General features: G+C 62.4%; 98 protein-coding genes, 11 tRNA genes and 1 riboswitch (2 of these 110 running past the window's edge). Of the genes, 52 read left to right on the forward strand and 57 right to left on the reverse strand.

Going from position 1 to position 113,975, the window contains the following annotated elements; translation table 11 throughout:
- The 3 genes from uraH to thiD all read left to right on the forward strand — a co-directional run.
- Positions 1-234, forward strand: partial view of a hydroxyisourate hydrolase gene (gene uraH / locus L1P05_RS05160; protein WP_015683286.1) — the 3' portion only. 174 nt of this gene lie to the left of the window's left edge; the window shows 234 of its 408 coding nt (coding positions 175-408); its start codon lies beyond the left edge, outside the window; the stop codon is at positions 232-234.
- Positions 235-332: 98 nt separating this feature from the next.
- Positions 333-429, forward strand: a riboswitch (TPP riboswitch).
- A 34-nt stretch (positions 430-463) separates the two neighbouring features.
- Positions 464-1,267 (forward strand): hydroxyethylthiazole kinase, encoded by an 804-nt coding sequence (gene thiM, locus L1P05_RS05165; protein WP_012847922.1) that lies wholly within the window; start codon positions 464-466, stop codon positions 1,265-1,267.
- Complete coding sequence (gene thiD / locus L1P05_RS05170; protein WP_012847923.1) at positions 1,264-2,079, forward strand: bifunctional hydroxymethylpyrimidine kinase/phosphomethylpyrimidine kinase; 816 nt, start codon at positions 1,264-1,266, stop codon at positions 2,077-2,079. The genes thiM and thiD overlap by 4 nt, the downstream gene beginning before the upstream one ends.
- A 10-nt stretch (positions 2,080-2,089) precedes the next feature.
- Here the strand turns inward: thiD and L1P05_RS05175 are convergent, their stop codons facing one another.
- A complete protein-coding gene (locus L1P05_RS05175) occupies positions 2,090-2,959 on the reverse strand; it encodes a hypothetical protein (protein ID WP_012847924.1) in 870 nt (289 codons plus the stop codon).
- A 214-nt stretch (positions 2,960-3,173) separates the two neighbouring features.
- Between L1P05_RS05175 and L1P05_RS05180 the strand changes: the two genes are divergently transcribed.
- From L1P05_RS05180 to L1P05_RS05190, 3 genes are all read left to right on the forward strand, one after another.
- Positions 3,174-3,629 (forward strand): inhibitor of vertebrate lysozyme family protein, encoded by a 456-nt coding sequence (locus L1P05_RS05180; protein ID WP_012847925.1) that lies wholly within the window; start codon positions 3,174-3,176, stop codon positions 3,627-3,629.
- Between the two features lie 124 nt (positions 3,630-3,753).
- On the forward strand, positions 3,754-4,392 hold the full coding sequence (locus tag L1P05_RS05185) for a DsbA family protein (protein WP_012847926.1): 639 nt from the start codon (positions 3,754-3,756) through the stop codon (positions 4,390-4,392).
- A gap of 919 nt (positions 4,393-5,311) precedes the next feature.
- Positions 5,312-6,256: a LysR substrate-binding domain-containing protein gene (locus L1P05_RS05190; RefSeq protein WP_012847928.1), complete on the forward strand. Its 945-nt coding sequence runs from the start codon at positions 5,312-5,314 to the stop codon at positions 6,254-6,256.
- Between the two features lie 472 nt (positions 6,257-6,728).
- Here L1P05_RS05190 and trhP read toward each other — a convergent pair whose 3' ends face one another.
- The 7 genes from trhP to L1P05_RS05225 form a co-directional block, all read right to left on the reverse strand.
- Complete coding sequence (trhP, locus tag L1P05_RS05195) at positions 6,729-8,096, reverse strand: prephenate-dependent tRNA uridine(34) hydroxylase TrhP (protein ID WP_012847929.1); 1,368 nt, start codon at positions 8,094-8,096, stop codon at positions 6,729-6,731.
- Between the two features lie 228 nt (positions 8,097-8,324).
- Positions 8,325-8,666, reverse strand: coding sequence for a YegP family protein (locus L1P05_RS05200; protein ID WP_012847930.1), 342 nt, complete (start codon positions 8,664-8,666; stop codon positions 8,325-8,327).
- 157 nt (positions 8,667-8,823) lie between these two features.
- Complete coding sequence (gene baeR / locus L1P05_RS05205) at positions 8,824-9,528, reverse strand: envelope stress response regulator BaeR (protein WP_172454868.1); 705 nt, start codon at positions 9,526-9,528, stop codon at positions 8,824-8,826.
- 133 nt (positions 9,529-9,661) lie between these two features.
- On the reverse strand, positions 9,662-11,035 hold the full coding sequence (gene baeS / locus L1P05_RS05210) for an envelope stress sensor histidine kinase BaeS (protein WP_012847932.1): 1,374 nt from the start codon (positions 11,033-11,035) through the stop codon (positions 9,662-9,664).
- 16 nt (positions 11,036-11,051) lie between these two features.
- Positions 11,052-14,132, reverse strand: a complete 3,081-nt coding sequence (gene mdtC, locus L1P05_RS05215) for a multidrug efflux RND transporter permease subunit MdtC (RefSeq protein ID WP_012847933.1) — start codon at positions 14,130-14,132, stop codon at positions 11,052-11,054.
- The gene (locus tag L1P05_RS05220; protein ID WP_012847934.1) at positions 14,129-17,257 is read right to left on the reverse strand and encodes an MdtB/MuxB family multidrug efflux RND transporter permease subunit; all 3,129 of its coding nucleotides are present in this window, start codon (positions 17,255-17,257) and stop codon (positions 14,129-14,131) included. The genes mdtC and L1P05_RS05220 overlap by 4 nt, the downstream gene beginning before the upstream one ends.
- On the reverse strand, positions 17,254-18,480 hold the full coding sequence (locus L1P05_RS05225; protein ID WP_041692497.1) for an MdtA/MuxA family multidrug efflux RND transporter periplasmic adaptor subunit: 1,227 nt from the start codon (positions 18,478-18,480) through the stop codon (positions 17,254-17,256). Before L1P05_RS05225 ends, L1P05_RS05220 begins: the two co-directional genes overlap by 4 nt.
- Positions 18,481-18,782: 302 nt before the next feature.
- Here L1P05_RS05225 and ppnP point away from each other — a divergent pair, with 302 nt between their 5' ends.
- Positions 18,783-19,070: a pyrimidine/purine nucleoside phosphorylase gene (gene ppnP, locus L1P05_RS05230; RefSeq protein WP_012847936.1), complete on the forward strand. Its 288-nt coding sequence runs from the start codon at positions 18,783-18,785 to the stop codon at positions 19,068-19,070.
- Positions 19,071-19,140: 70 nt separating this feature from the next.
- Here ppnP and L1P05_RS05235 read toward each other — a convergent pair whose 3' ends face one another.
- Both L1P05_RS05235 and rdgC read right to left on the reverse strand, forming a co-directional pair.
- Positions 19,141-19,572 carry an NUDIX hydrolase gene (locus L1P05_RS05235; RefSeq protein WP_225857602.1) on the reverse strand — a complete coding sequence of 144 codons (432 nt, stop codon included), beginning with the start codon at positions 19,570-19,572 and terminating at the stop codon, positions 19,141-19,143.
- Positions 19,573-19,588: 16 nt separating this feature from the next.
- Entirely contained in the window at positions 19,589-20,500 is a 912-nt protein-coding gene (rdgC, locus tag L1P05_RS05240; RefSeq protein WP_012847938.1) for a recombination-associated protein RdgC, read from the reverse strand.
- A gap of 121 nt (positions 20,501-20,621) precedes the next feature.
- Between rdgC and mak the strand changes: the two genes are divergently transcribed.
- From mak to L1P05_RS05255, 3 genes are all read left to right on the forward strand, one after another.
- A complete protein-coding gene (gene mak, locus L1P05_RS05245; protein WP_012847939.1) occupies positions 20,622-21,527 on the forward strand; it encodes a fructokinase in 906 nt (301 codons plus the stop codon).
- A 73-nt stretch (positions 21,528-21,600) separates the two neighbouring features.
- Positions 21,601-22,068, forward strand: a complete 468-nt coding sequence (locus L1P05_RS05250) for a GyrI-like domain-containing protein (protein WP_012847940.1) — start codon at positions 21,601-21,603, stop codon at positions 22,066-22,068.
- Positions 22,069-22,177: 109 nt separating this feature from the next.
- The gene (locus L1P05_RS05255; protein WP_012847941.1) at positions 22,178-22,525 is read left to right on the forward strand and encodes a DUF1294 domain-containing protein; all 348 of its coding nucleotides are present in this window, start codon (positions 22,178-22,180) and stop codon (positions 22,523-22,525) included.
- Between the two features lie 24 nt (positions 22,526-22,549).
- Here L1P05_RS05255 and L1P05_RS05260 read toward each other — a convergent pair whose 3' ends face one another.
- Positions 22,550-26,251, reverse strand: coding sequence for an AAA family ATPase (locus L1P05_RS05260; protein WP_012847942.1), 3,702 nt, complete (start codon positions 26,249-26,251; stop codon positions 22,550-22,552).
- The gene (sbcD, locus tag L1P05_RS05265; protein ID WP_012847943.1) at positions 26,248-27,480 is read right to left on the reverse strand and encodes an exonuclease subunit SbcD; all 1,233 of its coding nucleotides are present in this window, start codon (positions 27,478-27,480) and stop codon (positions 26,248-26,250) included. Before sbcD ends, L1P05_RS05260 begins: the two co-directional genes overlap by 4 nt.
- 192 nt (positions 27,481-27,672) lie before the next feature.
- On the opposite strand from sbcD, the gene phoB reads away from it, so the two are divergent.
- Positions 27,673-28,362: a phosphate regulon transcriptional regulator PhoB gene (gene phoB, locus L1P05_RS05270; protein ID WP_012847944.1), complete on the forward strand. Its 690-nt coding sequence runs from the start codon at positions 27,673-27,675 to the stop codon at positions 28,360-28,362.
- Between the two features lie 20 nt (positions 28,363-28,382).
- On the forward strand, positions 28,383-29,684 hold the full coding sequence (gene phoR, locus L1P05_RS05275; RefSeq protein ID WP_012847945.1) for a phosphate regulon sensor histidine kinase PhoR: 1,302 nt from the start codon (positions 28,383-28,385) through the stop codon (positions 29,682-29,684).
- A gap of 32 nt (positions 29,685-29,716) precedes the next feature.
- Here phoR and ppx read toward each other — a convergent pair whose 3' ends face one another.
- The 5 genes from ppx to purM all read right to left on the reverse strand — a co-directional run bounded on the left by ppx (position 29,717) and on the right by purM (position 35,853).
- On the reverse strand, positions 29,717-31,246 hold the full coding sequence (gene ppx, locus L1P05_RS05280) for an exopolyphosphatase (RefSeq protein ID WP_012847946.1): 1,530 nt from the start codon (positions 31,244-31,246) through the stop codon (positions 29,717-29,719).
- 12 nt (positions 31,247-31,258) lie between these two features.
- Positions 31,259-33,364, reverse strand: a complete 2,106-nt coding sequence (gene ppk1, locus L1P05_RS05285; protein ID WP_012847947.1) for a polyphosphate kinase 1 — start codon at positions 33,362-33,364, stop codon at positions 31,259-31,261.
- Between the two features lie 134 nt (positions 33,365-33,498).
- Complete coding sequence (gene speG, locus L1P05_RS05290; protein WP_012847948.1) at positions 33,499-34,041, reverse strand: spermidine N1-acetyltransferase; 543 nt, start codon at positions 34,039-34,041, stop codon at positions 33,499-33,501.
- Between the two features lie 118 nt (positions 34,042-34,159).
- Positions 34,160-34,798 (reverse strand): phosphoribosylglycinamide formyltransferase, encoded by a 639-nt coding sequence (gene purN / locus L1P05_RS05295; protein ID WP_012847949.1) that lies wholly within the window; start codon positions 34,796-34,798, stop codon positions 34,160-34,162.
- Positions 34,799-34,809: 11 nt separating this feature from the next.
- Positions 34,810-35,853 carry a phosphoribosylformylglycinamidine cyclo-ligase gene (purM, locus tag L1P05_RS05300; protein ID WP_012847950.1) on the reverse strand — a complete coding sequence of 348 codons (1,044 nt, stop codon included), beginning with the start codon at positions 35,851-35,853 and terminating at the stop codon, positions 34,810-34,812.
- A 269-nt stretch (positions 35,854-36,122) separates the two neighbouring features.
- On the opposite strand from purM, the gene upp reads away from it, so the two are divergent.
- The 4 genes from upp to hda all read left to right on the forward strand — a co-directional run bounded on the left by upp (position 36,123) and on the right by hda (position 39,691).
- Complete coding sequence (gene upp / locus L1P05_RS05305) at positions 36,123-36,749, forward strand: uracil phosphoribosyltransferase (protein WP_012847951.1); 627 nt, start codon at positions 36,123-36,125, stop codon at positions 36,747-36,749.
- A 104-nt stretch (positions 36,750-36,853) separates the two neighbouring features.
- Positions 36,854-38,131, forward strand: coding sequence for a uracil permease (gene uraA / locus L1P05_RS05310; protein ID WP_012847952.1), 1,278 nt, complete (start codon positions 36,854-36,856; stop codon positions 38,129-38,131).
- 271 nt (positions 38,132-38,402) lie between these two features.
- Positions 38,403-38,834, forward strand: coding sequence for a DoxX family protein (locus L1P05_RS05315; protein WP_012847953.1), 432 nt, complete (start codon positions 38,403-38,405; stop codon positions 38,832-38,834).
- Positions 38,835-38,974: 140 nt separating this feature from the next.
- Positions 38,975-39,691 (forward strand): DnaA inactivator Hda, encoded by a 717-nt coding sequence (gene hda, locus L1P05_RS05320; protein ID WP_012847954.1) that lies wholly within the window; start codon positions 38,975-38,977, stop codon positions 39,689-39,691.
- A 51-nt stretch (positions 39,692-39,742) separates the two neighbouring features.
- Here the strand turns inward: hda and arsC are convergent, their stop codons facing one another.
- Positions 39,743-40,096 carry an arsenate reductase (glutaredoxin) gene (gene arsC / locus L1P05_RS05325; protein WP_012847955.1) on the reverse strand — a complete coding sequence of 118 codons (354 nt, stop codon included), beginning with the start codon at positions 40,094-40,096 and terminating at the stop codon, positions 39,743-39,745.
- Between the two features lie 57 nt (positions 40,097-40,153).
- Positions 40,154-41,635: a beta-barrel assembly-enhancing protease gene (bepA, locus tag L1P05_RS05330; RefSeq protein WP_012847956.1), complete on the reverse strand. Its 1,482-nt coding sequence runs from the start codon at positions 41,633-41,635 to the stop codon at positions 40,154-40,156.
- A gap of 245 nt (positions 41,636-41,880) precedes the next feature.
- Here bepA and L1P05_RS05335 point away from each other — a divergent pair, with 245 nt between their 5' ends.
- Complete coding sequence (locus L1P05_RS05335) at positions 41,881-42,960, forward strand: AI-2E family transporter (protein WP_012847957.1); 1,080 nt, start codon at positions 41,881-41,883, stop codon at positions 42,958-42,960.
- Positions 42,961-43,003: 43 nt separating this feature from the next.
- Here L1P05_RS05335 and bcp read toward each other — a convergent pair whose 3' ends face one another.
- The gene (bcp, locus tag L1P05_RS05340) at positions 43,004-43,474 is read right to left on the reverse strand and encodes a thioredoxin-dependent thiol peroxidase (protein ID WP_015461166.1); all 471 of its coding nucleotides are present in this window, start codon (positions 43,472-43,474) and stop codon (positions 43,004-43,006) included.
- A 17-nt stretch (positions 43,475-43,491) separates the two neighbouring features.
- A complete protein-coding gene (locus L1P05_RS05345; RefSeq protein ID WP_012847959.1) occupies positions 43,492-44,049 on the reverse strand; it encodes a glycine cleavage system transcriptional repressor in 558 nt (185 codons plus the stop codon).
- 146 nt (positions 44,050-44,195) lie between these two features.
- On the opposite strand from L1P05_RS05345, the gene dapA reads away from it, so the two are divergent.
- The 3 genes from dapA to purC all read left to right on the forward strand — a co-directional run bounded on the left by dapA (position 44,196) and on the right by purC (position 47,001).
- Complete coding sequence (gene dapA, locus L1P05_RS05350; RefSeq protein ID WP_012847960.1) at positions 44,196-45,077, forward strand: 4-hydroxy-tetrahydrodipicolinate synthase; 882 nt, start codon at positions 44,196-44,198, stop codon at positions 45,075-45,077.
- 16 nt (positions 45,078-45,093) lie between these two features.
- Positions 45,094-46,134, forward strand: a complete 1,041-nt coding sequence (gene bamC, locus L1P05_RS05355) for an outer membrane protein assembly factor BamC (protein ID WP_012847961.1) — start codon at positions 45,094-45,096, stop codon at positions 46,132-46,134.
- Between the two features lie 153 nt (positions 46,135-46,287).
- Positions 46,288-47,001 carry a phosphoribosylaminoimidazolesuccinocarboxamide synthase gene (gene purC, locus L1P05_RS05360; RefSeq protein ID WP_012847962.1) on the forward strand — a complete coding sequence of 238 codons (714 nt, stop codon included), beginning with the start codon at positions 46,288-46,290 and terminating at the stop codon, positions 46,999-47,001.
- 51 nt (positions 47,002-47,052) lie between these two features.
- Here purC and L1P05_RS05365 read toward each other — a convergent pair whose 3' ends face one another.
- From L1P05_RS05365 to L1P05_RS05375, 3 genes are read right to left on the reverse strand one after another with little or no spacing between them, the layout of a single operon-like run.
- The gene (locus tag L1P05_RS05365; protein ID WP_012847963.1) at positions 47,053-47,736 is read right to left on the reverse strand and encodes a cyclase family protein; all 684 of its coding nucleotides are present in this window, start codon (positions 47,734-47,736) and stop codon (positions 47,053-47,055) included.
- A 25-nt stretch (positions 47,737-47,761) separates the two neighbouring features.
- Entirely contained in the window at positions 47,762-48,493 is a 732-nt protein-coding gene (locus L1P05_RS05370) for an MIP/aquaporin family protein (RefSeq protein WP_012847964.1), read from the reverse strand.
- Complete coding sequence (locus L1P05_RS05375) at positions 48,480-49,544, reverse strand: alpha/beta fold hydrolase (protein WP_012847965.1); 1,065 nt, start codon at positions 49,542-49,544, stop codon at positions 48,480-48,482. Before L1P05_RS05375 ends, L1P05_RS05370 begins: the two co-directional genes overlap by 14 nt.
- 253 nt (positions 49,545-49,797) lie before the next feature.
- On the opposite strand from L1P05_RS05375, the gene L1P05_RS05380 reads away from it, so the two are divergent.
- Positions 49,798-51,762 (forward strand): tRNA(Met) cytidine acetyltransferase TmcA, encoded by a 1,965-nt coding sequence (locus L1P05_RS05380; RefSeq protein WP_012847966.1) that lies wholly within the window; start codon positions 49,798-49,800, stop codon positions 51,760-51,762.
- 111 nt (positions 51,763-51,873) lie between these two features.
- A complete protein-coding gene (ypfH, locus tag L1P05_RS05385) occupies positions 51,874-52,560 on the forward strand; it encodes an esterase (RefSeq protein WP_012847967.1) in 687 nt (228 codons plus the stop codon).
- 13 nt (positions 52,561-52,573) lie between these two features.
- Here ypfH and L1P05_RS05390 read toward each other — a convergent pair whose 3' ends face one another.
- The 5 genes from L1P05_RS05390 to acrD form a co-directional block, all read right to left on the reverse strand.
- The gene (locus L1P05_RS05390) at positions 52,574-52,789 is read right to left on the reverse strand and encodes a YpfN family protein (protein WP_012847968.1); all 216 of its coding nucleotides are present in this window, start codon (positions 52,787-52,789) and stop codon (positions 52,574-52,576) included.
- Entirely contained in the window at positions 52,786-53,463 is a 678-nt protein-coding gene (locus tag L1P05_RS05395) for a M15 family metallopeptidase (protein WP_012847969.1), read from the reverse strand. The genes L1P05_RS05390 and L1P05_RS05395 overlap by 4 nt, the downstream gene beginning before the upstream one ends.
- Positions 53,460-54,593 (reverse strand): succinyl-diaminopimelate desuccinylase, encoded by a 1,134-nt coding sequence (gene dapE / locus L1P05_RS05400; protein ID WP_012847970.1) that lies wholly within the window; start codon positions 54,591-54,593, stop codon positions 53,460-53,462. The genes L1P05_RS05395 and dapE overlap by 4 nt, the downstream gene beginning before the upstream one ends.
- Positions 54,590-54,970 (reverse strand): ArsC family reductase, encoded by a 381-nt coding sequence (locus L1P05_RS05405; protein ID WP_012847971.1) that lies wholly within the window; start codon positions 54,968-54,970, stop codon positions 54,590-54,592. The genes dapE and L1P05_RS05405 overlap by 4 nt, the downstream gene beginning before the upstream one ends.
- A gap of 1,355 nt (positions 54,971-56,325) precedes the next feature.
- The gene (acrD, locus tag L1P05_RS05410) at positions 56,326-59,442 is read right to left on the reverse strand and encodes a multidrug efflux RND transporter permease AcrD (protein ID WP_012847973.1); all 3,117 of its coding nucleotides are present in this window, start codon (positions 59,440-59,442) and stop codon (positions 56,326-56,328) included.
- A 339-nt stretch (positions 59,443-59,781) separates the two neighbouring features.
- Between acrD and L1P05_RS05415 the strand changes: the two genes are divergently transcribed.
- Positions 59,782-60,090 (forward strand): winged helix-turn-helix domain-containing protein, encoded by a 309-nt coding sequence (locus L1P05_RS05415; protein ID WP_012847974.1) that lies wholly within the window; start codon positions 59,782-59,784, stop codon positions 60,088-60,090.
- A gap of 84 nt (positions 60,091-60,174) precedes the next feature.
- Here the strand turns inward: L1P05_RS05415 and narP are convergent, their stop codons facing one another.
- Both narP and narQ read right to left on the reverse strand, forming a co-directional pair.
- Positions 60,175-60,822 (reverse strand): nitrate/nitrite response regulator protein NarP, encoded by a 648-nt coding sequence (narP, locus tag L1P05_RS05420; protein WP_012847975.1) that lies wholly within the window; start codon positions 60,820-60,822, stop codon positions 60,175-60,177.
- Between the two features lie 55 nt (positions 60,823-60,877).
- Positions 60,878-62,578 carry a nitrate/nitrite two-component system sensor histidine kinase NarQ gene (gene narQ / locus L1P05_RS05425; protein ID WP_012847976.1) on the reverse strand — a complete coding sequence of 567 codons (1,701 nt, stop codon included), beginning with the start codon at positions 62,576-62,578 and terminating at the stop codon, positions 60,878-60,880.
- 327 nt (positions 62,579-62,905) lie between these two features.
- On the opposite strand from narQ, the gene napF reads away from it, so the two are divergent.
- From napF to L1P05_RS05475, 10 genes are all read left to right on the forward strand, one after another.
- Complete coding sequence (gene napF, locus L1P05_RS05430) at positions 62,906-63,415, forward strand: ferredoxin-type protein NapF (protein WP_015461177.1); 510 nt, start codon at positions 62,906-62,908, stop codon at positions 63,413-63,415.
- On the forward strand, positions 63,415-63,681 hold the full coding sequence (napD, locus tag L1P05_RS05435; RefSeq protein ID WP_012847979.1) for a chaperone NapD: 267 nt from the start codon (positions 63,415-63,417) through the stop codon (positions 63,679-63,681). The genes napF and napD overlap by 1 nt, the downstream gene beginning before the upstream one ends.
- The gene (gene napA / locus L1P05_RS05440) at positions 63,678-66,167 is read left to right on the forward strand and encodes a nitrate reductase catalytic subunit NapA (protein WP_012847980.1); all 2,490 of its coding nucleotides are present in this window, start codon (positions 63,678-63,680) and stop codon (positions 66,165-66,167) included. Before napD ends, napA begins: the two co-directional genes overlap by 4 nt.
- Before the next feature lie 11 nt (positions 66,168-66,178).
- On the forward strand, positions 66,179-66,931 hold the full coding sequence (napG, locus tag L1P05_RS05445) for a ferredoxin-type protein NapG (RefSeq protein WP_041692498.1): 753 nt from the start codon (positions 66,179-66,181) through the stop codon (positions 66,929-66,931).
- Positions 66,931-67,797: a quinol dehydrogenase ferredoxin subunit NapH gene (gene napH, locus L1P05_RS05450; protein ID WP_015461181.1), complete on the forward strand. Its 867-nt coding sequence runs from the start codon at positions 66,931-66,933 to the stop codon at positions 67,795-67,797. The genes napG and napH overlap by 1 nt, the downstream gene beginning before the upstream one ends.
- Positions 67,794-68,246 carry a nitrate reductase cytochrome c-type subunit gene (napB, locus tag L1P05_RS05455; RefSeq protein ID WP_012847983.1) on the forward strand — a complete coding sequence of 151 codons (453 nt, stop codon included), beginning with the start codon at positions 67,794-67,796 and terminating at the stop codon, positions 68,244-68,246. Before napH ends, napB begins: the two co-directional genes overlap by 4 nt.
- 12 nt (positions 68,247-68,258) lie before the next feature.
- Positions 68,259-68,876, forward strand: coding sequence for a cytochrome c-type protein NapC (gene napC / locus L1P05_RS05460; protein ID WP_172454867.1), 618 nt, complete (start codon positions 68,259-68,261; stop codon positions 68,874-68,876).
- A 118-nt stretch (positions 68,877-68,994) separates the two neighbouring features.
- On the forward strand, positions 68,995-69,585 hold the full coding sequence (gene nudK / locus L1P05_RS05465) for a GDP-mannose pyrophosphatase NudK (RefSeq protein ID WP_012847985.1): 591 nt from the start codon (positions 68,995-68,997) through the stop codon (positions 69,583-69,585).
- A 187-nt stretch (positions 69,586-69,772) separates the two neighbouring features.
- Positions 69,773-72,052 (forward strand): NADP-dependent oxaloacetate-decarboxylating malate dehydrogenase, encoded by a 2,280-nt coding sequence (gene maeB, locus L1P05_RS05470; protein WP_012847986.1) that lies wholly within the window; start codon positions 69,773-69,775, stop codon positions 72,050-72,052.
- Between the two features lie 119 nt (positions 72,053-72,171).
- Positions 72,172-72,975: a ChaN family lipoprotein gene (locus L1P05_RS05475; protein ID WP_012847987.1), complete on the forward strand. Its 804-nt coding sequence runs from the start codon at positions 72,172-72,174 to the stop codon at positions 72,973-72,975.
- Here the strand turns inward: L1P05_RS05475 and L1P05_RS05480 are convergent.
- The 3 genes from L1P05_RS05480 to amiA form a co-directional block, all read right to left on the reverse strand.
- The gene (locus L1P05_RS05480) at positions 72,961-73,413 is read right to left on the reverse strand and encodes a YaiI/YqxD family protein (RefSeq protein WP_012847988.1); all 453 of its coding nucleotides are present in this window, start codon (positions 73,411-73,413) and stop codon (positions 72,961-72,963) included. The genes L1P05_RS05475 and L1P05_RS05480 overlap by 15 nt on opposite strands.
- Positions 73,410-74,327 (reverse strand): oxygen-dependent coproporphyrinogen oxidase, encoded by a 918-nt coding sequence (hemF, locus tag L1P05_RS05485; RefSeq protein WP_034168004.1) that lies wholly within the window; start codon positions 74,325-74,327, stop codon positions 73,410-73,412. The genes L1P05_RS05480 and hemF overlap by 4 nt, the downstream gene beginning before the upstream one ends.
- 88 nt (positions 74,328-74,415) lie before the next feature.
- A complete protein-coding gene (amiA, locus tag L1P05_RS05490) occupies positions 74,416-75,288 on the reverse strand; it encodes an N-acetylmuramoyl-L-alanine amidase AmiA (protein WP_012847990.1) in 873 nt (290 codons plus the stop codon).
- Between the two features lie 337 nt (positions 75,289-75,625).
- On the opposite strand from amiA, the gene L1P05_RS05495 reads away from it, so the two are divergent.
- From L1P05_RS05495 to L1P05_RS05505, 3 genes are all read left to right on the forward strand, one after another.
- Positions 75,626-76,051 (forward strand): GNAT family acetyltransferase, encoded by a 426-nt coding sequence (locus L1P05_RS05495; RefSeq protein WP_012847991.1) that lies wholly within the window; start codon positions 75,626-75,628, stop codon positions 76,049-76,051.
- A 192-nt stretch (positions 76,052-76,243) separates the two neighbouring features.
- A complete protein-coding gene (locus L1P05_RS05500; RefSeq protein WP_012847992.1) occupies positions 76,244-76,825 on the forward strand; it encodes an RpoE-regulated lipoprotein in 582 nt (193 codons plus the stop codon).
- A gap of 146 nt (positions 76,826-76,971) precedes the next feature.
- Entirely contained in the window at positions 76,972-77,871 is a 900-nt protein-coding gene (locus L1P05_RS05505; RefSeq protein ID WP_012847993.1) for a Dyp-type peroxidase, read from the forward strand.
- A 111-nt stretch (positions 77,872-77,982) separates the two neighbouring features.
- On the opposite strand, the gene crr is transcribed toward L1P05_RS05505, so the two are convergent.
- From crr to cysZ, 5 genes are all read right to left on the reverse strand, one after another.
- Positions 77,983-78,492, reverse strand: a complete 510-nt coding sequence (gene crr / locus L1P05_RS05510; RefSeq protein WP_012847994.1) for a PTS glucose transporter subunit IIA — start codon at positions 78,490-78,492, stop codon at positions 77,983-77,985.
- A 48-nt stretch (positions 78,493-78,540) separates the two neighbouring features.
- Positions 78,541-80,268, reverse strand: a complete 1,728-nt coding sequence (gene ptsI, locus L1P05_RS05515) for a phosphoenolpyruvate-protein phosphotransferase PtsI (RefSeq protein ID WP_012847995.1) — start codon at positions 80,266-80,268, stop codon at positions 78,541-78,543.
- Between the two features lie 53 nt (positions 80,269-80,321).
- On the reverse strand, positions 80,322-80,579 hold the full coding sequence (gene ptsH / locus L1P05_RS05520; RefSeq protein WP_005283926.1) for a phosphocarrier protein Hpr: 258 nt from the start codon (positions 80,577-80,579) through the stop codon (positions 80,322-80,324).
- A 383-nt stretch (positions 80,580-80,962) separates the two neighbouring features.
- Entirely contained in the window at positions 80,963-81,922 is a 960-nt protein-coding gene (gene cysK, locus L1P05_RS05525; protein WP_012847997.1) for a cysteine synthase A, read from the reverse strand.
- A gap of 151 nt (positions 81,923-82,073) precedes the next feature.
- Positions 82,074-82,853 carry a sulfate transporter CysZ gene (gene cysZ, locus L1P05_RS05530; RefSeq protein ID WP_012847998.1) on the reverse strand — a complete coding sequence of 260 codons (780 nt, stop codon included), beginning with the start codon at positions 82,851-82,853 and terminating at the stop codon, positions 82,074-82,076.
- A gap of 273 nt (positions 82,854-83,126) precedes the next feature.
- On the opposite strand from cysZ, the gene zipA reads away from it, so the two are divergent.
- The 3 genes from zipA (at position 83,127) to L1P05_RS05545 (ending at position 86,868) form a co-directional block, all read left to right on the forward strand.
- On the forward strand, positions 83,127-84,053 hold the full coding sequence (gene zipA / locus L1P05_RS05535) for a cell division protein ZipA (RefSeq protein ID WP_034168001.1): 927 nt from the start codon (positions 83,127-83,129) through the stop codon (positions 84,051-84,053).
- Between the two features lie 68 nt (positions 84,054-84,121).
- A complete protein-coding gene (gene ligA / locus L1P05_RS05540; RefSeq protein WP_012848000.1) occupies positions 84,122-86,149 on the forward strand; it encodes an NAD-dependent DNA ligase LigA in 2,028 nt (675 codons plus the stop codon).
- A gap of 131 nt (positions 86,150-86,280) precedes the next feature.
- A complete protein-coding gene (locus L1P05_RS05545; RefSeq protein ID WP_236888277.1) occupies positions 86,281-86,868 on the forward strand; it encodes a 3-phytase in 588 nt (195 codons plus the stop codon).
- Between the two features lie 175 nt (positions 86,869-87,043).
- On the opposite strand, the gene L1P05_RS05550 is transcribed toward L1P05_RS05545, so the two are convergent.
- The 7 genes from L1P05_RS05550 to L1P05_RS05580 all read right to left on the reverse strand — a co-directional run bounded on the left by L1P05_RS05550 (position 87,044) and on the right by L1P05_RS05580 (position 87,857).
- Positions 87,044-87,119 (reverse strand) — tRNA-Val (locus L1P05_RS05550).
- 141 nt (positions 87,120-87,260) lie between these two features.
- Positions 87,261-87,336, reverse strand: a tRNA-Lys gene (locus tag L1P05_RS05555).
- Between the two features lie 3 nt (positions 87,337-87,339).
- A tRNA-Val gene (locus tag L1P05_RS05560) sits at positions 87,340-87,415 on the reverse strand.
- A 34-nt stretch (positions 87,416-87,449) separates the two neighbouring features.
- A tRNA-Val gene (locus tag L1P05_RS05565) sits at positions 87,450-87,525 on the reverse strand.
- A 35-nt stretch (positions 87,526-87,560) separates the two neighbouring features.
- A tRNA-Val gene (locus tag L1P05_RS05570) sits at positions 87,561-87,636 on the reverse strand.
- A gap of 30 nt (positions 87,637-87,666) precedes the next feature.
- A tRNA-Val gene (locus tag L1P05_RS05575) sits at positions 87,667-87,742 on the reverse strand.
- A gap of 39 nt (positions 87,743-87,781) precedes the next feature.
- A tRNA-Val gene (locus L1P05_RS05580) sits at positions 87,782-87,857 on the reverse strand.
- Positions 87,858-88,192: 335 nt separating this feature from the next.
- On the opposite strand from L1P05_RS05580, the gene gltX reads away from it, so the two are divergent.
- Complete coding sequence (gene gltX, locus L1P05_RS05585) at positions 88,193-89,608, forward strand: glutamate--tRNA ligase (RefSeq protein WP_012848002.1); 1,416 nt, start codon at positions 88,193-88,195, stop codon at positions 89,606-89,608.
- Positions 89,609-89,678: 70 nt separating this feature from the next.
- Here gltX and L1P05_RS05590 read toward each other — a convergent pair whose 3' ends face one another.
- Entirely contained in the window at positions 89,679-90,023 is a 345-nt protein-coding gene (locus L1P05_RS05590) for a DNA-binding protein (RefSeq protein ID WP_012848003.1), read from the reverse strand.
- Between the two features lie 248 nt (positions 90,024-90,271).
- On the opposite strand from L1P05_RS05590, the gene L1P05_RS05595 reads away from it, so the two are divergent.
- The 4 genes from L1P05_RS05595 (at position 90,272) to L1P05_RS05610 (ending at position 90,723) form a co-directional block, all read left to right on the forward strand.
- Positions 90,272-90,347 (forward strand) — tRNA-Ala (locus tag L1P05_RS05595).
- A 56-nt stretch (positions 90,348-90,403) separates the two neighbouring features.
- A tRNA-Ala gene (locus tag L1P05_RS05600) sits at positions 90,404-90,479 on the forward strand.
- 46 nt (positions 90,480-90,525) lie between these two features.
- Positions 90,526-90,601, forward strand: a tRNA-Ala gene (locus tag L1P05_RS05605).
- Between the two features lie 46 nt (positions 90,602-90,647).
- Positions 90,648-90,723 (forward strand) — tRNA-Ala (locus L1P05_RS05610).
- 298 nt (positions 90,724-91,021) lie between these two features.
- On the opposite strand, the gene L1P05_RS05615 is transcribed toward L1P05_RS05610, so the two are convergent.
- Positions 91,022-92,206 (reverse strand): NupC/NupG family nucleoside CNT transporter, encoded by a 1,185-nt coding sequence (locus tag L1P05_RS05615; RefSeq protein WP_012848004.1) that lies wholly within the window; start codon positions 92,204-92,206, stop codon positions 91,022-91,024.
- 392 nt (positions 92,207-92,598) lie between these two features.
- On the opposite strand from L1P05_RS05615, the gene L1P05_RS05620 reads away from it, so the two are divergent.
- Complete coding sequence (locus L1P05_RS05620; protein WP_015461196.1) at positions 92,599-93,837, forward strand: Nramp family divalent metal transporter; 1,239 nt, start codon at positions 92,599-92,601, stop codon at positions 93,835-93,837.
- Here the strand turns inward: L1P05_RS05620 and L1P05_RS05625 are convergent.
- The gene (locus L1P05_RS05625; RefSeq protein ID WP_015683290.1) at positions 93,834-94,154 is read right to left on the reverse strand and encodes a hypothetical protein; all 321 of its coding nucleotides are present in this window, start codon (positions 94,152-94,154) and stop codon (positions 93,834-93,836) included. The genes L1P05_RS05620 and L1P05_RS05625 overlap by 4 nt on opposite strands.
- A 374-nt stretch (positions 94,155-94,528) precedes the next feature.
- On the opposite strand from L1P05_RS05625, the gene glk reads away from it, so the two are divergent.
- Positions 94,529-95,494 (forward strand): glucokinase, encoded by a 966-nt coding sequence (glk, locus tag L1P05_RS05630; RefSeq protein WP_012848007.1) that lies wholly within the window; start codon positions 94,529-94,531, stop codon positions 95,492-95,494.
- Positions 95,495-95,562: 68 nt separating this feature from the next.
- On the opposite strand, the gene L1P05_RS05635 is transcribed toward glk, so the two are convergent.
- On the reverse strand, positions 95,563-95,931 hold the full coding sequence (locus tag L1P05_RS05635; RefSeq protein ID WP_012848008.1) for a MysB family protein: 369 nt from the start codon (positions 95,929-95,931) through the stop codon (positions 95,563-95,565).
- Positions 95,932-96,227: 296 nt separating this feature from the next.
- Here L1P05_RS05635 and L1P05_RS05640 point away from each other — a divergent pair, with 296 nt between their 5' ends.
- The 3 genes from L1P05_RS05640 (at position 96,228) to mdoH (ending at position 101,145) form a co-directional block, all read left to right on the forward strand.
- On the forward strand, positions 96,228-96,569 hold the full coding sequence (locus tag L1P05_RS05640; RefSeq protein WP_012848009.1) for a DsrE family protein: 342 nt from the start codon (positions 96,228-96,230) through the stop codon (positions 96,567-96,569).
- Positions 96,570-97,094: 525 nt separating this feature from the next.
- A complete protein-coding gene (locus L1P05_RS05645) occupies positions 97,095-98,591 on the forward strand; it encodes a glucan biosynthesis protein G (protein ID WP_012848011.1) in 1,497 nt (498 codons plus the stop codon).
- Positions 98,584-101,145 carry a glucans biosynthesis glucosyltransferase MdoH gene (gene mdoH, locus L1P05_RS05650; RefSeq protein ID WP_012848012.1) on the forward strand — a complete coding sequence of 854 codons (2,562 nt, stop codon included), beginning with the start codon at positions 98,584-98,586 and terminating at the stop codon, positions 101,143-101,145. Before L1P05_RS05645 ends, mdoH begins: the two co-directional genes overlap by 8 nt.
- Before the next feature lie 544 nt (positions 101,146-101,689).
- Here mdoH and L1P05_RS05655 read toward each other — a convergent pair.
- The 4 genes from L1P05_RS05655 to moeA form a co-directional block, all read right to left on the reverse strand.
- The gene (locus L1P05_RS05655; RefSeq protein ID WP_012848013.1) at positions 101,690-102,385 is read right to left on the reverse strand and encodes an aspartate/glutamate racemase family protein; all 696 of its coding nucleotides are present in this window, start codon (positions 102,383-102,385) and stop codon (positions 101,690-101,692) included.
- Between the two features lie 252 nt (positions 102,386-102,637).
- Positions 102,638-103,114 (reverse strand): hypothetical protein, encoded by a 477-nt coding sequence (locus L1P05_RS05660; RefSeq protein WP_012848014.1) that lies wholly within the window; start codon positions 103,112-103,114, stop codon positions 102,638-102,640.
- Positions 103,115-103,515: 401 nt separating this feature from the next.
- Positions 103,516-104,295, reverse strand: a complete 780-nt coding sequence (moeB, locus tag L1P05_RS05665) for a molybdopterin-synthase adenylyltransferase MoeB (protein ID WP_012848015.1) — start codon at positions 104,293-104,295, stop codon at positions 103,516-103,518.
- A gap of 1 nt (position 104,296) precedes the next feature.
- Positions 104,297-105,535: a molybdopterin molybdotransferase MoeA gene (gene moeA / locus L1P05_RS05670; RefSeq protein ID WP_012848016.1), complete on the reverse strand. Its 1,239-nt coding sequence runs from the start codon at positions 105,533-105,535 to the stop codon at positions 104,297-104,299.
- A 462-nt stretch (positions 105,536-105,997) separates the two neighbouring features.
- Here moeA and folE point away from each other — a divergent pair, with 462 nt between their 5' ends.
- From folE to L1P05_RS05685, 3 genes are all read left to right on the forward strand, one after another.
- Positions 105,998-106,660, forward strand: coding sequence for a GTP cyclohydrolase I FolE (gene folE / locus L1P05_RS05675; protein ID WP_012848018.1), 663 nt, complete (start codon positions 105,998-106,000; stop codon positions 106,658-106,660).
- 73 nt (positions 106,661-106,733) lie between these two features.
- Positions 106,734-107,906: a DUF418 domain-containing protein YeiB gene (yeiB, locus tag L1P05_RS05680; protein WP_012848019.1), complete on the forward strand. Its 1,173-nt coding sequence runs from the start codon at positions 106,734-106,736 to the stop codon at positions 107,904-107,906.
- A gap of 628 nt (positions 107,907-108,534) precedes the next feature.
- On the forward strand, positions 108,535-110,724 hold the full coding sequence (locus L1P05_RS05685; RefSeq protein WP_034168552.1) for an EAL domain-containing protein: 2,190 nt from the start codon (positions 108,535-108,537) through the stop codon (positions 110,722-110,724).
- A gap of 19 nt (positions 110,725-110,743) precedes the next feature.
- Here L1P05_RS05685 and sanA read toward each other — a convergent pair whose 3' ends face one another.
- From sanA to cdd, 3 genes are all read right to left on the reverse strand, one after another.
- On the reverse strand, positions 110,744-111,478 hold the full coding sequence (sanA, locus tag L1P05_RS05690) for an outer membrane permeability protein SanA (RefSeq protein WP_012848023.1): 735 nt from the start codon (positions 111,476-111,478) through the stop codon (positions 110,744-110,746).
- Positions 111,479-111,654: 176 nt separating this feature from the next.
- Positions 111,655-113,352 (reverse strand): NAD-dependent malic enzyme, encoded by a 1,698-nt coding sequence (locus L1P05_RS05695; protein WP_012848024.1) that lies wholly within the window; start codon positions 113,350-113,352, stop codon positions 111,655-111,657.
- 200 nt (positions 113,353-113,552) lie between these two features.
- Positions 113,553-113,975, reverse strand: the end of a protein-coding gene (gene cdd, locus L1P05_RS05700; RefSeq protein WP_012848025.1) for a cytidine deaminase. 465 nt of this gene lie beyond the right edge of the window; the window shows 423 of its 888 coding nt (coding positions 466-888); the start codon falls outside the window, past its right edge — the gene reads right to left on this strand; the stop codon is at positions 113,553-113,555.

Genomic DNA, 113,975 nt, shown 5'->3' on the forward strand with positions numbered 1-113,975 from the left:
CACGCCGCGACGGATAACGACGGCCGCGTCCGCTCGCTGTACCCGGCGGCCGCCGATATGGACCCCGGCGTCTATCGGGTGACCTTTAAAACGGGCGCCTATTTTCATGGTCAGGGGCAGGAGACCTTTTTCCCGGAGGTGCCGGTCTTATTCCAGGTAACGCAGCAGAATGAAAAGCTGCATGTGCCGCTGCTGCTAAGCCAGTATGGCTACGCTACGTACCGCGGCAGCTAACGTCGCCCGCGCGGTGTGCCGCCGCGCATTTACAATCGCCGGCGTGAGTATTATCCTGCCGCTGGATTAACCGTGTGTTAATGACAGTATTTTGATGAACAACTGACTCGGGGTGCCCTTCTACGTGAAGGCTGAGAAATACCCGTATTACCTGATCTGGATAATGCCAGCGTAGGGAAGTCACGGTGTCTGACCGCGCCGCCTTCTTCACGCCGGTGGGAGAGACGCCATGTTGACACAACCCGCCCCCCTGCCTGATGCGCTGTGCGCTCAGGCGCTGATGACCTTACGCCAGCGCGCGCCGCTGGTTCACTGCCTGACCAATGAAGTGGTGCAAAGTCTAACGGCCAACGTGCTGCTGGCGCTGGGCGCAGCCCCGGCGATGGTGGTGCAGGCCGAGGAGGCCCGCCAGTTTGCGGCGCTGGCCGACGCGCTGCTGATCAATATCGGTACGCTGTATGACGCGCGCGCCGACAGTATGCTGGCGGCGATTGAGGCGGCCAACCTAGCAGGAACCCCCTGGGTTCTGGATCCGGTGGCCGTCGGTGCGCTGCGCTACCGCAGTGATTTCGCCCATCGTCTGCTGCACCTGCGCCCGGCGGTGATTCGCGGCAACGCCTCTGAGATCCTGGCGCTGGCCGGCGCCCCCTCGCGCGGACGCGGCGTCGACAGTCAGGATGATGCGCTGGCGGCGCTGCCGGCGGCAGCGGCGCTGGCGCGCGATAGCGGCGCGGTGGTGGCGATCACCGGCGCCAGCGATTACGTGACCGATGGAGATAACAGCTACCGGATCGACGGCGGTGATCCGCTGATGACCCGGGTCGTCGGTACCGGCTGCGCGCTGTCGGCGGTGGCGGCGGCCTTCAGCGTATTGGACGATCGTCTGACGGCGGTAGCCAGCGCCTGTCGGGTGATGGCGCTGGCGGGTCAGCGGGCGGCGGCGCAGGCCAGCGGTCCCGGCAGCTTCACGCCCCATTTCCTGGATGCCCTGTATGGCCTTCAGCCCGCCGTCATCGCGGGGGAGGGGGCATGAGTATGCGCGCAGAACGGATTAATGCCCTGACCATCGCCGGTACCGATCCCAGCGGCGGTGCCGGGATCCAGGCCGATCTCAAAGCCTTTTCCGCGCTGGGCGCCTATGGCACCAGCGTCATCACCGCGCTGGTGGCCCAGAATACCCGCGGCGTACAGTCGGTTTACCCTATCGACACCGGGTTTGTTCGGGCGCAGCTGGACTCCGTGCTGAGCGATGTGCGTATCGACAGCGCGAAAATTGGCATGCTGGCCAGCGCCGATATCGTCGCCTGCGTCGCTCAGACGCTGACGCGCTACCCGCTGCCGTACGTCGTTCTGGATACGGTTATGGTGGCCAAAAGCGGCGATGCGCTGCTGGCGCCGCAGGCCGTCAGCGCGATTCGCGAGCAGCTGCTGCCGCAGGTCTCGCTGATCACCCCCAATCTGCCGGAGGCCGCCGCGCTGCTGGGGTGTTCGATGGCGGAAGATGAGACGGCGATGGTTGCCCAGGGTGAAGCGCTGCTGGCGCTGGGGTGTCAGGCGGTATTGATGAAGGGGGGACACCTGCGGGGCGGGGAGAGCCCCGACTGGCTGCTGACCCGCGACGGCGCCGCCGAGCGCTTTAGCGCGGTGCGCGTGGCGACGCGCCATACTCACGGGACGGGCTGCACCCTGTCCGCGGCGCTGGCGGCGCTGCGCCCGCGCCATGAGGACTGGCGCGCTACCGTTGCCGCCGCGAAGGCGTATCTGCAGGGGGCGCTGATGGCCGCGGACTCCCTGCAGGTGGGACAGGGCATTGGCCCGGTGCACCACTTTTACCGCTGGTGGTAAGAGGCTGGAGTTAGGCGGCGGCGTGCTGCGTCGCTAGCGCATTCAGCGCGGCGAGCCGCTGCAGGTGCTCGGCGTCGAAGCGGTTGAGGGTGAAAAACGGCATTTCAGCGTCCGGGCGCAGCGCCAGGGCCAGCGTCGGTTTATCCGCCTCGCCGGCCAGCCAGCCGATCAGATAGCTGGCCTGACGCTGCGGGCTTTTCCAGCTCAGCAGCAGCGAGGGCCACGGGTTGGATTCGCTGGCGGCCCGAGTGGCGATGAACAGGCCATCGTACCAGCGCCCGGCGTAGTCACCGTCGTGCTCCAAGGTCTGCGGATCGCGCTGTAGCCACTGGTGCAGGCGGCTGACCGCGTCGCAGCTCAGGCTGTTCTCCAGCGCCTGCCACTGCGGATAGCCATGGCTATGCTGCCAGCAGGCGATACCCAGATAGTCATTGATCTCCGCCCACCAGCCCGTCATCTGCTCACGCAGCGTGGTATCGCGTACGGCGCGGTAGGGAACCAGTCGCCGATCGCCGGCGGCCAGATCCTGTAGGGCGACCAGCGGCAGGGTTTTCGGTTTACTGCGTAGGGTGGCCCACAGCAGCAGCTTGGGAATGCGCGGCGTAATGGTCTGCACGCTGAAACGATACGCGTCGCCGACGGAGAGGACTACGCCGCTGGAGGTGCCGCGTTTGTCCTGATAGTTACGGATGATAACCAGCGGATTGAACGCCATCCATCCGGTCAGGTAGCTCTCCTGCGGGCGATCGGCGTGGCCAAAGGCGTCGACCCGCTGGCGGATGGCCGAGCAGTCCAGCGCATCAAGCGCGCCGGCGGTGGCGGCATCGTAGCGCTCGCGCGCGAGGGCGGGCAGCGGGGGAAGGGTAATCATATCGCTCATAGTGGTGGTATCCAGAAAAACGTGGGCGGGCCAAGCTTACCCTAAAGCCCGGCGGCGAGACCGACGCCAAGGCACTTTTCTGCTATAGATCAACTTTTTCCGATTGAGGATAACTGATAAAAATAGTAAATATTTTATTTATGAGCCCGCAGTGGCGTAAATAAATGACGGCGCCGTTCCGCATCGGCGTCGCGACCTCAATGAAGGAGTTACCATGAAAACGATCGTCGGGGCGCTGGCCGCCCTTCTGTTGGCCTACGGCGCACCGGGCATGGCCGACGAGACTATTCCGCCCTCGTTATCCGAGCTGATGGCTCAGCCGTCATATCAGCAGAGCTGGAAACAGGCGCTGCAGGGAGAGAAGGATCTGCCGTCGTGGGTGCGCAGCGGACAGGGTACCTCTGCGCCGCCGCAGACGCTGACCTGGCAGGGCAAGGCGTATCAGGTCGGCATGGTCTGCCAGCCGCACAACTGCGGCAACCGGCAGCTGTTTATCGCCTTCAGCGCCGATCGACGTCAGGCGTGGGCGCTGCGCGTAACGCTGCCGGACAGCGATGCGGCGATGCTGCAGCCTGCCAAGTATGCTCGCTTTCAGTGGCTGGGCAATCCGGACGCCTCCCTGAAAGCGCTGCTGATGCAGCAGGTAACGTCGCAGCCGGATTGGAAATAGCGCGCGTCACGCGTACGCTGCCGCTGTATCAGCGTGTAATCCGGTGTAATTAATCGTAAATCCGTACGGCGTTCACCGTGCGGAATGCTACTCTGCGCACAAGTTGACTTGATACGGTAAAGTGATGATGAAAACGAGACTCTTCCAGGCCGCCGCTGGCCTGCTGGTACTGTGCTCCGTTGCCGCTCAGGCCGCTGGGTATCAGGAAGGAAAACAGTATACCGACATGCCGAAAGCCGTCCCCGGCGCGCCTGCGGTCGTCGAATTTTTCTCTTTCTATTGCCCGCCCTGTAACCAATTTGCCAACGTTTACCGCATCGGTGAGGCGGTAAATGGGGTCCTGCCGCTGGGGGAGAAGGTGGTGAAATACCACGTGAGCTTCCTGGGGCCGCAGGGACCGGCGCTGACGGAGGCGTGGTCTGTCGCGCAGGCCCTCGGCGTGTCGGATAAAGTGGAAAAGCCGCTGTTTGATGCGGTGCAGGTGAAGCGCAGCATTAACTCTCCGGCGGATATCCGCCAGGTATTTATCGACTCCGGCGTTGCGGCGGCAGAGTATGATGCGGCGCTGAACAGTTTTGTCGTGAAATCGCTGACCGCGCGGCAGGAGAATGCGGTGCAGGCCTTCGGCGTGCGCGGCACCCCGTCGTTCTATGTCGCAGGTAAGTACCAGATTAAAAATGATGGAATGCAGGCGACCAGTATCGATGGCTATCGCAGTGAATATGCGGACGTGGTGAAGTTCCTGCTGGCTCAGGGTAAATAACGCGCCCCTCTGCCGATAAACGCCTGGGCTAGCGCCCGGGCGTTTTTTTTGGCACTTGCAACGCCCGTGCGCCAATGGCGCTGGGACCACGGAGCGGAGAGGCGCGACAGGTCGATGCCCGGTCGCATAGCCTTCGCCTTCAGCGTCCCTCTCGTAAGCCGCATTGGCGGTGATCTGCGCGCCGCCGCGTCACTGGCGACAGGGGATGGCGGCATTGCGCCGGTGGTTAGGGAGCGCCTCAGGATCAACCGCGGCGGCGCTAATCGGGCTATATTCATTTGCGGATGCCATGATCATGGCGGCTTATTTCGCCCCGCGTCGAGCTGATATTACGCTCACTGGATGGGATGATTCGGATATGCCTTTTCTATCGCGGGCAAAGAGAGCGTGCCGCGGTAACGGATTAATGGTATGCCGCCGCGTTATTTTTATCAAAATAGCCGATCTTCACGTAGACGCTGCTGCTCTGTATTTTTACCATGCTGCCTATTATTATTAGGATATATCCGTATAGACAACGCAATAATTCTGTTAGTCGACGTGTGCGGAGATCAATATACTCACTGCGTATCTCTGTCCGGGCGCACTGATGCCGAGAGGATTATTTCTCTCGGTCATTATCAACCGCCGGCGCGCGGGCGTTATCTTACGTATTGATCACGCGCTGCGCTGATGTCCGTACGCGCTATTGCGCATCGCATGGGGAGGCTCAATCCATGCGCTATAGTATGCAATTATTAAATAAATAATTGGTGACACATATTTAATATATATGCTTGTCGGTGCTATTTTATCGGAACAGTACGATTTATCTCACTGTTATGGCTGAACCTATTGAGTTATTAGTGTGAATGTATAAGCTGTCCTGAAATGGTCAATATGAAGAATGCCATTTAAAACATAAGGATAGTGTATTTGTATGGAGCGTTCTAATCACAGTAATTTATTGCATTTAAAGGGATTCGATCTCAATCTGCTGACCGTATTTGAGATGGTGTTTTTACACAATAGCGTTAGCCGTGCGGCGGCGGCGATGGGCACCACGCCCTCGGCGGTGAGTCAGTCGCTGCAAAAGCTGCGTCAACACTTTGACGATCCGCTATTTATCCGCGCAGGCAAGGGAATTTCGCCAACGGCGCTGGGGGTCTGCTTGCATGATCAGATCGCTCAGGGGCTGTCGCTGATTGAAAATACCCTCAACGCGACGCTCTCCGCCAAGCAGCGCCGTAAGTTTGTCGTTTTCGCCCCCTGCTGCGTGGCGCTGCAGGTGCTGCCCGCCGCCGTCAGCGCCCTTGAGCGTCTCGGCGCCGGGTATGAGCTGCTGCACTACAGTGGGTATGCGGATTATCATCCGCATACCATTGCAGAGCAGCTGCTGAATTTTCGTAAGGCCGACGTGGTGTTCAGCACGACGCCGGTGACGGCGCATGCGGTGCACTGCCTGCCGTTTGCGAACGAACCGCTGGCGCTCGTATGCCGCGATGGGCATCCGCGCCTCGGGGAGGCGTGCAGCGAGGTGCAGCTGAGCGGAGAACGGTTTGTGATCCTGCAGCGTGCTCATAGCGACGGGGATCGCTTTGCATTTCTGCACGGCGGTCGGGTGGTGCTGCGTTCGGACTCCTTTATCTCGATTCTGGGGGCGGTCAGCCACAGCGATCTGCTGACGGTTTTGCCGCGGGAGGTCGCGCTGCGCTACGGCTCCGCCTTTAATCTGCGGGTGGTGGAGACGGCCTTTGCGATCCCGCCGATCCCCCTCTATCTCACCTATAACAAGCGTTCCCTGCGCAACCCCGAGTTCCGTAATCTGCTTGACGTGCTGACGGACACCGCCTCCCTGAGGAGCATGGTGCCGCTGACGGCGTGAACCGATATGATCGCCTATCGCTGCGCCGCTTCGCGCCGCGATGAGGTGCCTGCTCCGCCGGCTTATTTTTAGCTGAACGGATTCAGTTATTCCTGATTATTTCTATGCTGCGGGATAAATAAGTAATTAGTAACGATTGTCTTTTGAGTTTGATAGATGTGAAATATCGATGAATATATTTCGTTACGGTATGACGATAATAGTGAGCTCGGCGTATCGGCGATTCATGCTAATATTTTTGTTTAAAATCATCTAGTTATAATTTCATTGTTAGGGTGGGATTATTCTTTGCAAAAAAGAAAACCAGCCCAAGGGAGATTGGGCCGGCAAGGAGGTGGTTCCTAGTATTGCTATTTCGTTATTGCTTTTTGTGTGGCAATAATAACCATGACGACGTCACTTTAGTGTGATCGTCATCGGGTATTATCAAAAAAATAAAAAAAGCCGGAATTAATCCGGCTGGGGCAGAACATTATTGAGCGTGAGGATTGCGGGTGCTGACGCCCGCGCCCTGTAGGTTACGCATGAGCAGGGCATAGGCCAGATCGATCTCCGCCGGTAGCGGAATATAGACCGTATGTCCGTTGCCCGGCGCGACGTCGGTCGGCTGGCCCTGCTTGTCGCGCAGATCGTCCAGGGTGAACTGAATATTGCCCTGCGGCGTCATCAGCTCCAGGCTATCGCCGCGGGAAAATTTGTTTTTCACCAGCACTTCAGCATAGCCATCGCGGCGCTCGCCGCTGAGCTCGCCGACGAACTGCTGGCGATCGGAGACGGAGTAGCCGTAGTCATAGTTCTGCTGATCTTCGTGGACGTGGCGACGCAGGAAACCTTCGGTATAGCCGCGGTGCGCCAGTGACTCCAGGGTGGTCAGCAGGCTGGGATCGAAAGGCTTGCCGGCTACCGCGTCATCAATCGCTTTGCGGTACACCTGCGCCGTGCGGGCGCAGTAGTAAAACGACTTGGTGCGCCCCTCAATTTTCAGCGAGTGCACTCCCAGCTCCGTCAGACGCCCCACGTGCTGGATGGCGCGCAGATCCTTTGAATTCATAATGTAGGTGCCGTGCTCGTCTTCGAAGGCGCTCATATACTCGCCCGGGCGCATGCTCTCTTCCAGCATGAAGACCCGGTCGGTCGGCGCGCCGATGCCCAGGGTGGGGTCGACCTGCTGCACCGGGATTGGCTGGTGCTGATGCACAATATTGCCGACCTCGTCCTCTTTGCCTTCCTGCACCTTGTATTCCCAGCGGCAGGCGTTGGTACAGGTTCCCTGGTTGGGATCGCGCTTATTGATATAGCCTGACAGCAGGCAGCGCCCGGAATAGGCCATGCACAGCGCGCCGTGGACAAACACCTCCAGCTCCATCTGCGGCACCTGTGCGCGGATTTCGGCAATCTCCTCCAGCGACAGCTCTCGCGACAGGATCACGCGAGTCAGCCCCATCTGCTGCCAGAATTTTACCGTTGCCCAGTTGACCGCGTTAGCCTGTACCGACAGATGAATCGCCATCGACGGAAAGGCTTCACGCACCATCGAGATCAGGCCAGGATCGGACATGATCAGGGCGTCCGGCCCCATATCGATGACCGGCTTGAGATCGCGCAGAAAGGTTTTCAGCTTCGCGTTGTGCGGCGCAATATTGACCACCACGTAGAACTTCTTGCCCAGCGCATGGGCTTCCTGAATACCCAGCGCCAGGTTTTCATGGTTGAACTCGTTGTTGCGCACGCGCAGGCTATAGCGCGGCTGGCCAGCGTAAACCGCGTCGGCGCCATAGGCAAAGGCGTAACGCATGTTTTTCAGCGAACCGGCCGGGGACAGTAATTCCGGAGTAAACATAGATGACTCTCTCGTTCTGATCACAGGTCAGGCTGCAGCGTAGGGCGCGCCTCATCGTCATCCGTGCGCGCTGACGCCACGCGCGGAGAGGGAGCGGCCCTAGGGGCTTGCAGTAAAGGCGGGCATTATAGAGAGTTGGCGCGGGCAGTACAATCAAGGCCCCGCGGTGCCCGGAGCCTTGTCGGTGCTGCGCTGTGCTCGGCAGAAACGGGCCGGCGTGGGATCCCGTCACTGCCCGCGGCTCAGATCGCGGATATCGCGGGTCTGGGCATTCTTTTTAACGGACTGGATCCCTTTACGGGCGGCGCTTTCGGAGCTGTAGTGCTCGCTGTGGCCGATCACCTGATGGTTCTTGGCCTTGAGTAAAAAGTAGGGTTGCTCCCCCTCACAGCACAGCTCATACTGCGCGTCCTCGACGGCGTTGGTCTGCACGGAGAGAATGCCGTTTTCGACCGAGGCGTGGGAGGCGTACATTTCACTGCTGAGGATCACCTCGCCGTTACCGGCCTTGAGGTTGAAATGAAACCGCCCATTCAGGGTGCGTTTGATCTCGTAATAGCCCATTGTCATGGGTATCTCCTTGCCTGTGTTACGATAACGAATCCGCCATCGCCGCGTGGCGAATGGCGGATTATGGCGGGATACTGTCCATAGTAGTATAGCGTTCATCGGCGCGGACGGCGGCGCGGGCGCCGAAACCGCACGTATCGCCACGGCGGGAGAGGTCTCAGGCGATGATGCGGCAGGGGGCTCCCTCCCAGCGGTAGCCGACGCCATACACCGAGCGGATGAGCGGCTCGTCGCCCTCGACAGGCTCAAGCTTGCGCCGCAGATTTTTGATGTGGCTGTCGACGGTGCGGTCGGTGACCACCCGGTAGTCGTCATACAGGTGGTTGAGCAGCTGTTCGCGGGAGAGGACGCTGCCCGGCTGGGTCGCCAGGGTCTTCAGCAGACGGAACTCCGCCTGGGTCAGATCCAGCGGCTGCTGGCGGTAGCTGGCCTGAAAACGGCTTTCGTCGATGAGCAGCGGCGCCGGCTCGGAGAGGGTATCCTGCAGCCCGCAGCGGCGCAGAATCGTCTTCACTCGGGCGACCACCTCGCGCGGGCTATAGGGCTTGCAAATATAGTCATCGGCGCCGATCTCCAGCCCTAGCAGGCGATCTATCTCCTCGATCTTGGCGGTGACCATCACGATCGGCACTTCGGAGGTGCGGCGGATCTCGCGGCACAGCGTCAGGCCGTCGACGCCCGGCAGCATCAGATCCAGCAAAATCAAGTCGCAGAGATGCTCCTGCAGATAGGGCAACACCTCGTCGCCCCGGCTCAGCCAGTGGGGACGATAGCCGGCGGCGATCAGGTAGTCGATCAGCAGCTGGCCCAGCTTGGGCTCATCTTCAACGATCAGGACGCGCGCCCCCTGCGGTTCGGGCATCAGCGGGGTGGTGGCAAGCATATTCATCGGTCTACTCCCGGTTAGGAATCATCAGGTTAAGGCTCGAACGGCGCTGGCGCACCGGCCGGGGATATCGCGCCGCAGACGGGGGTCGCACGGCGTTTACGGCGGCTCAGGTCTGCTCCTCCAGCGGCAGCGTGACGGTCATCGCGACGCCGCCCAGCGGCGAGTGGCTGGCGCGCAGGCTGCCGCCGTGGGCGGCGACGATATTCTGGCAGATGGAGAGCCCGAGCCCCGATCCTCCGCTGGCGCGGTTGCGTGAGCCCTCCGCGCGGTAAAAGCGCTCAAAGATATGCTGCAGCTGCTCTTCGCTGACCCCCGGCGCGCTGTCCTGCCAGCACAGCGTCAGCGTATCGCTACGCTTCTGGCCCACGATCTGCAGCTCGCCGCCGCTATCGGTGTAGCGTAGGCTATTTTCCAGGAGGTTGTTAAACAGCTGCAGCAGGCGATCGGGATCGCCGAACACCCGGGCCTCGTCCGGCAGCCGCAGGGTCAGACGGATCCCCTTGGCGGCCAGCCGATCGCGAAACGCACCGGCGGCGGCCTGCACCAGGGCGCTCGCCTCGATGGGGCTTTTACGGTAGGCCAGGGCGCCGGCGTCGGAGAGCGACAGCTGGTGCAGATCGTTGACCAGCTTGGTCAGGATGCTGACCTCCGCCTGCAGCGAGGTCAGTGAATCGGGGGTGAGGCGTCGCACCCCATCCTGCAGCGCCTCTAGCTCTCCGCGCAGCACCGCCAGCGGCGTGCGCAGCTCATGGGAGACATCGGCCATCAGCGCCCGGCGGATCTGTTCGTTGCGCTCCAGCGTGGTGGCCAGCTGATTGAAGTCCTGCGCCAGCTGCCCCAGCTCGTCGCGGCTGCTGACGTCGACGCGGGTGGCAAAATTACCGGCGGCCAGCTGGTGCATGGCGTTGATCAGCCGTTTGACCGGCGCCAGCATGCCGCGCGATAGCAGCAGGGTCACCGCCGCCGCCAGCAGGGTCGCCAGGGCGACGATAAACCAGCTGGTGCGGCGCTGCTGGCGATCAAAGTTAATATCGGTATTGCGCGTTAGGCGCTCGGGCGGGGTCGTCAGCACCCAGCCGACGTCGCGCCCCTGATAGCGTATCGCGCTGCGGATACCGTCGCTCGGCAGGCTCCCCTGCGGGCCGACCAGGCGCTGCCCGTTGGCATCGATGACCCAAAATGGGGTGCGCCAGCCGTGGGGAGGCAGGCTGCCGTGCAGATTGCTGCTCTGTTCGATATCACGCATGATCCTAAAGATCATCCGCTCATTGTGGCGCAGAAAGTCCCAGTTGCCTTCGCGGGCGTACAGGGTTTCCAGCTCGCTGGCCATCAGCTGTACCCGCTGTTCATTGCCGTGGCGGATATAGTCGATAAAGCCGCGCTCAAAGCTGACGCGCACCCCCCAGTGCATGATGATCAGCACCAGAATGCAGGTGGACAGGATGGCCAGAAAGAGTTTGGCGGAAATGCCCAGTCTCATGATTTCTCCTCGGGGCTCAGTGCGCCAGCGGCGGCAGGGCTTTCTGTCGACTGACGCGGGCACGCAGCTTCTCCATATACAGGTAGACCACCGGGGTGGTGTACAGCGTCAGGATCTGGCTGACCAGCAGGCCGCCGACGATGGTGATGCCCAGCGGCTGACGCAGCTCGGCGCCGTCGCCGTAGCTGAAGGCCAGCGGCAGCGCGCCGAACAGGGCGGCCAGGGTGGTCATCAGAATCGGGCGAAAGCGCAGCTGACAGGCCTGATAGATGGCGTCGCGGGCGCTCAGGTGCTGCTCTCGCTCCGCCGTCAGGGCAAAGTCGACCAGCAGAATGGCGTTTTTCTTCACCAGCCCTATCAGCAGCATGATGCCGATCAGCGCGATCAGGCTGAAGGGCGCGTTGAACAGCATCAGCGCCAGCAGGGCGCCGACCCCGGCCGACGGCAGGGTCGACAGGATGGTCAGCGGATGAATATAGCTTTCATACAGCATGCCCAGCACGATATAGACCGTGGCGATGGCGGCCAGGATTAGGAGCAGCTGGCTGCTCTGCGCCTGCTGAAACAGCAGGGCGGTGCCGGCAAAGGTGCCGCGCAGAGAGGGCGGGGTGCCCAGGGCGGTCATGGCACGCTCGATGGCGTCGCTGGCGTCGGAGAGCGAGCCGTCCGGCGGCAGGTTGAAGGAGATGGTGGCCGCGGCGCTCAGCCCCTGATGGTTAACCGACAGCGGCGCGTTGGCCGGCAGCCAACTGGCGAACCCGGACAGCGGGATCGGCTGCCCGGCCTGGTTGATGATAAACATCTTATCCAGCGCCCGCTCATCCTGGGCGTCGCGCGGATCGACCTCCATCACCACGTGGTATTGGTTAAGCGGCTGGTAGATGGTGGAGATTTGGCGTTGGCCAAAGGCATTGTTCAGCAGCGAGTTGACCTCGCTGACCTCGATCCCCAGCCGCGCCATAGTCGGGCGATCGTAGGTCAGCAGCATCTCTGCCCCCTTGTCCTGCTGATCGGTGCTGACATCGGTCAGCTGGGGCAGGGCGGCGAGCGCCTTGCGTACCTGCGGCTCCCAGTGGCGCAGGACGGCGAGATCGTCCGACAGCAGGGTGTACTGATAGCTGGCGTTGCCCTGGCGACCTCCCGCTCGAATATCCTGCACCGCCATCAGAAACAGGTTCGCGCCCGGTTCATGGGCCAGCTTAGCGCGCAGACGGGCGATGACCTGTTGGGCATCCTGTTTCCGCTCGCCCAGCGGCTTAAGGGCGATAAACATCATTCCGCTGTTGACGCTGGCGCCGCCGGTGAAGCCGGTGACGTTTTCTACGTCGGGATCGGCGCGTACGATGCGCATAAAGTCCTGTAGCTTACCGCGCATGGCCTGAAACGAGATGCTCTGATCGGCCTGAATAAAGCCCATCAGCCGCCCGGTATCCTGCTGGGGGAAAAAGGTTTTTGGAATGCTGATATACAGCCAGATGTTTAATCCGATCACCGCCAGCAGCATCAGCAAGACCCAGCGGGCGTGGTCCAGCGTCCAGCTCAGGGAGCGGGCATAGCCCTGCTGTAGCAGCGCCGATAGGCGGCGTAGGGCGGTCGGGCGTCCCCCGCCGTCGTCGCGGCGCGGCCGCAGCAGGCAGGCGCACATCATCGGCGTCAGGGTCAGCGCGATCAGCAGCGAGATGGCGATGGAGACCGACAGCGTGATGGCGAACTCATGAAACAGGCGCCCGGGAATGCCGCCCATAAACAGCAGCGGAATAAAGACGGCGACCAGCGACAGACTGATGGAGAAGACGGTAAAGCCCACCTCGCGCACGCCGACCAGCGCGGCGCGGCGGGGGCTCAGGCCGTTCTCGATGTGGCGGGCGATGTTTTCCAGAACCACGATGGCGTCGTCCACCACAAACCCGCTGGCGATGGTCAGGGCCATCAGCGACAGGTTGTTCAGACTAAAGCCGCACAGATAGATGGCGGCGCAGGTGCCGATAAGCGAAACCGGCACCGTGACCGCCGGGATCAGCGTGGCGCGGGCGGAGCGCAGAAACAGGAACACCACCAGGATCACCAGGCCGATGGCGATAGCCAGCGACTGCTCGACCTCGCGCAGGGAGGCGCGGATGGTCGGGGTACGCTCCTGGGCGATATCCAGGGAGACCCCGCTGGGCAGCAGCGCCCGCAGCGCCGGAAGGTCGCTGCGCAGTCGGTCGACGGTTTCGATGATATTGGCGTCGGCGCTGCGGCGGATCATGATGAGGATCGCCGGCTGACCGTTGCTCATCCCGGCGTTGCGGACATCCTCGACGCCGTCGCTGATCTGGGCGACGTCCTGCAGCCTGAGCGGCGCGCCGTCGCGGTAGCGGATGATCAGCGGGCGGTAGTCCTGCGCCTTCATCAGCGTATCGTTGCTCTGCACCTGCCAGCGGTGCTCGTCATCGGCGACGGCGCCCAGCGGGCGGCGGACGTTGGCGCTGGCGATGGCCTGGCGCACCGTATCCAGCGAGGTTCCCTGATTGAACAGGGCATCGGGACTGAGATCGATGCGCACCGCGGGCAGGGAGCTGCCGCCGACCGAGACATCGCCGACGCCGTCGATTTGGGCGATTTTCTGCGCCAGACGGGTGGAGGCCAGATCGTAGAGATCCCCCTGGGTATACTGCGTCGAGGTCAGCGTCAGGATCGCGATGGGCGCATCGGACGGGTTGGCCTTGCGGTAGCTGGGGCGCGACGGCATGCCGGAGGGCAGCAGGCTCTGGGCGGCATTCAGCGCGGCCTGGACATCGCGCGCCGCGCCGTCGATATTCCTGTCGAGATTGAACTGTAAAATGATGCGGGTCGTGCCCAGGCTGCTGCTGGAGGTCATCTCATTGACTCCGGCGATGCGCCCCAGCGCCCGCTCCAGCGGGGTAGCGACCGAGGCGGCCATGGTCTCTGCCGAGGCGCCCGGCAGGGAGGCACTGACCATGATCACCGGGAAATCTACCTGCGGCAGCGGGGCGACCGGCAGCAGGCGCAGGCCGAGCAGTCCCGCCAGGGTGATCGCCAGCGCCAGCAGGCTGGTGGCCACCGGGCGGTTGATAAACAGGGAGAAGCCGCTCATCGCGCCGGGACTCCCCGCGTCGGGCGGTGGGTGTTACGCGCCAGACGATCGAAGGCCAGGTAGATGACCGGGGTGGTGAACAGGGTCAGGATCTGGCTGACGATCAGCCCGCCGACCATACAGATCCCCAGGGGCTGACGCAGCTCCGCCCCGACCCCCTGGCTGAACATCAGCGGCAGGGCGCCCAGCAGGGCGGCCATGGTGGTCATCAGAATCGGGCGAAAGCGCAGCAGGCAGGCCTGATAGATGGCGTCGTGCGGCGCCATGCCCTGCGTGCGCTCCGCCGCCAGGGCGAAGTCGATCATCATGATGGCGTTCTTCTTCACGATGCCGATCAGCAGGATGATACCGATGATGGCGATCACATCCAACGCCTGCCCGCTGATCATCAGCGCCAGCAGGGCGCCGACCCCGGCCGACGGCAGGGTCGAGAGAATGGTGATCGGGTGAATAAAGCTTTCATACAGAATCCCCAGCACGATATACATCGCCACGATGGCCGCCAGAATCAGCCACAGGGTGCTGTCCAGCGCGCTCTGGAACGCCAGGGCCGCGCCCTGGAAGTGCAGCGTCATGTCGGCCGGCATTCCGATCGCGCGTCGGGCGGCGTCGATTTCGGCGATGGCCTGCTCCAGCGTGTAGCCGTCGGGGACGTTGAAGGAGAGGGTCGCCGAGGGAAACTGGTCGAGGTGGTTTATCGCCAGCACGCCGTGGCGCTGCTCTACGGTGGCGATGCTGGCCAGCGGAATGGCGCTGCCGTCGGCGGCGGTCAGGTAGATGCGCTGCAGCGCCGTCAGACCATCCTGATGGGCGCGTTCCTGCTCCAGCACGACCCGGTACTGGTTGGACTGGGTATAGATGGTGGAGATCAGGCGCTGGCCAAAGGCGTTATACAGGGCGTTGTCCACGTCCTGCATCGCGATGCCAAGGCGGCTGGCGCTGTCGCGGTTGACGTTGACGTACGCCACCAGCCCCTGATCCTGCCAGTCGCTGTTCACGTCTTTCAGCATCGGCGACTGGGCGAGACGCGCCTGCAGGCGCGGCACCCAGGTCTGTAGCTCATCCAGCGACATGGCCTGCAGGGTGAAGGGATAGCGCGCGCGGCCCGGCAGGGTATCGATGGTCATATCCTGCACCGGCTGTAGATACAGCGAGATGCCACCGACCCGGGCCGCCAGCGCCTGCAGGCGGGGGATGATGCGATCGATGCGATCGCGGCGGTCGGCCAGCGGTTTTAAGACGATCTGCAGTCGCCCGCTGTTGAGCGCCGGGTTGACGCCGTCGACGCCGACGAAGGCGCTGACGCTGGCCACGTCCGGATCGCGCAGCAATGCTTCGCTCAGCTGACGCTGGCGCTCGGCCATAGCGCTGAAGGAGATCGACTGCGGGGCGTACACCGTGCCCTGGATCAGGCTGTTATCCTGCTGCGGGAAGAACCCCTTGGGGATGATGAGGTAGAGCAGCACCGTCAGCATCAGGGTGGCGACGGCGACGCCCAGGGTGATCCGCGGATGGCGCAGCGCCAGACGCAGCGCGCGGCCATAGCCTGCGATCAGGCGCTGGAACTGTCGCTCGCAGGCCAGCGAGAAGCGGTTTTGACGCCGCAGGCTCTCCTGGCTCAGCAGACGGGCGCACATCATCGGCGTCAGGGTCAGGGAGACGACGGCGGAGATCAGAATGGCGACCGCCAGCGTGACGGCGAATTCGCGGAACAGCCGACCGATAATATCGCCCATAAACAGCAGCGGGATCAGCACGGCGATCAGGGAGAAGGTCAGCGAGATAATGGTGAAGCCGATTTCACCGGCGCCTTTTAGGGCGGCGCGCAGGGGGGGATCGCCGTTCTCCAGATGACGCTCGATGTTTTCGATCACCACGATGGCGTCGTCCACCACGAAGCCGGTGGCGATGGTCAACGCCATCAGCGTCAGGTTATTGATCGAAAACCCCAGAAAATACATCGCGGCGAAGGTGCCGATCAGCGACAGCGGAACGGCGACGCCGGGGATCAGGGTCGCGGGCAGGTTACGCAGGAACAGGTAGATCACCATCACCACCAGCGCGACGGCCAGCAGCAGCTCGTGGCGCACGTCGCTGACGGAGGCGCGAATGGTCTGGGTGCGGTCGTTCAGGACGCTGATTTTGACCGAGGCGGGCAGGCTTTCGCGCAGCTGCGGCAGCTGGGCCAGCACGGCATCGGCCGTGGCGATAACGTTGGCGCCGGGCTGGCGCTGCACATTGATGACGATGGCCGGATGATTATTGGCCCAGGCGGCCAGCTGGGTATTTTCCGCCCCTTGCTCGACGCTGGCGATATCGCGCAGGTAGACCGGTGCGCCGCTGCGGTAGGCGACGATCAGGTTCTGGTACTCCTGCGCCGATCTCAGCTGATCGTTGGCGTTCAGGGTGATGGCCCGGGTAGGGCCGTCCAGGCTCCCCTTGGGCGAATTCACGTTGGCGTTGGCGATGGCGCTGCGGATCGTCTCGCTGCTGAGGCCGTAGGCCGCGGCGGCGGCGCCGTTTAGGCGCACGCGCACGGCCGGGCGCTGGCCGCCGGCCAGGGTAACCAGTCCGACGCCGCCGACCTGCGCGATCTTCTGGGATATTCGTGTCTCCACCAGATCTTCGACCTGCGGCAGGCTGAGGGCATCGGAGACCACCGCCAGCGTCAGGATCGGCGGATCGGCGGGGTTGACCTTGCTGTAGATCGGCGGGTAGGGGAGATCGTTCGGCAGCAGATTGGTCGCGGCGTTGATTGCCGCCTGCACCTCCTGCTCCGCGACGTCCAGCGCCAGCGACAGCTGGAACTGCAGCGTGATCACCGATGCACCGCCGCTGCTCTGCGACGACATCTGCTGCAGGCCGGACATCTGGCCGAACTGGCGCTCCAGCGGGGCGGTGATCGCCGAGGCGGTCACGTCGGGGCTGGCACCGGGATAGAGGGTGACCACCTGAATGGTCGGGTAGTCGACCTGCGGCAGCGCCGACACCGGCAGGGCGCGGTAGGCGACCAGACCGGCCAGCAGAATGGCGATCATCAGCAGGGTGGTGGCGACCGGGCGCAGAATAAACAGGCGCGAGGGGCCGCCGCCGCGCGGAACCGGGGAGGAGGGCGTCTGGCTCATGGCTGCGGGGTATCCCCGTGGTCCGCGGCGGCGTCAGGGCGCTGAGCGGTGATGATGTCGACCTGCCCCCCCTCCGTCAGCCGATCGATGCCGTCGGTTACCACCTTGTCGCCCGCGTTGACCCCCTGTTGTACCACCAGCGCGTCGCCGTCGCGCGCGCCGACGCTGAGGCTGCGCTTATGCACCCTGTTCTCGGCGTCGACCACCCAGACAAAGCGCCCTTCACGGCCGGTCTGTACCGCCGCCGCGGGAACCAGCAGCACCGGCGCCTGGCTGGCGACCTGCAGGCGCAGGTAGACGAACTGATTGGGGAACAGGCGATCGTCCTGATTATCGAAGCGGGCCTTGATCTTCAGGGTTCCGGTCGCGGTGTCTATCTGGTTGTCCAGGCTGAGCAGATGGCCGGTCGCCAGGCGCTGGCGATCGCTGCGATCCCAGGCTTCGGCAACCAGCGTTCCCTGGCGCTGCAGCGCCTGCTGCAGGCGGGGAATATCCCCCTCAGGTAGGGTGAACAGCACGTCGATGGGGTGGGTTTGGGTCAGCACCACCAAGCCATTGGTATCCGCGCTGCTGATATAGTTGCCCTCATCGACCTGACGAAGACCGGCGCGGCCATCGCCCGGCGCCCGGATACGACTGTAGTCCAGTTGCAGCTGGGCGCTATCCACGTTGGCCCGATCGCTGACCAGGCTGGCCTGCGTCTGGGCGACCAGCGAAGCCTGGGTATCCAGCTCCTGACGCGAGACCAAATTATCTTTGGCGAGGCGCTGGTAGCGCACCAGATCGCGTCGGGCGTTGTCCAGCAGCGCCGTATCGCGCGCCAGCGCTCCCTGGGCCTGCTGCAGCTGGATCTGGAACGGGCGTGGGTCGATTTCAGCCAGCAGATCGCCGGCCTTCACCTGCTGCCCCTCCGTGAAGTGCAGCTTCATCAGCTGGCCATCGACCCGGCTGCGCACGGTCACGGTATTGGAGGCGGTGACGGTGCCCAGCCCGCTGAGGTAGCTGTCCTGCGCGGCGCGGTGCACGACCGCCGCCTGCACGGGAACCGTCTGCGCCATGCCGCGTCCCGGCCTAGCGTCGCGCTGGCGCGCCGGGCTTCCGCCGGCGTCGGCGGGCGGCGCAGAGGAGACGTGATGCCAGGCGAACGCGCCCAGCAGGAGCAGCAGAATTAACAGCCCGCAGAGCTTGGCGCGCCGGGAAGAGAGTGCGGATATAACGCTCATGTGACGGTAATTCTCCTGCAGACGCCCGATGGGCGGAATCCATGATGAAAAGACGCCGAACGGGAGCGTCGAGCGCAGCCCCGGATGGTCGTAAGTGTATTGTAGCCGTTTGCTGCGGCGGCAAAATGGAGGAAATATGAAAATCGTGCGCATCGCAATGGAAAACCGTCGCACGCCGGCGCTTTTTTAGCCGATCGTCGCGTCCGCCCGCGCTGGCGATCGCACCCTGAAGAAACGGCGCGTGACAGTCCCCGTTTTTTTGACCAAGATGAGACGACTACTCACGTTAAAGAGGCCACACTATGCTGAATGTTAATGAGTATTTTGCAGGGAAAGTGAAGTCGATTGGCTATGACAGCGGCAGTATCGGCCGCGCCAGCGTGGGAGTGATGGAAAAGGGCGAGTATACCTTTACCACGGATCGGCCGGAGGAGATGACGGTGGTGACCGGCGCGCTGCGCGTGCTGATCCCCGGCGCGCCGGACTGGCAGGTGTTTACCCCGGGAGAGACCTTTTTTGTGCCGGAGCACAGCGAGTTTAACCTGCAGGTCGCGGAGCCCAGCGCCTACCTATGCAAGTATCTGAGCTGATCGTCTGACGGGCGAGGGCGGCGCGCCGCCCTCAGCCTCTTCGCCTTACCTCGACGGCGGCACCCGCCGTCTAAAATCCCATCTCACCATAGTGACCGTGGCGGAACTCCGTCAGCACCCGACGTACGTAGGGCAGGGTCTCCTGCGGCAGCGCATCGGGGGCGAACCAGGTCAGCGCGTCGCACTTGTGCGGCTCCCGGTTATCGATGACGGCGTCGTCATCCGCCAGATAAAACCACTGATCGACATAGGTGCGATCGGCGCTGCGGCGGTGCAGGGTGTAGACATGGCGCAGCGCGGCGGGGTCCCGCGTTAGCCCTATCTCCTCCTGCGCCTCGCGCGCCATCGCCTGGCTCGCGGACTCGCCCGCTTCGACGTGTCCGGCGGGCAGCGACCAACAGCCGTCGGCAAAGCCGGTATTGGCGCGGCGGGCTAGCAGAAAGCGGCCGTCGCGCTCCAGGATCAGGTATACCGCATGGTAGATCATCGCATGTCCAGGCACGGTTGCCTCCCGGCGTTTACTGCGCCGCCTCACCGCCCAGGGCGGCGATCAGCTCGTCGATTAATACCGCCAGCTCGCCGGTCATCAGGGCGAAGTCGGCGTCAAAGCGCAGGGCGGCGTCTTCACGATCGATATCTTCATTCTGATCGCGCAGGGTTTCCGAGAACTTCAGGCGCTTAACGGCGCCGTCGTCGGCCAGCACCAGCTGAATGCGCTCGCGCCAATCCAGCGCCAGCTTGGTCACCAGCTTACCGGCCTCGATATGCACGGCGATCTCATCGCACACCAGCTCCTGCTGTTTGCAGCGAATAACGCCGCCCTCGTCCAGGATAGCCTTCAGCTCGGCCTCGTCCTGCAGGCTGAAGCCCGCCGGGGTGTTGCCGCTGCGCACCCATTCGGTCAGGGTCATCTCGATGGGTTTATCCAGCGTCAGCGGCACGACGGGCAGGGAGCCCAGGCTCTTGCGCAGCAGCGCCAGCACGTCTTCCGCCCGCTTGGCGCTGGCGGCGTCCAGCATGATCAGGTTGTTGACGCTGTCTATCCACAGCCAGGTCTGGTTAAAACGGCTGAAGGCGCGCGGCAGCAGGCTGTGCAGCACCTCATCCTTCAGCGCGTCTTTTTCGGTTTTTTTCAGCTTGCGGTGCTGCTCACCCTCTAGCCTTTCGATTTTGGCCTGCAGCGCCTGCTTGAGTACCGGCGCTGGCAGGATCTTCTCCTCTTTGCGCGCGCACAGCAGGATCTGCCCGTTGGCGCAGTGGGTCAGCGCGTCGCTGCCGCCGCCGAGGGGGGGAACCCAGCCGGTGCGCGACATATCCTGACTGCCGCAGGGGGTAAATGCCATGGCGCTGAGCTGGGACTCCATCTCTTGCGCCACCAGCGGAATTTCACGGTTCAGACGGTAAATTAACAGGTTCTTAAACCAGAGCATGAGGCATTTTTCCGGAAAAAAAGGTGGGAGTTAGCGGCGTCAATGATAGCGAATTCTCCCCGTTTCTTCACGGAAAAACTCCGCTACTATGGGCACCGGATGAGTAATACAGGAGACGCCGATGCGTATCGGGATTGATTTGGGCGGCACCAAGATTGAGGTGCAGGCTTTGGGGGATCGCGGGGAAACCCTGTTTCGGCGGCGGGTTGCCACCCCGCGCCATGACTATGCGGCGACGCTGGCGGCGATAGTCCAGCTGGTGGCGGACGCCGAGGCGCACTGCGGCGAGCGCGCCTCGGTCGGGGTCGGTATTCCCGGTACGCTGTCCCCGTTTAGCGGGCGGGTTAAGAACGCCAACTCGACCTGGCTGAACGGCTCGACGCTGGACGCCGACCTGTCCGCCCTGCTGAAAAGAACGGTGCGGTTGGCCAACGATGCGAACTGTCTGGCGGTATCGGAGGCGACCGACGGCGCGGCGGCCGGCGCCCGGGTGGTCTTTGCCGTGATTATCGGCACCGGCTGCGGCGCGGGGATTGCGCTGGATGGCCGGGTGCACGCCGGCGGTAACGGCATCGCCGGCGAGTGGGGGCATAACCCCTTACCCTGGCAGGATGACGCCGAACGGGCGGCGTCAGCGGCGCAGCCCTGCTACTGCGGCAAACAGGGCTGCATTGAAACCTTTGTCTCCGGCAGCGGATTCTGCGCCGACTACCGGCGCCACGGCGGGGCGGCGCTTGACGGGGCGCAGATCATGGTGCGGGCCGATGCGGGCGATGCGTCGGCCTTGGCGGCCATCGCCCGCTATGAGCAGCGTCTGGCGCGTGCGCTGGCGCAGACCATTAACACGCTGGATCCGGACGTGATCGTGCTGGGCGGCGGCATGAGCAACGTGAGCCGTCTGTATCGTACCCTGCCGGATCTGATCACCCCCTGGGTGTTCGGCGGCGAGTGCCGCACCCCGATTCGCCCGGCGCAGCACGGCGACGCCAGCGGCGTGCGCGGCGCCGCGTGGCTGTGGCCTGCGTAACGGCGGGCTGGTCGGCGATTTGCCATACTGGCAGAGGCGCCGCCGTGGCGCGAGAGAGCGGGAGAGGATGGGTATGCAGGTGAAGATCGAGAGTTTAGCGGCGCAGCCGCTGTTTGCCCTGCGCGTGCAGGGGCCGTTTGCGCAGTCGCTGGGGCCAGGATTTGAGCGGCTGATGGCGTGGTCGACGCGCCACGGCCTGCAGGGGCAGTGGATGGCGCTGTACTATGATAACCCCCGCGAGGTTGCGCCAGAGGCACTGCGGGCGGATGTCGCCCTGACGACGGCGACAACAGCGCTCCCGTCGGATGGCGAGGCGTCCGGGATCCGTTGGGACACGCTGGCTGGGGGCCTGTATGCGCTGGCGCAGGTGCGGGTCATCGATAATGATTTTGCCACGCCGTGGGTAGCGCTGTTTGACCAGGCGCTGCCCGCCAGCGGCTATCGTCCGGACGGCGGTCCCTGCTTTGAGCGCTATCTGAGCGATGGTCGAGCCAGCGGTGAGTGGCTGCTGGAGCTGGGCGTGCCGGTCAGAAAAAGCTGAAAATGCCCCGTTGCCGCCGCCGGGGCGTCGGAGCGAGGCCCCCGGCAATTGTCGTTTCGCCGCGGACGCGCGAATATAGGCGGACTTTGTCACAGTTTATTGCAATTAAATGAAACCAACCCTGATCTGCGATGGTGCACTGGCGCTGACGCTGCCGTTCTGTCTGTTGACGCCCCATCCGCTGTGGTATTGGCTGGCGTTGGTGAACCTGTGGACCCTGCTGATGTACGGCTATGACAAGCTGGCGGCGGTGCAGGCGCGGTGGCGTATCCCTGAGCGCACGCTGCTGCTCGGCGGCGTCCTCGGGGGCTGGCCGGGCGGGCTGCTCGGCCAGGTGCTGTTTCAGCATAAAACCCGCAAGATGGCGTTTCGCAACGCCTTCATGCTGTCGGTGGTGGCCAACCTGGCGCTGCTGCTGATCCTCTGGTACTGGCTGTACGGGCGCTGGCTGCTGTAGCGGTACGCCGGCGCCCGCGCCGGCTTATGACTCCCCGTCGCCGCTGACGCGATAGCGACTGTCGAGGCGGCTAAAGCCCAGTCCGTTGATTTTCTTCACCCGGATCTGCAGCGGGATCCGCTCCTTCATCGCCTCGACGTGGCTGATGACGCCGATGGTTTTACCGCTGGCGTTCAGGGTATCCAGCGCGTCCAGCGCGGTATCCAGCGTCTCGGCATCCAGCGTGCCAAATCCCTCATCCAGAAACAGCGAGTCGATGCGGGTCTTGTGGCTGACCAGATCCGACAGCGCCAAGGCCAGGGACAGGCTGACCAAGAAACTTTCGCCGCCGGAGAGGGTGCGGGTATCGCGCCGCGCATCCGCCTGCCAGGTATCGACGACCTCCAGCTCCAGGGTGTCGCCCTCTCGGCGCAGCAGCTGGTAGCGTCCGTGCAGGCGCATCAGCTGGCGGTTGGCCAGATAGACCAGATGGTCCAGCGTCAGCCCCTGAGCAAACTTGCGGAACTTGTCGCCGCTGCTGGAGCCGATCAGCTGATTGAGGTAGCTCCAGTCCTGATACGCCCGTTCGCGCTGGGCTATCTCGGCCAGCCAGCCCTGCTGGCTGTGGCGCCGCTGGGTGTCGCTGTGCAGCTGCTGCTGCAGCTCGCCCTGCTGCAGGCTGTGCTGGCGCAGCTGCTGCGTCAGCGCGCTACAGCGCTGCTCCAGCCACGGGTCGTCGTCGTCGATATGCAACTCCTGCGGGCGGGTCGCCTCACCCTGGGCAACGGCCTGCTGAGCCTGCGCCAGCAAGGCCGCGCTTTGCTGCCGCTGCCGCTGGGCGTCGTCGCGCAGTGCCGTGAGCTGCCGCTGCTCCTCTTCCGTCAGCATCGCAGCCAGCAGAGCGGCGTCGTCGCTAAAGGGGGAGTCGGCCAGCGCAGACTGCCAGCGCTGACGCAGCGGCAGCAGGCGCTGGGTCAGCGTCTGCTGCTGCTGGCGGGCGGCGCTCAGCTCGCCCTCCAGTCGCTCATACTGCTGCTGCCAGCGCTGACTTTCCGCCAGCGCGGCGCTCTGACGCTGCTCCAGCGCCTGCTCCTGGTGCAGCAGCTCGGCCTGAACGTCCGCGATCGGGCGGCCGTCGAGCAGGGCGCGCCGCTGGGCCAGCAGAAGGGCCAGCTGCTCATCTAGCGTCTGGCGCTCGCGCGTCAGCGTCTCGTGGTGCTGCGTCTGCGTCGTCAGCTGCTGCTGCAGCAGGCGTAGCTGCTGCTCTAGGCTGAGCGCCTGGGTCTGCAGCTGCTGGTGCTGCGCCTGCGCCTGCTGCCAACGCTGCCACTCGTCGCGTCGCGCCGCCAGCCAGCGCTCGCTCTGTGCGGCATCGGGCGCCGTCAGTTCGCCGTCGGCCAGATCGTCGGCTATCTGCTGTGTCAGACTCTGCTGCTCCTGCTCGGTCTGTTGCCATTGGCGCTCGCACTCCGCGCGGCGGGTCTCCTGGGTTTGCAGCGTCTGCAGCAGCAGACTTTGCGCATGCTGCTCCTGGCTCAGCCGCCCGCTGGCCTGGGTCAGGGCGTCGCGCGCCCGCTGCAGGCGCTGTGCCAGTGCCTCTCCCTGAGCCTGCAGGCTGTCCAGCTCGCGGCGCCGCTGGGCGCAGCGCTGCAGGTAGTCGGCGAGGGCCGTCTCATCCTCCAGCGCCAGCGCTAGCCCCAGCGCGTCACAGATCTGCTGCCAGCGCGCGCGCTGCTGGGTCAGCGTCTGCTGCAGCTGCTGGGCTTCGCTTTCCAGCTGGGCGCACTGCGCCGCGGCTTGAGCCGCGCGTTCGCTCAGCGCTCCGCCTTCCCGTCCCAGGCGCTCGACCTCCTGGCTGAGGCGATCGCGGCGCCGTTGGCTGTCGCTGAGCGCCGGGGGCTGGTAGCTGGCCGCCAGCGGGTGATCGCATGCGCCGCACAGCGGGCAGGGTTCGCCCTCACGCAGGCTGGCGCGCTCCGTTTCCAGGCTGATCAGTCGCATCTGCAGCGCTATCTGCTGTTCCAGATCCTGCAGGTGCTGGCGCTTATCCGCGTACTGACGCCGCTTCTCCGCGAGCTGCTGCTCCAGGATTAGACGCTCGCGCTGCAGTGCGCCATCGCGCGCCTGCAGCGCCTGTATGCGCGCCATCTCCTGCAGGGCCAGCGGCTGCAGCGCGATCAGCTGCTGGCGATCGTCATCGCCCTGCTGCAGGGTCGTTCGCGCCTGCGTTACGTGTTCGGCGGGGTGGTGGCGCTGCCACGCTTGCAGCTCGGCCTCCTGCGTCTCCAGCGCCTGACGCAGGCGCTGCTCGTCCTGCTGCAGGCCAAGCAGGGTCTCCTGGCGCGCATCGCGCTGGCGGCACAGGTGCTGTATCTCCTGCTGCAGCCGCGTCCGCTCGGCGCTTAGCCGTAGCCCGTCGTCGCTGAGCACGCCGCGGCGCTCCAGCAGCATCTGCCAGCGCGGCAGCCGTTCGCCCCACTGGGCGTGCTGCCGGGCGGCGTCCAGCTGCCGCTGCAGCGCGGCGTGCTGCTGTCGCTGGGCCTCCTGCTGCGCGCTGAGCTGCTGTTGCTGCGCCTGCAGATCCTGCAGCTGGCGCTGACTCTCCTGCCACTGCTGCGACAGCCGCTGTTCGGCCTCCTCCTGTTTGCTCAGCGCATTGTCCAGCGGTAGCACTCGCTCGGCGATCAGCGCCTGCGTTTCATCACGGCGCTGGCGCAGCTGCTGCCAGGCTTGCTGCGCCTGCTGTAGCGCCTGCTGCAGCGGCGCCCGCTGGGCGGCCGCCGCCTGTAGACGCGCCTCCAGCTGATGCTGCTGGGCGTCGGCCTGGCGTAGATCCTCCTCGGCCTGGGTCAGGCTCTGGTAATACGGCCGCAGCCGCAGCGCGGGTTCGGCGTGGGTCAGCCGCAGCAGCTGCGGCTGAAGGGCGAGCCAGTGCTGCTCGGCCTGGGCGGCCTGCGTCTGTGCCTGGCTCAGCGCCTGGCGCTGCTCCTGCTGACGCCGTAGCCACGCCTGCTGCTGCTGCGCCTGCGTCAGCTGAGCGCGCAGCGCCTGCTCCTGCGTCTGGGCGTGGGTCAGGCTGGCCTGCAGCGCCTCGCGCTGGGCGTCGCTGAGCAGCTCAACGCCGGCGGCGCGTTCGCGCAGCGCGTCCAGATCGCTCTTGGCCTGCTTAAAGCGGGCGAAGACCGCCTCGGAGAGGCGCCCGTAGATCTCGGTACCGGTCAGCTCCTCCAGCAGCTCGGCGCGTTTGCCGGCATCGGCGTTGAGGAACGCGGCGAACTCCCCTTGCGACAGCATCATCGACTTGGTAAAGCGGCCAAAGTCCAGGCCGGTCAGTTCGGCGATGGTTTTTAGCTTATCGCTGATTTTATCGCACAGGATCGTACCGTCATCCAGCCGCGCCAGCTCGGCGCGTATCGCCTGCAGCTTGCCGTCGGGGCGGTTGTTGGCGCGCCGCTGGCTCCAAAAGGCGCGGTAGCCTATCCCCTTGACTTCAAACTCCACCTCGGCCAAGGATTCGGCGGTGCCGCGGGTCATCAGCTCATTCTGGCTGGCGGAGATGGTGTCCAGACGCGGGGTCTGGTGGTACAGCGCCAGACAGATGGCGTCCAGCAGGGTGGTTTTTCCCGCGCCGGTGGCGCCGGTAATGGCAAACAGCCCGCTATCGCAGAAGGGGGGGGCGCTGAAGTCAATTTTCCACTCGCCGCGCAGCGAGTTGATGTTCTTAAAGCGTAGACTGAGGATCCTCATGCCTGCGTCTCCTCGGTATCGGGGTCTAGCGTTATCTCCTGCAGCACCTGCTGGAACAGCCGCTGCGCCCGCGCTTGCTGCTGAGGATCGCTCTCCTGCTCCAGCGCCAGGCGTCGGCTAAATACGTCGTCGGGGGTCAGCTCGCTCAGGGTCTCGCCGGCCTGCATGGTCAGGGCGCGCTGACGCTGCTCACGGCTGCGCCGCAGCAGCAGGATCTCCACCGGCAGCGTCTCCGCCTGCTGCTGCAGCGTGCGTTCGCTTTCGCTGAGCCAGCCGTCGCTGTCGATCTCGATGTCCAGCCAGACCGGCTTGTCCGTCGCCAGTGGGCGCAGGGCCTCCATGGCTGCGCCAATCTCCGTCAGCGAGCCCTTGAGCAGGCGCATCGGCTGGGTCTGGGGGATGGGCAGCTGGGTTATCTGCGGCGCGCTGCCGTACGCTAAGGTCACCAGGCAGACGCTTTTGCTGCTGCCCAACTCGTCAAAGCTCAGGGGGATCGGGGAGCCGCTGTAGCGAATATGCTCCGCGTGACCGACCCGCTGCGGGCGGTGAATGTGCCCCAGGGCGATATAGTCTGCCGGGGGAAAGGCGCTGGCCGGCAGGGCATCCAGCGTGCCGATATAGATATCGCGCACCGATTCGGAGCCGCTGGCGCCGACGGTGGTCAGGTGGCCGGTGGCGACGATCGGCAGCGGCTGCGCTAGCGAGGCCTGCAGCGCCAGCGCACGCTGATACAGGGCGTGGTAGTGATCGCTGATGGCCTGCTGCAGCGCCAGCTGCTTCTCCGCGGCGGACTGGCCGGCGCGGCTTTGCAGCAGGTCGCGCGGTCGCAGAAAGGGAACGGCGCACAGGATGGCGCCGGGGCTGCCGTCGCGTCGCCGCAGCAGCAGCGGCGCATCGTCGGCGTGGGCGCCCGCGATCACCTGGGTATGCAGGCAGGCCAGTAGCTCGCGGGATTCGTTGAGGGTCGCCACCGAGTCGTGGTTACCCGCCAGGACGATCAGCTGACAGCCGCGTCCCTGTAGCGCCACCACAAAGCGGTTGTACAGTTCACGGGCATAGCTGGGCGGCGTTCCGGTATCGAACAGATCGCCGGCCACGATGATGGCGTCGGCCTGCTGCTGCTCGGCCTGCAGCAGCAGCCAGTCGAGAAACGCACGGTGTTCATCGGCGCGGCTTTTACCGTAGAAATGCTGGCCAAGGTGCCAGTCGGAGGTATGGATCAGACGCATGGTGTCCCTTGCTTGGCAACGGAGGGCGCGCCCGCGGCGGCGGGCGGAGGATATGGCGGCCAGTATACCCGGCGCGACAAAAGGGCGCCAACCCGTTGGCCGCGGCGGCGAGAGGGGATCTCTTTTTTTTCATAAATCTGTCATAAAAATGACGCATAATTGCAGCGGATGACAATTAACCGGGAAGTCAGTATGAGCATACGCATTTTAGTCGTAGAAGATGAAACGCCCATCAGGGATATGGTGAGTTTCGTTCTGGAGCAGAACGGCTATCAGCCGCTGGAGGCGGAGAGCTATGACGGTGCGTTAAGCCAGCTGTGCGAGCCTTACCCCGATCTGATTCTGCTGGACTGGATGCTGCCCGGCGGCTCGGGTATCCAGCTTATCAAGCAGCTGAAGCGGGAGCCGGCGACCCGGGAGATTCCGGTGATGATGCTGACGGCGCGCGGCGAAGAGGAAGATCGGGTGCGCGGTCTGGAGGTGGGCGCCGATGACTACATTACCAAGCCGTTTTCACCCAAAGAGCTGGTGGCGCGGATCAAGGCGGTGATGCGCCGCATTTCGCCGATGGCGCTGGAGGAGACCATCAACCTGCAGGGGCTGAGCCTCGATCCCGTCTCGCACCGGGTGACGGCCCAGGACGACGCGGTGGAGATGGGGCCGACCGAATTTAAACTGCTGCACTTCTTTATGACTCACCCTGAGCGGGTTTACAGCCGCGAACAGTTGCTCAATCATGTCTGGGGCACTAACGTGTATGTGGAGGATCGTACCGTCGATGTCCACATTCGCCGTCTGCGTAAGGCGCTGGAGGGCAGCGGGCACGATCGCATGGTGCAGACCGTGCGCGGTACCGGCTACCGTTTCTCCGCCCGTTTCTGATCGGCGACGGAGTTCTGACTGTGCTAGATAAACTCTCCTGGAAGACGCTGCTGTCTGAGCTGCTGCTGTGCTGCGTGCCGGCGCTGCTGCTCGGTGCGCTGTTCGGCTATTTACCCTGGTTTTTACTGTCGGCGCTGTGCCTGCTGCTGCTGTGGCACGGCTGGAATCAGCTGCGGCTCTCCCACTGGCTGTGGGTGGATCGCAGCATGACGCCGCCCAGCGGGCGCGGCAGCTGGGAGCCGCTGTTTTACGGGCTGTATCAGATGCAGCAGCGCAATCGGCGGCGGCGGCGTGAGCTGGCTTTGCTGATCAAACGCTTCCGCAGCGGGGCGGAGTCGCTGCCCGATGCCATCGTGATGCTGACCGATGAGGGCAACATCTTTTGGTGTAACCATCTGGCGCAGCATCTGCTGGGGTTCCGCTGGCCGGAGGATAATGGGCAGAATATCCGCAATCTGCTGCGCTATCCCGAATTTAGCCGCTATCTGGGCGACGCCGACTACGCTCGGCCGCTGACGCTGCACCTGAACAGCGGGCGCTATATGGAGTTTCGCCTGATGCCCTACAGCGAGGGGCAGATGCTGATGATCGCGCGCGATGTGACCCAAAAGCGTCAGTTGGAGGGCGCGCGGCGCAACTTTTTTGCCAACGTCAGCCATGAGCTGCGCACGCCGCTGACGGTGCTGCAGGGCTATCTGGAGATGTTTGGCGACGATGCCATGCCGGCGCCGCAGCGGGAGAAGGCGCTGCTGACCATGCAGGCGCAGGCGCAGCGTATGGATGGACTGGTTCGGCAGCTGCTGGTGCTGTCGCGGATTGAGGCGGCGCCGGACATCGATCTCAGCGCGGTGGTCGATGTCCCGGCGATGCTGCATATGCTGGAGCGCGAGGCCAACGCGCTGAGCGACGGCCAGCACACGCTACGCTTTAGCATTGATGATGGCCTGCGGGTGCGCGGCAACGAGGAGCAGCTGCGCAGCGCCGTCTCTAACCTGGTGTATAACGCGATCAACCATACGCCGGCGGGAACGCAGATTAGGGTATGCTGGCAGCGCACCGCGCAGGGGGCCTACTTTAGCGTGCAGGACAATGGGCCGGGCATCGCTCAGGAGCACCTCAGCCATCTGACCGAGCGCTTTTACCGGGTCGACCGCTCCCGCTCTAGCCGCACCGGCGGCAGCGGGCTGGGACTGGCCATCGTCAAGCATGCGCTGCAGCACCACGAGGCGCAGCTGGCGATCGATAGCGCTCTCGGGCAGGGAACCCGCTTCGCGTTTACCCTGCCGTCCCATCTGGTGTTCAACGGCGCACCGTCGGCCTGATTAGCGCGGGCTCGCGTGCGCGTCGGCGCGCGCTAGTCCTCTAGCTGCGCTTCGATCACCAGGCTCCAGCCGTCGACGCTGCGCCAATACGCCTGCTCCTTCTCCACGTCCAGCTGCACCAGGCTATTTTGCCGCAGATAGTGGGACGGGAAGCGCAGCACCCACTGAAAACCATGGGTCTCCAGCTGCAGCGTCGCGGGCGGCGCGGTGGACTGGCGCTGATTGTTGAGCAGGGTAGCCAGACGCAGGATCTGGATCAGCGGCAGATACTGTTTTTTCTTAAACAGGGTGAAGCGCGGCAGCTCCTCCAGCCGCAGCGCCTTGCGCTGGCAGCGTACCAGCGTCGCCAGCATCAGCTGCTGCTCCTGGGTGAATCCGGGCAGATTGGTATTTTGCAGGATATAGGCCGAGTGGCGCTGCATGCCGCTGTGGTTGATGCTCAGCCCCACCTCGTGCAGCGCGGCCGCCCAGTTGAGCAGCGCCTCTAGCTGCGGATGCACCAGCCGCGGGTTTTGCACCATCCACTGCGCGTAGAGCTGCTGCGCGCTGGCCTGCACGCGCTGGGCCTGCTCACGGTCAATATTGTAGTGCTCGGCCAGGCTGAGCGCGGTGCGGCTGCGGATATCCTGGTGGCGGAAACGCCCCTCCATCTCATACAGTACCCCTTCGCGCAGCGCGCCGTCCGACAGGCGCAGCTGCTTTATCGCCAGCGCGTCGAACACCCCGCACAGAATGGCCAGCCCCGGAACGAAGACCTGGCGGCGATCCTCGGACAGCCCCGGCAGACGCAGGCGATCGACGTGGTCGTAGCGCAGCACCTCGTCGCACAGCATCGCCAGACGCGCCGGAGTGAGCAGCCCATCTTTTTCGCCCATGGCGACCAGAACCTCATAGGCCGCCTTAATGGAGCCGGAGGCGCCCAGCGCGGCGCTCCAGCCCTGAATGCGGTACTGCCAGGCCATGTTCTCCAGCTTTTGCGCCGCGGCCAGGCGGGCGCGCTGAAAACCGGCGGCGCTGATGACGCCGCCGGTAAAGAACTGCTGGGCAAAGCTGACGCAGCCCATGCGCCGACTCTCGACCAGAATCGGGTCAAAGTCCTCGCCGATCACCATCTCCGTGGAGCCACCGCCGATATCGATCACTAGCTTGCGGCCCTTCTCTGGCTGGGTGTGGGCGACGCCCATAAAGATCAGGCGCGCCTCTTCATGGCCGGAGATGATCTCGATGGGATAGGGGATCACCTTGGCGGCGCGCTTGAGGAACTCCTGGGCATTGTTGGCCTGGCGCAGGGTATGGGTGCCAACGATGCAGACGTTTTCCGCCGGAAAGCCCTGCAGGCGCTCGGCGAACAGGGCCAGGCAAGCCAGGCCGCGCGCCATGGACTCCTCGCTCAGGCACTGATGCTGATCCAGGCCGTCGGCCAGATGGACGCGCTGCTTTAGCCGCCCCAGCACCTGCAGCGCGCCGTTGACGACGCGCGCGATCACCATATGAAAACTGTTGGAGCCGAGATCGACGGCGGCGATCTCCTGCGGACGGGGCGAAGTGGGAATCAGCGGCATAGGCAGTCCGGTTCAGTCATGGGTCGGCGGCACGGGGAGCTCTCGCGCCTGCTGGGCGTCGGCATGTTCCAGCGCCCGGATGTAATCATAGATGGCCAGCTGTGAGCGCACTTTGCGGCGGTTGCCGCGCGGCACATAGCGGTTGCTCAGCTCCCGATCGAGGTAGCGGGCCTTGACGGTATCGCTGAACTGCAGTTCCAGCAGATCCAGCACCCGCTGGCGCAGCAGGGGATCGAGCAGGCTCACCGCCACTTCAATGCGGTAGTCGATGTTGCGGGTCATCCAGTCGGCCGATGAGAGAAAGACCTGCGGATCGCCGTGGTTGTCAAAGACATAGACCCGGGCATGCTCCAGGAAGCGATCGACGATGCTGATGGCGCTGATATTATCGCTGACTCCCGGGATCCCCGGCACCAGCGCGCACATGCCGCGCACCAGCAGGCGGATTTTTACCCCGGCGCTGGAGGCCGCGTACAGACGGTCGACCAGCCCTTTATCTACCAGGTTGTTGATCTTAAGAGTGATCCCGGCGCTCAGCCCGGCCTGGGCATGGGTTATCTCCTGATCGATCAGCTGATACAGCATGCGGCGTGAGTTCTGCGGGGAGACCATCAGGTGTTCGAAATTAACCGGGCGATAGGGGTTTTCGATAAAGTTGAATACCCGGCGGACTTCGTTGGTGATACGGGCATCGGCGGTCAGCAGCGAATAGTCGGTGTACAGCCGGGCGGTTTTCTCGTTGAAGTTACCGGTGCCGATATGGGCATAGCGCACGATGTCGTCGCCTTCGCGGCGCGAGATCAGGAACAGCTTGGCGTGGATCTTCAGCCCCGGGGCCGAGAATATCACGTGTACGCCGGCCTCCGTCAGCCGCTTGGCCCAGTGAATGTTAGCCTCTTCATCGAAGCGCGCCTGCAGCTCCACCACCACCGTGACCTTCTTGCCGTTGTGGGCCGCATGGATCATCGATTCGATGATGCGGGAGTTCTTGGCCACCCGGTAGATATTGATCTTAATCGCCAGTACGCTGGGGTCGAAGGAGGCCTGGCGCAGCAGCTCCAGCACGTGCTCGAAGGTGTGATAGGGGTAGTACAGCAGCACGTCGTGGTCGCGGATGGCGTCGAAGCCGTTACGGAAGCGATCGAACCAGACGTGGCGCAGGCGCGGCAGCGGGCGATTGAGCAGGTTGGCCTTACCGACGTTGGGAAACTTGATGAAATCCTTAAAGTTGTGGTAACGCCCCCCGGCGATGACTGAATCGTAGGAGGAGATGCCCAGCCGACGGGTCAGCAGGCTGACCAGCTCGTCGGGCATGTCGCGCTGGTACACAAAGCGCACCGGCTCGGCGGTCAGGCGCTGCTTGAGGCTAGAGGACATCAGCTCCATCAGGCTGGACTCCATCTCCGTCACCAGATCGTATTCGGCGTCGCGGGTCATCTTCATCGAATAGGCGTTCAGGGTGTGGTAATCGAAGAAGCCACAGAAGATGTCATCCAGGCAGTAGCGCAGAATGTTGTCCACCAGAATCATTGGCTTGCGTCGGCGCGGCGTCTCCGGCGGCAGCATGATGAAGCGCTCGACCTTGTCGGAGGGGATCTCCAGCAGCGCATAGCGGGTCTGCTGGCCGCTGACGATCTCCACCGCCAGATAGGTGTAGTCATCCTTGAGGAAGGAGACCAGATCGGTCTCCTCATCGAGCATGATCGGCGTGATATGCTGGCGCAGATGGTTGCGGTAGTACTGCCGTAGCCACACCTGCTGGTTTTCGGAGAGCTGGCGTTCGTTGATCAGGAAGATCTGATTGCGCGCCATCTCCAGCAGCAGGTCGTTGTACAGGGAGTCGAACTCCTGATCGGCCTTGAGCACCTTGGCCTGGATCTGCTGCAGCAGGTGGCGTGAACTGCCGTTATCCGTGCCCTGCTCCTCGCTGATCAGTATGCGGCGCTTCAGCTCGGCGAAGCGCACCTTATAGAATTCGTCCAGGTTGCTGGAATAAATGCCGAGAAAGCGCATGCGCTCGATCAGCGGGTTGCTTTTATCGGCGGCCTCCTGCAGTACGCGCTCATTGAAGGATAGCCAGCTGAGCTCTTTGTCGATATAGCGCTTTTCCTGCCCCATTGTGACTCCAGTACCAAAGCAAAAACGATCCGTCCCGCGCTGCGCGGGGCGGCTGCCCGGCGGTGATACCGCCGTGGACGGAACATTGCCCTACTATTATGGCGAGTCTGCGGGGGGAAAGTCCAACCGCGGCGCTATACGCCCGGCGCCGGCGCGCGGTACATGGCCAGATAGCGGTGCTGGAACATGCACATGCGGATGGCGTTGCGGTACTCGCCGTTGATGAAAAACTCGTGGATCAGCTCCCCCTCGACCTCAAAGCCCAGCTTGCTATAGATATGGATAGCCTTGTGGTTCTCTTTGTCGACGATCAGGTACAGCTTATACAGGTTGAGCACGGCAAAGGCGTGCTCCATGGCCAGCTGCGCCGCGCGGCTGGCGTAGCCGTGTCCCTGATGGGCGGGATCGATGATGATTTGAAACTCGGCGCGGCGGTGAATATGGTCGATTTCGACCAGCTCAACCAGCCCTATCTTGGTGCCGTTCTGCTCGACCACAAAGCGGCGCTCGCTCTGATCGTGGATATGCTTGTCGTACAGTTCGGCCAGCTCGACAAAGGCGATGTAGGGCTCCTCAAACCAATAGCGCATCACGCTGGCGTTGTTATCAAGCTGGTGGACAAACGGCAGGTCTTCCCGTTCCAGGGGATGTAACCTGACGTAACTCTCGCTGGACATAATCGTTCCTCTCGTCGCAGGGAATGGGCGGCCGAGGCCGCCGGATAGGGAACGATATTATAACCGCTGTTTATTAATAACTGCAGGGGGCGACGGCGTCGATACGGTCGCCGCGTGGCTAATCGCTGGCGTACCCCTGCGGCGGCAGCGCCTGTCCGTCCAGCCAGGCCAGACCGTCGCGCTGTCGTAGACGATCGCTGCAGAACCAGGCGACCGCCAGCGGATAGATGGCGTGCTCCTGTACCTGCACCCGAGCGGCGATCTCGGCGACGCTGTCGTCGGCGAAGATCGGTACCTGGGCCTGCAGCACCACCGGACCGCCGTCCAGCGCGTCGCTGACAAAGTGAACGGAGGCGCCGTGCTGGGTATCACCATTGTCCCGGGCCCGGCGGTGGGTATCCAGACCGGGGTAGCGCGGCAGCAGCGAGGGGTGAACGTTGAGCATGCGCCCGGCGAAGCGCTGGACAAAGGCCGGCGAGAGGATGCGCATATAGCCGGCCAGTACCAGAAGGTCAGGGTGATAGGCGGCGATCTGCGCCGCCAGCGCCATGTCGAAGGCCTGGCGGTCGGGGTAGTCATCCGCACACAGAGCGCACGCGTCAATGCCGGCTCGGCGCGCGCGCGCCAGTCCGTGGGCGTCGGCGCGGTTGCTGAAAACGGCGACGATGCGCCCTGGAATCCGTCCGGCGGCGCAGGCGTCGATCAGCGCCTGCAGATTGCTGCCTTGGCCGGAGATCAGCACGACGATACGCTTCATGGCATGCCCCCTCAGCGCAGGATCTCGACCTGCGGCTCGTCGCCCTGCGCCTCAGCGATATGGCCCAGCAGCCAGGCCTGTTCGCCGGATTGGCTCAGGCGCGCCAGCGCGGAGTCGACCTGTGCCTGCGGCAGGGCGATTACCATCCCGACGCCGCAGTTAAAGGTGCGGTACATTTCGCGGCGGCTGACGTTGCCGGTCTGCTGCAGCCAGTCGAAGACGGCCGGCCACTGCCAGCTGCCTTCGTCGATGACGGCCTTGGCGCCGGCCGGCAGCACGCGCGGAATGTTCTCCCAGAAGCCGCCGCCGGTGAGGTGGGCGAGGGCGTGCACCTCATGGCTGGCGATCAGATCCAGACAGGCGGCGACGTAGATACGGGTCGGCGCCAGCAGGTGGTCGGCCAGCGGGCGCCCGGCCAGCATGGTCGTGCGCGGATCGCAGCCGCTGACCTCCAGGATCTTGCGGATCAGCGAGTAGCCGTTGGAGTGTGGCCCGCTGGCGGCCAGGGCGATCAGGGCATCGCCGGGGCGCACCTGGCTGCCGTCGATAATCTGGGACTTCTCGACCACGCCGACGCAGAATCCGGCCACGTCGTAGTCTTCGCCGTGGTACATGCCGGGCATTTCGGCGGTTTCCCCGCCCACCAGCGCACAGCCGGCCTGTTTACAGCCCGCCGCGATCCCGCCGATGACGCTCGCCGCGGTATCGACGTCGAGCTTGCCGGTGGCGTAGTAATCCAGGAAAAACAGCGGCTCGGCGCCCTGAACCACCAGGTCGTTGACGCACATGGCCACCAGATCGATACCGATGCTGTCGTGGCGCTGCAGATCCATCGCCAGACGCAGCTTGGTGCCGACGCCGTCGGTACCGGAGACCAGCACCGGCTCACGGTATTTTTGCGGCAGCGCGCACAGTGCGCCGAAGCCGCCCAGGCCGCCCATCACTTCAGGTCGGCGGGTCTCTTTGACGACGCCTTTAATTCGGTCAACCAAAGCGTTGCCAGCATCAATGTCTACGCCGGCGTCTTTGTAACTGAGAGCGGTTTTGTCGGTCACTGCGTAAATCCCCATGGCGGTTAGGCGTGGTCCGTCGGCAGCGCGATGAGGCGTCCGCGAACCCTGCGGAAAAAGTCAGGCGGCGCAATTCTAGCAGCCAAAGCAAACGTTTGCTATCCCGTAATGCCCGACGGTAACGTTTTCGCACGACAGGTAACAGAGTGTTTCTTTATTGATTGAGATCATGCTTTTTCCTCTGGCAAGCGGGCGAAAAGGCGGTATAATCTCGCGATTTTTTTGGGCGCAGAACAGCTACATGGGAGAAAAAAATGAAGATCGTTGAAGTGAAACACCCGCTTGTGAAACACAAACTGGGTTTGATGCGTGAAAATGACATCAGCACCAAACGATTCCGTGAACTGGCCTCTGAAGTGGGCAGTTTGCTGACCTATGAAGCGACCGCAGACCTCGAAACAGAAAAAGTAACCATTGATGGTTGGTGCGGCCCGGTCGAAGTTGAACAGATTAAAGGGAAAAAGATCACCGTGGTGCCGATCCTGCGCGCAGGACTGGGCATGATGGAAGGGGTGCTGGAGCATGTGCCGAGCGCCCGTATCAGCGTGGTGGGGATCTACCGTAACGAAGAGACGCTGGAGCCGGTTCCCTATTTCCAGAAGCTGGTCTCCAACATCGATGAGCGTATGGCGCTGGTCGTCGACCCGATGCTGGCCACGGGCGGCTCCATGATCGCCACCATCGATCTGCTGAAGAACGCTGGCTGCCGCTCCATCAAGGTGCTGGTGCTGGTGGCGGCGCCGGAAGGCATCGCCGCGCTGGAGAAGGCGCACCCGGACGTGGAGCTGTACACCGCCTCCATCGATCGGGGCCTAAACGATAAGGGTTACATTATTCCGGGTCTAGGCGACGCCGGCGATAAAATATTTGGTACCAAATAACCCGTGAGCCGACTTGTTAGTCGGCTTTTTTTTGGCGTGACGCCGGGAGCGTCACGCCCCTTTCAAACACCAATACTATCGATTAACGAGAGAGGAAATACACCATGACCCGTCGCGTCATCGGCGTCAGCGAGCGTCCGCCGCTTCTGCAAACGATTCCGTTGAGCTTTCAGCACCTGTTCGCCATGTTTGGCGCCACCGTGCTGGTTCCCATTCTGTTTAAGATCAACCCAGCGACGGTACTGCTGTTCAACGGCATCGGCACTCTGCTGTATCTGTTTATCTGTAAAGGCAAGATCCCGGCCTATCTCGGCTCCAGCTTTGCCTTTATTTCACCGGTGATGCTGCTGCTGCCGCTAGGCTATGAGCTGGCGCTGGGCGGCTTTATCGTCTGCGGCGCGCTGTTCTGTCTGGTGGCGTTGATTGTGAAAAAAGCCGGCACCGGCTGGCTGAACGTGATCTTTCCCCCGGCGGCAATGGGGGCGATTGTGGCGGTGATCGGCCTGGAGCTGGCCGGCGTGGCGGCCAATATGGCCGGCCTGCTGCCGGCCGACGGCGCCCGCGCCGACGGCACCACCATCACCATCTCCATGGTGACGCTGGCGGTGACGGTGCTGGGCTCGGTGCTGTTCCGCGGCTTTTTGGCCATCATCCCGATCCTGATCGGCGTGCTGGTAGGCTACGCGCTCTCCTTCTTTATGGGCGTGGTGGATATTACGCCGATCAAAGAGGCCCACTGGTTTGCGCTGCCGACCTTCTATACGCCGCGCTTTGAGTGGTTCGCCATTTTGACCATCCTGCCGGCGGCGCTGGTGGTGATTGCCGAGCACGTCGGCCACCTGGTGGTGACCGCCAATATCGTGAAGAAAGATCTGATGCGCGATCCGGGCCTGCACCGCTCCATGTTTGCCAACGGCTTCTCCACCATGTTCTCCGGCTTTTTCGGCTCGACGCCGAACACCACCTACGGCGAAAACATCGGCGTGCTGGCGATCACCAAGGTCTACAGTACCTGGGTGATCGGCGGGGCGGCGGTGCTGGCGATTCTGCTCTCCTGCGTCGGTAAGCTGGCGGCGGCGATCCAGGTGATCCCGGTGCCGGTGATGGGCGGGGTCTCCCTGCTGCTGTATGGCGTGATCGGGGCGTCCGGGATCCGGGTGCTGATCGACTCCAAGGTCGACTACAACAAGGCGCAGAACCTGATCCTGACCTCGGTCATCCTGATCATCGGCGTCAGCGGTGCCAAGGTGCACATCGGCGCCGCGGAGCTGAAGGGCATGGCGCTGGCGACCATCGTCGGTATCGGGATGAGCCTGCTGTTCAAGCTGTTCAGCCTGATGCGCAAAGAAGAAGAGATTATTGAGCTGCCGGAGGATATCTAACGCCGCCGACGGGAGCCGGGCGGAGTCCGGCTCCCTCCTTTCCGCCCGTGTGCGTCGCGATGATGCGGGGCGGATCCACCGCACGCAATGTCCTCTTTTCTCTATGCCCTGTGGTTATGTTAAGCGCGTTAGGGCGCGCTGCCGCCGCTGGCTATTCTCTTGATCCTGCTTCTTTTTATTTATCTTCCTCCTCGGTGAGGGTGGCGTTGGCGCCGCGTCAGTGGGCTTCCCGGCCCGTAAGGATATTTAACTGTGAAAAAGGATTTATCTCATGAATGTATTCCTGCTGCGCCTGAACCATCTGTTGCACAATGAGGATCTCGGTAAATTGCTGCTGCGTATCACGCTGGGCGGCCTGATGCTGTTTCATGGCGTCAATAAAGCTGCCTTCGGCCTGACGGGCATCAATGCGCTGCTGGCGGCTAAGGGGCTGCCGGCGTTTCTCGGCTACGGCACCTACGTTGGGGAGCTGCTGGCGCCGGCGCTGATCGTGCTGGGGGTGTTGGTTCGGCCTTCGGCCCTGATCATGGCGTTTACGATGCTGTTCGCCTGGTATTTGGTCCACGTTGGCGATACTTTCAGCCTGACGAAGAGCGGCGCATCGGCGATTGAGAGCCTGCTCTATTACGGCGTGGGTGGCCTGGCGCTGGCCTGCCTGGGGACGGGGAACTATTCCATATTGAAGACGGCGCGCTGGCGTTAGCGCCGCGTAGGGCCGCCGCCGGGGCGCGCCGCGGGTGGGGGGATAGGGCGCGCCCCGGCGTGGGTTTTTAGCGCCGCGGCGTGATTAGCGCATGCCTGTGCGCATTTCTGTGTTAAACTGAAAGCGTTTTTTGCAAGTTCATGTCTGAGGTGAATCTGAACACGCCCACCCAGCTTTCATTGCCGCTCTATCTGCCCGACGATGAAACCTTTGCCAGTTTCTACGCGGGGGAGAATGCCGCGCTGCTCGCTGCGCTGCAGAATGCATTACGTCAAGAGCACGGATCCTACATCTATTTCTGGTCACGCGAGGGCGGCGGACGCAGCCATCTGCTGCATGCGGCCTGCGCCGAGCTGTCGCAGCGCGGCGAAGCGGTCGGGTTTGTGCCGCTCGATAAGCGGGCCTACTTTGTCCCCGAAGTGCTGGACGGCATGGAGCAGCTGGCGCTGGTCTGTATCGATAATATCGAATGTATCGCCGGCGATGAGGCCTGGGAGATGGCCATCTTCAATCTGTATAACCGTATTCAGGAGAGCGGACGCACCCGCCTGCTGATCACCGGCGATCGTCCGCCGCGCCAGCTCAATCTGCGGCTGCCCGATCTGGCCTCGCGCCTGGACTGGGGGCAGATTTATAAGCTGCAGCCGCTGGGCGATGAGGAGAAGCTGCAGGCGCTGCAGCTGCGCGCCCGTCTGCGCGGCTTTGAGCTGCCGGAGGACGTGGGTCGCTTTCTGCTTAAGCGTCTGGATCGTGAGATGCGCACCCTGTTTATGACCCTGGATCAGCTCGATCGGGCCTCTATCGCCGCCCAGCGTAAGCTGACCATCCCCTTCGTTAAAGAGACGCTGCTGCTGTAGCCGAGCAGCGATCTATGTCGCGCGCCGGACTCGCCCGGCGCCCAACGCTATTTACAGAATTTCCAGCACCTGCTGCGGCGGGCGGCCCAGGCGCGCCCGCGGGCCGTTGACCACGATGGGGCGCTCTATCAGCGAGGGGTGCGCGACCAGCGCGGCGATCAGCGCGTCCTGGTCCAGCGTCGGGTTGTCCAGATCCAGCTGCTGATACAGATCGTCGCCCCGTCGCATCAGCTGACGCGCGGAGTCAAAGCCCAGCGCGGCGAGCAGGCCACGCAGCGCGTCGGCATCCGGCGGCGTCTCCAGATACGGTACGATCTCGGGATGGATACCGCGCTCTTCCAGCAGCTGCAGCGTGGCGCGGCTCTTAGAGCAGCGGGGATTGTGATAGATAACGACGGAGGACATAGGGGCTCCTGTAGTTAGGGGAAATTCCCCGGCGCCCGCGGCGCCGGGGCGTGAGCATCAGCGGCGCTGGTACTGTTTAAAGCGCTCCTGCAGCTGACGCAGCTGATCGATACGGGCGTCATAGCGCGCCTGCTTCAGGCTGCCGAGGGGCATCAGCGCGCTGGCGTTGCCCAACAGCCCGATCGCCTGCTGCAGTTCGCCGGTCAGCGCCAGCTGTTCGGCGCGGGCGGCCAGCTCCTCGTCGCGCAGCCCCTGTGCGGCGCTGGCCTGCGCCAGCAGATCCCAGCCGTTGACATCGTCGGGGTGGCTGTAGGTATAGCGATACAGCAGGCGAGAGGCCTGGGACGCCTTTCCGCCCTGAATATAGGCGTTGGCCAGATTGATCTGCAGAACGGGATCGCTGCGATTTTTTGCCAGCGCGGCCTCCAGACGGGCGATGGCCGCCGCCGCCTGCTTCTGGTTGAGGTCGATATCGGTCATCAGGTCGATATACCAGACGTTGTCGGGATCGGCCGTCAGCAGCGGCTGCAGGGTGCGGCGCGCGTCGTCAAACTTGTTGGCCTGAGAGAACAGGATGGCCCGCCCATAGCGTGCCGCCTGCTGCTCGCGCACGTTGCCGCGCGCCAGCGTATCCAGCATGTCGCTGCTGAGATAGCCGCCGTCGAGGTCGTTACCGCTGTACATGCCCAGGGTGCGCACCTTGGCCAGCAGGTAGTCGAGCGAGGACTGAACCGGGTGGGGGCGCATCTGGTTGGCGCGGTTGCGGGTATCGGTCAGGCGGCTGTCCGGCAAGGGGTGGGTCAGCAGGATCTCCGGCGGCTTGGAGGAGTAGCGCGACTGGTCGGCTAGCTTTTGCAGAAAGTTGGGCATGGCCTGGGGATCGAATCCGGCGCGCTGCAGCACCTGAATACCGATGCGATCGGCCTCCTGCTCATTCTGCTGGGTAAAGCTGATGATTCCCTGCTGGGCCCCCGCCAGGGTGCCGGTCAGGGCGGCCATGCCCGCCTGCGGGCTGGCCATCGCCAGCAGGATGGAGCCGAGGGCGCCGACCCAGGTCAGCGGCGCCGTGCGCTGCTGCTCCTCCATCGCCCGCGCCAGGTGGCGCTGGGTGACGTGGGAGATCTCATGGGCCATCACCGAGGCCAGCTGGCTCTCATTGTCGGTATAGCGGAACAGGGCGCTGTGCAGCACCACGTTGCCGCCGAAGAAAGCAAAGGCGTTGATGTCGTCATTGCGAACCAGATAGAAGTGGAAAGGGGTGCGCACGCCGTCGGCGTGGGAAACCAGGCGCTCTCCCAGCCGGTTGATATAGCCGTCGAGCAGGGGATCGTTAATCAGCGGCGCGCTGGCCCGCAGCTGGCGCACGTAAAAGTCCCCCATCGCCAGCTCTTGATTGATGCTGAGGATATTGCCGGCGGTGGTGCCGATATCCGGCAGCGATTGATCCTGTATGGCGGCGGCGTGCAGCGAGGGCGCGGCGCCGAATAGCCCGCCCGCCAGCAGCAGGGCGATAAGCGATCTGTTGAACCGTAAAGTCATGAGTGACGCTTCCAAGGCAACGATAGACATTTGACGCCGATCCCGGCGAAGAGTTCTTCTTCCCGCACCCGCTCTCTATTACACTAGGCCAGATAAAGGACCGTGTCCTGCAATAACCTGACGTTTGTCCATTCTGCCACTATTGCTCGGCCGTGCCAAAACTTGTTGGTTACTATTTATCATGTTGTTATGTAACGGAATTTATGGAGCAGTCGCGCCGCGGCGCAGAATGAAGGAGTATAACCGTGCTTGAAATGCTGAGGCAGTGGTACCGGCGCCGCTTTACCGACCCCCAGGCGATCGCCCTGCTGACCATCCTGTTGGTGGGATTTTGCATTATCTATTTCTTTAACGGCATCCTGGCGCCGCTGCTGGTTGCCATTGTCCTGGCGTACCTGCTGGAGTGGCCGACCCATAAACTGCAGCTGGTTGGCTGTTCGCGGCTATGGGCAGTCTGCGTGGTGCTGCTGCTGTTTATCGGGATTGTGCTGCTGACGATGCTGGTGGTGATCCCGATCGCCTGGCAGCAGGGGTTGGCGCTGATGAGCGACATGCCGAAGATGGTGACCCGCTTTTATGAGTATGCCGCCACGCTGCCGCGCCGCTACCCGGCCCTGATGGATGCGGGCATTATCGATGTGGTGGTCGAGAACCTGCGCGCGCGGATGGCGCTGATGGGCGAGTCGGTGCTGAAGTTCTCCCTGGCGTCGCTGGTCGGGCTGGTCACGCTGGCCATCTATCTGGTGCTGGTGCCGCTGATGGTGTTCTTTCTGCTCAAGGATAAGGGGCAGATGCTCAATGCGCTGCGCCGGGTGCTGCCGCGCGAGCGCGGCCTGGCCGGGCAGGTCTGGCTGGAGATGAATCAGCAGATCACCAACTATATCCGCGGTAAGGTGGTGGAGATGCTGGTGGTCGGCGTGGCGACCTATCTGGTGTTTCTGGTGCTGGGATTGAACTATGGCCTGCTGCTGGCGGTGCTGGTCGGCGTCTCGGTACTCATTCCCTATATCGGCGCGGTGCTGGTGACCATTCCGGTGGTGCTGGTGGCACTGTTTCAGTGGGGGATGGGGGCGGATTTCTGGTCGCTGTTCATCGCCTATCTGGTGGTGCAGGGGCTGGACGGTAACGTTCTGGTGCCGCTGCTCTACTCCGAGGCGGTTAACCTGCATCCGCTGGTGATCATTCTGTCGGTGATCATCTTTGGTGGACTGTGGGGATTCTGGGGGGTTTTCTTTGCCATCCCGCTGGCGACCCTGGTGAAGGCGGTGATCCACGCCTGGCCGGATGACTTCGGTAATGACGCGACGCCCGGTGCCAACGGGTAGCGCCTAGACGGGCGCGGCGCCAGAGGGCGTCGCGCCGCGGGCGTTACGGGTGGCTGCGCAGGTACTCCAGCACCACGTCGCTGTGGTTGCTGGTTTTAAACCCCTCGAATACGTGTTCAATGCGGCCGCTGCCGTCGATCAGAAAGCTGATGCGGTGAATGCCGTCATAGGTTTTCCCCATAAAGGTTTTCTCTCCCCACACGCCAAACAGGGCGGCGACCCGGTGCTCTTCATCGGACAGCAGGGTAAAGTTCAGCAGCTCCTTCTCCGCAAAGCGGGAGAGCTTTTCCGGTTTATCGGTGCTGATCCCCAGCACCTCTACGCCGTACTGTTTCAGCTCATTCATGCTGTCGCGCAGCCCGCAGGCCTGTACGGTACAGCCTGGGGTCATGGCTTTGGGATAAAAGTAGACCAGTACTCTCTGGCCCTGGAAGTCGGCCAGACCGATCTGCTCACCGTCTTGATCCAATAGGGTAAACTGTGGCGCGATGCTACCGGCTTGCAATGGACTCATTACGACTCTCTCCGTCTTTAACCGTCATGCTGAGAATAATTGACTACGTTAATGCTGCCCTGCGCATTGAGCTCGAGACAGAGCTGGTTAAACGCGCGCTCGATCAGCGTGGGATCTTGGCTGGCCGGGCTATGGGCGGTGATTTGAATATAGAGCTGTTGCTCATCGGAACCGTCGCGGGTCTGGGTTCGGGAGACCAGTTCGGCGATGTTCATGCGCTGTGAGTCAAACAGATCGGTAAAGCGTTCGATGATGTGCGGCGAGTCTTTGACCTCGACCTGCACCCAGACCGTGGCCGGCATGGTAGGACGCTCGTGCCAGGTGGTGCGCTTCATTACGATCAGCAGATCCATCTCTACGCCTTTCAGCGGCAGGGTGGACTCTATCAGGGTGATCGCGTTCCAGCTGCCGGAGAGCAGCATGATGAACGTGAACTCTTCGCCCAACATCGCCAGTCGGCTGTCTTCAATATTGCAGCCACAGCTACTGACGTGGCGGGTAATATTGTTGACGATGCCGGGGCGGTCCGCGCCAAGGGCGGTGATGACTAGATAGTGTTGATTGGGCTGTGGCAAAAGAGTTCTTCCTGTATCGATAGTGGGTGTACCAAGGTAATCATAAAAAAAAGTATGCTACAAGCAATTAGCATTCAGATGTCTACTTGCGTTGGCAATGCTTTAAAACGTACCATGAGACGCCTGTTTTTAGAGGGGGATGGACTATGTTCACGGGAAGTATTGTAGCGCTGGTAACGCCGATGGATGACAAGGGAAATGTCGATCGCGCGAGCCTGAAAAAGTTGGTCGATTACCATGTCGCCAGCGGGACGTCCGCCATTGTTGCCGTGGGCACCACCGGTGAGTCCGCCACGCTGAGCCATGACGAGCATGTCAACGTGGTTTTACAGACGCTGGAGCTGGCCGATGGCCGGATTCCGGTGATCGCCGGGGCGGGCGCTAACGCCACCGCCGAGGCCATTGCGCTGACCGAGCGTTTTAATCACAGCGGGGTGGTGGGATGTCTGTCGGTCACGCCGTATTATAATAAGCCGACGCAGGAAGGGTTGTATCAGCACTTCCGTGCCATCGCCTCTTGTACCGATCTGCCGCAGATTCTGTATAACGTGCCGTCGCGCACCGGTTGCGATATGCTGCCGGAGACCGTGGCGCGTTTGGCGCAGATTGACAATATTATCGCGATTAAAGAAGCGACCGGGAACTTAAGCCGCGTTGGGCAGATCCAAGATCTGGTCAACGACGATCGCTTTATCCTGCTCAGCGGTGATGATGCCTCGGCGCTGGACTTTATGCGTCTGGGCGGAAAAGGGGTTATCTCGGTAACCGCGAACGTGGCCGCGCGCCAGATGGCGGAAATGTGCCGCCTGACGCTGGCCGGGGATTTCCATGCCGCACGCAGGCTAAACCTGAGCCTGATGCCGCTGCATCGCGATCTGTTTATAGAAGCAAACCCGATACCGGTAAAATGGGCCACCAAGGTATTGGGACTGATAGCGACCGACACCCTGCGTCTGCCGCTGACACCGCTGAGCGCCAGTGCGCACCCGGCGGTTGAGCGCGCACTGCAGCATGCCGGTGTGCTGTAACTCTTAGGGAGATTGAATGGCTTACTCAGTACAAAAGTCGACGATTGCGACCCTGGTTGGCGTGTCGCTGGCGATGATGCTCTCTGCCTGCTCCAGCGATCAGCGCTATAAGCGCCAGGTCAGCGGGGACGAGGCCTACCTGGAAACGCCGGCGCTGCAGGAGTTGAAGGCGCCAGCGGGGATGATCCTGCCGCTGCAGAACAGCACCTACGATATCCAGAGGAGTAACGATAAGGGCGCCGTCGGCAAGGCGCTGGATATCCGTCCTCCGGCGCAGGCGCTGGCGCTGCTGAACGGCTCGCGCACCCAGTACACCAACGGCGCCGCGATCATGCTGGTGGAGAACTCGGCCGGGATGAGCGGGCTGTGGCAGCAGGTCGTACGCTCGGTGCAGGAGGATAACTTCCCGATCGCCAGCCGCCAGGATGCCAGCCAGTCGCTGACGACGGAGTGGATCGCGTTCAATCGCGCCGATGAAGATCAGCAGTACCGCGGCCGCTATCAGATCTCGGTTCAGCCGCAGGGATACCAGACGGCGATCGTCGTCAAGTCCCTGGCGTTAGAGCAGAGCGGATCACCGGTGACCTCGAGCAGTGAGATCCAGCGCTATGCGGTGAATGTGCTGAACGACGTCGCCAGCAATCTGGATAAAATCCAGAGCGATCAGGCGAACGCGCGCGCTAACCGGAGCCTGGGGCAGATCGACGTACAGAGCGGGGCCGACGATACCGGTCTGCCGCTGCTGATCGTACGTGCGCCTTATGCTCAGGTCTGGGAGCGCCTGCCGTCCGTGCTGCCGCGCGTCGGCATGACCATCAGCGATCGCAGCCGTCCGCAGGGGACTCTCTCCGTCAGCTACAAGGAGCCGAGCAGCAGCACCTGGGAAAGCCTGGGGGTTAGCGCGCCGGATCTGGCCAACGGCGACTATAAGATCCAGGTCGGCGATCTGGACAACCGCACCAGCCTGCAGTTCCTGGACAGCAAGGGACAGCCGCTGACCCAGGCGCGTAACGACGCGCTGGTCAAGGTATTCCAGGCGGCGTTTGCGCGTCCGTAACCCGCTCGAACATCGTGAAGGGGGCTAACGCCCCCTTTTTTTGTATTTTTTTCTCCACGCAATCGTTTGGCTGGCGTATAATGGCCCCATCCTGCGGCGCCATCGCGCCCGAACGCTTCGGTTTGTTCTGTTCTTAACCTATGGAGTACGCAAATGCAAAAGCTCGCTGAGTTGTACCGCGGCAAGGCTAAAACGGTTTATGCCACGGAGGATCCGGATCTGCTGATTCTGTCGTTCCGCAACGATACGTCAGCTCTGGATGGCCAGCGCATTGAGCAGTTTGATCGCAAGGGTATGGTGAACAACAAGTTTAATCACTTCATCATGAGCAAGCTGGAGGCGGCCGGGATCCCGACGCAGATGGAGCGCCTGCTGTCCGATACCGATGCGCTGGTGAAGAAGCTGGAGATGGTGCCGGTGGAGTGCGTGATCCGTAACCGCGCCGCCGGTTCGCTGGTGAAGCGTCTGGGCATTGAAGAGGGCATGCCGCTGAATCCGCCGCTGTTCGATCTGTTCCTGAAGAACGACGCCATGCACGATCCGATGGTCAATGAATCCTACTGCCGTACCTTTGGCTGGGTCAGCGACGAGCATCTGGCGCAGATGAAGGCGCTGAGCTACCGCGCCAACGAGGTGCTCAGCCAGCTGTTCGACGACGCCGGGCTGATCCTGGTGGACTTTAAGCTGGAGTTCGGCCTGTATAAGGGCCAAGTCGTTCTGGGCGATGAGTTTTCGCCGGACGGCAGCCGCCTGTGGGATAAGGCGACGCTGGCGAAGATGGATAAGGATCGCTTCCGCCAGAACCTGGGCGGGCTGATTGAGGCCTATGAAGAAGTGGCCCACCGTCTGGGCGTGCCGCTCGACTGAGCGGCGACGCGACGCATGGAAAGACGACGGGGGCGCTAGCCCCCGTCGTCATTATGGCGCCAGCCCGGCCATGACGCTCACCTGCCCGCTGTCGGCGCCCACGATCCGGCTCGGTCCCAGGGTCAACAGCTGCGGCAGCTGATCCTGCAGCGGCGCGAGCGTCATATCTTCGATAGCGATAATAAACTTCTCGCCATAGTACCCCAGCAGCCAGCGGTGCGCCTCTACGCCCAGATCGTTGCAGGGGGAGCCGATAGAGAGAAAATCCATGCCAATGCACAGCAGGCGTGGAAAGTGCTCAACCAGATAGCGGCAGAGATCGGGGTGCAGACAGGGGCCCTCTTTGCTGTATATCTCGGGATCGCGCTGGCGATAGGCCTCGAATCCGGTACGGATCAGCAATAGCTTTTTATCCTGCAGCTGTGGGGCGTAAGGGGCGATATCCTCGCGGGTCACGATCGCGCGCGGTCCCTTTGGCACGGCGATCAACAGGATCTCATCCTGCCGATAGGCAAAGTAGTCGATGGGCAGCTGGTGCAGCGCGGGACCGTCGGGGCAAAAATGGCGGGGGCCATCGCAGTGGGTGCCAAAGTGATTCGGCAGGTGACTTATCACCGCGTTAAAGGGGCTATCCTGCTGACCGATGCACGACGTGACGGTGAGGGAGAGCACGGGCTCTTCCGGCCAGGCGACGTCCGCCGGATCCAGTTTATGAGATAAGAAGACAAAGCGCATAAGCGTGACTCCTGTCGGGTGAGGATTAGCTGCCGACGCCGCTGAACAGGGCGCGGTAGCACAGAGCCGCCAGCGCGGCGCCTAACAGCGGGCCGACGATCGGCACCCAGGCATAGCGCCAGTCGGAGCTGCCCTTGCCGCGGATCGGCAGCAGGGCGTGGATGAGGCGCGGCATCAGATCGCGCGCGGGGTTGATGGCGTAGCCCGTCAGCCCGGCAAAGGCCATCACCCCGCCGGAGAGGGCGATAAACAGATAGAGAAAGGCGACGCCATTGGCGGGAAGCGAATGGGGAAAGCTCAGTACGGTCAGCATCAGGATAAAGGTGGCGGTCGCTTCGGCCAGCGTGTTTTTTAGCCCGTCGCGGATGGCTGGCGCGGTGGCGAAGACGCCGAGCTTGCTGCGCGGGTTCTCTTCGCTATCGAGGTGCTCCCGGTAGAGCACCCAAACCAGCAGCGCGCCGCAGAAGGCGCCGCCGGCCTGGGCCAGGATGTATCCGGGGATCTGCTCGGCGGGAAAGCGCCCCGCCAGAAAGAACCCCAGGGTAAACGCCGGGTTGCAGTGGGCGCCGGAGATGGGGGCGACAATGATAGCGGCAGAGGTCATGGCCGCGCCCCAGCCCAGCGCCGCGACGCCGCCGCCGGCGCCATAGAATGCCGAGCTGCGCAGCGAGATGGCGGCGACCACGCTGAGTCCCAGGGTGACCAGCAGGGCGGTGCCAATAAACTCGGCTAAGTACAGCGTGCTATGCGGCGGCATGGTGCCTCCTTGACGGCGCGCTCAGCAGAAAACGCGCGACCTGCGGCGCATAAAGACGCGCCAGCCCGGTCGTGGCGTGGCCGCGGGTCTCTGGGCCCGCCGGGATCAGGTAGAGGGTGCCGTGCGGCAGGCGTGCGATGGCGCGCTGCATGACGCCGGTCTCGGGCGGGTTTCGCTCATCGTCGGCGGCGTTAATCGCCAGCACCGCGGCGTGCACCTGCTCCAGATGCGCATCGGCGCGGTAACCGCGCGAGGCGTCCCACTGGTACAGCAGATCGTTGGCGTCGACGCTGAAAGGGGCGGACAGGCGCTGCTCCAGCAGCCGCTGAGCGCTGTCCCAGGTCGGCGCCTGCCGCTGCCAGGCTAGCGTTCCCCCGCTGGTGGCGATGGCGTAGAAGACGCTGGCAAAGTGTGCGCTGGGCGGCTGCTGACGGTAGTCGCCGTTTTGCCACGCGGGGTCTCGGCGAATGCTGTCGGTGATCAGGCGGCGCAGTATCCAGTTGCGAGAGGCCATCTCCGTCGGCTGGGCGGCCAGTGGAATGACCGCGTCCATGGCGTCGGGATAGCGTTCGGCCCAGAGCCAGGCGTGCATTCCGCCCATGGAGTTTCCCATGACCAGGCGCAGGTGGGGGAGGCCGAGTCCCTCTGTCACCAGGCGAAACTGTGCGGTGACCATGTCCTGATAGGTGTAGCGCGGGAAGCGGGCGCGCAGTCCATCGGAGGGCTTACTGGAGCGGCCGTGGCCGATGGCGTCCGGCATGATGATGAAATAGCGCTGAATATCGAGGGGCTGACCGGGGCCAAACATCACGTCGGCGAACTCCGGGGTGATAAAGCTGTCGCCGCTGCCGCCGGTGCCGTGCAGCAGCAGTACCGGCATCCCACCGGGCTCGCCCAGGGTGCGGTAGTGCAGCGTCAGATCCATGCGTGCGCCGTCGTGAAAGGAAAAGTCTCGGGCGATCCAGTCGGCATGGCGCGGCGCGAGGGGCTGCGCCAGCGCGCTGGAGATCAGCGCTAACAGTAGGAATAATAAACGAAAAGTGGAGCGCATGCGTTTTTCTCCTTTGAGCAGAGGAAAACCGGACATGGCACGGGCCATACTGCGCCGGGGTCGAGAGGCCGCGGGTAAATTTGTGATGATTAGTTATTTATTGTGATTTTATGGTGTTTAATAATCTTTTTTAGCGATAATGATCACGATAATAGATCATTTTGTGATCTTTTGTTAATCATGGTGCGCGACAGCGCGGACGACGGCGATGCTGGTATACTCTGGGATTCCCTTTTGCTGCCGTGGTGTCGCTATGCCGCTTTCCGCCTCTCTTCCTGCCATGTCCCGCGCCGGCGTGCGCCGCCTGCTGGTGATCAGCGGTGAGGCCGACTGGTGCCGACGGCGCGCCGCCCTTGCTATCGCCCCGCTGGCTGACGTGACCTGGTGCGGCAGTCCGGCGCCGACGGGATGCCAGGCGCTGCCGCTGACGCAGATCCGTACGGTGCTGGGACGTGAGCTGGGGCACTGCGTGCTGGACTGGCATCCGGGCTGTCACGCGGAGGCGCTGGCGGCGCTGGCCGGCACGCTGCGCGCCGGCAGTTGGCTGATCCTGCTGACGCCGCCGTGGTCTGCCTGGGCACAGCGCCCCGATGATGACAGCCTGCGCTGGAGCGAGCGCGAGCAGCCCATCGCCACGGCGAATTTTGTTCACCACCTGCAGCGTACGCTGTCCGCAGCCGACGGCGTCACGCTGTGGCACCAGGGTGCGGCGTGCCCGGCGCCGGCGCCGCTGAGGCGCGCGGCGTGGCGGGTGCCGGATGGCACGCCGACGGAGCAGCAGCGGGCGATACTGCGCGCGCTGCGTACGCCGGCCGCCGTCAACGTGGTGCTGGGGCCCCGCGGGCGCGGCAAGTCAACCCTGAGCGGTATGCTGGCCGCCGACCTGCGCGGCGACTGTCTGCTGACGGCGCCGGCGCGGGTCGCCGCCGAACGGGTGCAGACGACGACGGGCGACTTGCCGTTCGTGGCGCCCGATTTGCTGCTGCAGCGGATTGAGGCCGGGGAGAGGCTGCCCGGCTGGCTGCTGATCGATGAGGCGGCGGCGATCCCTACGCCGCTGCTGCAGCGCCTGATCGCGGCGTTTCCCCATGTGCTGATGACCACCACGGTACAGGGCTATGAGGGGACCGGCCGCGGATTTCTGCTCAAGTTCTGCGCGGCGTTGCCCGATTGCCGTATCCATAGCCTCGATCGGCCGCTGCGCTGGGCCAGCGACGATCCGCTGGAGGCGTGGCTGAACGCCGCGCTGCTGTTCAGCGATACCTGTGGGGCGGCGGCGCCGGTCAGTGCGCTGCGCTGGCTGGCGCAGCGGCAGTGGCAGACGGATCCGGCGCTGATGGCGGACTTTTATGCGCTGCTGACCAGCGCCCACTACCGGACATCGCCGCTCGATCTGCGGCGTCTGATGGATGCGCCCGGTCAGCGCCTGTGCACGGCGCTGGGCGAGGCGCGGGTGCAAGGGGCGCTGTGGCTGGTGGACGAGGGGGGACTGTCCGCCGCGCTGGCGCAGGCGGTGTGGGCCGGTGAGCGTCGGCCGCGCGGTAGCTTAGTCGCCCAGTCGCTGGCGGCGCACGGCGGCGAGCCCTGCGCTCCGCAGCTGCGATCCTGGCGCGTTAGCCGTATCGCCGTGATGCCGACGCTGCGCCGTCGCGGCGTCGCGTCGGCGCTGATAGCCGCGGCGCTGACGCAGGCGCGTGCGGCGGGCGCGGTGGACTTTGTTTCGGTCAGCTTTGGCTATACCGATGCGCTCTGGGCGTTCTGGCAACGCTGTGGATTTACCCTGGTACGCATGGGGACCCAGCGAGAGGCCAGCAGCGGTTGCTATACGGCGATGGCGCTCTGTCCGCTGACGGCGGCGGGAGCGGCGCTGACCCGGCGCTTGGCGCGGCGTCTGGCGCGCGATGCCCGCTGGCTGATGGCGCAGACCGGGCTCGTGCTCCCGCTGACGCCGCTGGCGGCGGACAAACTCGATGAGGCCGATCTCCGTGAGCTGGACGGCTTTGCCCATCACGCCCGTCCCTACGATAGCGCCTGTCCGGCGCTGCTGCGTTTCTTGGCCGGTCGGCCGGCCTCTACGCTGCCGCCGCTGCTGGTGCAGCTGCGGCAGGCGCAGGGCGATCTGGCACGGCTACCGCCGCAGGCGGGCGTCAGCGGGCGGCGAGCCCTGATCGTTGCGCTGCGCCAGGCGCTGGCCGCCGCGCTGGCGACGGCGGCGTAACGTCGTCGGCACACCCACCCGCGGCCTGCGCGGCCCGCACGGCTTTTCTCCTGTCGCGGCAGGCGTATAGTAGGAATAAAGTGAGTCTGCATGAGTGAGTAGGAGTCGCGTATGGAACATCATCATCACGTTGTGCAACAGCCGGAGGGGACGGCACAGCAGCTGATTCTGCTGTTTCACGCCGTAGGCGATAACCCGGTCGCCATGGGGCAGATCGGGGAGTATTTCGCCCAGGCGTTCCCCCAGGCGCTGGTGGTCAGCGTAGGTTCACCTGAGCCGTCGCCGGATGGCGCAGGGCTGCAGTGGTATGCGCAAGAGGGTGAGGATGACGAGAATCGTCCGGCGCGTATTGCCGCCGCGTTGCCGCGGCTGATCGCGCTGGTGCGCTACTGGCAGCAGGTCAGCGGCGTCGGCTATGCCGCGACGGCGCTGGTAGGCTTCTCTCAGGGGGCGACGATGGCGCTGGAGGCGGTGCGCAGCGAGCCGGATTTGGCGGGCCGGGTGATCGCATTCAGCGGGCGCTTTGCCACCCTACCGCAGCATAAGCTGGGCGATACGGTGGTGCATCTGCTGCACGGCAGCGAGGATCCTCGGGTCGCCTTGGTCCACGCCCAGGCGGCCGAGCGCCAGCTGCGCAGCACCGGCACCGATGTCACGCTGGATATTGAGCCGGTGGGACATGCGATCAACGCGGCCCTGATGGAGGCGGCGCTGGAGCGGATGCGCGCCTATATTCCGCAGCGCTACTGGGATGAGGCGCTCAGCGGCAAACGTGGCGAGATCGTCGCCTACCGCTGAGGGCGCAGGGGCGCTATTTGTGCGGCGCCCTGTCTTTGTTTTTGTCCTTGTCCTGTCGGGGCCAGTCATCGTCGTCCCACTGCGCATTGTTGTCGCGGTGCGGCGGCAGCGGCGGGCGATCGTCCAGATAGTGCTTGGGATTGACGCGCATCAGCGCCTTGATCCCGTTCCAGATCATGCCGATCAGGATCAGCAGGATCACCCACCAATAGTCAGCCAGCCAGCTCATACCTTACTCTCCTGGGTACGGATATAACGGGAAAAAATCGCCTCCAGATGGGACTCTAGCCAGTCGCGTCCGGCGATGTCGCGGTCCTGCCAGGCCGCTTGCAGCACCGCAGGCGTCAGCAGGGACTCAGCCTGCTGCGCCAGCGGACGGTAGCTCAGGTGCCAAGGTTCGGCGCCGACGCCCCCCTGCTCGCCGTCAAACGGGCGGTAAAAACCGAACGCCGCCATGTGGGTATCCAGCCAGCGGGTAAGGGGATATTGGCAGCCCGTGGGCTGATACTCCCATGGCTCCAGCTGGAGCCGGGTATCCGCTGGCAGCAGATCCGGATCGTAGACGTCGAGATCGCAGCCCCAGTGGTGTCGGCTGGCGCCGGGCAGGGCGGACCAGCGCAGGATAGCCTGACAGCGCTCGCCCGGCGTCAGGTCGGTCACCTGCAGCGGCTGGCTGTCGGCGTCCAGCAGCGGGCGCGCTCCGTTGAACTTGTCATTCCAGATGGCCTGCTGGCGCGCAAAGTCGCGAAAGCTGCTGGCGGGCTGCAGGTTTAGCCCATCGGCGAGCGCGCGCCGCTGCATGGCGCGAAACGCGTCGGCGGCCCGCGGCTGCAGGCGGTGGTTGCCGCCGATGGACACCAGGTGATCGGTGCTCTGACCGGTCAGCATCGCCGGGGTGATCATGCGATGAGTTGCTCCATAATCCGTTGGTACATGCGGCTGAGGCTCTGTAGGTCGGCCGCGCTGACGCATTCGTTGACTTTATGTATGGTGGCGTTAAGCGGCCCCAGCTCGACCACCTGGGCACCCATGCGGGCAATGAAACGCCCGTCGGATGTGCCGCCGGTGGTCAGCAGACGCGGGGTCTGGCCCCCGTAGCAGGCGACGGCGTTGACCACCGCGTCGACCAGCTCGCCGCCCGGCGTCAGGAACGGCAGGCCGGAGAGGGACCAGTTGAGGGTGTAGCGCAGGCCGTGTCGATCCAGCAGCGCCGTTACGCGTTGCTGGATCGACTCAACGCTCGATTCGGTGCTGAAACGCAGGTTGAACTGTACATACATATCGCCGGGGATCACATTATTGCTGCCGGTACCGGCGGCGATATTGGCAATCTGCAGGCTGGTCGGCGGGAAGAAGTCGTTGCCGTTATCCCACGCGATCGCCACCAGCTCCGCCAGCATCGGCGCGGCGCGGTGCACCGGATTGTCGGCCAGATGGGGGTAGGCGACGTGCCCCTGGGTGCCGTGCACAGTCAGATCGGCGGTGATGGAGCCGCGGCGGCCGTTTTTGACCACGTCGCCCAGACGCTGCTCGCTGGAGGGCTCACCCACCAGGCAGTAGTCAAGGCGCTCGCCGCGCGCCATCAGGGTCTCGACGACGCGGACGGTGCCGTTGACCGCGCTGGCCTCCTCATCGGAGGTGATTAAAAAGGCCAGTCGACCGCGGTGATCTGGCCTGGCGGAGACAAAGCGTTCGGCGGCGACCACCATGGCGGCCAGCGATCCCTTCATATCCGCCGCGCCGCGGCCGTACAGCATGCCGTCCTGCAGCGTCGGGGTAAACGGGGGGTGGCGCCACTGGCGTTCATCGCCGGGCGGTACGACGTCGGTATGGCCGGCAAAGGCCAGCACCGGGCCATCGCCGCCGCGCCAGGCCCACAGATTGCGGGTATCGCCGTGCGGCATCTCTTCAATATGAAAGTCCAGCGCGCGCAGGCGGGCCAGCAGGATATCCTGGCATCCGGCGTCGTTGGGGCTGATTGACGGGCAGCGGATCAGCTGCTGCGCCAGCGTGAGGACCGGACAGACGCTCATTGTGCCTCCTCGGCGAAAAACTGCGCATAGCGCTCTGGGGTGAAGCCGAGCAGCAGGTGCTCTCCCCGCTGCAGCAGCGGGCGCTTGATCAGCGCCGGAGAGGCGAGCATCAGCCGCGCCGCTGCCTCTGGCTGAGCGGCGTCGGCGCGGGTGGCCTCATCCAGGCCGCGCCAGGTGGTGCCGCGGGTATTCAGCAGCGCGCTGACGCCGAGCTGCGCGATAAAGCCGTTTAGCCGCGTCTCATCGAGGCCATCGCTGCGGTAGTCGTGAAAGCGATAGGGGATCTGCCGTTCATCCAGCCACCTGCGGGCCTTCTTAACCGTATCGCAGTTTTTGATGCCATAAAGGATGACCTTAGTCTCTGCCGTATTTTTCATGGACTTACCTTTCCCCCTGTTGCGCTTAGTCCGCTGTAGCATACAGGCGATCTGACCATATGGAAATATTCGAACCGCTGGCGCCAACGCGCTTTCTGCCCTTATTCCGGCGACCGTGCGGAGAGCGCAGGGGCTCAGCGCGCCATCTCTGACATCGGATCGTTTTATCGACGCTCGACGCCGGGGCCGCGGGATACTGACGAGTGCGCCATCGGCTGGCTTAGCCACCGCTGAACGGCGGCGTCTCCGGGGATCTCGCGGGTTAAACGGGGGATCGCCGACGGTGGGCGGGGAGAGGCCGTGGAAATTTTATCCACAGAAATCTTCACGGGAAGGGGGGGACGGGTTATCATGCAGGCGGACATAAATTCGACAACATAGAATGATATTACGATGATTGATAAAGAATTGGATACCTGGAAGTCATTTATTGAATTTATTTTGAGCCAGCGGGAGCAAACGCAGCAGTAGAGATCGTCCTCTCTCCGATAGGGGCGCGCGCGAGGCGACGGATACGCAATATTGCGTATGCTATATAATAAAAACTATATAGTTATGCTGTTTGGTATCAGGCTTTTCTCGTCTATTTTCTTTCGTCGCAGGGATAACTGGCGCGTGAGACTGCGTGCGTCTGTGCCGAGGCGATAGCGTCTCGTTGACCGCCGCCGCGGGGCTCTGCACCTATCGTCCGCCGTGGGGCGGATCGCCTGGCTTACGCCAATCCTCAATGAGGGAGAATGCGCCGGTGGTATCTCTTTTTTGACCTCTCACGCGCTGACTCGCTGAACGGCGCCGTAAATTTCGCGACGGCGTCATGCATTATGGCAAGCGAGTGTGGATAGCTGTCCTCTTTTTTCTATTATTGATACCCGCTTATTTTTTTATTTTCGTTATTTCTTGAACATATTATCCGCTCACGCTCTGCGCCGCGTTCAATAATCCGCTCACGCTCTGCGCCGCGTTCAATAATCCGCTTGGCGGCGGCGCGCGCGCAAAAGCGGCCCTCGGTTGTTAATTCTGCTGTTCATATTGATGCCGTCGGGATAACGCTGAAATCATTTCGACGGTAATATCATCGCCGTTGGCAATCAGCTGCGTCTGTATGTCGAGGCGCATCTTACGGCGGGTCAATGCAATCAACTCTCGGTATGACGGAGCCCCCGCGTGGGGGCCTCTCGGCTGGCGGGGCATGATGTTTTCGCGAAAGAGTATCGCGAATGGCAACGCGCGGTATCGTCATCCGCCTTTCAAACGCGCGGCGTATATTCATGTTGGCGCTGCACGGTTGCTGGGGTAATGGCGTAGGATACCGCGGCGCGCTGCGCCGGGCCCGAAGGCACCGGCGTCAGCGGTGTTTATCGATGTCGATCGTCCTTACCGGGAAAGCGGCGGCGCACCAGAATAAAGAACAGCGGAACAAAGTAGATCGACAGCAGGGTGGCGGCGATCATGCCGCCCAGCACCCCGGTACCGACCGCGTGCTGGCTGCCGGAGCCCGCGCCGTGGCTGAGCGTCAGCGGCAGTACGCCGAAGATGAAGGCCAGCGAGGTCATCAGGATCGGGCGCAGGCGCAGGCGACATGCCTCCAGCGTCGCCTCCAGCAGATCTTTGCCGCTGCGATTGAGTTCGTTGGCGAACTCGACGATCAGAATGGCGTTTTTCGCCGACAGGCCGATGATGGTCAGCAGCCCCACCTGGAAATAGACATCGTTTTCCAGCCCGCGCAGCCAGGTGGCGCAGACGGCGCCCAGCACGCCGAGCGGCACCACCAGCATGACCGAGAAGGGGATCGACCAGCTTTCATACAGCGCCGCCAGACACAGGAATACCACCAGCAGGGAGAGGGCGTACAGCGCCGGTGCCTGGGCGCCGGAGAGGCGCTCCTGATAGGACATGCCGGTCCACTCTAGGCCAAATCCGCTGGGCAGTTCGCTGACCAGCTGTTCCATGATCGCCATGGCGCGGCCGGTGCTGATCCCCTGCGCCGCCTCGCCGACGATTTCGACCGCCGCCTCGCCGTTATAGCGTTCCAGACGCGGAGAGCCGTAGTTCCAGCGGGTGTTGGCAAAGGCGGAGAAAGGCACCATATCGCCTTGGCTATTCCGAACATACCATTTGTTAATGTCTGACGGCAGCATGCGGTAGGCGGCCTCGCCCTGCACATAGACCTTCTTCACCCGTCCCCGGTTGAGAAAGTCATTGACGTAGGTTGAGCCCCAGGCGGTTTTCAGCGTGTCGTTAATATCGTCGATGCTAACGCCGAGCGCCTGCGCCTTGCGCTGATCGATGTCGACCTGCAGCTGCGGGCTGTCGTCCATCCCGTTATGGCGCACCCGGGTCAGCTCCGGCTGCTTGGCCGCGGCGGCCAGCAGCCGATCGCGGGCCTGCATCAGCGCATCGTGACCGAGACCGGCGTGATCCTCCAGCTCCAGATCGAAGCCGGCGGAGCTGCCGAGCCCGGAGATGGCCGGCGGGCTGCTGGCAAAGACCCGCGCTTCGCGAATGTTGGCGAAGGCCCGGCTGGCGCGCTCAATGATGGCGGCGGCGCTGTCGTCGTCGCCGGTGCGCTGATCCCAGGGCTTGAGACGCACGAACATGCGCGCGACGTTCTGGCCGTTGCCGCCCGGCCCGGCGCCGACGATGGAGAAGACCGACTGTACGTCTTTGCCCTCGTCGACCAGCAGGTAGCGTTCTACCTTTTCCACCACCTTCAGGGTCTCCTGCTGCGTAGCGCCGACCGGCAGCTGGATTTGGGTCATGAAGACCCCGCGATCCTCCAGCGGTAGAAAGGAGGTGGGCAGATGCAGGTACAGCGTGCCCAGTCCGCCGAGGCTCAACAGATAGAGCAGCATGCTGCGTCCGCCGTTGCGTACCACCCGGCCCACGCCGTTCTCATAGCGCAGGGCGCTGCGCTCAAAGGTGCGGTTAAACCAGCCAAAGAAGCCTTTTTTGGCGTGCAGCTGCGTCTTGTTGACCGGTCGCAGCAGGGTGGCGCACAGGGCGGGGGTCAGGATCAGCGCCACCAGCACCGAGAAGATCATGGCGGAGACGATGGTGATGGAGAACTGGCGATAAATCGCGCCGGTGGTGCCGCCGAAGAAGGCCATCGGCACGAAGACCGCCGACAGCACCAGAGCGATCCCCACCAGCGCCCCCTGGATCTGATCCATCGATTTGCGCGTCGCCTCCCGCGGCGAGAGTCCCTCTTCGCTCATCAGACGTTCGACGTTTTCCACCACCACGATGGCATCGTCGACCAACAGTCCGATGGCCAGCACCATGGCGAACATGGTCAGGGTGTTGATGCTGTATCCCATGGCAAACAGCACGGCAAAGGTTCCCAGCAGCACCACCGGCACGGCGATGGTCGGGATCAGGGTCGCGCGCAGGTTCTGCAGGAACAGGTACATCACCAGAAACACCAGGGCGATGGCCTCAAACAGGGTTTTGACCACATCCTGGATCGCCGCCTGAACAAAGGGGGTGGTTTCGTAGGCGTACTCCACCTTCAGGCCGTGGGGAAAATAGGGCTCCAGCTGCGCCAGCTTGGCCTTGACCCGCGCATCGGTGGCCAGCTCATTGGCGCCGGAGGCCAGCTTAATGCTCATTCCGGAGGCCGGTTTGCCGTTGAAGCGCGACAGATAGTCATACTTTTCAGCGCCCAGCTCGACCTGGGCCACGTCGCCCAGCGTCACCAGAGAGCCGTCGCTGTTCACCCGCAGCGTTATTGCGCGGAACTGCGCTGGCGTCTGGAGCTGGGACTGTGCCATCAGGGTCGCGTTGAGCGCCTGGCCGGGAACCGCCGGGGTGGCGCCGATCTGGCCGACGGCGATCTGGCTATTCTGACTTTTGATCGCGCTGACGACGTCTTGGGTCGTCAGGCGGAACTGGTTGAGCTTGGTGGGATCGAGCCAGATACGCATGGCGTACTGGGAGCCAAACGCATCGACGCTGCCGACGCCGTCGATTCGGCTGAGCGGGTCCTGCAGATTACTGGCCACATAGTCGGCGATATCCTGACGATCCATGCTGCCGTCGGTGGAGACAAAGGCGACCGTCATCAGGCTGCTGTCGCCGGATTTGCTGACGCGTATCCCCTGCAGCTGAACCTCCTGCGGCAGTTTACGGGTGGCGGCGCTGAGCTGATTTTGGACCTGCTGCATCGCCTCATTGGGATCGGTGCCGGACTGAAAGGTCAGCGTAATGGAGGCGCTGCCGCTGCTGCTGCTCTGGGAGGACATGTACATCAGCCCATCCAGGCCGGTCATGTTCTGTTCGATGACCTGAGTCACGGTGTTTTCCAGGGTCTGGGCCGATGCGCCGGGGTAGGAGGCGCTGATGCGCACCGTCGGCGGCGCCAGATTCGGGTATTGCTCAATGGGGAGCTGGTGGATGGCCAGCAGCCCCGCCAGGCTAAAAATGATGGCGATGACCCAGGCAAAAATGGGGCGATCGATGAAAAATTTAGCCATGCAGCAACCCTAGTTAATCTGATGCGAGGTGACGCGCGGCGGCAGGCCGTGACGCGCCTGAACCGCATAGAATGATGCTGCACTGTATCCTGCGCCGCGGAAAAAAAAGTGGAGAAAAAATGGAAAAAACGTAAAAAATCGTGCGTTGGAGCATGGCTGTCTTTCGGTTGCGCAAAAAACGCGCGCCGCCGCGCCGTCCGGCGCATATTTGCCCGGGGCGGGGTGAAAAGTTGTGCAATACTGAAGTTCGCCTCGGCGCGTGCTACGTCTGCGCGGGGATCACCAACGTTGTCGCGCCGTGCGAGGGGTGTCCCGCATCGGGCGTTTGAAGGAGAAGAGATGGAGATCAATCCGGTATTTGCCCGCCGGCTGTACCTGTGCTGGCTGCTGACCCACGAAGAGAAACCCAATGTCCCGCGCCTGATGCAGCTGACCGGTTGGCCGCGGCGTACGCTGCAGGATGTGCTCAAGGCGCTGCCGGGGCTGGGGGTCACCCTGCGTTTCGTTGAGCAGGGCGTGCGTCATAACGATGGCTACTACACCCTGACGGACTGGGGGCCCCTTGATGCCGGGTGGATAGCGCAGCATGTCGACGGGCTGGTGGCATGCCTGGATCAGTCTGGGCCGCGTGAAACTGCGCGCCCCTAAGGGGCGCGGGAGCATACTCAGCGGGGGTCATCGTCACCCAGGCGGCGGGCCGAGATTTCCCACTGACGGCCCTATCTCCCGCGATCAGCTGTTTTTGTACTCCAGGTACAGCACCGTGGCGGCCACGCGGGAGCGGACGTTGAGCTTGCGCAGCAGGTTGCGGATGTGCACCTTGACGGTCTCCTCCGAGATGTGCAGCTGCGCGGCGATCTGCTTGTTGGACATGCCGCGAGCCACCTCCTGCAGGACATCCAGCTCGCGTTCGGTCAGGTCGGCCAGCGGATCGGCGATTTCGCTGCGGGTGCTCAGGTAGGCGAGCACCGACTCGCTGAACACCGAGCGCCCCTCCGCCGCCTGGCGGATCTGGGCCAGCAGCGCCTCGGGTTCGCTGTCCTTCAGCAGATAGCCGTCGGCGCCGGCGTCGACCAGCGCATACACGTCGCTGCGGGCGTCGGAGACGGTCAGAATGATAATGCGGGCGTCGATGCCCTCATTGCGCAGGGCCTTCAGCGTATCCAGCCCCGATAATCCCTTCATATTGAGATCCAGCAGGATCAGATCCGGCTGGCTGCGTTCGGCCAGGGCAATGGCCTCGCTGCCGTTGCTGGCTTCGGCGACCACGCTGAAGACGCTGTCCAGTTCCAACAGCTGACGAACTCCGCGGCGCATCAGCGGGTGATCGTCGACGATCATGACGCGGAAAGGGGCGGTAGTTGATGTTGGATGTTCCATAACGAGCTCCCTGAAGAGGGGCGGTCATTGCCCGCCCGTAGTTTATTATTATAAATCAGATCCCGTCGCCGGTAGGGGGACGAAAGATCAAGGTTACCCGCGTCCCGCCGTCGGGGCCCGGGGTGATATGCAGTTCTCCCCCAAGACGGGCGGCGCGCTCGGCCATGATGGTCAGGCCATAGTGACCGGGCGGCTCCTCGGCGCTGGGCAGGCCGATGCCGTCGTCGGTGACGCTGATCACGTTGGCGCCGTCGTCACGACAGCAGCAGCTCAGGGTAATGTGCTGCGCCTGGGCGTGCTTGATCGCGTTGAGCGTCGCTTCTCGGACGATTTGCAACAAGTGAACCTGCTGCTGTGCGTTCAGCGACTGAGAGGAGAGCGCACAGTGTAGCGTAATCCGCGCGTCGGTCTGTAATTTTAGCGGCGCCAGTAGCTGTTGCAACGCCTCGCGCAGATCGGCCTCTTCGATGGTCAGTCGGAAGGTGGCCAGCAGCTCGCGCAGCTGGCGGTAGGCGTCGCTGAGCGCCTGATCGAAGTCGCGAATAATCGCCTGCGCCGGGTGGTTGTCGGCATCGGTTGCCCGCCGCAGCAGGGTTATCTGGATACGCAGGAAAGCCAGCGCCTGGGCCAGGGAGTCGTGCAGCTCGCGGGCGATGGTGGCTCGCTCCTCCATCAGCAGCAGCTGCAGCTGCTGCTTTTGCGCCCGATTGAAGTAGACCCCGCGGCTGAGCATGTTGGCGACGTTCTGCATCAGCTGCATCTGCGGCGACTGCCGCGCGGGCCAGCGCAGCGCGCCGAGCGGCTGTCCGTCCAGCATCAGGGGCAGTTCCTGGGTAGGCTCGCGTTCATCCGTGGGGCCGCTGGCGAGCAGCCAGCGGCCCTGGCCGCTGTCGATCACCTCCAGCTGCAGGAAGTCGAGCGCCTCGCTGCTGCGCACGATGTTCAGCACCTGCTCAAAGCTGGGCTGGGTTATCTGGCTGACGGTCAGCGCCTGCGAGGCCTCAAACAGTACCCCCAGGGTACGGTTGGCCTGAGTCAGGCTCTCGGTCTTCTCCTGCACTTTCTCTTCCAGGGAGCGGTACAGCTTCTCCAGCTCACCGGACATGCGCACAAAGGCCTTGGAGAGCACCCCCATTTCATTGGGCAGATTGACGTCCAGCTGCAGCGGAGCGAAGTGGCCGTTTTGCATGCGGATGCTGGCGGAGACCAGCTTGTTGAGCGGCGCAACCACCTCACGGCGGATGGTGCGGATGGAGAACCAGACCAGCCCTATCAGCGCCAGCAGCCCGACCAGGCTTATCAGCACCACCTGCTCCATCTTCTGTTCGGCGTAATGCTGCAGCACCAGCACGAAATGGTCGATCTGATCGACATAGTGGGCGACGCCGTGCAGAAAGGCCTGGCTATGCCCTTGGCGCAGCTGAATGTCCAGCTCCTGCCAGGTATCCAGCAGCTGGGTATATTCGTCGCGTACCGACGTTGGCACATAAAAGCGGGTGAGCTTTTGCAGCGCCGGGGCGCGCAGCGACTGGCCGTACTCCTGCAGGTGGCGGGCGATATCCTGGGGCTGGCTGGTGAGGTCGTAGGCCAGACGGTAGCTCTGCATGCGCAGCGAGCCGGCAATATTGACCGCCTCGGCATCGTTGATGCTGCTGGCGACTGTCAGCAGGGCGATCCCGGTCGACAGAACGGAGAGGATCACCATGGCGATCAGGGCGCGCGCCAGGGTACTGGTCACGGAGCGTTTTACCAACACGGCTGTTTTCCTCATCGGGGCGCGGCGCACGGCGACGGTGACGTGCGGTAATGCGCTGTATATTTAAGTAAATAGCGAATGACGCCGGGAGAGTGGACACAATGCGTGAAAGCGGCCAGAAAGGTTTGATCCTGCGCAATTATTCCCCCCATTTAACCCAAAAGAGGAATTATCAGCCGCGGTGGAAACCGGATACTCAACGGCATAAGACCCATAAACGCGATGCCTTTATTAACAAATAAATTAAGCGCGATAAACCGTTAAGCGCTTTTTGGCCCGCAAAGTCACTTTTTACCCGATGGATGAGCAATGTCACAGGAGCGCGCGATGACTACCCTGTCCCGACGCCATTTGCTGCGTGGTCGCTGGCATCATGCCACCGCGCAGGTGCGCCCGCCGTGGTCTGTGAATGCGTCGGCCTTTATCGCCGGCTGCAGCCGCTGTCATGCCTGTATTGCCCAGTGTGAAAGCGGGGTGCTGGTCGTTGGCCAGGGCGGCTTTCCCTCCCTCGATTTTTCCCGTGCGGAATGTACCTTTTGTCGGCGGTGCGCCGATGCCTGTCCCGAGGCGCTGTTTCTTGACGCCGAGCAGGCGCCCTGGCGGCTGCGTGCCGAGATCGCGGAGCACTGTCTGTCCCGGCGCGGTATCGAGTGCCGTAGCTGTCAGGACGGCTGCGAGCCGCGGGCGATCGCCTTTATTCCACGGCCGGGCGGCGTGGCTGCCATCCAACTGATATCCGAATGCTGTAGCGGCTGCGGCGCCTGCGTTGCGGCCTGCCCGGTGAACGCGATTCAGATGGCGGAACAGGCCTGCCCCCTTGAGGTTAAGGAAGCGTAATGAGCAGTGAGATATGGCACGTCTGCGGGCTGGTGGTTCAGGCCCGCCCGCAGTCCGTCGAGGCGGTGGCGCAGGCGCTGTCCGCGATGGAAGAGACCGAAGTCGCGGCCAGCGAGCCGCAGCAGGGCAAGCTTGTGGTTGTCATGCAGAGCGAGGATTCAGGCAGGCTGCTGGATCGAATTGAGTCAGTGCGCAATGTGGCAGGCGTGCTGGCGGTGTCGCTGGTTTATCACCAGCAGGATGAGCAAGGTGAGGATACGCCATGAAACTCAGTCGTCGAGACTTCATGAAAGCCAACGCCGTCGCTGCCGCTGCCGCCGCAGCGGGGCTGACCATTCCGACCGTGGCACGGGCGGTAACGGAAGGCGGATCGGATAACATCACGTGGGATAAGGCGCCGTGCCGCTTCTGCGGTACCGGCTGCGGGGTGCTGGTCGGCACCCAGAATGGCCGCGTCGTGGCCTCTCAGGGGGATCCGGATGCGCCGGTCAACCGCGGGCTGAACTGCATCAAGGGCTACTTTTTGCCCAAGATCATGTACGGTAAGGATCGTCTGACCCAGCCGCTGCTGCGGATGAAGGCAGGCCAGTATGACAAAGAGGGCGAGTTTACGCCGGTCAGCTGGGATCAGGCGTTTGATGTGATGGCCGCCAAGTTTAAGGGCGCGCTGAAAGAGAAGGGGCCGGGCGCCGTCGGGATGTTTGGCTCCGGGCAGTGGACGGTCTGGGAGGGCTACGCCGCCGCCAAGCTGTTCAAGGCCGGCTTCCGCTCCAACAACATCGATCCCAACGCCCGTCACTGCATGGCCTCCGCGGTGGTCGGCTTTATGCGCACCTTCGGTATGGATGAGCCGATGGGCTGCTATGATGACATCGAGCAGGCCGACGCCTTTGTGCTGTGGGGCTCCAACATGGCGGAGATGCACCCGATCCTCTGGTCGCGCATCACCAACCGCCGTCTGAGCAACGATAAGGTGCAGGTCGCGGTGCTGTCCACCTTCGAGCACCGTAGCTTTGAGCTGGCGGACAACCCGATTATCTTCACCCCGCAGTCCGATCTGGTCATCCTGAACTACATCGCCAACTACATTATCCAGAATAACGCCGTCGATCAGGCATTTATGGATAAGCACGTCAATATTCGCAAAGGGGCGACGGATATCGGCTACGGCCTGCGTCCGACCGATCCGCTGGAGAAGGCGGCGAAGAACCCGGGCAGCGATGCCTCCGAGCCGATGAGCTTCGACGACTACAAAGCCTTTGTGGCCGACTATACCCTGGAAAAAACCGCCAAGATGACCGGGGTGCCGCAGGATCAGCTGCTGGCGCTGGCCAAGCTGTATGCCGACCCGAACATCAAGGTGGTCTCTTACTGGACCATGGGCTTTAACCAGCATACCCGCGGGGTATGGGCCAATAACCTGTGCTACAACATTCACCTGTTGACCGGCAAGATCTCCCAGCCGGGCTGCGGCCCCTTCTCTCTGACCGGCCAGCCCTCGGCCTGCGGCACCGCGCGTGAGGTCGGCACCTTTGCCCACCGCCTGCCGGCGGATATGGTGGTGACCAACGAGAAGCATCGTCAGATCGCCGAAACCCGCTGGAAGATCCCGGCCGGAACCATTCCGGACAAGGTGGGGCTGCACGCCGTCGCCCAGGATCGCGCGCTGAAGGACGGCAAGCTCAATGCCTATTGGGTGATGTGTAACAACAACATGCAGGCCGGTCCGAACATCAATGCGGATCGTATGCCGGGCTGGCGCGATCCGCGTAACTTTATTGTGGTGTCCGATCCGTACCCGACGGTGAGCGCGCTCTCCGCCGACCTGATCCTGCCGACCGCCATGTGGGTGGAGAAAGAGGGGGCCTACGGCAACGCCGAGCGCCGCACCCAGTTCTGGCACCAGCAGGTGAAGGCGCCGGGCGAGGCCAAGTCGGACCTGTGGCAGCTGATGGAGTTCTCCAAGCGCTTCACCGTCGATGAGGTCTGGCCGGCGGAGCTGCTGGCGAAGATGCCGGCGCTGAAGGGCAAGACCCTGTATGAGGTGCTGTATGTCAACGGTAACGTCGACAAGTACCCGCTGGACGAGGTGCCGGCCGACCGCCTGAACGATGAGGCGCGCGCCTGCGGCTTCTACGTGCAGAAGGGGCTGTTTGAGGAGTACGCCGGCTTTGGCCGCGGCCACGGCCACGATCTGGCGCCGTTCGATGCCTACCACAAGGCGCGCGGCATCCGCTGGCCGGTGGTCGATGGCAAAGAGACGCTGTGGCGCTACCGCGAAGGCTACGATCCGTTCGTCAAGGGCGGGGAAGAGGTGCGCTTCTACGGCAAGCCGGACGGTAAGGCGGTGATCTTCGCGCTGCCCTATGAGCCGCCCGCCGAAAGCCCGGATCAGGAGTACGACCTGTGGCTGTCTACCGGCCGCGTCCTGGAGCACTGGCACACCGGGTCGATGACCCGCCGAGTGCCGGAGCTGCATCGCGCCTTCCCGGAGGCGGTGCTGTTTATCCACCCGCTGGATGCCAAGGCGCGCGGTCTGCGCCGCGGCGACAAGGTGAAGGTGATGTCGCGCCGCGGTGAGCTGGTGTCCATTGTCGAGACCCGCGGCCGTAACCGCGTACCGCAGGGGTTGGTCTACATGCCGTTCTTCGATGCCGCCCAGCTGGTTAACGTGCTGACGCTGGACGCCACCGATCCGCTGTCGAAAGAGACCGATTTCAAGAAGTGCGCAGTGAAGATTGAGAAGGTGTAAGGACGGCGCAGATGACGGAACAACGGGATAAGGGACCGGCACGGCGGCGCTTCTTGCGCGATGCCGTGCGCGGTGCGGGTGGGCTGGCGGCCGTGGCCCTGCTGCTGGGGCTACAGCAAAAGCAGTCCCAGGCGCGAGATGGGCTGGCGCTGCGCCCGCCCGGCGCGCTGGCCGATGGGCGCTTTGAGGCGGCCTGCATTCGCTGTGGGCAGTGCGTACAGGCCTGTCCATACGACACGCTGAAGCTGGCGACGCTGCTGTCGCCTTCGTCGGCGGGGACCCCCTATTTTATTGCCCGTCAGACGCCGTGCGAGATGTGCGACGACATCCCCTGCGTGGCGGCCTGTCCGAGCGGCGCGCTCGATCCGTCGCTGACTCACATCGATGACGCGCGGATGGGGCTGGCGGTACTGCTCGATCATGAAAACTGCCTTAACTGGCAGGGGCTACGCTGCGACGTGTGCTACCGCGTCTGCCCGGCGATCGACAGCGCCATCACCCTGGAGCTGCACCGCAACGAGCGCACCGGCAAACATGCCAAGTTCTTGCCCACCGTGCACAGCGACCACTGTACCGGCTGCGGCAAGTGTGAACAGGCCTGCGTGCTGGAGGAGGCGGCGATCAAAGTGCTGCCGCTGGCGCTGGCGCGCGGCGAGCTGGGGCATCACTACCGCCTTGGCTGGGTAGAGAAACAGAAGGCGGGTCATTCGCTGGTGCCCTCGGACACGCAGCTGCCGATCCGTCTGCCGCAGGGAGCTGAATGATGGCCAATCCGGTGGCCCAGGCGGGCAAAGAGGCGCGTGTGCGCCTTGGCTGGTGGCGCAGTCACCGCTGGCTGATGCTGCGGCGCGGCTGTCAGCTGGGCGTGCTACTGATGTTTCTCAGTGGGCCGCTGTTCGGGGTGTGGATACTGAAGGGCAACTACAGCGCCAGTCGCTTTCTGGATACGCTGCCGATGACCGATCCGCTGATGATGCTGGAGAGCCTGCTGGCCGGCCACTGGCCTGCGCTGACGGCGCTGCTGGGGGCGCTGCTGGTGCTGGGGCTGTATGGCCTGATCGCCAGTCGGGCGTTCTGCGGCTGGGTATGTCCGCTGAATCCGGTGACCGATCTGGCGGCCTGGCTGCGCCGTCGCCTGGGGATCCGTCAGTCGACCACGCTGTCGCGTTCGCTGCGCTACGGTATTTTGCTGGCGATCTTGGCCGGCAGCGCGGTGAGCGGAACGCTGCTGTGGGAGTGGCTTAACCCGGTGGCGCTGCTGGGACGTAGTCTGATCTTTGGCGCCGGCGGCGGTCTTTGGCTGATCCTGGCGATCTTTCTGTTCGATCTGCTGGTGACCGAACACGGCTGGTGCGGCCATCTCTGTCCGCTGGGGGCCCTGTATGGCGCCATCGGTAGCAAAAGCATCGTACGCGTCGGCGCGGTGCGGCGCGATCGCTGCACCCGCTGCATGGACTGTTTCCACGTCTGTCCTGAGCCTCAGGTACTGCGCGAACCGGTTCTCAATCACAATCACAGCCCGCTGGTACTGAGCAAGGCGTGCATCAGCTGCGGGCGCTGCATGGACGTATGTGCTGAGCAGGTATTTGAATTTAAGACACGATTTCATCGTTCGGGAGATAAACAATGAAGAGCAATGTCCTGAAGAAGCGGTTCTCCCTGGGGGCACTGTTATTATCATTGGCGTTGTGCGGCGCGGCCTCGGCCGCCGACGATGCCGTTAATCTGGCGCAGTCACCGGAGGTATCCGGTACGGCCGAAGGACAAATCAGGATGCCAAAGCAGCAGGAGCGCATGGCGCTGAACTATGTTAACCAGCCGCCGATGATCCCGCACAGCGTGGATGGCTACCAGATCACCAAAAATACCAACCGCTGCCTGCAGTGCCACGGGGTAGAGAATTACCGCACCACCGGGGCGATGCGCGTCAGTCCGACCCACTTCATCGACGCCAGCGGCAAGATGCTGGGACAGGTAGCGCCCAACCGCTACTTCTGCCTGCAGTGCCACGTACCGCAGACCGATGCGCCGCCGATCGTCGGGAATACCTTTACCCCGTCCACCGGCTTTGGTCAGTAAAAGGGGCCTATGATGAGCGAGCAACATAACGCCCCGACGGGCAACAAGCCGGGCCTGCTGCGCCGGGCGTGGCAGTGGTGGCGCCGTCCTAGCCGTCTGGCGATCGGCACGCTGCTGCTGCTGGGATTCGTCGCCGGGATCCTGTTCTGGAGCGGTTTCAACACCGGCCTGGAAAAGGCCAACACCGAGCAGTTTTGCCTTAGCTGCCACGAGATGCGCGATACCGTCTACCAGGAGTACATGGATACCGTGCACTACTCGAACCGCAGCGGCGTACGCGCCACCTGCCCGGACTGCCACGTGCCCCATGAGTTTGTGCCGAAGATGATCCGCAAGATCAAGGCCAGCAAGGAGCTGTATGGCAAGGTGTTCGGGGTTATCGATACGCCGCAGAAGTTCGAGGCGCACCGACTGCAGATGGCCGAAAACGAATGGGCGCGCATGAAGGCCAATAACTCCCAGGAGTGCCGTAACTGTCATAACTTTGACAATATGGATTTTAGCCAGCAGAAGAGCGTGGCGGCGAAGATGCACGATCAGGCGATCCGCGATAACAAGACCTGTATCGACTGTCATAAAGGCATTGCCCATAAGCTGCCGGAGATGAAAGGGATCCCTACCGGTTATTAATCTGATACACCGTTCCCGTGCCAGTTCCACTTGCAAGCCCCGCCGATGCGGGGCTTTTTCTTTTTGCCTTTTACACTAGGTTAGCGTCAGATAGGGTAGAAATTTGACTGAGGAACGTATGGTGAAAATCCAATTTATCCGTGAGCGGGTGCTGTCGGACGCTTGGCGACCGCTGCGTGAGTATGAGTATGACCTGCCGCGCCGGGAGGGCGGGGTGGTGCGTCAGCGGCGTGAGGTCTATCTGCGCGGCAACGGCGCCACCGTGCTGCTGTATAACCTGTCGCGCCGCTGCGTACTGCTGATCCGCCAGTTTCGCCTGCCGACCTATCTCAACGGTAATCCGGACGGTATGCTGATCGAGAGCTGCGCCGGTCTGCTGGACAGCGATGAGCCAGAGGCCTGCGTTCGCCGGGAGGCGATGGAGGAGACCGGCTATGCCATCGGCGAGGCTAGGCGCCTGTTTTCCGCCTATATGTCGCCGGGCGGGGTGACCGAGATAGTGCATTTCTTTGCGGCGGAGTACCGCGAAAGCCTGCGCTGCGGTCGCGGCGGCGGCATTGAGGACGAGGATATCGAACTGCTGGAGATCCCGTTTGACGACGCCTGGCAGATGGTCTGCGATGGGCGGATCTGCGACGGTAAGACCATCATGCTGCTGCAGCACGCCCGCCTGAGCAATTGGTTCTGCGCCGGGGCCAAGGGCGAATAAATGCGCATCTGAGCGGCGGCCCACGTTTTCTTTTCGGCTTTATGTCCTGCTTCATAGTTTCGGTGCGCTATGGCACTATACTCGTGATTTCACAAATCATTTACAGAGTGATAAAGAGTCTGGCCCGGCGGCGTCGGGGACGATGGCGGCCGCGGCGCTAGGGGAATTCGCGAAAAGGAAACCAACGATGGATGAAAAATTAAAACAAAGTGCGCTTGAGTTTCATCAGTATCCCGTTGCGGGGAAAATCCAGGTTGTTCCCACCAAGCCGCTGGCGACCCAGCGCGATTTGGCGCTGGCCTATTCACCGGGCGTTGCCGCGCCCTGTCTGGAGATCGCCGACGATCCGTTAGCGGCCTATAAGTATACCGCGCGCGGAAATCTGGTGGGGGTCATCTCTAACGGTACCGCCGTGCTGGGGCTCGGCAACATCGGCGCCCTGGCCGGGAAGCCGGTGATGGAAGGTAAAGGGGTGCTGTTCAAGAAGTTCGCCGGTATCGACGTGTTTGATATTGAGGTGGATGAACACGATCCTGACAAGCTGATCGAGGTGATCGCCGCACTGGAGCCCACCTTTGGCGGCATCAACCTTGAAGACATCAAGGCGCCGGAGTGTTTCTATATTGAAAAGAAACTGCGCGAGCGGATGAAAATCCCGGTGTTCCACGACGACCAGCACGGCACGGCGATCATCTGCACCGCCGCCGTACTCAACGGCCTGCGGGTGGTCGACAAACCGATCGACCGGGTGCGGCTGGTGGTCTCCGGCGCCGGTGCATCGGCGATCGCCTGTCTGAACCTGCTGGTGGCGCTGGGGCTGAAGCGTGAAAATATCACCGCCTGCGACTCCAAAGGGGTGATTTACCGCGGGCGTGACGCGCACCTGGTCGAGAGCAAGGCGGCCTATGCCATCGATGACAATGGCTGGCGTACGCTGGCGGATGCGATCCCCGGCGCGGATATTTTCCTGGGCTGCTCCGGCCCCGGGGTACTGACGCAGGAGATGGTGAAAACCATGGCGCCGTCGCCGCTGATCCTGGCGCTGGCTAACCCGGAGCCGGAGATCCTGCCACCGCTGGCCAAGGCGGTTCGCCCTGATGCGATAATCTGTACCGGCCGCTCCGACTTCCCTAACCAGGTGAACAACGTGCTGTGCTTCCCGTTCATCTTCCGCGGTGCGCTGGACGTCGGGGCGACCACCATCAATGAAGAGATGAAGCTGGCGGCGGTGCGCGCCATTGCCGATCTGGCACTGGCGGAGCAGAGCGAGGTGGTCGCCTCTGCCTACGGCGATCAGTCGCTCTCCTTCGGCCCGGAGTACATTATTCCCAAACCCTTCGATCCGCGGCTGATCGTGAAGATTGCGCCGGCGGTGGCGCAGGCGGCGATGGACTCCGGGGTGGCGACGCGTCCTATCGATGATATGGATGGCTATATCGAGCACCTGACCGAGTTTGTCTACAAGACCACCCTGTTTATGAAGCCGGTATTTTCCCAGGCGCGTCAGGATCCCAAGCGGGTCGTGTTGGCCGAGGGTGAGTCGGAGCGCGTGCTGCACGCCACCCAGGAGATGGTGACGCTGGGGCTGGCCAAGCCGATCCTGATCGGGCGCCCGCAGGTCATCGCTCACCGGTTAGAGAAGCTCGGGCTGCACATCGAGATCGGCCGCGATGTCGAGGTGGTCAATAACGAATCCGATCCGCGCTATAACGACTATTGGCAAACCTATTACGGCATCATGAAGCGGCGCGGGATCTCGCAGGCGCAGGCGCGCCGGGCGCTGATCGCCGATCCGACGGTGATCGCGGCGATCATGGTCAAGCGCGGCGAGGCCGACGCGATGATCTGCGGTACCGAGGGCAACTACCAAGATCACTATCGCGTGGTGCGTGAGGTGTTCGGCTACCGCGACGGATGCCATACGGCCGCCGCGATGAATGCCCTGCTGCTGCCGAGCGGCAACACCTTTATCGCCGATACCTATGTTAATGAGGACCCGAGCGCCGAGCAGCTGGCGGAGATTGTGCTGATGTCCGCCGACGCGGTGCGTCGCTTCGGTATCGAGCCGAAGGTTGCGCTGCTCTCCCACTCCAACTTTGGCACGGCCGACTGCCCGTCATCGCGCAAAATGCGCCGGGTACTGGAGCTGGTGCAGCAGGCGGCGCCGGGGCTGGAGATCGACGGTGAGATGCACGGCGACGCGGCGCTGGTGGAGAGCATTCGTCTGGGGCAGATGCCGGACAGCCCGCTGAAAGGGGCGGCGAATATCCTGATCATGCCCAATATGGAGGCCGCGCGCATCAGCTATAACCTGCTGCGGGTCTCCTCATCCGAGGGGGTTACCGTCGGGCCGGTGCTGATGGGGATCAGTAAGCCGGTGCATATCCTGACGCCGATCGCCTCCGTGCGCCGCATCGTCAATATGGTGGCGCTGTCGGTGGTGGAGGCCCAGAGCAGGGCGCTGTAGCGCTGTGATAATGCCGCCTGCGGGCGGCATTTTTGTCTCTATTGAACCCCTGGCGCTGCCGGGGGCGATGTATGCTCTGCGCCCCCGTACGCGGGTGACGCGGTGGCGAGGGAGGATCGATGCGAACGATGCTGTTGACCCTGGCGCTGCTGGCGCTGAGCGGATGCCAAACGCCGGCGCCGGTGGCAGAGCGGATTGTGTCACTGGTGGATGGCCAGACGCTGACGCCGACGCAGCTGGCCCAGCGTTTGGCGGCATCGCCGCGGGTCATCGTCGGCGAACGGCACGATAACCCGCGTCATCAGCAGATCGCCCACTGGCTACTGCTGCAGATGTCGGCCCTGCGGCCGCAGGGCAGCGTGCTGTTGGAGATGCTAACGCCGGATCAGCAGGCCGGCGTGGCGGCGGCGCGCCAGCCATCGCTGTCGGATGCGCAGGTGGTGGCCCGGCTGCAGTGGTCGTCGGGCTGGCCGTGGGCGCAGTATGGTCCGCTGGTTCGCAGCGCCCTGCAGGGTGGCTATCCGCTGCTGGCGGCGAACCTGGGGAGCGAGGCGCTGGCGGAGATCCGCCGTCGGCCACGGTTGCCGCCGGGGGCGCTCAGTACCCAGGATGCCGTGCAGATTGAGATTAGCGCCGCGCTGCGCGGCGCCCATGAGACGCTGGATAGCACCCAGCTAACGCAGCGTCTGGCGGTGCAGCAGTGGCGCGATCGGCGTATGGCGCAGGCGCTGTTGGCGGCGCCGCTGCCGGCGCTGTTTATCACCGGCGCCTTTCACGCGCGGCGCGATCTCGGTGTGCCGCTGCATATTGAGGATGAGGAGCCGCTGACGGAGGTCAGCGTGCTGATCTTGGCGCCGCCCGGCGCCCGGGTCGGAGAGGCGCAGGCGGACTATGTCTGGTATACCGCGTCAGCGCGCCTGTAGCCACAGCTGTAGCTGATTGGCGAACAGCTGGCGCTCGCGGGGCCCCAGCGGTGCTGGACCGCCGCTCTGGATGCCGCTGGCGCGCAGGGTCTCCATAAAGTCTCGCATGGTTAGGCGGGACTTGATGGTCGCTGAATCGTAGCGTTCGCCGCGCGGGTTGAGGGCGCAGCCGCCGCGCTCCAGTACGGCGGCGGCCAGGGGAATATCGGCGGTGACCACCAGATCGCCGGGGGCAACCCGGCGAACGATTTCGTTGTCGGCGGCGTCCGGCGTTGCCGCGACGCACAGCATCCGAGCCCGGCTACCGGCGGGCAGACGCTGCGGGCGGTTGGCGACCAGGGTAATCTCCAGGGCGTTACGTTCAGCCGCGCGCAGCAGCACCTCTTTAATCACGTTCGGGCAGGCGTCGGCATCGATCCAAATTTGTCGTGTTGTCATATCGGCTCATTGGCCAGCCAATCGCGCGGGGTAAGAAAGTCGCGCGTCAGGCACGCTTCCGGCGAGTCGGGCGGCGGTTGATAGTCATATTCCCAGCGGACCAGCGGCGGCATCGACATCAGAATCGATTCGCTGCGCCCGCCGCTTTGCAGACCGAATAGGGTACCGCGATCCCACACCAGATTAAACTCCACATAGCGCCCGCGGCGGTAAAGTTGAAACTGCCGCTCCCGCTCGCCCCACGACAGATGGCGGCGTCGCTCGGCGAGGGGGAGGTAGGCGGGCGCAAAGCCTTCGCCGACGGCGCGGGTAAAGGCGAACGCCTGGTCAAAGTCGGGGGCGTTGAGATCGTCGAAGAACAGCCCCCCGACGCCGCGGGCTTCCTGGCGGTGCGGCAGGTAGAAATAGCGATCGCACCACGCCTTATAGCGCGGGTAGAGCTGTTCGCCGAAGGGGCGGCACAGATCGCGGGCGCTGCGGTGCCACTGTATGACGTCGTCGTAGAAGGGGTAAAACGGCGTCAGGTCAAATCCGCCGCCGAACCACCACAGCGGCGCCGCGCCCGGGCGCTCGGCGATGAAAAAGCGCACGTTGGCGTGGGCCGTGGGAACATAGGGGCTGTGCGGGTGTAGCACCAGGGAGACGCCCATCGCCTGGAAGGGGCAGCCCACCAGCTCTGGACGCTTGGCCGTGGCGGCGGGCAGGCTGTCGCCATGGATATGGGAGAAGTTAACGCCGGCCTGTTCAAACAGCGCCCCCTGACGCAGCACGCGGGTGCGCCCTGCGCCACCCTGGGGCCGCTGCCAGCGATCTTCGCTAAATGCGCCGCCGCCGTCGGCGTCGGCGAGCGCCTGACACAAGTTGTCCTGTAGCCGCAGTAGAAAGCGCCGAACCGGCTCACTGTCTGGGATCATGGTACCGCCCTCGGTTAAGTCAATGCTGCGCAGTATAACCGATGGCGCCCCGCGCCGGCGCGCCGGGGGCATCGGTTGTCCGTCCGCGTTATGACGGTCTGCGCCGCTGATGGGCCTCAAAGTCGTGCAGGTAGTGCACGATGCCGCCGGCGATCGCTTCGGCGATGGTGGTACGAAACGCGGGGGAGGTCAGCAGGCGCTCCTCATCATGGTTGGTAATGAAGGCGGTTTCGACCAGTACGGAGGGAATGGCGGGGGACTTGAGCACGGCAAAGGCCGCCTGCTCCGTATGTTGGCAGTGCAGGCGGTGCACCGGGCGGATCTGGCTCAGCAGGTGGCGCCCCAGGATCAGGCTGTTTTTAATGGTGTCGGTCTGTACCAGGTCGAACAGCACCTGCTGCAGGTAGTTGTTGTCTTCCGAGGCGTAGCGTCCGCCGGCCACCTTATCGGCGTCGTTCTCCCGCTGGGAGAGGTATCTGGCCATGGCGCTGCTGGCGCCGCGGTTGGACAGGGCAAAGACCGAGGCGCCGGAGGCCTCTGGGCTGGTGAACCCGTCGGCGTGGATGGAGACAAACAGATCGGCCTGGTGCTGCGCGGCGATCTCTACCCGCTTATACAGGGGGATAAAGTAGTCATCTTCACGGGTCAGTTTAACCACCAGATTGCGCTGACGGCGCAGCAGATCGCGCACTCGGTGGGCGATGTCCAGCACGACGTGTTTCTCTTTCGATCCCCGGTGTCCGACGGCGCCGGGATCGATGCCACCGTGCCCCGGATCGAGCATTACCAGGCGCGGCGCATCCGCCGGCTTACGCCGGGCGCCCGGGTGGTCGGGCGTTTGCGCCGCCTGGACGGCGGAGGGCAGCAGACCGGCTCCCAGCAGCATGGCTAGCCCGGAGCACAGAAAGCGGCGGCGAGAGGACGGATGGGGAAGTGGGCGAAAATCGGAAAATTTCTTCATGGTGCAATCTATTCCGTCAGACAGTAACGCAAGCAATACCGAGGGTCTTTCCCATGGGGCCGCGCGCGCTGACGCCGCGTCCGCTAATGGGATGTCCCCTCATCCTAACGCGATGAAAATACATGGATCGAGCGGATAACTATGTCTATTTGTTGCCTAAAACGGCGTCGGGACGCCGGCGGCGGCGAATAATGGGCAATTTGCCCCCGCTGGTCGCGATATTTCCATTGCGAATCTGGGGATTGCAGCGATAATTAGGCTGCGTCCGGTCCTTGCTGTACCGGTAGGGTCCGAGGCCGACGCCCGGGCATTATTATAATCTATTACGGTCGATATCATGGAAATTCGCGTTTTTAATCAATCCGATTTTGATGAGGTGATTACGCTGTGGGAGCGCTGCGATCTGCTGCACCCCTGGAACGATCCTGAAACGGATATTGAGCGCAAGATGAATCACGATGCCGATCTGTTTCTGGTCGCGCAGGTGGGCGGCGAGATCGTCGGCACCCTGATGGGCGGCTATGACGGTCATCGCGGATCGGCTTACTATCTGTGCGTGCACCCGGACTTTCGCGGCCGCGGCATCGCCAATGCGTTGGCCAGCCGTTTGGAGAAAAAGCTGCTGGCGCGCGGCTGTCCGCAGGTGCGGATCATGATCGACGCGGATAACGACGCGGCGATCAGCATGTATGAGAAGCTGGAGTATGAGACGCAGGACGTGCTGTGTCTGGGTAAGCGCCTGATCATCGATCAGGAGTATTAACGGCGCATTTTGCGCCCCCCATGCGCCGCCGCCGCCCGTTTGGCGCGGTGGCCTGCGCTCTGTTTTGCCCACGCTGGCGGCGCGCTGCCGCGGCGTTTTTCCCGCCATCGCGGCAACTTTTTACCGTTTCACCACTCCAATCACCAGGTATTCTGTCATACGGCAATGGCCGTACTCGCAAGGAGTTAACCGATGGGTTTTCGTTTCTGGATCGTCGTGGCGCCGCTGATGCTGAGCGGCTGCTCGACGCTGAGTTCATTTTCCTGGTCTACGCTGTCGCCCTTTCACTGGTTTTCATCGGGTCTGCATATCGATAACGACGGCGTTGGCGGGGTGTCGGCCAGTACGCCGATGCAGCAAGAGGCCGTCAGCCAGGGGTTGGACGGGGCGTACACGCTACGCAGCGGAATGGGGATCGATAACGGGCAGGTAACGCGCTTTTTCCAGGCCATGGCGCAGGATAAGGTGGCGATGACGATCGCCGGTGACGCGACGGTGACGCGTATTACGGTGGACAGTGCGGATCTCGCCACCGCCTGGGGGGCGCGGGTCGGGACGCCCTTTGCCGCGCTGTATGCGCGGGCCTATGACGGCGAGTGTCGGCGGGTGGCGGCGGCGGAAGCGACGTCGGTGATCTGCCGCGCGCCGCAGAGCGCACGGGTCAGCTACCTGTTCCACGGGCAGTGGGGCGGCCCGGCGGGGCTGATGCCGCCGGATGACGTGCTGAAATCATGGACGGTGAGCCAGATTGTCTGGCAGGCGGATGCGCAGTAACACGCTCTATTGTTTGTTTTACAGCAAAGGAATGCATAAGGTATGGCGTAATATATGCATGGTCTGGCGTAGCCGGGCCACTGTTTCCCGGTGGCGGCGTAGCAGAAAACACCGATTATTTAGACTGTACAGTAATGGAGAGCTTCATGTCTCAGCCTCAGAGCGGCATTCTGCCGGAGCACTGCCGCTTCGGTATTTTTATCGAAGCCATGGCGCAAGGCGATCTGGATGGATTGCGTCAGGGATGTAAAACGTTTATTACCCAGCTGCAGGCGCTGCAACAGCGTTATCCCGATGCGCATCTGGGGGCGGTAGTGGCCTTTGGCCATGCGCTGTGGCGTGAAATGACGGCCAATGAGGAGGAGGGGGCTGCGCTGAAACCCTTCGAGCCGCTGGGTAAGGGGCTGGCGCCGGCGACGCAGCGCGATCTGCTGATCCACATCCAGTCGCTGCGTCACGACGTTAACTTTTCGCTGGCGCAGGCAGCGCTGGCCGCCTTTGGCGATGCCATTGAGGTCGAGGAAGAGATCCATGGTTTCCGCTGGGTCGATGAGCGCGATCTGAGCGGCTTTATCGATGGCACCGAGAACCCGGCCGGCGATGCCCGCCCGGCCGTCGGCGTGATTGCCGACGGCGTAGACGCCGGCGGCAGCTATGTGCTGGTGCAGCGCTGGGAGCATAACCTGCGTCAGTGGTCTCGTTTCAGCGTCGATCAGCAACAGCAGATTATCGGGCGTACTAAGCAGGAGAGCGAAGAGCTGGACCCCAGCGAGCGCCCAGATACCTCACACGTGAGCCGCGTCGATCTGAAAGAGAATGGCAAAGGGCTGAAGATCATCCGTCAGAGCCTGCCCTACGGTACCGCCAGCGGGAAGCATGGCCTGATGTTTATCGCCTACTGCGCACAGCTGCACAATATTGAAAAGCAGCTGCTGAGCATGTTCGGCGAGCTGGACGGCAAACACGATCAGCTGCTGCGTTTCAGCAAGCCGGTCAGCGGAAGCTATTACTTCGCGCCGTCCGCGACGCGTTTGCTGACGCTGTGATAGCCGCGGGCCGTCGGCCCGCTCTGGCGTTGCGCGGCGCGTGCGCCGCGCGCGGTGGGGATAAAAAAAAACGGCGCCGTGGGCGCCGTTTCTGTTTGCAGCTCAGTGCGATTACTTCTTGATGCGGATCACCGGCGTTTCGCCGACGACAACGTCGCCGGACAGCTTGATCAGCTCCTTGATCTCATCCATGTTGGAGATGACGACCGGCGTCAGGGTAGACTTGGCCTTCTCTTCCAGCAGCGGCAGATCGAACTCGATGACCACGTCGCCCTTCTTCACGCGCTGACCTTCTTCGGCGATGCGCTTGAAGCCTTCGCCTTTCAGTTCAACGGTATCGATGCCGAAGTGTACAAACAGCTCTACGCCGCTGTCGGACTCGATAGAGAAAGCATGGTTAGTTTCAAAGATTTTACCGATGGTGCCATCAACCGGGGCGACCATTTTGTCACCGGTCGGTTTGATTGCGATGCCGTCACCGACGATCTTTTCAGCAAAGACGACGTCAGGCACATCTTCAATATTGACGATCTCACCGGACAGGGGCGCAAAAATCTCAATGCTGCCCGTTTCTTTCTTGTCGTCTGAAACCAGCGATTTCAGTTTATCGAACAAACCCATGATCTTCTCCTAAGCAAGTAATATTGGGCGGCGTTCCAGCTTTCGCCATCAGCAAAGGGTCTTTTCTTCGATAAACGTATTGATCACGCTCATCAAATCGTCAGCCGTCGGCTGACGCAGCGCCTCTTCTGCCAATGCCTTCACATCTTCAAAGTTCGCATTGCGAATGATTTTTTTGATGCGCGGAATTGAGATTGAACTCATGCTGAACTCATCAAGCCCCATGCCCAACAGAAGCAGTGTAGCACGCTCATCGCCAGCCAGTTCACCGCACATGCCGGTCCACTTGCCGTGCGCGTGAGATGCATCGATCACCTGTTTAATCAGGGTCAACACTGACGGCGCCATCGGGTTATAGAGATGAGATATCAGCTCATTGCCACGATCTACTGCTAGAGTATACTGGGTTAAGTCATTTGTCCCAATACTAAAGAAGTCAACTTCCTTCGCCAGATGATGGGCGACGGTGGCGGCGGCCGGTGTTTCGACCATCACGCCGACTTCGATGGTTTCATCGAAGACTTTACCCTCTTCGCGCAGCTGCGCTTTCAGCAGCTCCAGCTCCGCCTTCAGCATGCGTACTTCTTCGACCGAGATGATCATCGGGAACATGATACGCAGCTTGCCAAAGGCCGAGGCGCGCAGGATGGCACGCAGCTGGGCATGCAGGATCTCTTTGCGATCCAGACAGATACGAATTGCACGCCAGCCCAGGAACGGGTTTTCTTCTTTCGGCAGGTCCATGTAGGGCAGATCTTTGTCCCCGCCGATGTCCATGGTACGGACGATCACCGCCTGCGAGCCCATGGCTTCGGCAACGGCCTTATACGCCTGGAACTGCTCTTCTTCCGTCGGCAGCGCGTCGCGGTCCATGAACAGGAATTCGGTACGGTACAGCCCAACGCCCTCTGCGCCGTTGCGTTCGGCGCCGGCGACGTCGCGCACGGTACCGATGTTGGCGCAGACTTCAACCTGATGACCATCCAGCGTGATCGCCGGCAGATCCTTCAGCTTGGCCAGTTCGTTTTTCTCATTGATGTACTGGGTCTGGACGGCTTTCAGCGCGTCGATCGTCTCGGCGGTCGGGTTCAGGTAGACCTTGTTGTTGACCGCGTCCAGAATCAGATAGTCGCCGTTTTTCACCTGCTGAGTCACATCGCTGGTGCCGACGATCGCCGGCAGCTCCAGGGAGCGGGCCATGATGGAGGTGTGGGAGGTACGGCCACCCAGATCGGTAATGAAGCCCAGCACCTTGTCCAGGTTCAGCTGCGCAGTTTCAGACGGCGTCAGGTCGGTCGCGACCAGAATGACTTCGTCCTGAATCGCGCCCAGATCGATGATGGTCATGCCGAGAATGTTCTTCAGCAGACGCTTACCGATGTCGCGTACGTCGGCCGCACGCTCTTTCAGGTATTCATCGTCCAGCTCTTCCAAGGCGGTGGCCTGGCCTTCGATAATTTCACGGGCCGCCGCTTCGGCGCTCATGGCGTTATCTTTAATCAGGGCTATGATTTCCTGCTCAAGCTCTTCATCTTCCAGCAACATGATGTGCCCTTCGAAGATCGCCGCTTTCTCTTCCCCGAGGGTTTCGCTGGCTTTCTGACGAATGGCTTCCAGTTGTTGGGCGGCTTTGTCGCGGCCGTCCTTGAAGCGGGCAATCTCCTGCTCGACTTCGTCGGCAGTGATTTTCTTACGGCTGATGACAATCTCGTCTTCTTTCAGAAGAAGCGCCTTACCAAAAGCGATGCCCGGTGATACTAAGATACCTGAAATCATAACCCTACCTTTGACGTTAGACTGGTTTTACCTGGAATGCTGAGCCGTCAGACTTACTCAAGCTCGGCCATCAGTTTTACCAGATGCTCAACGGCGTTCTGCTCATCTTCACCCTCTGCAGAGATGGTGACGACGGTACCCTGGGTCAGACCCAGCGTCTGCAGTTTGAACAGGCTTTTGGCGCTGGCGCTTTTACCGTTGGAGGTGACGGTGATGTCAGAAGCGAATGCTTTGGCTTCCTTCACAAACTGAGCGGCAGGGCGGGTATGCAGACCATTCGGAGCGGTGATAGTTACTTCTTGCTGGAACATAGGTTTCCCCAACTATTTTATGTTGAATGTTGTGGAGCTAAAGTCTAGCGCAATCGCTTGGCTTTAGCCTGCCTTTAGGTGCGTATCCGGTACGCTGGCGCCGTGGGTCTCCCCGCGGACGGGATAAAGGGGCTCTCCCTCTCCCGACCGGCTGACGGTGCTCAGCTTACCCCGGTTAAGGCCGCCGTCTGTATCGTTAAATCGATTCAGCGGCTTTTTCATACAAAGCGCGAATAATTTTGCGCTTCAAAATAATGGTCTGGTTAAATACTAGACCCCGGCGATAAAAGCAAGGAGAGGGGGTGGTAAAATTTGAACTGCTCCACAAAAAAAGCACCCAAACGGGTGCTCCTTTGAACAATTCATGCCATCGCATTCGCCGCTCATTCCGGCTCGGGAAACAGGCCGGCAAACAGGGCGGTGCTCAGATAACGTTCGCCCGAGGAGGGCAGGATCACCACGATGGTTTTCTCCTGGAACGCTGGCATATTGGCCAGCCGTTCGGCTGCGGCGACGGCGGCGCCGGAGGAGATTCCGGCGAGGATACCCTCTTCACGCATCAGGCGGCGCGCCATGGCGATGGCCTCATCGTTGCCGATGCGCTCTACGCGATCGACCAGCGCTAAATCGAGGTTATCGGGAATAAAACCGGCGCCGATGCCTTGGATTTTGTGCGGTCCGGGGACAATGGGTTCCCCGGCGATCGCCTGGCTGATCACCGGAGAGTCGTCCGGCTCGACGGCCACAATGCTGACATTTTTAGCGCGATCCTGCTTCAGATAGCGGGCGGTGCCGGTCAGGGTGCCACCGGTGCCGACGCCGGCGATGAAGACATCCACCTGACCATCGGTATCCTGCCAGATTTCCGGCCCGGTGGTCTGGCGGTGGATCTCGGGGTTGGCCGGGTTGCTGAACTGCTGCAGCATGACATAGCGCGCCGGATCGCTGGCGACAATCGATTCGGCTTTGCTGATAGCCCCTTTCATTCCCAGGGCGCCGTCGGTCAGAATCAGCTCGGCTCCCAGCCCCTTAAGCAGCTTACGTCGCTCCAGGCTCATGGTTTCGGGCATGGTCAGGGTCAGCTTGTAGCCGCGGGCCGCGGCGACAAAGGCGAGAGCGATGCCGGTGTTGCCGCTGGTCGGCTCAACCAGCTCGACGCCGGGCTTCAGAATACCGCGCTTTTCGGCGTCCCAGATCATGTTGGCGCCGATGCGATCTTTAACGCTGAAGCTGGGATTGCGCGACTCCACTTTGGCCAGGATACGCCCGTTGCCGATATGATTGAGACGTACCAGCGGGGTATGTCCGATGGTATGGGAGTTATCTTGATAGATTTTGCTCATGGCCGCTCCTCTGCAGTCGTCTTTATCCGTCATACTGCTAGCAGCATACGCAATAACCCGTTAATAGGAAGTAAATAAAGATTATATCGTTATGAGGGATCACGATAACGATGCGGGCGGCGCACCCGCAGGGGCGTGCGCCGCGGCAGGATTAGCGATGGAGGGCCAGCTCGGCGCGATAGCGATCGACCCACATGGCCGTGGCGCCGCAGATGGCGACCGGCATGATCACCAGATTGACGAAGGGGATCATGGTAAACAGGCTGACCAGCGCCCCAAACTGCAGGTTGTCGACCTTGTCAGCGCGCAGGGCATCGCGCATGCGCGGGAAGCTGACCTTATGGTTGTCGAAGGGATAATCGCAGTATTGCACCGCCATCATCCAGGCGCTGAACAGAAACCACAGCACGGGGGCCAGGGTCTGGCCGACGCCGGGGATCAGGTACAGCAGCAGCAGCACCAAGGCGCGGGGCAGGTAATAGGCCAGCTTAATCCATTCACGCTTCAGGATGCGCGGCAGATCTTTCATTACGCTCCACAGCCCGCTGTCCGGCAGCGGCTTGCCGGTCAGCTGCCCTTCAAGCTGCTCCGCCAGCAGGCCGTTAAAGGGGGCGGCGACCCAGTTGGCCAGGGTGCTGAAGAAATAGCTGAACACCAGCAAAACCGAGATGACGACCAGGGGCCACAGCAGGTAGCTCAGCCACTGCAGCCAGTCGGGGACATAGCTCATCAGCGCCGGAATCCAGCGTCCGAGACGATCAAAGAGCCACCAAAACGCCAGTCCCATCAGGATGATGTTGACCAGCAGCGGCATCAGCACGTAGCGCTTGATACCGGGCAGGCGGATCAGGCGCCAGCCCTGGGCAAAGTAGTATACGCCGTTGGCGTGGGTCGGCGACGGTGCGCCGCCGGCCGGGGATATCGTGTTCATTTAACTCCGTCTTATGCCGTTACCGTGGTTGCTCGGGCCGCGCCGCGCGCCGCGGTGTGACGGCGGCCAATGGCGTAGCCCGATGACTTATGATATCGGCGGATGCCGTGGGTTACCAGTTAGGACTTGACTGAAAAAAGAGCAAAATAGAAGGAAAAATCATCTTTATTAACAGAAAGTTTAGTCCAGACTTGCACTTGTCCCAACACCCCAATACATTTATAGATTGAGGGTTTGCCAAAATGGCAATGTAATAAAACAACAGAGATTGCGATGATGCAGGATTTGCGTCTGATATTAATTGTTGTTGGCGCGGTTGCCATAATAGCGTTGTTGCTGCACGGCCTATGGACCAGCCGTAAGGAACGCTCTGCGCTGTTTCGCGATCGTCCGAACAAACGTCAAAAGCCGCGGCGCGACGAGAAACCGTTCTCTGAAATGGATGAAGGGGTCGGTGAGGTGCGCGTGCAGCGCGGCGGAACTCCGCTTCCCCATCCGGTGGAACCGGCCATGGGCGCGCTGGGCGAAGAGAGCGACGCACCTCCCGATCCGCTGGCGCGGCGGGAGAGCGAAACGCAGCCGCTAGCGTCACCGACGCCGCGCCGCGACGAGACGGTCGATCCCCTGCTGGGCGATCCGCTGTTGGCCGTCGAGCCTGACGATGAGGCGCCGCTGGCGGCGCCGTCTGCCGCGGTAGACGGCGAGCCTGCAGCGCCCTGCGCGGCGACAGCGGCGGGCGAACGCCCCGCGGCTGCGGAGGATGGCAAGGTTCGGGAGACGGTACTGGTGATGCACGTTGCGGCGCATCAGGGCAGCAGCATTGGCGGCGAGGTTTTGCTGCAAAGCGTGCTGCAGGCTGGTTTCCAATACGGTGCGATGAAAATCTTCCATCGTCACCTTAACCCAGCGGGCAGTGGGCCGGTGCTGTTCAGCATGGCTAACATGGTGAAGCCGGGAACCTTTGACGTCGAGAATATGGCGGATTTCTCTACGCCGGGCGTGTCGATCTTCATGATGGTGCCCTCGTATGGCGATGCCAGCCAGAACTTTAAGCTGATGCTGCAGTCTGCACAGCGCATTGCCGACGACGTCGGCGGCGTGGTGCTGGACGATGAGCGGCGGATGATGACCCCGCAAAAGCTAGAAACCTATAAGGCGCGTATTCGTACGGTGCTGGAGAACCTGGGCCGCACCGCGTGACGTGATCGCGCCAGCGCCTTACCAAAACCCCCGTACTCCGGGGGTTTTTTATCATTAAATGGTGGCTTATGACTCCCACGATTGAACAACAACTCGAACAGCTGCGTGACGCGCTGCGCCATCATGAGTATCAATACTACGTTTTGGACGAGCCGCAGGTTACCGATGCGGAGTACGATCGCCTGATGGCGCAGCTTAAGCAGCTGGAGGCCGAACACCCGGCGCTGGTGACGGCGGACTCGCCGAGCCAGCGCGTCGGCGGCGCGCCGCTGGCGGCCTTTGGCCAGGTGCACCACGAGGTGCCGATGCTCTCGTTGGATAACGTATTTGATGAGGAAAGCTATCAGGCATTTGACAAGCGCCTGCATGAGCGGCTGAAAAGCGGCGAGCCGCTGACCTTTTGCTGTGAGCCAAAGCTGGACGGGCTGGCGGTCAGCCTGCTGTATGAGCAGGGGATGCTGGTCCGGGCGGCGACCCGTGGCGATGGCAGCACCGGTGAAGATATCACCGCCAACGTGAAAACCATCCGCGCCATTCCGCTGCGTCTGCAGGGGGTGGCGATCCCCGCGCGCATCGAGGTGCGCGGCGAGGTCTTCATGCCGCAGGATGGCTTCGAGGCGATGAACGAAGAGGCGCGCCGGCGCGGCGCGAAGATTTTTGCCAATCCGCGCAACGCCGCCGCCGGATCGCTGCGACAGCTCGATCCGCGCATCACCGCGCAGCGCCCGCTGACCTTCTACTGCTACGGCTCAGGCCTGCTGGAGGGGGGGACGCTGCCGGACAGCCACTATCAGTGTCTGCAGCGCTTTAAGTCCTGGGGACTGCCGGTCAGCGAGCGGGTAAAGCTGTGCTGCGGCAGCGCGGAGGTCTTGGCCTACTATCGCCAGACCGAGCAGGATAGGCCAGGCTTAGGCTTTGATATCGACGGCGTGGTGATCAAGGTGGACGATATCGCCATCCAGGAGCGGCTGGGCTTTGTCGCCCGCGCGCCGCGCTGGGCGACGGCGTTTAAGTTTCCGGCACAGGAGCAGATGACGCGGTTAAACGGGGTTGAGTTTCAGGTCGGCCGCACCGGTGCCATCACGCCGGTCGCGCGTCTGGAGCCGGTGCAGGTGGCCGGGGTGACCGTCAGCAACGCGACGCTGCACAACGCGGATGAGATCGAGCGCCTGGATCTGCGGATCGGCGATACGGTGATCGTACGCCGCGCCGGCGACGTGATCCCGCAGGTGGTGGGGGTGGTGGAGGCCATGCGTCCGCGCGATGCCCTTGAGATCGGCTTTCCGACCCACTGTCCGGTATGCGGCTCTGAGGTGGAGCGGACGGAGGGCGAGGCGGTGGCACGCTGCAGCGGCGGCCTGATCTGCGCCGCGCAGCGCAAGGAGTCGCTGAAGCATTTTGTGTCGCGCCGCGCGATGGATGTCGAGGGGATGGGCGATAAGGTCATCGAGCAGCTGGTGGATAAAGAGTATGTCGCTACGCCCGCCGATCTGTATCGTCTGAGCGCCGGTAAGCTGACCGGCCTGGAGCGGATGGGGCCCAAGTCGGCTACCAAGCTTATCGCCGCCCTCGAGCGCTCACGGGAAACCACGCTGGCCCGTTTTCTCTTTGCGCTGGGCATCCGCGAGGTGGGGGAGGCGACGGCGGCCAATCTGGCCAGCCACTTTGGCTCTCTACAGGCGCTGCGGGCGGCGGATCTGGAGAGCCTCAAGCGCGTTCCCGAGGTGGGCGAAGTGGTCGCTAGCCACATCGTCCACTTTTTGAGTGAGGCGCATAATCGCCAGGTGATCGATGAGCTGATCTCCGACGAGGTCGGCATTCGCTGGCCTGAGGGCGCACCGGCGCAGTCGGCGCCGGCGATCGACAGCCCGTTTGCCGGTAAGACCGTGGTATTGACCGGCTCACTGAGCGTACTGTCGCGCGATGAGGCGAAGGACCGACTGACGGCGCTGGGCGCGAAGGTCAGCGGCAGCGTATCGAAGAAGACCGATCTGGTGATCGCCGGCGAGGCGGCGGGTTCCAAGCTGGCGAAGGCCAATGCGTTGGGCATCGAGGTAATCGATGAGGCGCAGATGCTGCGTATGCTGGGGGCATAGCGGCCCCCCGTCGCCCCTTGGCTGCCGCTTTCGTGAGCAGACAGCGGGCGGTGATGAAGGGATAGGTTAAAGTTGGCGTGCGTTTGCGCCGTTATATATCCCGACGGGCAGCAATCAGTGGAGAGGAAGGTATGGCGTTGGGGCCGATAGATATGGCGGGCGGTATGTCGCCGCAGGCGCACGGCGGAGGACAGCTGAGCGCAGAGCTGTTGGATGCACGCATCGAACGGCTGCTGCAGGCGTTTAGCCAGAGTGAGCCGAGCTCGGCCACCGCCGCGGGACGGGAGTCTCCGCTGACCAGCGCCCAGCGGGGCGCGGCGGCGATGGCGACGGCGTCGACGGGACAGCCGGTATCGCGGGTCACCCTGGGGGAGCACGGCCGCATGCTATCGGAGATGGCTAACGTCGAACGGGCGCTGGAGGTCAAAGAAGGGGCCGATAAGCTGTTTTCGTCCCTGGGTAAATCGACGCTGCAGGCCGATCCGCTGCGCTCACCGCTGGAAAACCAGGTGATCGTTACCAGCCAGCTGGTCGTACCGCCCGAGGGGGCCGAAGACGACCCGCCGCCGGTGACGTCGGTGCTCAACCCTCAGCCGGTCTTTGGCTTTATCCCGGCGCAGTGGATCCCGGGCAGCGTTCGCGCGCAGGCCCGCTCGCCGGCCACGCTGCTGCTGATCGGGATTGTGATACTGCTGATGGTGATCGTGCTGATCTGGTAGCGATACGGGTACGGCGCTGTGGCGCCGTCGTGACGCATGGATAGCCTGTCGCGCGGGGTGGCGTACCGAGGGCATAGCGTGGCGTTTGTCGTGGATAAAGATCGGGAAAGACTGATGTACTAAGGTGGGGTGGAAATCAGGAATGAACGGAAAGGAAAGGAAAGAACGGTCAGATTGGTGGGTGATGACGGGATCGAACCGCCGACCCCCTCCTTGTAAGGGAGGTGCTCTCCCGGCTGAGCTAATCACCCAATCTGTAACCGGTAGGTCAGTACTCTATTCAGCTGGAATTGTGCTGCCGCAGTCTCATTCATAAGATGGCAAGTGCGCGGTGGAACATACCTCAGCGAGGTGAGTCTTTACGCTTAAAAACCATCATTTCATTGAATGAATGGTGGGTCGTGCAGGATTCGAACCTGCGACCAATTGATTAAAAGTCAACTGCTCTACCAACTGAGCTAACGACCCGAGTGGTGGGTGATGACGGGATCGAACCGCCGACCCCCTCCTTGTAAGGGAGGTGCTCTCCCAGCTGAGCTAATCACCCACAACGGTACTGCTGGCGTCCTGCGTTCAAGAAGTGGTGGGTGATGACGGGATCGAACCGCCGACCCCCTCCTTGTAAGGGAGGTGCTCTCCCAGCTGAGCTAATCACCCACTTCTTGAGATGCCGGATTGTTCAGGTTTCAGATTGGTGGGTGATGACGGGATCGAACCGCCGACCCTCTCCTTGTAAGGGAGATGCTCTCCCAGCTGAGCTAATCACCCCTCTGGAAACCTGATTCGCGCAATAAAGATTGGTGGGTGATGACGGGATCGAACCGCCGACCCCCTCCTTGTAAGGGAGGTGCTCTCCCAGCTGAGCTAATCACCCAATCTGTATGGCGCTACACGGCGGGACACTCTAAAAGAGTGGTGGGTGATGACGGGATCGAACCGCCGACCCTCTCCTTGTAAGGGAGATGCTCTCCCAGCTGAGCTAATCACCCCCGCTGTGTGAGGCCGCATTATAGGGAGCCGCGGAAAATGGTCAACGCTTTTTTCAAGAAAAACTGTCGTTCGCCGGAAAAACGCCCAACGTGTCGCAGACTTAGCCAAAAGGGGTGGATTTAGCGTCTTTTCTCCGCCGATCCCGGCGCGGCCGGCGGGTGAGGACGTAGGTCGGCGGCGCAGGCTGACGCTGAGCGCGGGCGCCGCGTGCGGAATTGCCTAACGACGTTGAGGAATTGAGGGGTAATGGTAAAATGCCGCCCACAGATATTTTGCAGCCCGCTTACCTATACTGGGAAAGGGTGGGTAACCTGCGTAACAAGGCCACGTTCACATGAAAATTAAAACCCGTTTTGCGCCCAGCCCGACCGGCTATCTGCACGTCGGCGGCGCCCGTACTGCGCTTTACTCCTGGCTGTATGCCCGCCATAACCAGGGCGAGTTTGTCCTGCGTATTGAAGATACCGACCTGGAGCGCTCCACGCAGGAGGCTATCGATGCCATCATGGATGGCATGAACTGGCTGAATCTGGATTGGGATGAGGGTCCGTACTACCAGACCAAGCGTTTCGATCGCTATAACCAGGTGATCGATCAGATGCTGGAGCAGGGAACCGCCTATAAATGCTATTGCTCCAAAGAGCACCTGGAGCAGCTGCGCGAAGATCAGATGGCCCGTGGAGAGAAGCCGCGCTATGACGGTCGCTGCCGCCATGACCATAGCCACCATGCCGACGATGAGCCGCACGTGGTGCGCTTCCTCAACCCGCAGGAAGGCTCCGTCATTTTTGATGACAAGATCCGTGGCCCGATCGAATTCAGTAACCAGGAGCTGGACGATCTGATCATCCGCCGCACCGATGGTTCACCGACCTATAACTTCTGCGTAGTGATCGATGACTGGGATATGGGGATCACCCACGTTATCCGCGGTGAAGATCACATCAACAATACGCCGCGCCAGATCAACATCCTTAAGGCGCTCGGCGCGCCGGTGCCGGAGTATGCCCACGTTTCGATGATCCTGGGCGACGACGGTAAAAAGCTGTCCAAACGCCACGGCGCCGTCGGCGTCATGCAGTACCGTGACGATGGCTATCTGCCGGAGGCGCTGCTGAACTACCTGGTGCGTCTGGGCTGGGCCCACGGCGATCAGGAGATCTTCAGCGTGGCGGAGATGACGGAGTTCTTTACCCTGGACGCCATCAGCAAGTCAGCCAGCGCCTTTAATACCGAAAAGCTGCAGTGGCTGAACCACCACTATATTAACCATCTGCCGCCGGAGCAGGTCGCCGAGCACCTGGCCTGGCACGTGGCGCAGGCTGGCTATGACCTCGCCAAGGGGCCGCAGCTGACCGAGATCGTGACCCTGCTGGGCGAGCGCTGCAAGACGCTGAAAGAGATGGCGCAGCAGGCCCGCTACTTCTACGAGGAGTTTAGCGAGTTTGACGCCGACGCCGCGAAGAAGCACCTGCGTCCGGTCGCGCGTCAGCCGCTGGCGCTGGCGCGTGTCAAGCTGGCCGCTATCGCTGACTGGCAGGTGGAGTCTATTCACCACGCGATTCAGTCAACGGCCGATGAGCTGGAGGTTGGGATGGGTAAGGTCGGGATGCCGCTGCGCGTCGCGGTGACCGGTCAGGGACAGTCGCCGAGCGTTGACGTGACCATTCACGCCATCGGTCAGCAGCGTGCGCTGGCGCGTATCGATCGCGCGTTGGCGTTTATCGACGAGCGTGCGGCGCAGCAGTAAGCGTCTCTCTCGCGAGAGAGCGAAAACCGGCCTCGGGCCGGTTTTTTTATTGCCGCTCGCCCGCACGACCTCAGTCGCCCAGGCGGCGCAGAAACTCGTTGATGCCGATACGCAGAATCAGCGAGGTGACCTTTTGGCGCTCCTCTTCGCTCATCTGTAGCAGTATGGAATACCACACCTTTTCCGGTTGGCTGCTGCTGATCAGATACTGCGCCTGTTCGTCACGGGCCAGCAGCTCGTCGACCACCTCCTGTGGAAAACTGCTGATGTGATATTCCACCGCTTTGCCCTGGACGCCGCTGCGGCGCTGTCGGCGCCAGCCTTCGGACTTCGCTCGCTGGTTGATGGCCTGCGGGGTCGATGGAAATCCTCCGATGCCGACCAGCTCTTTAGCCGAGTACCACTCCTTGTTCATGCTGCATTCCTGAATAGAGAGAAGTAAGTCGTATCATTTAACTGTACGAGTTACATGTTTACTCAATGTTAGGGGATGACGCCAGACGGAAAAAGGTAAAATTGTGGATCGCTGGGCAGAATTGTTGAGTAAATAGACTGACTTGGCGGCTTTTGCCGCGCTTAACGCAGGAAAGGTAATTAGCCGTTGACAGTGCCGGTAGCCTTGCCCTATCATGCGCCCCGTTCCCGCGATGAAGCGGTGTGTACGGGGCTATAGCTCAGCTGGGAGAGCGCTTGCATGGCATGCAAGAGGTCAGCGGTTCGATCCCGCTTAGCTCCACCACTCTTTTCCAGAGAGAGTGGGTAAGGTACACCGGGTTTGGGAACGACCACTAACGTGGGGCTATAGCTCAGCTGGGAGAGCGCTTGCATGGCATGCAAGAGGTCAGCGGTTCGATCCCGCTTAGCTCCACCAAATTTACCCGGCAGGCGTTAGCCTGTGTCAGGGGCCACGGTTACGTGGGGCTATAGCTCAGCTGGGAGAGCGCTTGCATGGCATGCAAGAGGTCAGCGGTTCGATCCCGCTTAGCTCCACCAAACTTACCCGGCAGGCGTTGGCCTGTGTCAGGGGCCACGAATACGTGGGGCTATAGCTCAGCTGGGAGAGCGCTTGCATGGCATGCAAGAGGTCAGCGGTTCGATCCCGCTTAGCTCCACCAAAATATCAGGCCGACAGCGATGTCGGCCTTTTTTTGTCGTTTTATTGCCCTTTCTCTGCGGTTTTGCGCGCCGCGCCGGGTATCCTCCGCTTCTTAGCCTCTAGCCTCTAGCCTCTAGCCTCTAGCCTCTAGCCTCTAGCCTCTAGCCTCTAGCCTCTAGCCTCTAGCCTCTAGCCTCTAGCCTCTAGCCTCTAGCCTCGCCTCCCTATGGACTCAGGGAACGGCGGGTGAGCAGGGGGATAGGGCAACAAAAAAGGCGCCCCGTAGGGCGCCTGGTATCGCGATAGCGTGGGGAAAATTACAGGAACAGACCCGCGATGGACGCAGAGAGAATGCTGACCAGCGTAGAGCCATAGACCAGCTTCAGACCGAAGCGGGAGACCACGTTACCCTGGTGCTCATTCAGCCCCTTGATGGCGCCGGCAACGATACCGATGGAGGAGAAGTTGGCGAAGGAGACCAGGAATACCGACAGGATCCCCAGGCCGCGCGGCGACAGCTCACCGGCGATTTTCTGCAGATCGATCATGGCAACGAACTCGTTGGAGACCAGCTTGGTGGCCATGATGCTGCCGGCGTGCAGGGCTTCACCGCTCGGGATCCCCATGATCCAGGCAAACGGGTAGAACACGTAGCCGAGGATACCCTGGAAGCTAATGCCAAACAGCGTGTCAAACAGGGCGTTGACGGCCGCGATCAGGGCGATAAAACCAATCAGCATGGCAGAGACGATGATCGCCACCTTAAAGCCGGCCAGGATATATTCCCCCAGCATTTCGAAGAAGCTCTGTCCTTCGTGGGTGTTTTTCAGCTGAAGATCCGTCTCACCCTCAACAGAGTAGGGGTTGATCAGGGACAGCACGATAAAGGTGCTGAACATGTTCAATACCAGCGCTGCCACCACATACTTGGGATCCAGCATGGTCATATAGGCGCCGACGATGGACATCGATACGGTAGACATCGCCGTTGCCGCCATGGTGTACATGCGGCGCTCTGACATTTTGCCCAGCACGTCTTTATAGGCAATGAAGTTTTCAGACTGGCCGAGGATCAGCGAGCTGACGGCGTTGAAGGATTCCAGCTTGCCCATGCCGTTGATCTTGGACAGAACGGTACCGATAGCGCGGATAACGATCGGCAGGACACGGATGTGCTGCAGGATACCGATCAGCGCAGAGATGAAGACGATCGGACACAGAACATTCAGGAAGAAGAAGGCCAGGCCTTTATCACTCATGTTACCGAAGACAAAGTTGGTACCTTCCGCGGCGAACTTGAGCAGCGTCTCGAAGAAGCCAGAGAAGCCTTTGACGAACCCCAGGCCGATGTCGGAGTTCAGGAAGAAGTAAGCCAGCAGAATTTCCACCACGAGCAACTGAATAATAAAGCGCACGCGGATGCTCTTGCGGTCATGGCTGACCAGCAGGGCGAGTACCGCCACCACCACAAGGGCCAGTAAAAAGTGCAGAATGGGGGACATACTTTGCTCCAAATTATGAGGCAGGCTAAATTTCGCAGCTAATTCTATGTAACGCTGGAACTAAAAACGAGACATTGATTGCATTTATTGAAATTGTTTTCACTTGGTAAGTAAAAAAAGTTAGAAAAGTAACAAAGCTACGCAGAGGCTGCGGGGAGGAAGGGGAACGCATAACGGCCACGCACGATATAAACCACGCGGGACGGCGGCTGTGCGAGTGTGATTAGCATAGCAGAATTACGCGGTGATTGTCCTTTGCTGTGAAATTATTTTCAGCTGCTCATTGAATATACCGATTGCAGGGATAGGTATTAACGTAAAAACGCAGTTGATAATCATTATCACCTATCTATACTGAGAGGTAATAGAAACAACGGCAGTAAGGGCATCCTATGTTAAACACGCGGACCGTAGACGGCGTCACACGCTCCCCGGCGCGCCGGATTAAGATCTCACTGATGGGGCCTGCCTTCATTGCCGCCATTGGCTATATCGATCCGGGTAACTTTGCCACCAATATCCAGGCCGGCGCCTCATACGGCTACACCCTGCTGTGGGTCGTGGTATGGGCTAACCTGATGGCGATGCTGATTCAGCTGCTGTCGGCCAAGCTGGGGATTGCGACGGGAAAGAACCTGGCAGAGCATATCCGCGATCGTTTCCCGCGCCCGGCGGTATGGGCCTATTGGGTACAGGCCGAGATCATCGCGATGGCCACGGATTTGGCGGAGTTTATCGGCGCCGCCATCGGCTTTAAGCTGCTGCTGGGCGTCAGCCTGCTGCAGGGGGCGGTACTGACCGGGATCGCGACGTTTCTGATCCTGGGGCTACAGCGCCGCGGCCAAAAGCCGCTGGAGCTGGTGATCGGGGCGCTGCTGCTGTTTGTCGCCGCCGCCTATATCGTCGAGCTGGTCTTTTCGCGGCCAAGCGTGGCCGGCCTGGCTAAGGGTATGCTGCTGCCGGATCTGCCGACGCAGAATGCGGTGGTGCTGGCCGCCGGCGTCCTGGGGGCGACGATTATGCCGCACGTTATCTATCTGCACTCGTCGCTGACCCAAAAAGGCGGCCAAGGTAGCCGGGCGGAGCGCTATGCGTCAACCAAGCTGGACGTGGCGATAGCCATGACCATCGCCGGCTTCGTTAACTTGGCCATGATGGCGACAGCGGCGGCGGCCTTCCACTTTAACGGGCACAGCGGGATCAGTGAGCTGGATCAGGCGTACCTGACGCTGAAGCCGCTGCTCGGCGAGGCCGCCGCCACGATCTTTGGCCTGAGCCTGGTCGCGGCGGGTCTCTCATCGACGGTGGTGGGGACGCTGGCGGGGCAGGTCGTCATGCAGGGATTCGTCCATTTCCACATTCCGCTGTGGCTGCGCCGCGCGGTGACCATGCTGCCGTCGTTTATCGTGATCCTGGCCGGCCTGGATGCCACCCGTATTCTGGTGCTCAGTCAGGTTTTACTGAGCTTCGGGATCGCCCTGGCGCTGCTGCCGCTGCTGGCCTTCACCGGTAACCGTGCGCTGATGGGGGATATGGTCAATAGCCGGCTGGTGCAGGCGCTGGGAAGGGTGATCGTCTTTCTGGTGGTCGGACTTAACCTGTACCTGCTGATCACCATGCTGGCCGGTTAATCGTCATCATCATCGTCATCATCGTGATGGCGATGCCAGATCGGGCGACGCCCTTGGTCGTCCCGATCGCCGCGCCATTTCCGGTGGCGCAGCGCGTTCTCCGGCCAGTCATCCAATGGTTCCAGCGCTTTTTCCGACCAATCATTCAGCGGCTCTAGGGCATTTTCCGACCAGTCGTCCAGCGGCTCCAACGCCTCCTCCAGCGGATTATCGACGGACAGTTTGACCCCCGGCAGCAGGTGCAGATCCGTGTCGGCCTGCAGGGGGGCACTGAGCAGCCACAGCGCCGCCAGCAATAGATAACCATGTTTTGCCATTTCTCTCTCCAGATACATCGAGCCGCAGCGGGATATCGCCCAGTGTAGCGGTTTTGTTCCCCCGTCGGTGGGGCGCAGAGGCCGTCGATGCCTTTTTGAGAGTTATCCGTATGCCGGAGACGTCGCTAAATAGGTCCACCGCGTCGCCTGTGCTAGGCTGAGCGACGCGCGCGTGTGAGGTTGGGGGCCGGTGCTCGCAACGAAGGCGGCGGGTCAGACTGTGCCGCTAGGGGGATGAGGCGCAGGGATGAGTCCCCCGCCGTCGGATGATGGCATACTGCGCGATGATAGACATAGGCGCTCCGTCGGTGCGGCGGGGTGGCAGAGACGATCCCGCGCAGAGGCGGGCAGAAAGATAAGGGGAGTGACGGAAAATGAGCCGTTTTGCGTTGGTTGGCGATGTGGGCGGGACCAATGCCCGCCTGGCGCTGTGCTGTCTCGACACCGGGTGTCTCCAGGCGGTGCAGAGCTACCCGGGACAGCAGTTCGATAGCCTGGAGTCGGTCATCCGGACTTACCTGCAGGCGCAGGCGGTATCGGTGACGTCGGCCTGTATCGCGATCGCCTGCCCGATCACCGGCGATCGCGTGGCGATGACCAATCACAGCTGGGCGTTTTCCATCAGCGCGATGCAGCGTTCGCTGGGGTTGGCGCACCTGTCGGTGATCAACGACTTTACCGCGGTCTCCATGGCGGTGCCGGTGCTCCCCGCGGAGAGTCTGCTGCAGCTGGGCGGCCAGACGGCGCAGCCCGATCGGCCTATCGCCATCTACGGCGCCGGTACCGGGCTGGGCGTCGCGCACCTGATCCGGGCCGGAGATCGCTGGATCAGCCTGCCGGGTGAGGGGGGACATGTGGATTTCGCGACCGGTAGCGATGAAGAGGACGCGCTGCTGACGGCGCTGCGCGCCGACCTGGGGCGGGTCTCCGCCGAGCGGGTGCTCTCCGGCCCCGGTCTCGTCAATTTGTATCGCGCCGTCGCCCGGGTTGCGGGGCGGACGCCGCAGTCCCTGACGCCGCAGGAGGTCAGCGAGCGGGCGCTGGCCGATCGCTGTCCGGACTGTCGACGGGCGCTGTCGCTGTTCTGTGTGATGATGGGGCGCTTTGGTGGCAATCTGGCGCTGAATATGGGCACCTTTGGCGGGGTGTATATCGCCGGCGGGATCGTGCCGCGTTTTCTGGCGTTTTTCCGCGACTCCGGCTTTCGTCAGGCGTTCGAGGACAAGGGGCGCTTTAAGGCGTATCTCGCGCCGATCCCGGTCTTTCTGATCGTGCACGACAATCCCGGTCTGCTTGGCGCCGGCGCCTATCTGCGTCAGCAGCTGGGCACTCGTCTTTAACGCGCCATCGCCGCATCCCGCAGCGGGGTGCGGCACCAGGGCGGCGCGCTGTCGACGAGCGCCGCGGATCAGTTCTGCTCATCCCACTCTGCGGCGGCGCTTTCGCCCTCTTCGCTGTCCAGCGGCGGCTGGTACTGAAAGTCGTCGTCGTCCCACTGATAAAGGGTGCTCTCCTCCTGCCACTCCTCGGTGATTTCGCCGTCGTCATAGTCGTCGTCAAAAATCGCCTGCGCCGCGGCGCCAAAGAACAGCGCGACGCCGTCGCCCTCCTCCTGCGTATCCTGATGAAACTCGGCCATCCACAGGGTATCGCCGTCCTGCAGGATATATTTTTGCAGGTTAAGCTGACTGACCTGCGGGGTATCGTCGTCATGTTCGGCTAAAAATGCCTCACGCGCGGCGTCGATGGCTTCATCCAGCGTTAGATACATATCCATGGTGTGCTCCTTCCGGTCGGGTAAAGAGGGGAGGGCCGTCGAGCGGGTGCCCGCGACGGCGACGATCCTGATGATGTTTTATTGTTGACGGAATTCGCAGAGCTGCAAGGCGCGTGGCAAAAAATTTACTCGGCGCGGGCTGACTAACCTATGGGGGGACAATGACATACGCCGTATTGGCTGCTATGGTCAGACGGGAGCGGTACGGCGGCAGGCCGTGCGCACCGCATTTTTTAGTGAATAACGCGGCCTCCGGCGATCGGCCGGGGGCGCTGCTTTAGATAAGGTTAACGCTGATGCAAACCATGAAAGTGATTTTTCACGTCTCTGAGGCTGCCAACTGTCTGCACGCATTCAATAACGCCCGTAACCTGATGGCGATTCGCGATGGTCAGCCGACGGAAATTCATATTCTATTCAACGGCTCGGCCATCAGTACGCTGCTGGCGGACAGCGAGGAGTCGCCGCGCTGGGAGACGCTGCAGATGCAGGGGATCGTGCTGTTTGGCTGCGAGAATAGCATGCGGGCGAACGGGATCTCCGCCGATCAGCTCTTGATGGGGGTACAGACGGTGCCGGCGGGAATGCTGTCGCTGGTGGAGCATCAGCAGCAGGGTTTTCTGTATATTAAACCCTAAGCACGATCCGCAGGCGGAGCCTTCCGCCTGCGCTAAATGAGAAAGCCTTTCATACTGTCTCAAATTAACGACAATCCAATTTGTTCCTCTGTCGCAAATTAACGACAATTCAGGCGATCGTCCGAAAAATATTTTATGGATAAAAAAACGCTTTCTGGAAACTTATTATGCTGCACTCTATTCAGGTGTGCATTTTTAAATCTACAGCGCAAATAGTTTAGCCGCTAAATGGTTAAAAGTGGACAGAAGTATTAGCAGTGGAACTATTTTAATTTATTGTTTTTTATGTAAAATTGTTCAGCGTTTCATGCGCGTGGCTGGATGCGCCGGGCCGATGGCCCCGCGAGTATTATCCGCTTGTTGTCTGTAGGGTAACTAATCCATTACTATAGCCGCAGCAAGTAACTTAATTACCATGTTTTTAGGTTTGGTTGAGCACCATCAGGGGGGTATGTGCTTACACGTTTAATCTCCATCCGGCCGACATCGCGCTCTGTTTCCGGGCTGGCTGTATCAATGTTAATGATGTTTGCCAGCGCGCAGGCGTGGGCATTTTCATTGGATGACGTTGCCGCACAGGCACAGAAGCTGGCGGAGCAGTCTTATAAGGCACCCAAAAGCAATCTGCCGTCCGAGTTTCGCAATATGAAGTTTGCTGATTATCAGCAGATTCAGTTCAATAACGACAAACTGTACTGGACAGGGCAGAAGAACCCGTTCCGCCTGGCCTTTTACCACCAGGGGATGTACTTCGACACGCCGGTGAAGATCAATGAGGTAACGGCGACGTCGGTGAAGGAGATCAAGTACAACCCGGATTACTTCAACTTTGGCTCCGTTAAGCATGACAAGGATGCGGTGAAGGATCTGGGGTTCGCCGGGTTTAAGGTGCTTTACCCGATCAATAAGGCGGGTAAAGACGACGAGATCATGAGCATGCTCGGCGCCAGCTACTTCCGCGTGATCGGTAAAGGGCAGGTTTATGGCCTGTCTGCCCGCGGCCTGGCGATTGACACCGCGCTGCCTTCTGGCGAAGAGTTCCCGCGTTTCCGCGAGTTTTGGATCGAGCGTCCGAAGCCGCAGGATAAGCACCTGGTGATTTTTGCCCTGCTGGACTCACCGCGTGCGACCGGCGCCTACCGCTTTATCCTGCGTCCGGGGACGGATACCGTGGTGGATGTGCAGGCCCGCGTCTTCCTGCGCGATAAGGTGGGCGTGCTGGGCATCGCTCCGCTGACCAGCATGTACCTGTTCGGCGCCAATCAGCCGTCGCCGACGGTGAACTACCGTCCGCAGCTGCATGACTCCGAGGGGCTGTCGATCACCTCCGGCAACGGCGAATGGATCTGGCGTCCGCTGAATAACCCGAAACACCTCTCTGTCAGCACCTTCAGCGTCGACGACCTGAAAGGCTTCGGCCTGCTGCAGCGTACCCGCGACTTCAGCGCCTATCAGGATCTGGATGACCGCTACGATCTGCGTCCGGGCGCCTGGATTGAGCCGCGCGGCAACTGGGGTAAAGGTAAGGTTGAGCTGGTTGAGATCCCGACCGCCGATGAAACCAACGACAATATCGTCGCCTTCTGGATCCCGGAGAGCCTGCCGCCGATCGGGAGGCCGCTGGACATGGCCTACCGCCTGATCTTTACCCGCGACGAGGCCAAGCTGCATAACCCCGATCTGGCCTGGGTGAAAAGCACCCTGCGCTCCGCCGGTGACGTGAAGCAGTCCAACCTGATCCGCGAAGCGGACGGCAGCACCGCGCTGCTGGTGGACTTTGTTGGCCCGGTACTGAAAGGGCTGGAGCCGGATGCGCCGGTAACGACGCAGGTGACCACCGACGACAATACCAAGCTGCTGGAGAACAGTCTGCACTATAATCCAGTGACCAAGGGATGGCGTCTGACGCTGCGCTTCAAGGTTAACGATCCGAAGAAGCCGGTGGAAATGCGCGCTTATCTGATCAAGGACGGTAAGCCGCTGAGTGAAACCTGGAGCTATCAGTTACCTGCCAATGAATAAATCTCAGGAAAATGCCAACGCCTATCTACAGGCGTTGGCGCCGGGCGCGGAGCAACGGGCCGCGCTCGATCAGCACCTTTCCCATCAGCCGCGCTCCGTGGAGGATGTTCATCTATCGCTCGCCGGTGCGGGCGCCGATGCCGGCGAAGGCGCCGACGCGGCGCTGCGCTCGGTGGCCGCCCGCCTCGATTTGGGCTGGCGCGAGGGGGAGCATAAGCGAGCGGCGCTGGTGCAGGATCAGGCGGGTCATACCGCTATCAAGGCCATGCCGACGATCCGCCGTACCTCCATGTTCCCGGAGATCTGGCGCACCAACCCGTTCGTCCGTCTGTGGGAGCGACTGCTGGGGCGTACGCCGCCGCCCAAGCATACGTTTCAGAGCCATCAGGAGGCCGAGGCCGACAAGCGCTGGCGCCGGATGGGCTCTCTGCGTCGCTGGGTGCTGCTGCTGCTGACCTTTGGACAAACGGCGATCGCCACCTGGTATATGAAGACCATCCTGCCCTATCAGGGGTGGAATATGGTCGATCCGATGTCGATTTTCCACGGTAAGCCGCTGATGCAGTACACGCTGGAGCTGCTGCCCTATGCGCTGCAGTTCGGCATACTGATCCTGTTCGCCATTCTGTTCTGCTGGGTTTCCGCCGGCTTTTGGACGGCGCTGATGGGTTTTTTGCAGCTGCTGATCGGGCGAGATAAATACAGTATCTCCGCCAGTACCGTCGGCGATGAGCCGATCGATCCGGCGCATCGGACCGCGCTGATCATGCCTATCTGCAACGAAGACGTCTCGCGGGTGTTCGCCGGGCTGCGCGCCACCTATGAATCCGTGGTGGCGACCGGCCAGCTGGCGCACTTTGACGTCTTTATCCTGAGTGATAGCAGCGATCCGGACATTTGCGTGGCCGAGCAGAAGGCCTGGATGGAGCTGTGCCAAGAGGTCGACGGCGCGGGGCATATCTTCTACCGCCGCCGCCGCCGCCGCGTGAAGCGTAAGTCCGGCAACATCGACGACTTTTGCCGTCGCTGGGGCGGAAACTACAGCTACATGGTGATCCTGGACGCCGACAGCGTGATGAGCGGTGAGTGCCTGACCGGACTGGTTCGCCTGATGGAGGCCAACCCGACCGCCGGTATCATCCAGACCGCGCCGAAGGCCACCGGTATGGATACGCTGTATGCGCGTATTCAGCAGTTTGCTACCCGCGTATACGGTCCGCTGTTTACCGCCGGTCTGCACTTCTGGCAGTTGGGGGAGTCCCACTACTGGGGGCACAACGCGATTATCCGCGTGAAGCCGTTTATCGAACACTGCGCCCTGGCGCCGCTGCCCGGCAGCGGGACGTTTGCCGGCTCGATCCTCTCCCATGACTTCGTCGAGGCGGCGCTGATGCGTCGCGCCGGCTGGGGTGTCTGGATAGCCTACGATCTGCCTGGCTCCTATGAGGAGCTGCCGCCCAACCTGCTGGATGAGCTGAAGCGCGACCGTCGCTGGTGTCAGGGCAACCTGATGAACTTCAGGCTGTTTTTCGTCAAGGGTATGCACCCCGTGCACCGCGCGGTGTTCCTGACCGGGGTGATGTCTTACCTGTCGGCGCCGCTGTGGTTCCTGTTCCTGATGCTGTCGACTGCGCTGCAGGTGGTGCACACGCTGATGGAGCCGCAGTATTTCCTGCAGCCGCGTCAGCTGTTCCCCGTCTGGCCGCAGTGGCGTCCAGAGCTGGCTATCGCCCTGTTCTCGACGACCCTGGTGCTGCTGTTCCTGCCCAAGCTGCTGAGCGTGGTGCTGATCTGGGCCAAGGGGTCGCGTCAGTTCGGCGGGCCGCTGCGTCTGCTGGCCTCAATGCTGCTGGAGATGCTGTTCTCGGTGCTGCTGGCGCCGGTGCGGATGATCTTCCACACCGTCTTTGTGGTCAGCGCGTTCCTTGGTTGGTCGATCACCTGGCAGTCGCCGCAGCGTGACGACGACGCCACGCCCTGGAGCGAGGCTTTCCGTCGCCACGGATCGCAGATGCTGCTGGGGCTGGTCTGGGCCGGGGGCATGGCGGTGCTGGATCTGCGCTTCTTATGGTGGCTGTCGCCCATCGTGGTGTCGCTGATCCTGTCGCCGTTCGTCTCGGTGATCACCAGCCGTCGTACCCTGGGGCTGCAGTGCAAACGCGCCAAGCTGTTCCTGATCCCCGAGGAGTATCAGCCGCCGGTCGAGATGGCCGCCACCGAACGCTATGTGGCGCTGAACCATCAGCGTCTGCTTGACGATGGCTTTATGCACGCCCTGCTGGATCCGCTGTATAACGCGCTGGCCTGCGGTATGGCCACGGCGCGTCACCGCAATCATCCGCTGATTGCCCGCGACAGGGACGCTCGGGTGGCCCATGCGCTGGCCGAGTCGCCGCGAACCCTGGGCAAGGCGGAGCGTCTGACGCTATTGAGTGACCCGGTGGTGATGGCGCGTCTGCATCAGGCGCTGTGGGCCGATCCGGAGCGCTACAGTCAGTGGCATACGGCCTACCGTCAGCTGGCGCCGGCCTACCGTCTGTCGACCTCCGCGTGACGGCGCCGGAATTCAGCCCCATGCGTGTGCGGGGCTGAACCGATAAGCTAACCCCCTGTGAGCGCTATGCTGGCAGGGGGTTTTTCTATGGTGCGTGATGCTGAATGGCGTCTCAGAAAATGCCGCGCTAGCTCTCCGGCGACGTCGCTGACGGTAGTATCGTGGGCGTACGCCGAGAGGCATCGGCGGCCTTATCCCGCGGATGTTGAATAGGCCTTGCCGTGAGGGCGGAATGGGGTGCGATCCGCGCCCGCTGAACACACGCTGCGTGAGCGCCCGGTGCTGACGAGCGGCCTTGAATAGCCGATAGCGGCGCAGGGGAGCGAGACGGGAGCGGGCGAGCTATACCGCCGAGGTGCCCAGCGGCGGCGGAGCGCTCAATGGATACATCTGCGTTATTTGGATTTTACCGCCCATACTCGCCGGGGCGCCGCTGACCGATGCACACCGCGATAGTGGCCGGCGAGGGAGTGCGGCCCCGGCGTTTTCTGGATGCAGCGCTTCGCACGCGAGACGGCGGCGCGCATGGCGGCGGCCGCTGAACTTAACGGGCGAGAATATACTCCGCCGCGGCGTGCGCGTGGATCGCCGTGGTGTCAAAGACCGGCACCGTGGCGTCCTGTGGACCGACCAAGAGGCCGATTTCGGTACAGCCGAAAATAATGCCCTGCGCGCCCTGCTGCTCCAGGCTGCTGATAATGCGCCGATACTCCTGGCGCGACGCATCGAGAATGCGCCCCAGGCACAGCTCCTCATAGATAATCCGGTGTACGCTGTCGCGATCCGCTGCTGCCGGCGTCACCACGTCAATGCCAAACTTATCCTGTAGCCGCCCGCGATAAAAATCCTGCTCCATGGTAAAACGCGTGCCCAATAGCCCGACGCGGCGGATATGTTGCCGCTGCACTTGTCGCGCCGTCGCGTCGGCGATATGGATCAGCGGCAGGCCGCTGGCCTGCGCTACCTGCTCAGCCACCTTATGCATGGTGTTGGTGCAGATAGCGATCGCTTCGGCACCCGCCGCGCGCAGCGATGTCGCCGCCTGTGCCAGAATGTGCCCGGCGCCTTGCCAATCGCCGCAATGCTGCAGTTGCTCGATTTCATGGAAATCTACGCTGTACAGAACGATTTTTGCTGAGTGTAAACCGCCCATCTGCGCTTTCACGTGTTCGTTGATCATCCGGTAATAGGGAATCGTGGATTCCCAGCTCATCCCGCCCAACAGTCCCAGTACTTTCATATTTCTCCATTTCTCCAGGGATCAACGCCATATACGAATGACATTACCTGAGCTATCACGGATTAACAACGGGTTACTTTATTGCCGACGCGTTAGTCGATACCGCATGAGCGGCGCTGACATCCGTTCAGTATTGCCGCCGATCGCCCGACGTTTTCGATGAGCCTCTCGTCCCCGGTTAACGCTGTGCCCGACGCCCCTTGAGGCGCCGTCGTGCGTCGGCTCGGGCTTTGGCACCGCGCCGCGGCAGGCTCAGGGCGCGCGGTAGCGGAGAGTCTGGCGCAGCAGATAGCGGGTGCTCAGCGTTCTCTCCTCGCCCTGGACCACGGCGTGCACCTGCTCCTGTTTGGCTATCAGGCGGCAGTTCCCGGCGCTGTCCCAGCGCTGGCAGGTCATCAGGTAGGTGATGAAGGGGGTTTGCGTCAGTCCGCCCAGATCTCGGCCATCGGCGGTAAAGCGCGAGCTGGAGAGGCCGTTGTGGCGGATAACCAGACGCAGTCGGCCGTCAGGGCGGTAGAAGTAGAGCCCGTAGCCCGGCGACTGCCCCAGGGAAAGGTAGAAGCGCACCCGGCCATCCGGGGTATAAACGTAGTATTGGCGGGTGATGCCCAGGGTACCGTTACCCGCTTCTACCTGGGTCGCTTTGGTGATCCGCCCGGCGGCATCGCACTTATAGACGCAGACCTGCTGGCTGAGGGACTGCGTTTGCCCCATCTGCAGAGCAACCACGCTGCGGCTGATCCAGCCGCCCCAGCCATCGCGATCCAGCTGGCTTTGCCACAGCGGATTGGGGCCATAGCCTTGCCAGGCGGCGCTGATTTGCCCGTGCTCGTCGAAGGTAATCCGCAGATCGCGCTCCAGACCCCCTCGGACTGGATGACCTCCTGCTGCACGTCGCGCACGGCGCCGAGCAGATCGCCCTCCAGCAGGATAATGTTATTGGAGCGGACCCGCGCCTCTGCTCGCGGGTCTGGCGTCGCGGCCAAGATCTGCGGCGGCAGTAGCAGGATGCCGACGCATAGCAGGGCGGAGCAATGATTCATGGGGACTCCAGGGGGGGACCCGGCGGCAAGCGTAAGTGAATAGAAAGAGCGTAACACCGGCGGGAGAAAAGTGTTACGCCCACGGCGTCAGCCGGTGCTCTGGCTCCCGCAGATCTCGCACGCCGGGCTGGCGGTCAGCGCCATGCTGCGCCACTGTGAGGCCATGGCGTCGTACAGCATCAGGCGCCCGCGCGGGATCTCCCCAAAGCGACACAGCAGCTTGATGCACTCCATGGCCTGGGTCGCGCCGATGATCCCGACCAGCGGCGACATGACGCCCGCCTCAACGCAGGTGAGGGCGTTAGCGCCGAACAGGCGGCTCAGACAGCGATAGCAGGGCTCGCCCGGCTGGTAGGTGAAGACGCAGACCTGCCCCTCCATACGGATGGCCGCGCCGGAGATCAGCGGAGTCGCCGCGCCGCGGCACAGGCGGTTGAGGCACTCGCGGGTTTCGACGTTATCGGTGCAGTCCAGCACGGCGTCGACCTGCGCTATCTGCTGCGCCAGCGCGGTATCATCCAGGCGATGGGCGACGGCGGTCAGCTGAATGTGGGGGTTGATATCGGCCAGCGCTTGCCGGGCCGAGGCCACTTTATCCATCCCGATGCGCGCGTCCGTATGCAGGATTTGCCGCTGCAGGTTAGACAGCGAGACGGTATCGAAGTCGAGCAGCGTCAGGTGGCCGACGCCGGCCGCCGCCAGGTACTGGGCGGCGGCGCAGCCCAGCCCGCCGAGGCCGACGATCAGCACTCGGCTGGCCTTGAGGCGCTCCTGGCCGTCAAAGTCAAAGCCGCGCAGTACGATTTGGCGGTTATAGCGCAGGGTTTCCGCATCGCTCAGCGGAGGCAGCGGTACAGGATCGCCCATCTCAGCTCCTCAGCAGCGGGTTGAACAGCTCGACATCCACCGTCTCGCCGGCGGCGACGGCGCCGCGCTCACGCTCCAGCACGATAAAGGCATTGGCCGCGGCGAAGGAGCTGAAAACGTGGGACCCCTGATGACCGGTGCTGCGCACCTCCAGCTCTCCCTGGGCATTGCTGCTGACGATGCCGCGCTGAAAGTCGAGACGCCCCGGCGCCTTTTTCAGCGGGCTCAGGGTGCGGGCCTTCAGACGCGGCGGCGCCTGCCAGTGGCTATGGCCGGAGAGACGCGCCAGCAGCGGCTGCACCAGCTGATAGAACGTGACGGCGGCGGAGACCGGGTTGCCCGGCAGACCGCAGAACAGCGCGTGGCGCAGGCGGCCAAAGGCAAAGGGTTTTCCCGGCTTCATCGCCAGCTTCCAAAAGCTGATGGTACCGACCTCATCGAGGATCTGTTTAGTGAAGTCGGCCTCGCCAACGGAGACGCCGCCGCTGCTGATCACCAGATCGGCCTGCGCATCGGCGCGGCGGAAGGCGTCGCGCAGCGCCTGCGGATCGTCGCGGACGATGCCCAGATCGAGGATGTCACAGCCCATCTGTTTGAGCATCAGGGTAACGGCAAAGCGGTTGGTATCGTAGATTTGCCCCGCCGCCAGCGTGCTGCCGACCGGCTGCAGCTCATCGCCGGTGGAAAACAGCGCGACGCGCAGGCGGCGTAGGACTCGGACGTGGGCGATCCCCAGCGAGGCCAGCAGCGGCAGCTCGGCGCAGCCCAGGCGTACGCCGGCGTCCAGCACCACGGCGCTGCGGCGGATATCTTCGCCCACCAGGCGAATATTTTGCCCCGGCTGCGCGGGATGGCTAAAGCTGACGCCCTGCTCCCCCAGCTGGGCCTGCTCCTGCATGATCACCGCCTCGGCTCCCGCCGGCACGGCGGCACCGGTCATGATGCGTATGGCGCTGTGCGCCGGCCAGTCGCCTTGAAACGGTGCGCCGGCAAACGCCTTACCGGCGATGGGCAGCGGCTGAGCGCTGCCCAGATCGGCCAGTCGTACGGCATAGCCGTCCATCGCGGAGTTGGCAAAGGGCGGTACATCCAGCGGTGAGACAATGGGCTGTGCGCTGATGCGCCCGGCGGCGTCGGCCAGGGAGACCTCTTCGTCATCGGCGATCGGCTGAGCGTCGTTCAGCAGTCGATCCAGCGCCTGTTGCAGGGAAAGCAGATCCGGGGGGGTACAACAATCCATCGTAATCTCCGACGTGATCACCCGCCGGCGGCGGGATGATAAGTAAACGGTGGGCCCATTATGGCAGATTATCGCCCCGGGGAGAATCTGGCCCGGCCGCGCGGCGCGGGGGAGGGCGCGTTGCGCAGCGGCGCGGATTTCTGCGATAGGCAATAACGAATTTACCGCGCGCGATCACGGGCGACAGCGGCGCCCGGTGCGGGTGAGCCAGCGCGCCGGCGTTGCGCTGGAATACACGGATCGCGCGCTTGGCCGTCGGCAGAGGGGATTGCGCTGGATTAAGGCGCCGGACTTCACTACAGTGGGAGACAACGCATTGCCGTGATCTGTATCATGTTAGGCCGTGTTCCGTAACGACGCGGCGCAATATCGGTGCAGAGCCAGAATGGCATCATCGGTGTGGGGAGGCTGGCGCGGGGCCGATGTTCCGGCGCAGAGATAAGAAGTATCGGGAGATAAGTGATGTCATCGCTAAGTAAAGAAGCTGCACTGGTGCACGAGGCGCTGCTGGCGCGTGGGCTGGAAACCCCGCTGCGCGGTGAGCCGCTGGCGCGCGATACGCGTAAGGCACAGATTGAGGCGCACATGACCGAAGTCATGAGACTGTTGAATCTGGATCTGTCGGATGACAGCCTGGCGGAGACGCCGTCGCGGATCGCCAAAATGTACGTGGACGAAATTTTTTCCGGACTGGATTACGCTAACTTCCCTAAAATCACCATTATTGAAAATAAAATGCATGTCGATGAGATGGTGACGGTGCGCGATATTACGCTGACCAGCACCTGCGAACACCATTTCGTCACCATCGACGGTAAGGCGACGGTCGCCTATATCCCGAAAGAGGGGGTAATTGGGCTGTCCAAGATCAACCGGATTGTCCGCTTTTTCGCCCAGCGTCCGCAGGTGCAGGAGCGTTTGACCCAGCAAATTCTGGTGGCGCTGCAGACGCTGTTGGGGACCAAGAACGTCGCCGTCTCCATCGATGCGGTGCACTACTGCGTCAAGGCCCGCGGCGTACGCGATGCGACCAGCGCGACCACCACCACCTCGCTTGGCGGGCTGTTTAAAACCAGTCAAAATACCCGGCAGGAGTTTCTGCGCGCGGTGCGCCACCACGTCTAGCTCGGGCTCAGGAAACATGAGAACGCCGGCGCGATGCCGGCGTTCTCGTCTGTAAACCACGGAGAGGATCACCATGGCCGAGATGCCTGTGGCGGCGCAGCGGGGACGAGCGCCCCGGATCGCGGCGCTGGATGCCCTGCGCGGCCTCGCGCTGCTGGGGATCCTGCTGATGAATATCGTCGGCTTTGCCCTGCCAAAGGCGGCGTACCTGAACCCCGCCTATCAGGGGATCCCCTCCGCCTGGGATCAGGGGGTATGGCTGCTGCTCAGCCTGACGGTGCAGGGCAAGTTTCTGGCCCTGTTCGCGCTGCTGTTCGGCGCTGGCCTGCAGCTACAGCTGCCGCGCGGCGGGCGCTGGATCCAGGCGCGTTTGGGATGGCTGATGCTGTTTGGGCTGCTGCATACCCTGCTGCTGTGGGATGGCGACATTCTCCTGGTCTATGGCCTGATCGGCCTGATGTGCTGGCGGACGATCCGCGACGCCGATTCGGCCCGCGCTCTGCTGTACCGCGGGGCGACGCTGTATGCCGTCGGGCTGGGGATGCTGCTGCTGCTGGCCGCGATGAGCCGCGCGGAGCCACACGGCTTTTGGCAGGTCGGCTATGCCGAGATCCAGTATGAGACCTACTGGAAGCTGCGCGGGGGCGTCGAGGCCTGGCGTAACCGCAGCGAGCTGTTGATAAGCAATCTGCTGGCGCTGGCGGTGCAGTATGGCTGGCAGCTGTGCGGCGTGATGCTGCTGGGCGCGGGACTGATGCGCTGCGGTTGGCTGCGCGGCCGCTTTTCCTCTGCCCACTACCGGCGCTGCGGGGCCGGGCTGCTGCTGAGCGGGCTGGCGCTTCAGGCGCTGGGCAGTGGTCTGCAGTGGTATCTGCGCTGGGACTTTCGCTGGTGCGGCTACCTGCTACAGCTGCCCGGTGAGCTGGCGGCGCCGCTGATGATGCTGGGCTATGTGGCGCTGATCTACGCCGCTTGGCCGCGCCTGTCGCGCTGGCGGCTGACCGCCGCGCTGCAGCGGGTTGGGCGTATGGCCCTGAGCAACTATCTGCTGCAGACGCTGATCTGCACTACGCTGTTTTATCGATGGGGGCTATTCAATCACGCCGGGCGCGCGGCGCTGCTGCTGTGGGTGCCGCCGGTGTGGGGGGGCTGTCTGCTGTTTGCGACGCTCTGGCTGCGCGTCTTCCGTCAGGGGCCCGTAGAGTGGCTGTGGCGCCGTCTGACCGGACTGTCTCTGCGCGTCTGAGGACGCGGGGGCCCCCGACGTCGCCCCAGCATATTCTACAAGTCGTAATTGTCAATTTCGCTATTGCGCTTGACCTCCTCTCGTACAGCCATTAAAAATAACAGGCTTCTATTTTTATCTTTACTGCAGGATTTATCCTGCGGTTTTTATTCTTTTTATGTTTGTATTCAGCGCTATTTACCTCAGTCCTAGCGTGATTTTTTCTGAGGTTTATTTTATTTCCGTGACCAAGATCTTATTATAATAATTTGATTTTTATAAATAAATTTAACGCACTGCGTTTTTTGCATCACCGTGATGACGCGATATTATTTAAATATAAAATATTTAACCTAGAAAGCGCGGTGCCCGCGTTTATTCGCATTGTGCCGCGGGATAGGTTTTATGATCCGCCGCATCGGTGATGCTGCAGCGTTAAAACGACGGAAGGTGTTAGGTTATCACCTGTTGGATAATCACCGATTGTGAGCGACACCCTACGCGGGGAGTCGTCCCGATCGGAATGGTTTCCGATTCACGCCGTCATACTCCGCGCCGCTGGCCGTGGGCGCGCGTGAGGCCGGTCTGCCCTCTGCTGCGGATGGCACCTTGTCCATTGGATCGTTTTTTTAGGGTATCGGTCAACGTGATGCAAAGAGTCACCCGTTGCTTAGGTCAATATGCGCTGCCTGCCTCGCTCAGCGTACTGCTGCTGCCGCTGACCTGGTTTTTCTCCCCCCACGCCGTCGTCAATGGCCAGGCGCTATTTCTGCTGCCGTTGCCGATGGCGCTCGCCGCCGCGCTGGTCATGCTGTTTGGCCCGCGGGCGTTGCCCTCCCTGTCGCTGGCGCTGCTGCTGTTCGCGCTGCTATTGCCCTCGCTCTCTTTCGCCGGGGCCCTCGCGCTGGGTTGTGCGCTGCTGCTGCCGCTGTCGCCGATCGCCCACCTCAGCCAGCGTCTGCTGGGAAAGCGCGGGCGCTGCGATCTTAATCGGGGCGGGGGGACGCGGCTGGCGATCCGCCTGCTGGGGTTCGGCCTGTTTTATCCCATCGGCAGCTGGCTGATGATGCTGCTGGGCGGTACGCTGATGACGCCGCTGTCGATAGGTACCGCCGCCGCGCCGCCGCGGGATCTCCCCTTTGCTCTGCTGGCGCTGGAGGGCATGATCCTGAGCTGCGTAGCGCTGACGCCGGCGCTGTATTACCTGCTGCGTATGCTGCTCAACCCCGGCAGTCTGCGGGCCTTTCTCCTCGACTGCCGGCGCGCGCTGCGGCGCGACATTCGCGGCCTGTTTTTACCGATCTATGTCGCGGCGATGGGGGCGCTCTGTTTCCCGCCGGCGTCCCACGTCAATCTGGGCTATCTGACGCCGCTGCTGTTCGTGCTGTTTGTCTTTGCGTCGTTCCATTTCCGCTACCGAGCGGTGCTGCTGCTGTGGGCGCTGACGGTGCTGGGACTCCTGGCCTGCAGCGCTAATTTTATCCAGTTGGGCAACCGCCATTATCAGCTGGCCTTCCTGTCATCCGCGCTGATCGCCTTTAGCATCGCCTTGGTTTATATGGCACAGGTGATTACGCGCAACGACAGGATGCGCCGCCTGTACCTGCGTCTGCGTCTGCGACGGCGCGACGGGCTGGTCGATCTCCCTAACTTCCGCGCCCTGAATGATTATCTGGCGCGTCGCCCTTGCGGCACCCTGTGCATTCTGCGCCTGAGTAACCTGGATATTCTGAGCCGGTGCCACGGCATGACGATGCGAGCGGCGACCAAAAGCCAGCTGGCGGCGCATCTGGCACCCCTGCTGCGGCCCGGGGAGCGGGTGTACCAGATGCCGGGGGCGGAGCTGTTGATCTACCTGCAGGCCGACGCCGATCTGCCGCGCATTAACGCCATTCGCGCGACGCTGATAGCGCAGGCGCTGGTGTGGCAGCAGCATCCGGTGACGCTGCAGTATGGCGTGGCGTACTCTCCGTTCGATGCCCATCGTCAGTCGATCCACGCCGTGGTGGGGCAACTGAGCTACCTGGCGGAGCGGGCCTGTCGGGACAATGTGATCCTCCCGCTGTACGGCAATGAGGCAGATGCCAACGCCGCGGTGAACGAACAGGTCTTCTGGCTGCAGAAGATCACCCGCGCGCTGCAGGAGAATGCGCTGCTGCTGTATGCCCAGCCCATCGTCCACCGCGAGGGGCAGCGTTATTATGAGATCCTGGCCCGGCTGCAGGACGGTGAGCAGCTGGTGCTGCCGGGGAAATTCATTCCTTTTATCACCGCGTTCAACCTGTGCGCGCAGTTTGATCTGCTGATCATCGAAAACGTGGTGCGCCATATTCACCGCGCCGGGCTGGACAGCTCCAGCACCTGTTTTTCGGTAAACCTGATGCCGCTGACGCTGATGCAAAACGGCGTGGCCGCGCAGATCATCGCCCTGTTTGAGCGTTATCAGGTGCGGCCGCAGGCGGTGATCTTTGAGATCACCGAACAACAGTATTTACTGGATGAAAACGCCGCGCTGGAGACGGTGCGCGCCCTGCGCGACTACTGCTTTAAGATCGCCATCGACGATTTCGGCACCGGGCTCTCCAACTATCAGCGCCTGAAGCACCTTAACGCGGACGTGGTGAAGATCGACGGTATGTTTGTCAAAGATATCGTCAGCAGCTCGCTAGACCGTCTGATCATCAAGTCTATCTGCGATATCGCCCGTGAGCGGCAGCTGCAGGTGGTTGCCGAGTATGTTGAATCGCGTGAGCAGATGGAGATTCTGTGCAGTCTGGGGGTGCAGTATCTGCAAGGCTTTTTGCTGGGCGAGCCGCGCCCGCTGGCGCAGGCGCTGTAGCGCACGCGATCTGCGCCGGCTAGGGGGTCGTCTGGTGATGGGGCTGCTGCTCCAGCGCCTGCAGCTGTTCAGGCAGCACCGCCGGGTAGCTCTGGGCGTCGGCGGCGACCTTATGTACCGCTGGAATCGGGATCGGCGGGCCAAGAAAGCGCGGCTGGCGCTGCAGTAGGTAGAGATCGGTCAGCGCGCCGAGGCGGGCGCCAATTTCGCGCAGGCGCACCAGCAGCATATCTTTGGGCGAGGGCACCGCCAGGCACTGGGCCTGAATTCCCAGATGCATTGCGATAAACAGCGCCCGCTCGCAGTGGAAGCGCTGGGTGATGATAGTAAAGTCATCGGTATCGAAGACCCGACGGGCGCGCACGATGGAATCCAGCGTGCGGAAGCCGGCATAGTCCAGCACGATATCGCCGTTCGGTACCCCCGCGGCGATCAGATCCCGGCGCATGGTCACCGGCTCATTGTAGCTTTGCAGGGCATTGTCGCCGCTCAGCAGCAGGTAGCTGACCTTATTGCTGTTATAGGCATTCAGCGCGCCCTGGATACGGTAGCGGTAATACTGGTTGATAACCCCGGGAGCCACATATTTAGCGGTTCCCAGCACCACGCCGACCTCACGGCGCGGCAGGTCCTGCACGTCTTCGTAGATATAGGGGGCCGTGACCCAGCTTATCCAGCGGTCAAGCGCCAGCGCCGCCAGCCCCGAGAGGATGCCAACGCCGATCAGGCCATATATGAGTCGCTTCCACCACATGGCGTACTTCCCGTTATTCGCTCTCTCCCGAGGCTACTTTACCCGCCGACGCGGCGCAAGCCATAAGGCGCGCGCGCAGGGCGGATGGCGGTTATTTGCGCAGGAAAGTGCTCCGGGCCGCAAGGGCGCGAGGGCGAGGTGGGCGGTGGCCCGTGACGGGACACCGCAGGGGGCCGTTAGAACGAGGTTCGCTTATAGCTACGGTATATCGGCAGCCAGAAGTTATGGTCAATGGCCTGCAGCAGCGCCTCGTCTGAGGTCAGCACCGCGACGCCCTGGCGCTGGGCCGCCTTGGCGACCTGAAAGGCGATGTCGCGTGAAACCTGCTGGATATCCTTCAGATCCGGTAGCAGGGGGCCGTGGCCGTCGCGCGCCAGCGGCGAGCTGTCGGCCAGCGCGCGGCTGGCGGCCATCAGCATGCCGTCGGTCACCCGCCGCGCACCGCTGGCCAGGACGCCCAGGCCGATGCCGGGGAAGATATAGGCGTTGTTACACTGGGCTATCGGGTAGCGCTCTCCCTGATAGAGCACCGGGTCGAAGGGGCTGCCGCTGGCGACCAGCGCCGCGCCATCGGTCCAGTTGATGATATCCTCTGGACGGGCCTCTACCCGGGAGGTGGGGTTGGAGAGCGGCATGATGATGGGGCGGGGGCAGTGGCTGTGCATTTCGCGCACGATCGCCTCGCTGAACAGCCCCGGCTGACCCGATACGCCGATCAGCACCGTGGGGTGGGCGTTGCGTACCACGTCGAGCAGGGAGATCCCCTCGCTCTCCGTCTGCCATCCGGCCAGCGCCTGCTGTTTTTGTACCAGGCGGCTCTGGAAGTCGAGCAGGTTGGGCAGGCGATCGGTTAGCAGTCCGAAGCGATCGACCATGAAGATGCGCGCCCGCGCCTCTTCGTCGCTCAGCCCCTCGGCGATCATCTGGGCGATGATCTGTTCCGCGATGCCGCATCCGGCAGATCCGGCGCCGAGGAAGGTAATGGTCTGATCGCGCAGACGACTGCCGGCGGCGCGACTGGCGGCGATCAGGCTGCCCAGGGTGACGGCCGCGGTGCCCTGAATGTCGTCGTTAAAGCAGCAGAGCTGATCGCGATAGCGGCTCAGCAGCGGCATGGCGTTTTTCTGAGCGAAGTCCTCAAACTGCAGCAGAACATCCGGCCAGCGGCGCTTGACCGCCTGAATGAACGCCTCGACGAACGCGTTATATTCATCGCCGGTGATGCGCGGGTGGCGCCAGCCCATATACAGCGGATCGTTGAGGCGCTGTGGGTTATTGGTGCCGACGTCCAGCACCACGGGCAGAGTATAGGCCGGGCTGATGCCGCCGCAGGCGGTGTACAGCGACAGTTTACCGATAGGGATCCCCATGCCGCCGATGCCCTGATCGCCCAGGCCGAGGATGCGCTCGCCATCGGTGACCACGATCACCTTTACGTTCTGCTTGGTGGCGTTTTGCAGCATGTCATCGATGCGATCGCGGTTGGGATAGGCGATAAACAGCCCGCGGGCGCGTCGGTAGATATCGGAAAAGTGCTCACAGGCCTCACCGACCGTCGGGGTATAGATGATGGGCATCATCTCGCTAAGGTGGCCGCGCAGCAGGCGGTAGAACAGGGTCTCGTTGGTGTCCTGAATATTGCGCAGGTAGATATGCTGCGCGGTGGCGTTCTGAAAATCGCAAAACTGGCGATAGGCGCGCTCAACCTGCTCTTCGATGGTTTCGATGGCCTCAGGCAACAGGCCGCTCAGGTTAAAGTTATTGCGCTCTTCTTCGCTGAAGGCGCTGCCTTTATTCAACAGCGGGAATTCAAGCAGGATGGGGCCGGCATAGGGAATATACAGCGGACGTTTACTTTCGTGTTCCAGATCCATAAGTACGCTCTTATGTTAACGGGATGAAATAACACGCTGAAGATCCTAAAAGAGAGAGCGCCATTGTTCAATGTTTGTTATCAAAACTATTCATTTAATATATGTTTCGTAACAATGATTTTGGCGCGCGAAAGTGACGGCGGAGAGGGAACGCGTGGCGGTCACACGCCAAGGCTCCAAGGGGAGCCCTGGCGCCAGGGTTACAGCGGATGGTGCTGCAGATCGTCGCAGCCCAGCGCCTGCAGGGTGGCGCGCGTCGCCGCATACTGCGACAGGGGCGCCTGACGGGACTCCACCAGCGCGGCCCGGCGGATAGCGTCGACGCTGTCGCCGGACATGTTCAGCAGGATCAGGGCGGCCTGCAGCGGCGGCAGGCTGGGATTAAAGGCGGCATTTTCCGCATAGCGGCCGGCATAGACGGCGCGGTCGGTTTCGACTGCCACGCCGCTGTAGGCCTGGCTGTACGGCGCATGGCTGGCGTTGGCGGCGTCCAGGGCGGCCTGCAGCAGGGGATCGCCGGCGGCATTGTCTAGCGCCAGTCCGTGATGGGTCGCATCCAGCAGCAGGGTTTTTATCTGCAGATCGCGCGGACCAAAGGCATCGGGCAGGTAGTCGCCCAGCGT

The organism is Edwardsiella piscicida (genome assembly GCF_021733145.1).
GTDB lineage: Bacteria > Pseudomonadota > Gammaproteobacteria > Enterobacterales > Enterobacteriaceae > Edwardsiella > Edwardsiella piscicida.

Coding starts and splice junctions, on each gene's coding strand:
- thiM (WP_012847922.1), top strand. CDS start 464: ATGTTGACACAACCCGCCCCCCTGCCTGATGCGCTGTGCGCTCAGGCG.
- thiD (WP_012847923.1), top strand. CDS start 1,264: ATGAGTATGCGCGCAGAACGGATTAATGCCCTGACCATCGCCGGTACC.
- L1P05_RS05175 (WP_012847924.1), bottom strand. CDS start 2,959: ATGAGCGATATGATTACCCTTCCCCCGCTGCCCGCCCTCGCGCGCGAG.
- L1P05_RS05180 (WP_012847925.1), top strand. CDS start 3,174: ATGAAAACGATCGTCGGGGCGCTGGCCGCCCTTCTGTTGGCCTACGGC.
- L1P05_RS05185 (WP_012847926.1), top strand. CDS start 3,754: ATGATGAAAACGAGACTCTTCCAGGCCGCCGCTGGCCTGCTGGTACTG.
- L1P05_RS05190 (WP_012847928.1), top strand. CDS start 5,312: ATGGAGCGTTCTAATCACAGTAATTTATTGCATTTAAAGGGATTCGAT.
- trhP (WP_012847929.1), bottom strand. CDS start 8,096: ATGTTTACTCCGGAATTACTGTCCCCGGCCGGTTCGCTGAAAAACATG.
- L1P05_RS05200 (WP_012847930.1), bottom strand. CDS start 8,666: ATGACAATGGGCTATTACGAGATCAAACGCACCCTGAATGGGCGGTTT.
- baeR (WP_172454868.1), bottom strand. CDS start 9,528: ATGCCCGAACCGCAGGGGGCGCGCGTCCTGATCGTTGAAGATGAGCCC.
- baeS (WP_012847932.1), bottom strand. CDS start 11,035: ATGAGACTGGGCATTTCCGCCAAACTCTTTCTGGCCATCCTGTCCACC.
- mdtC (WP_012847933.1), bottom strand. CDS start 14,132: ATGAGCGGCTTCTCCCTGTTTATCAACCGCCCGGTGGCCACCAGCCTG.
- L1P05_RS05220 (WP_012847934.1), bottom strand. CDS start 17,257: ATGAGCCAGACGCCCTCCTCCCCGGTTCCGCGCGGCGGCGGCCCCTCG.
- L1P05_RS05225 (WP_041692497.1), bottom strand. CDS start 18,480: ATGAGCGTTATATCCGCACTCTCTTCCCGGCGCGCCAAGCTCTGCGGG.
- ppnP (WP_012847936.1), top strand. CDS start 18,783: ATGCTGAATGTTAATGAGTATTTTGCAGGGAAAGTGAAGTCGATTGGC.
- rdgC (WP_012847938.1), bottom strand. CDS start 20,500: ATGCTCTGGTTTAAGAACCTGTTAATTTACCGTCTGAACCGTGAAATT.
- mak (WP_012847939.1), top strand. CDS start 20,622: ATGCGTATCGGGATTGATTTGGGCGGCACCAAGATTGAGGTGCAGGCT.
- L1P05_RS05250 (WP_012847940.1), top strand. CDS start 21,601: ATGCAGGTGAAGATCGAGAGTTTAGCGGCGCAGCCGCTGTTTGCCCTG.
- L1P05_RS05255 (WP_012847941.1), top strand. CDS start 22,178: ATGAAACCAACCCTGATCTGCGATGGTGCACTGGCGCTGACGCTGCCG.
- L1P05_RS05260 (WP_012847942.1), bottom strand. CDS start 26,251: ATGAGGATCCTCAGTCTACGCTTTAAGAACATCAACTCGCTGCGCGGC.
- sbcD (WP_012847943.1), bottom strand. CDS start 27,480: ATGCGTCTGATCCATACCTCCGACTGGCACCTTGGCCAGCATTTCTAC.
- phoB (WP_012847944.1), top strand. CDS start 27,673: ATGAGCATACGCATTTTAGTCGTAGAAGATGAAACGCCCATCAGGGAT.
- ppx (WP_012847946.1), bottom strand. CDS start 31,246: ATGCCGCTGATTCCCACTTCGCCCCGTCCGCAGGAGATCGCCGCCGTC.
- ppk1 (WP_012847947.1), bottom strand. CDS start 33,364: ATGGGGCAGGAAAAGCGCTATATCGACAAAGAGCTCAGCTGGCTATCC.
- speG (WP_012847948.1), bottom strand. CDS start 34,041: ATGTCCAGCGAGAGTTACGTCAGGTTACATCCCCTGGAACGGGAAGAC.
- purN (WP_012847949.1), bottom strand. CDS start 34,798: ATGAAGCGTATCGTCGTGCTGATCTCCGGCCAAGGCAGCAATCTGCAG.
- upp (WP_012847951.1), top strand. CDS start 36,123: ATGAAGATCGTTGAAGTGAAACACCCGCTTGTGAAACACAAACTGGGT.
- uraA (WP_012847952.1), top strand. CDS start 36,854: ATGACCCGTCGCGTCATCGGCGTCAGCGAGCGTCCGCCGCTTCTGCAA.
- L1P05_RS05315 (WP_012847953.1), top strand. CDS start 38,403: ATGAATGTATTCCTGCTGCGCCTGAACCATCTGTTGCACAATGAGGAT.
- hda (WP_012847954.1), top strand. CDS start 38,975: ATGTCTGAGGTGAATCTGAACACGCCCACCCAGCTTTCATTGCCGCTC.
- arsC (WP_012847955.1), bottom strand. CDS start 40,096: ATGTCCTCCGTCGTTATCTATCACAATCCCCGCTGCTCTAAGAGCCGC.
- bepA (WP_012847956.1), bottom strand. CDS start 41,635: ATGACTTTACGGTTCAACAGATCGCTTATCGCCCTGCTGCTGGCGGGC.
- bcp (WP_015461166.1), bottom strand. CDS start 43,474: ATGAGTCCATTGCAAGCCGGTAGCATCGCGCCACAGTTTACCCTATTG.
- dapA (WP_012847960.1), top strand. CDS start 44,196: ATGTTCACGGGAAGTATTGTAGCGCTGGTAACGCCGATGGATGACAAG.
- bamC (WP_012847961.1), top strand. CDS start 45,094: ATGGCTTACTCAGTACAAAAGTCGACGATTGCGACCCTGGTTGGCGTG.
- purC (WP_012847962.1), top strand. CDS start 46,288: ATGCAAAAGCTCGCTGAGTTGTACCGCGGCAAGGCTAAAACGGTTTAT.
- L1P05_RS05365 (WP_012847963.1), bottom strand. CDS start 47,736: ATGCGCTTTGTCTTCTTATCTCATAAACTGGATCCGGCGGACGTCGCC.
- L1P05_RS05370 (WP_012847964.1), bottom strand. CDS start 48,493: ATGCCGCCGCATAGCACGCTGTACTTAGCCGAGTTTATTGGCACCGCC.
- L1P05_RS05375 (WP_012847965.1), bottom strand. CDS start 49,544: ATGCGCTCCACTTTTCGTTTATTATTCCTACTGTTAGCGCTGATCTCC.
- L1P05_RS05380 (WP_012847966.1), top strand. CDS start 49,798: ATGCCGCTTTCCGCCTCTCTTCCTGCCATGTCCCGCGCCGGCGTGCGC.
- ypfH (WP_012847967.1), top strand. CDS start 51,874: ATGGAACATCATCATCACGTTGTGCAACAGCCGGAGGGGACGGCACAG.
- L1P05_RS05390 (WP_012847968.1), bottom strand. CDS start 52,789: ATGAGCTGGCTGGCTGACTATTGGTGGGTGATCCTGCTGATCCTGATC.
- L1P05_RS05395 (WP_012847969.1), bottom strand. CDS start 53,463: ATGATCACCCCGGCGATGCTGACCGGTCAGAGCACCGATCACCTGGTG.
- dapE (WP_012847970.1), bottom strand. CDS start 54,593: ATGAGCGTCTGTCCGGTCCTCACGCTGGCGCAGCAGCTGATCCGCTGC.
- L1P05_RS05405 (WP_012847971.1), bottom strand. CDS start 54,970: ATGAAAAATACGGCAGAGACTAAGGTCATCCTTTATGGCATCAAAAAC.
- acrD (WP_012847973.1), bottom strand. CDS start 59,442: ATGGCTAAATTTTTCATCGATCGCCCCATTTTTGCCTGGGTCATCGCC.
- L1P05_RS05415 (WP_012847974.1), top strand. CDS start 59,782: ATGGAGATCAATCCGGTATTTGCCCGCCGGCTGTACCTGTGCTGGCTG.
- narP (WP_012847975.1), bottom strand. CDS start 60,822: ATGGAACATCCAACATCAACTACCGCCCCTTTCCGCGTCATGATCGTC.
- napF (WP_015461177.1), top strand. CDS start 62,906: ATGACTACCCTGTCCCGACGCCATTTGCTGCGTGGTCGCTGGCATCAT.
- napD (WP_012847979.1), top strand. CDS start 63,415: ATGAGCAGTGAGATATGGCACGTCTGCGGGCTGGTGGTTCAGGCCCGC.
- napA (WP_012847980.1), top strand. CDS start 63,678: ATGAAACTCAGTCGTCGAGACTTCATGAAAGCCAACGCCGTCGCTGCC.
- napG (WP_041692498.1), top strand. CDS start 66,179: ATGACGGAACAACGGGATAAGGGACCGGCACGGCGGCGCTTCTTGCGC.
- napH (WP_015461181.1), top strand. CDS start 66,931: ATGGCCAATCCGGTGGCCCAGGCGGGCAAAGAGGCGCGTGTGCGCCTT.
- napB (WP_012847983.1), top strand. CDS start 67,794: ATGAAGAGCAATGTCCTGAAGAAGCGGTTCTCCCTGGGGGCACTGTTA.
- napC (WP_172454867.1), top strand. CDS start 68,259: ATGAGCGAGCAACATAACGCCCCGACGGGCAACAAGCCGGGCCTGCTG.
- nudK (WP_012847985.1), top strand. CDS start 68,995: ATGGTGAAAATCCAATTTATCCGTGAGCGGGTGCTGTCGGACGCTTGG.
- maeB (WP_012847986.1), top strand. CDS start 69,773: ATGGATGAAAAATTAAAACAAAGTGCGCTTGAGTTTCATCAGTATCCC.
- L1P05_RS05475 (WP_012847987.1), top strand. CDS start 72,172: ATGCGAACGATGCTGTTGACCCTGGCGCTGCTGGCGCTGAGCGGATGC.
- L1P05_RS05480 (WP_012847988.1), bottom strand. CDS start 73,413: ATGACAACACGACAAATTTGGATCGATGCCGACGCCTGCCCGAACGTG.
- hemF (WP_034168004.1), bottom strand. CDS start 74,327: ATGATCCCAGACAGTGAGCCGGTTCGGCGCTTTCTACTGCGGCTACAG.
- amiA (WP_012847990.1), bottom strand. CDS start 75,288: ATGAAGAAATTTTCCGATTTTCGCCCACTTCCCCATCCGTCCTCTCGC.
- L1P05_RS05495 (WP_012847991.1), top strand. CDS start 75,626: ATGGAAATTCGCGTTTTTAATCAATCCGATTTTGATGAGGTGATTACG.
- L1P05_RS05500 (WP_012847992.1), top strand. CDS start 76,244: ATGGGTTTTCGTTTCTGGATCGTCGTGGCGCCGCTGATGCTGAGCGGC.
- L1P05_RS05505 (WP_012847993.1), top strand. CDS start 76,972: ATGTCTCAGCCTCAGAGCGGCATTCTGCCGGAGCACTGCCGCTTCGGT.
- crr (WP_012847994.1), bottom strand. CDS start 78,492: ATGGGTTTGTTCGATAAACTGAAATCGCTGGTTTCAGACGACAAGAAA.
- ptsI (WP_012847995.1), bottom strand. CDS start 80,268: ATGATTTCAGGTATCTTAGTATCACCGGGCATCGCTTTTGGTAAGGCG.
- ptsH (WP_005283926.1), bottom strand. CDS start 80,579: ATGTTCCAGCAAGAAGTAACTATCACCGCTCCGAATGGTCTGCATACC.
- cysK (WP_012847997.1), bottom strand. CDS start 81,922: ATGAGCAAAATCTATCAAGATAACTCCCATACCATCGGACATACCCCG.
- cysZ (WP_012847998.1), bottom strand. CDS start 82,853: ATGAACACGATATCCCCGGCCGGCGGCGCACCGTCGCCGACCCACGCC.
- zipA (WP_034168001.1), top strand. CDS start 83,127: ATGATGCAGGATTTGCGTCTGATATTAATTGTTGTTGGCGCGGTTGCC.
- ligA (WP_012848000.1), top strand. CDS start 84,122: ATGACTCCCACGATTGAACAACAACTCGAACAGCTGCGTGACGCGCTG.
- L1P05_RS05545 (WP_236888277.1), top strand. CDS start 86,281: ATGGCGTTGGGGCCGATAGATATGGCGGGCGGTATGTCGCCGCAGGCG.
- gltX (WP_012848002.1), top strand. CDS start 88,193: ATGAAAATTAAAACCCGTTTTGCGCCCAGCCCGACCGGCTATCTGCAC.
- L1P05_RS05590 (WP_012848003.1), bottom strand. CDS start 90,023: ATGAACAAGGAGTGGTACTCGGCTAAAGAGCTGGTCGGCATCGGAGGA.
- L1P05_RS05615 (WP_012848004.1), bottom strand. CDS start 92,206: ATGTCCCCCATTCTGCACTTTTTACTGGCCCTTGTGGTGGTGGCGGTA.
- L1P05_RS05620 (WP_015461196.1), top strand. CDS start 92,599: ATGTTAAACACGCGGACCGTAGACGGCGTCACACGCTCCCCGGCGCGC.
- L1P05_RS05625 (WP_015683290.1), bottom strand. CDS start 94,154: ATGGCAAAACATGGTTATCTATTGCTGGCGGCGCTGTGGCTGCTCAGT.
- glk (WP_012848007.1), top strand. CDS start 94,529: ATGAGCCGTTTTGCGTTGGTTGGCGATGTGGGCGGGACCAATGCCCGC.
- L1P05_RS05635 (WP_012848008.1), bottom strand. CDS start 95,931: ATGGATATGTATCTAACGCTGGATGAAGCCATCGACGCCGCGCGTGAG.
- L1P05_RS05640 (WP_012848009.1), top strand. CDS start 96,228: ATGCAAACCATGAAAGTGATTTTTCACGTCTCTGAGGCTGCCAACTGT.
- L1P05_RS05645 (WP_012848011.1), top strand. CDS start 97,095: ATGTTTGCCAGCGCGCAGGCGTGGGCATTTTCATTGGATGACGTTGCC.
- mdoH (WP_012848012.1), top strand. CDS start 98,584: ATGAATAAATCTCAGGAAAATGCCAACGCCTATCTACAGGCGTTGGCG.
- L1P05_RS05655 (WP_012848013.1), bottom strand. CDS start 102,385: ATGAAAGTACTGGGACTGTTGGGCGGGATGAGCTGGGAATCCACGATT.
- moeB (WP_012848015.1), bottom strand. CDS start 104,295: ATGGGCGATCCTGTACCGCTGCCTCCGCTGAGCGATGCGGAAACCCTG.
- moeA (WP_012848016.1), bottom strand. CDS start 105,535: ATGGATTGTTGTACCCCCCCGGATCTGCTTTCCCTGCAACAGGCGCTG.
- folE (WP_012848018.1), top strand. CDS start 105,998: ATGTCATCGCTAAGTAAAGAAGCTGCACTGGTGCACGAGGCGCTGCTG.
- yeiB (WP_012848019.1), top strand. CDS start 106,734: ATGGCCGAGATGCCTGTGGCGGCGCAGCGGGGACGAGCGCCCCGGATC.
- L1P05_RS05685 (WP_034168552.1), top strand. CDS start 108,535: ATGCAAAGAGTCACCCGTTGCTTAGGTCAATATGCGCTGCCTGCCTCG.
- sanA (WP_012848023.1), bottom strand. CDS start 111,478: ATGTGGTGGAAGCGACTCATATATGGCCTGATCGGCGTTGGCATCCTC.
- L1P05_RS05695 (WP_012848024.1), bottom strand. CDS start 113,352: ATGGATCTGGAACACGAAAGTAAACGTCCGCTGTATATTCCCTATGCC.